Raw genomic sequence first — 115,343 nt, 5'->3', positions numbered from 1 at the left:
AGCTGATGTAGAGAAACATTCTGTAGTTCCATTAGCGCTCTAACAAAATCAGCCATCAATGAAATGATAGCTTCAAATGTTATATCTGCTGATATATATTCTGATTTTGAATGCAAGACTTTTGAGTTAAGGTCAGTGATGACAGAATATAGTTCATCTGGGAATAGGTGAATGGCGATACAATAGGCGTATTCTGAATTGAAATGATAGGTAACAGCCTTACGGCCACCTTCATCAGTAGAATTTGATTTCCCTACCTCTAATATTAAGTTTTTTTCTAATAAATAATTCATGATCTTCGTAAAAGTAGTTTTGCTTAGATTAATATCACTACGAATATCTGCGATAGTCACAATACCAGATTCGATCATGTAATTTAATATTAATCTTCTATTATTTAATTTAACAGTCTTTGGTTTGTTTTCGTAAGTATTTAACATACCAATTCTCCTTATTTTCGAAATAGTTCACATTTAATTCATTATAATAGATAAGCCAAATATATACAACAGGTTAGTGAATGTAGGACTAAAAGTTAGGCTTATAATGATAGTTATATTGAACTAAAACGTTTGTAAACTTTGTTGACAAACTTAAATTAAGACTGTTATAATGTTGATTAATGATAAGTTTATTGGAAGATAAGGAGAGATGAGAAAAATGATGATTAAAGAGAATAAAACTGATCCGGCAACACTACAGACTGCAGCTGGTTTCCCACTCATTTCAGAAATTCATACTAAATATACATTTACGAATAAGGAAGTAGCAGAGTTAAGAATGCTGGCTAATAAAGTTTCAGAGCTGTCAGAAAGAGATATTGAAAAGGAAAAGATTATTCTATGGACACGTCATAATGATTTACAAAATGTTCGTCCACTTGTTTTTGCTGATCCAGAAAATGGCTGGAATGAGATCATACCTTCAGATTCTTTAGTTTGTGAAGATCCACTTGCTCGTGTGTGGGAAATGTTCTTACGTAAACAAATATATTGGGCAGAAGTAATCAAAGATGATAAAGTTATTGAACCATATTTTGATGTACCATACTGCTATAGTGATACTGGATGGGGGGTAGAACTTAAGAAACATGGTGGTGGTGAAAACGGCAGTTACAAAGTTGATCCAGCTATCATGGATTATGAAAGAGATTTACCAAAAGTCAAATTTCCTGAAATCATCATTGATCAAGGGGCATCGGATAAGATGTTAGACCTGGCACATGAAGTATTTGATGGTATTCTTACTGTACGTAGAAAGAATACTTGGTGGTGGACTCTAGGGATGACCTGGGATTTCATTAATCTACGTGGGCTTGATAATTTGATGATGGATTTAATACTGAATCCTGATTATGTCCATGAATTGATGGGGATATTAAGAGATGGCTATTTGGCTAGACTAGATTGGATGGAGCAAAATAGCTTATTGTCTTCCAATACAGAAGGTACATATGTTGGTTCTGGTGGCTTCGGATGGACGAAAGAGTTACCAACTGAATCAGAAATAACAGGTAATGTGACTACACATCAGATGTGGGGCTTTTGTGAAAGTCAAGAGACTGTAGGTGTTAGTCCTGAAATGTTTAATGAATTTATTCTTCCATATCAAATGCCAATCCTAGAGCGTTTTGGCTTAAATTGTTATGGGTGTTGCGAGCCTATTGATGTTCGGTGGGATTATGTAAAGAAAATACCACATCTTAGGCGTGTATCCACATCACCTTGGGCGAATAAAGAGAAAATGGCTAATTTGCTTGGCAATCGTTATATCATGTCAGTAAAACCTTCACCAACACCACTTTCATTACCTCAAATGAAAGAAGAGGTGGTTAGAAATGAACTTAGAGATACTTTAAATGCAGCAAAAGGTTGCCGTGTAGAGTTAATTATGAAAGATAACCACACTCTTGGTAATAATCCTAGAAACATTACTCGTTGGGTTGAGATTGCAAGAGAAGAGATTGATAAACTGTAAGGAGGGGATAAGTTATGGCGAGACAGAGGAGAGATATAAGTCAACAGCAATGGCATTTATGGCTTGATCAAGAAGCAAAGTGGCAGAATGATAAGCTCTACACACCTAATGAATCCAAGGACATATCAAAATTACCAATGAATCCGCCAACAGTAGGGTGGTCAAAACTAGAAGAGCAAGACGGCAAGACAATCACATTACCTGCCACAGTGGAAGAATTCTATAGTAAAGGGGTTAATGATTGGGAATACCATGGCGTCAGCTGGTACTTCACCGACCTTATAATACCTACTGAAGCAGAAGGAAAGCGAATAGCTCTCCATTTTGAGAAAACTCGTTTACGTGCTGAAATTTATGTGAATGAGCGATTAATGGGTTATGATTTAGTATCTGAAACACCTTTTGATGTGGATATTACTAAGGTAGTCAAGTATGGACAGGTTAACAAAATGGCAGTTCGAATCACTAATGCTGGTGGTACTAGAGGGTGGAATGATGTTTTTGCTTTTAATTGGGGAGAATGTACCATGCTGCCATCCCATGATTTCAGTATTGTAGGTCATGTATCTCTTGTTATGACGGATAAAACCTATATTGAAAATGTATTTGTTAAAAATATCCTTCCTGCATGTGGTAATAAACTGGAAATTATAACAGAGGTAAATAGCCATGTAGAAGGGGAAGCAAAAGTTGAGATTGAGATATCAAAAGTAGAGAGTAAAGCTTATGTATTCAAAGATTCCTTTAAAACCTTACTAAGCAAAGGGGCCAATACATTCAATAAACAAATTGTGGTGCCTGAGGCTAAACTATGGGACATCCATTCACCAAACTTATATAACTGCAAGGTTACAATTTCGGAAGGTGAACAAACCGATGATATCTGTGAACGATTTGGCTTTAGAGTTATGGAAGTAAAAGAAGCTACTACGGGTAATCTACAATACTTCTTAAATGGCGAACGTATTCGTCATAAGTCAGCCATTGACTGGGGGTATTATGCCCATACAGGTGCTTATGCTACAGAAGAAATGGCAGAGAAAAGTGTAAGAAATGCAAAGGCTATTGGTCATACAGCGATTAACTTCCATCGTCAAATTGGTGAGCCTTTGATAATGGAAAAAGCAGATGAACTGGGTTTATACATGTACGAAGAGCCAGGGGGTATTAAGACTGGAGATCTTTTTTTGACGCCGAAAGGATTACCTGCCTTTGGAATCGAAAACCATCCTCTTCTAATGGAACTTTTTGAGGTGCGCTTGGAACGTATGATCAAAAGAGATCGTAACCATCCTTCTCTGCTTATATATACCATGGCTAATGAGGATAAAAAGTTTACAGACTATCGGGCAAAAGTACTTCAATTAGCAAATGAGCTAGATGATTCGAGATTTATAATTAATAGTTCAGGGTCTAATGCTTGGCCATCATTTCTTAACTTATTAGGCTCTTTTATGAAGCATTCCATTACCTGTGCACCTGAGCGTCGTGTGGTTAAGCACTTTTCACACTATAATTATAAACCCTACTCAAGTCAATTAGAAAAAGATCATGTGGACTGTCATACAGTCAATGCATCAGATAGGTTTGAAGAGGAAATATTTGAGTCCCATCAAGTTAAGAAGACAAGACCAACTCGTTACTGGGGAGAAGTTGGTTGCTACTGTGGTCCGGCTAATTGGTATGATGTCTGTGAGGATCAAAAGAATTTGCCGGATGGGAGGGAAGGCTATGATAACAATATCTATCAAGGCATGCATGATAAGCTAGAGGCTAACTATGATAAGTGGCATTTAGAAGGTACATGCGATGGAACTATTCAGTCCAAGAGTGATGTATCCAAGCAAGCAGGTAGAGGGCTAATGTACATCGATGGGCGTTTCAGTCAGACCATGTGTAGTTATGATGCAACAGATGGCTACGCTATCAATGGTTGGAGTTCAGGTCCCCAGGTAGGTAGTCAATTAGAAGGACAAGAACGCGCGGGCATGGACTGGGATTCTGCTCTTTGTGATGAGGGACGAAACTTAAAAGGACCAGCAGAGGACTATGCTTATTGGACAAGACCATTACAAATAGCCTTGTTCCGTAGTAATGGTGCTTACTTTAAACCAAATGGTAAAGTAGACCTTCGTTGCGTACTTATTAACGAAGGTGCTCTTACTGCTGGTGACTATAAGATGTCTATTACTGTTAGGGATAGGAAGGGCTATAAGTATACCAACAAGAAAGATATGGTTGTTCATGTTAAAGGTGGCGATACCTTTGCACAAGAACTAGACAAAATAAAGCTAACATTGGATTCGAAATTAGCAGGTGGTCATGTTTCATTTGATGCTGTATTAATAGATAATGAAGGAGATATAGTTGCAGAAGGTAAAGAGCAAGTTTTGCTTGACAATCCTCAATCCTTTGGAGATCAATTAAAGGAACTAAAAGGATGTACCTATAAGTGGGATGCAGCTACAAAGGCTCTTAAGGCTGCTAATGCAACTTATGAAGACTTTAACCCTCATGCAAGCTACGATTTTATTGCAGCTGCTGAAGTACCTGATAAGAATGAACTGACGACAATGCTTCACAAGGTTAAAGAAGGTTCAACCATGGTTATTAACTTCAACGAAGGCTGGGCTAAGTTATTACTTGATGTTGACATTCTCTCTGAAGCTGTTACAGAGTGGGGATGTGAGCAAACTGGCTTTTGGTACGGAAATGGTTGGGGTTATGTAAGTGAATTCATTGGAGATGCCTTCCCATCAGGTAATGTGATATCAACTAATGGATGGCAACCAACTGGTGACCCTAATGGTTTTTATCCATTTGAGAGTAAGTATGATAAAAGAGTATATGGTTTATGGATGGCACGTCATGATATTATGCGTGTTACTATGGCTAGTATTGACTATGGCAAAGGCAAAATACTATTAAATCCATCTTATGAATTAGCAGACAAAGATATATTATCTAAGATTATCTTTTATAACATGATAAGTTTTAATTTAGGGGGAATTTAAATGGCATATATTAGTGATTGGGATAAACGTTTAGAAAGACATGCAGCATTTTGGGAAAATGAAGTTATTGATCGTTGTTTAACAACAATCTTAGGACCATGTAAGAATGCCAATTTTGATTATACAATGATGATCCAACCAGAAGATCAAGATGCTGCTCTTCATTGGTATACTGATGCTGAATTCGTATTAAATAGAAATAAGCATATGTTGGATAATCGTACATGGGTTGGTGATGGTATACCAACAGTCATGTTAAGCTTAGGTCCATCTGGGCAAGCTGGTTATTTCAAAGATGTGAAACATGAATTTACGCAAAATACTCTTTGGTTTCACCCTACAGAAGAAAGAGAACCTTCTTTAATTTTCGAAGAGAGTAACTTTTGGTATCAAAAGACTTTGGAATTAGCACAGTATTTTGTAGACAATACTAATGACGAATACTTTGTATCCATGGCAGATGTAACTGGAGATCTAGATGCACTATCCCTAATTCAAGGAGCAGATACTTTATTAATGGACATGTTTACAAATGAAGCTTACATTGAGCCAGCAATGACAAAAATGCGTCGTGTATGGGATAAGTATACTGAAGAGACCTTTAATATTATTAAAAATACCAATCGTGGTGGTAGCGGTATTGGCTGGTTGTTCACCTGGGCACCTGGTTTACATGCACAGCTTCAATGTGATATATCAACAATGATCTCTCCAGAGTTATTTACTAAGTATGCTAAACCAGAGTTAGATCACCAAGGTAGTAAATTAGAGTATCCATTGTATCACTTAGATGGTATGGAACAAATTCGCCATTTAGATCAAATTTTAACTATAGAGAATCTTAAGGCTATTCAGTGGACTAGTGTTGTTGGTCAACCTTCAGCTCTTAACTATATTGATGAATTGAAGAAAATTCAAGGGGCTGGTAAAGGGTTATTACTTAATCTTCCAGATACAAAGGAGTTAGAACCTTTAATGGAGCAACTTTCTTCCAAAGGGTTACATCTTGTCATACCGGCATCTTCTGAAGATGAAGCTGAAAGTCTTCTAAAGACTATATCAAAGTTAACTCACGAATAATTTATAGATATGTGTTTTCTTATCAGAAGATAGAATGTGTACATATATAATCACTAAAAAGGTATATATTAACCAGTTGAATGGTTTCTAAATACCTTTTTTTGTAGTGTAAGAAACAAGGAAACATACTTACTTGCACATACTTGAAAGGTAACTCGAATTGCTATATACGAACATAAAATAGCAGGGTTGATAAAAGGGCATAAATGTTACACAAATACAGCTAAAAATTAACTGTTTATTTAGAACATGATTCGTTATAATTAATCCATACTAATTTTGCATAGGAGGGATTTAATGAAAAAAATCATAACGTATCTCTTACTAGGAATTTTGCTTGTTTCTTTACTAGCGGGCTGTTCAAGTAAAGAGGATAATAACGCAACGAGTGATCAAATGGGGGAAAAGCAAGAAGAAAGTGCAACACCAAAACAAAAAGAAAAGCAAAAGCTAAAGATCATGGTTTTATCAGAAGATAGTAATCGTCAGGCCATTTATCAGAATTATTATTCTAAGAATATTGGAGAAGCATTCCCAAACGTAGAAGCTGAGTTTGAGTTGCCAGGTAGTGCTAGTAATTATGATAGCAAATTAACTGTCTACAATGCATCAGGTACGTTACCTGATATCTTTTGGGGAGCGGATATTGTTTATCAATCAGGAAATGCTTTACCATTAACAGAGCGCATAAAAAACAATGGGTTTTTAGATGAGTTCACCAACAAGGCTGCATTAATTCCTGCCCCTGACGGGGAGATTTATTGCTTAAGTAGTGGAACAGATTCATTCTTTGCAGGTCCAATTTTTTATAATAAAGAAATCTTTGCAAAAGAAAACCTAGAATTGCCAGACAGTTATGAAGGGTTCATTGAATTAGTTAAGAAACTGAAAGAGAAAGGTTATTTACCAATATCTGCTACGTCATGGGCTTTGCAAAATTTTATGTTTGCAGATTTAATGACTGTCGATGATCCAAATGCTATGCGAAAACTTCAATCTAAAGAGATTGGCTTTACTAGTGAAGAGGTAGTAAAGGCGGCAGAACGATTAAGTTCTCTTTATGAGATGGGAGCATTTCCAGAGAATGTTACATCCATTGAGCAACAAGTGCATGAACAGTTATTTATCGATGGGGATGCGGCAATGATTTATCATCCTATCTGGGTATATCCAGCTATATCAGTAGCTAATTTTGAAATTGGTTATGCTTCTCTACCAGAGATTTTCGGTAACTATACATTAAATGCATGGGGATCTGCAACAGCTGGTGGTTTTATGATCGCTAAGTATACTGAAGATCCTGACCTAGCGTTAGATGTAGCACAGTTTTTGGTGATGCAAGATGCAGAGTACTGGGCTAATGAGGCAGGTAACGCAACAGCGCTTAAAGGATTTGATCAGCTACCAGCAGGTGCAGCTGATGTTAATCAATATTTCTATGAAAAAATACGTGACGAGAACACGAATGTTATACCAAATTTCCCAACTAACTTTATGCAACAAGCTCAACAGGCTGAATATGTTACAAATTTAGAAAAGTTAATTTTTGGTCAGATTACTGCTGAAGAATTTGGTAAGTCCATGGAGGCTATATACTAATAATCATTATAATGCATAGAGCCGGTTAAACTACCGGCTCTCTTATTTAGAGGGGGCTTCAGTAAACATGAGAAGAAAGCACGAGCGATTAGTAATCATATTATTTATTCTACCTGCACTTATTATATTTACATCATTTATTATTTATCCTTTGATAACAACGGTTATCCAAAGTGGTTTTGTTTTTAATGGTTTTGAGTTTGGTGAATTTCTATTATTTGGTAATTATATGAGTACTCTAAAAGACCCTGTTTTCTGGCATGCTAACTTGAATACATTGAAAATGTTAGCAGTACAATTATTCATCTGTGGTCCTTTTTCATATATCCTTGCGTTATTAATTAATGAAAGAGGTCCTCGTTTTCGAAAGTATTTCAAAATAGCGGTATTCATGCCGGCGGTACTCAACATAGCGGTTATAGCATTAATGTGGAAAATGGTCTTTCAACCAGATTGGGGGATTTTAGATGCCTTACTCATGAAAGTTGATTTAGAAGAATTAATTATTCCTTGGCTACAGCATGAGACTTATGCTATTTGGATTATCGGTGCTGTTGTCTTATGGCAATATATAGGTTTTAACATGCTTTATTTCTATGCTGCATTACGCTCTATTCCTGATTCATATTACGAAGCTGCTAAGGTTGCAGGAGCAAACTTTATTCAACGCTCTATTAAAATATCTATACCTTTAACACAGGAAGTCATCAAGTTTGTTCTCATCATTTCCATAACCGGTACCATGCAGATTTTTACACAGATCCAACTCTTAACTAATGGAGGTCCAGGAGATCTAACAAGATCGCTAATTTATCAGATGTATTATAAGGCGTTTAGATTAATGGATTTTGGGCAAGCAGGCTCCATAGCCGTCCTATTTGCTATTGAAACCTTTATTATGGTATTACTGGTGAACAAGTTAGTGGCAAGAGAAAAAATAGAAATGTGTTAGGAGTGAGTCGATGAATAAGAAAACCAGTCTTTTAGATGGATTGATTAATATACTATTAGTATTATTTGCTCTGTCAGCCCTGTACCCTATTTTGTGGATGATCATTAACTCTTTCAAAACAGCAAGAGAGGTTATAGCAAATCCTATTGGACTACCACAAGTTTGGAGTTTGGCTAATTATAGTAATGCCATAGGCGCTTTTGATTTTTTTCGTTATTTTACGAATAGTGGTATCTATACCATAGGAACTATTTTATTGACAGTTGTTACGGCTTCTTTGTTTGCTTATGCTACATCAAGAATGGATTTCAGAGGACGTGAAATTATTTATCGTTATATACAGTTAGGTTTAGTCGTTCCCATGTCCATTATTATCTTATCACTGTATGTTTTATTAGGTGACTTGGGTATAAAAAACACCTACATAGGTACGATATTGGTTTATACAGCTAGTGCTTTACCAATGAGCATTTTAATTCTTTATGCCTTTATGCGCAGCTTACCTAGAGAGCTTGAGGAAGCAGCGTATATGGATGGTTGCGGTATAGTTGGTGCTTTTATACGCATCATATTACCTATGGTTAAGTCAGCAGTAAGTACAGTGGTGATCATAGTCTTTATGCTCTATACTTGGAATGAATACTTTATGGCATTCATAACAATTGATGATGTTAAAATGCGGCCTATTGCTGTAGCCATAGGGTATTTCAGTACATCAAGGGGAACAGAGTGGGGAATGCTTTGTGCCGCATTAGTCATAACGAGTATACCTGCAATCATCATCTATCTCTTGGGAAGTCAGAGTATTGAAGAAGCGCTGACTGCAGGTTCAGCTATCAAATAATTGTTTCTATAGCCTTCATAATCGATTATACTATAATTAGTACATGAGATGATGAAAATGGTGGGATGCTGATGAAAATGATCTATAAAATAAAAGAACTACCTCTAGCCACTAAAATCTTTTTCTTCAATATCATTATTATGCTATGTTCCATGGTGATTTTTAGTTTAGCTGGAGGTTATGCATTTAAAAGGATTACCATAGAACAGGCAAAAGCATCTATTATGAAAGAAACAAATCTTATTACAAACAGTATGGAGTTATTAACGAGGAGTATTAATGATTCTATTATTAATATTTCCATTGATAAACGTGTTCAGGATGCTTTGCTATCTACACTAGAGTTACCAGAGGAGCAACGTTCTTTATATACGACACAACGTACCCTTGGTAGAGCTATTAATGAAATCATTGGTATTTCAGAAAACATTATCAGTTGTGATTTTAAAACAGAAAGTGGTTCCATTATACACATTAGTCCTTTCTTAAACTCACAAGTGGAGAGTATGCTTAATAAGGATACCTTTACTTTAGTAACTTCACAAAATAGTCAACAGCTTCAGTGGTATGCACCCCACCATATGATGGATATGGCAGGTACATCAAAATCCCTTTTCATAGTAAAAAAACCTGTTTATCATCTGTATAATGCAAAATATTTAGGAGCCGTCTTTATGTATATAGATGAAGACACCTTTTCGAATATATTCTCTAGTAATTTTGATGATGAAAACAGCAAGTTCTACATTATTGGGTCAAATGAAGAAATTATATCTGCAACCGATAATCAAATCATTGGCAAAAGCATAGTTGACGTTATTGGTATCGAAAAACTAACTTTTCATAAGTTCCAAGCCAATGAAGAAGCTGTTATTCAGACAAAGAATCAATCCTATTATCTAGCCATTGAGAAAATACCCAATTCAGATTGGTATCTCCTCAGTCAAGTATCTATGGACACCTTATTAACTTCCTATCAGAGGTTTAGAGCTTTCTTATTGTATTTCAGTGTAATTTATACTTTAATTGCTTTTATTATATCTAGATATATGTCACATAATATTTCAAAGCCTATTACAAAATTGGTTAAAGTTATGAAGTATATAAAAAATGGACAGAGAGATCAGCGTGCCGATGAGCTAGTGAAAGGTGAAATGTATCTTCTTAATACCACCTTTAATAATTTGATGGATCGTAATGATAAGTTATTTAATGATATAGTGAATAAACAAGAAGCCATTAGAAATTATGAGTTTCTGTTAATGCAAGCGCAGATTAAACCTCATTTTCTGTACAATACACTAGGAACGATTCATTCTTTGGTTCAATTAGATATGAAAGAAGAGGCACTAGGAGCTGCCCAGAGTCTAGCTAGTTTCTACAGACTTTCATTAAGTCAAGGACAGGATTTAATACCTATTATAGAGGAAAAAAAGATTGTGGAGAGTTACTTAACGATACAGCGTTATCGCTATGTCAAAATTCTTGATTTCAAAATCCATATACCTGCCAGAATTGAAAAGCAGGAAATACCAAAATTAACACTACAACCTATTGTTGAAAATGCTATATACCATGGGTTAAAGCCTAAGGGAAGCAGAAGTACAATTCATATTAGAGCTTGTGTTGAAGGGAAAGTCATTCTTATCCATGTCATTGATACAGGAATAGGTATTTCACCAGAAACAATTGAGCTACTAAATAAGAGTATTGCCAGCAAAGAAGTAGAGGGAAGTTTTGGACTTAGAAGTATTCATCAAAGAATACAGATGATTCATGGCGATGCTTATGGCATACAAATTTCCAGTAAACAAGGTTATTTTACCAAGATTACAATTCGTTTACCTTATGAGCCAGTGGGGGAGGATGACAAATGCTAAAAGTTGTTTTGATTGATGATGAATACTATACAAGAAAAGCATTACGGGTTACTACTCCATGGGAAGAACTTGGTTATCAACTCTGTGGCGAAGCCGATAATGGAAAAGAAGGATTAGATTTAATATTAGATAAAGAACCTGATGTTGCCCTCATTGATATTAACATGCCTATAATGGATGGATTGACACTGATCAGAGAGTTAAGGGTTAGTAAGAGTTTAACCCATTGCGTCATGTTGACGGGTTATAGTGAATTTGATTATGTTAGACAAGCTCTACAATTAGGGGTATCCAATTACATCTTAAAACCTGTTCCACAAGAAGAATTAAGAGATGAGCTGATTAAGTTACGAAACAAAATATTACCTGGGAAACGTAAAAAACGAGAAGAAATACTTGCCCAGCTCTCAGGAGATACACATTATTTAGTGGAATTCACGGGAAATAGTGAGATAAATAAACAAATTCAAGCAAAAAGTTTTAAACGTTTGATTACCTTTCAGATGCTTATGAACAATCAAAGACCTGATGCAGATACAATAGAAATGAATATTAATATATTAAAAGATGTTATCTACACAATAATTGATGAAATAGAATTAGAAGGAGTATGTTGGGTAGCTAGTTATGAAGAGTGTAGCCTTTTTATAAGCTCTGAAGATATAAAAGAAGTCAGCAATGAAAGCATTATGGAGAAACTGATAGAGCTAAGTAATTTAATCAACAATAAGTACATGAGTCGTATGATCGTATGTTTAAGTTCTATTTTTAAAGATGTGCAATGTTTAAGAGATATAAGTAAAAAAAATCAACATATCTTAGCTAATAGACTTGTTTTAGATACCCATAAACCTATATGCTGCAAAGATGTGGTTATCAATAATCCTTACCAGCATAAAGGGATAAGTGACAAAGAGAGACATCTTTTAACCTTATGTTTACGTAAAAAAGATGAGGAATATTTAAAGAACATAATTAAAAATATCTTTCAAGAAATTAAAGATAACTTGTATTCAATAAGTGTTATTGAATCGGTAGTTCAACAACTCTTTAGCCTTGCCTATGAGTATGCAATGGAGTGTCAAAGTACGAAGGTTATGAAATGGCAGAATCGTAAACAGTTGAGAGAACAGATTGCTACTTTTTTTACCTTAGACGAGTTGATAGAATGGATGAATAGTTTTTTTAAGGATTTAATGGAGGCTATAATTGTAAGAGAAGTTAGTGAATCTGATTTATTAGTTAATGAAATAAAATCCTATATACTAGAGCATTATCATGAACAGGATTGTAATATTAATAAAGTTGTAAGTCACTTCAACTTTAACTATCATTACATATGTAAATTATTTAAGACAAAAACAGGTGATAGTCTAGGGGAGTATATTATTACAACTCGAATGATTAAAGCTAAGGAGATCATTGAAAAAGGGCAACATAATGTAGAAATTCTTTCAGCAAATTGTGGATATGGCGATTCCCGCTACTTCTCTAAATGTTTTAAAAAATATCATGGGATAACGCCAAGTAGTTATATTAAAAGAAATAGATAAAGATTACTATAAATTCAATAAAGGAAATAAGATTGAAGCGTAGAGGTCATTAGGACGAGTATGCTTCATTTTTATTTTCTATGAGGATTCAACACAACATCCTCACATTTATATTTTATTATTTAATTAAGGATATCATATCAAGTATTTATTGAAGGGAGATCAATATTATGAAATTAAGAAAAATAAAAGTTATGTTAGTGATTTCTATTATTTCTACATTAATATTAGGAAGCTCTATCGTTGGAGCTAGGAGCATACCTGATTTTCATGGACCATTAGGAAGCACTCAATTGGAAAGACAAAGATCAGATAGCGGTAAAGGACTAGAAGTAGTACTAAATGAATTTGTGAATAATGGTTTATTATCAGAAAGTGAAGCAGAGGAGCTGATGCAATACTTGGAAGAAAATAGACCACAACTTGATGGGCAAGTTGGGCTTTCTGGTCAAAGACTAGATTTATTAACTGGAGCAGTTGAGGCTGGAATAATTACAGAAGACCAAGCCAACTCACTTCGTGAAGTTCTAGTTCCTCCTCAAGGATCAGGTATGCAATCAGGTAATCAGGGAATGCAGCAAGGACCAGGTATGCAATCAGGTAATCAGGGAATGCAACAAGGACCAGGTATGCAATCAGGTAATCAGGGAATGCAACAAGGACCAGGTATGCAATCGGAAAATCAAGGAATGCAACAAGGATCAGGCATGCAATCAGGTAATCAAGGCATGCAACAAAACGGTGTGGGAGAGAAAACTAACTCAGGTAACATGCTAAGTGTAGAAGAGGCAAATGAAATAGAAGCTGAATTATTAGCTGAAGTGGGTTATACCTCAAAAGTTGGAGGCTATCCAATTGTTGATACAGGTCAAACAACATACTATAGTAACACTTTAACAATCAGTGAGCCGGATAAGGGTGAAGATTACTATGGTCAAGATGCGACTTATCAAAGTAATCAGTCCAGTTATACTGATAATGGTGATGGTACTGTTACGGATAATGTCACCGGGCTTATGTGGCAGCAAGACCCAGGTGAAAAAATAACTTGGGAAGAAGCTGTTAATAATCTAGAAGACTTTCAATTAGCGGGCTATGACGATTGGCGATTACCAACTATTAAAGAGCTTTATTCTTTAGTTCAATTTACTGGTGTTACAGGCAAATCTTCTGATACATCAATACCGTATATAGATACAGATTATTTTGAGTTTGAATACGGTGATGCAGCTGGTGAAGAACGATTTATTGACTCACAAATGGCAACAAGTACGATTTACGACTCACCAACGATGTCAGACAACACAACAGTATTCGGCTTTAATTTTGCAGATGGTCGTATTAAAGGCTATCCAATTACTAAAGAATTCTATGTCTACTATGTAAGAGGGAATACAGGTTATGGTCAAAACCAATTTGTTAATAACGGCGATGGTACCATTACAGATTTAGCTACAGGACTTATGTGGATGACTTATGATAGTGGTTATTACAATGCAGGTGATAATAGTGACGGTACAATGGATTGGGATGATGCATTAGAATGGTGTGAAGACCTAGAGTTTGCAGGTTATGACGACTGGAAATTACCTGATGCCAAAGAACTACAAAGCTTAGTTGACTACAATAAGTCACCTGATACAACAGATTCAGCAGCCATTAGTGATATGTTCTATTGTACACCAGTTGCAAATTACTCAGGTCAAGAGGATTACGGTTTTTATTGGTCCAGTACAACTCATCTAGATGGGAAGATATTTGGAGGCAATGCTGTATATCTAGCTTTTGGTAGAGGAATGGGAGCAATGAATGGTAATGCTATGGATGTTCATGGGGCAGGATGTCAGAGAAGTGATCCAAAAACAGGAGATCGTGACGATTATCCTGCATCACATGAAAATGCTCCTCAAGGTGATGAGCAAAAAGTATTTAACATGGTTCGTGCAGTTCGTGTCATTGATTAATCAATCATTGAACATATATGAGTAAGCCAGCCCCTTTGGGCTGGCTTAACTTGACGTTACTTATTCAGTTTCCAATAGATATCATTCCATCGCAGTTCATTTCTAAATGTTGCAATTCTAGTTTCACTGTCAATAACAACACATTCAATGCCACACATTTCTGCCCAGTCAGTGAGCTGTTCTATTGTTACGTTATATGAGAATACAGTATGATGAGCACCACCAGCGTAAATCCATGCTTCAGCCGCTGTTTCTAAGCTTGGTTCAGGTTGCCACATTACATTAGCAACAGGAAGATTAGGCATGTTCTGTGGTACATCCACTGCATTGACTTGACTAATAATTAATCTGAAACGATGCCCTAAATCAACTAGTGAAGCACATACTGCCAAGCCCGTTCTACTGTTAAAGATTAAGCGGGCAGGATCTTCTTTACCACCTATACCTAAAGGCTTTACATCCATTGTAGGTTTTTTGCTAGCAATGGTAGGACAAACCTCTAACATATGTGCACCAAGGATGGCTGGGTTACTTGGGTTAAGGTGATAAGTATAGTCCTCCATGAATGAAGTGCCTTTATTATTAGCCATGATTTTCATCATGCGTGTAAGGGCAGAGGTTTTCCAATCACCTTCACCACCAAAACCAAAGCCTTTCTCCATTAGACGTTGTACTGCTAAGCCAGGCAATTGTTTAAAACCATGTAGATCTTCAAAGGTTGTTGTAAATGCGCCGAAACCGCCATCAACTAAGAATTTTTCTAATCCAATCTCAATACGAGCTTGCTCTCTGACCGAAGCTATAAACTGTTCACTAGCGTCTTCAGGGAAAGTATATAATTCATAGTATTCTTTCATAAGTTCATCGACTTGAGCATCAGTAACTTGGTTAACAATAGCTGCTAAATCACCAACACCATAACCGTGAACTTCCCAACCAAATTTTATCTGTGCTTCAACTTTATCCCCTTCTGTCACAGCAACTTGGCGCATGTTATCTCCAAAGCGTGCTACTTTCAAGTTACGGCTTGCTACATATGCATTGGCAACATGCATCCATTGCCCAATACGTTCTCTTACCTGAATATCTTCCCAATAACCTGCTATAACTTTGCGGGGGATCTCCATGCGAGCACCTATAAAACCATATTCGCGATCACCATGGGCAGATTGGTTCAAATTCATGAAATCCATATCAATCTCATCCCAAGGAATATCCTGATTGAATTGTGTATGAAGATGAAGTAAAGGTTTATTTAAAATGGATAACCCTGCAATCCACATCTTGGCTGGTGAGAAAGTGTGCATCCATGTGATGACACCCGCACAGCTATCATCCATGTTGGCTTCCATCAATACTTGCCTAATCTCTTCAGGTGTCTTTACTGTAGGCTTGAAGATAATAGGATATGTTATTTGTTCAGCGTTATTGAAGCCTTCAACGATGGCTTGAGAGTGATTAGCTACTTGTCGTAATATCTCTTCACCGTATAAATGTTGGCTACCGGTTATAAACCAAAAGCTTTTATTCATATTGATTACCTCCTAATGAAGTTATAATTACAATAATATTAGTACATGTATAAAATTATAATTAACTTGTACATACAAATTTATTTACATTATATCTTAACTCGTAGTGAATAGCAACAGGTTTTTAACGGAGTTATGTATAGAAAGTAGATCTATTGACTTATACTCTTTGATAAAAGAGTCGTAGATCTAGCACATAATAGTGAAAAGCATGTTAAGAATAGTATCATTGATTTAGTGGCGCATAATATTTACACGCACAAGTTTATATGCTATGCTAAAATAAGACATACAAGTTCAGGAAATTGATTATTTGAGGTTGACTCTATTAGAATAATGAGGTGTAACATGAATGTATCTAATCAACCTAAATATATTCAAGTAACAGAATATATAAAGGAATATATAAGAAGTGGACAATTGAAAGAGCATGATCGTATGCCATCAGAATATGAACTCACAAAGAAGTTTAATGTTAGTCGACATACGGTACGTAAAGCTATTGGTGATCTCGTTGTTGAAGGATGGCTATATACAGCCCAAGGGAAAGGCACGTTTGTATCCGATCGTTTTACTAAAGGAAATGGAGTATCCCAAAGACCTAAGCAACTTGTTGGCGTTATTACGACATATATCAAAGACTACATATTTCCAGAAATAATTGAGGGAATAGATAAAGTACTTGCTGATGAAGGGTACAGTATTATCTTGGGTAATACCAATAATCAAATAGAGAAAGAACGCCAGTGTATTCTGAATATGCTTGATAACGATATAAGTGCTTTAATTGTTGAGCCTACTAAAAGTGCACTTCCTAATCCTAATATTGAACTCTATGATGAGCTAAGGAAAAAAGGAGTACCAATCCTATTCATCCATGGGTATTACTCCAACTTATCATCTTCCTACATAGTAGAAGATGATGTAAGTGGTGGATATGAAGTAACGAAGCATTTAATTGAACTAGGGCATACGAGAATAGGAGGTATTTTTAAAAGCGATGATATGCAAGGGCATCTGCGTTATCAAGGATTTTTGAAAGCACATCGTGAATTAGATATCCCAATTCAAGAAGGTTCAATACTATGGTATACAACTGAAGACCAAAAGAATTTTTTAAGTAGTCAATATTATAAAGATAACTTTTTTCAACGTGTAGAGGGAATGACGGGTTTAGTTTGCTATAATGATCAGATAGCCATTAAAGCAATTGATCGACTGAATGAAAAAGGCATAGAAGTACCAGAAGATCTGTCGGTGGTAAGTTTTGATAATTCTAGAATGGCTAGAATGGCTAATTTAACTACCGTAGCTCATCCTAAAGGGAAAATAGGAAAAGAGGCTGCTAAATCAATACTAGAAATGCTACAAAATAAAAAATTAATAAAACAAGAAGTATTGAAGACAGATATCATTTATCGTGAATCAGCTAAGAATATTAAGTAATAGTAAAAATAACGAGTTCTCTTTATGGAGAGCTCGTTATTTTAATGTAGGAAAGTTTTTAACTTTACAAGCCTAAAAATTGATGTTACAATACTTGTACGGACAAGAATTAATATATAGATAAAAACATACGTATATGTATGGAGTGAAATTATCTCTTGGAGGGTTCATGATGGATAAGAAATATACAATTGGTATTGACTATGGTACACAATCAGGAAGAGCTATTGTTGTAGATATTACTACAGGTCAAACATTAGGGGAGGCTGTAACCCCTTACCCTGATTGTGTTATTGATGAGAAATTACCACGTACAGATATCAAACTAGACCATGACTGGGCATTAGAAAACCCAGATGATTATGTCTATGTTCTTCAAACTGCTGTACCTGAGGCAGTAAAAGAATCAGGTGTAAGTGTAGATGATATTATTGGCATTGGTGTTGACTTCACAGCATGTACCATGATGCCAGTATCAAAAGAAGGTAAAGTACTTTGCCAATACGATGAGCATAAAAATAATCCACATGCTTGGTGTAAACTATGGAAACACCATGCTGCTCAAAATGAAGCAGACCAACTAAATGCTAGAGCTGGTGAGCGTGGCGAAGAGTTTTTAGCACGTTACGGTGGTAAGATATCTTCAGAATGGATGATTCCAAAGATCTGGCAAATCCTTGATGAAGCTCCTGAAATCTATGATGAAGCGCATACCTTTATGGAAGCAGCGGATTGGATTACCATGCAAATGACAGGCAAAGATGTTCGTAACAGTTGTACAGCAGGCTATAAGGCAATTTGGCACAAGCAAAAAGGATTCCCAAGTAAGGACTTCTTCAAGGCATTAGATCCTCGTATGGAGAATTTAGTGGAAGAGAAGTTCAATGCTCCAATCCTGTCTATTGGTAGCAAAGCAGGGGAGTTAACTGAAGAGATGGCAAAAGTCATGGGACTTAAACCGGGTATCGCTATCTCTGTTGGAAATGTAGATGCTCATGTAGCAGCACCAGCTGTTAAGGTAACAAATGCAGGTAAACTACTTATGATCATGGGGACATCTGTATGTAATATCCTTCTTGGTAATGAAGAGAAAATAGTACCAGGTATGTGTGGTGTTGTTGAAGATGGTGCAGTACCAGGATTCTATGCTTATGAAGCGGGACAATCTGCGGTAGGAGATATCTACGAATGGTTTGTAACCAATTGTATTCCAGAATCGTATGAGAATGAAGCAAAAGAAAGAGGCATCAACATTCATGTACTCTTAGAAGAAAAGGCAAGCAAGCTTAAACCAGGTGAAAATGGAATCCTTGCATTAGATTGGTGGAATGGTAACCGTTCTTGTTTAGTTGATACTAATCTTACAGGTATGTTCCTTGGTATGAACTTACAAACAAAACCAGAAGAACTCTATAGAGCTTTAATTGAAGCAACAGCCTTTGGACAACGTATGATTATTGAAACATTTAGAGAAAATGGTGTACCAGTTAATGAGCTATATGCCTGTGGTGGACTACCAGAGAAAAACAAAATGCTTATGCAAATCTATGCTGATGTAACCAATATGTATATTAAGATTTCTGCATCTAAGCAAACACCTGCATTAGGTTCAGCCATGTTCGGTGCAGTAGTAGCAGGTTCAGAGCCAGGTGGTTATGATACAATCGTTGAAGCTGCTGAGCATATGGCTCATTTAAAAGATGAAGTATTTAGCCCAGTAGAAGAGAACGTCAAAGTATACGACCAACTTTTTGCAGAGTATGCTAAATTACATGACTACTTTGGTCGTGGTGAAAACAATGTTATGAAAACCTTAAAGAAAATAAAAGAAGAGGTACAATAATCAATCCATATATAATTACAATATATTTTAATGTTTAGGGGGAACTCTAGATGCTAGAGCAACTAAAGCAAGAAGTATTAGAAGCTAATTTAGAACTTGTTAAACAATGTCTTGTACTCTATACATGGGGAAATGTAAGCGGCATTGATCGTGAAACGGGCTATGTAGTTATTAAGCCTAGTGGAGTAGAGTATGACGGGATGACAGCTGATATGATGGTTGTAGTGGACCTTGAAGGTAATAAGATTGAAGGAGACTATAAACCTTCATCAGATACTGCTACTCATTTAGAGATTTACAAAGCCTTCCCTGAAGTTGGTGGAGTCGTTCATACCCACTCTCGATATGCAACAGTATTTGCACAAGCAGGAGTAGGTATTAAGCCTTTTGGTACAACACATGGAGACTATTTCTATGGAGAAATTCCATGTACAAGACATATGACACCGAAAGAAATAGCTGGTGAATATGAAAAGGAAACAGGGAAAGTAATAGTTGAAACTTTCGACGCAGAAAAGGCCATGGAGGTACCGGCAGTTCTTGTGAAAGAGCATGGTCCTTTCACCTGGGGAAAAGATGCAAAAGAAGCTGTTTATCATGCAACAGTGCTTGAAGAAATTGCCCATATGAATCATTTAACGCTTCAATTAACAGCTCATAAGAATAAAGAAACCATGCAATCAGTTTTATTAGATAAGCATTTCTTAAGAAAACATGGATCAAATGCTTATTATGGGCAATAATGATATGAATAATCTTTAGAAATATAATAAATTATAAAGACAAGCTACAATACTTTAAGTTTCATTCATGACTGTTGAGGTGATTAAATGGTGGAATATCCAAACAGGATCTGTAAAAGATGCTTACTTAAAGAGGTCGATGCAGAGTACTTCGAAAGCTTAAGTATATATATAAATAGTATAGATGAAGATTTAAAGGTAGGTAATGTAACCTATAAGGAACGGTTGGATATCTGCCAAGAATGCGATAAGTTAGTAGACGGTATGTGTAGTGGATGCGGATGTTATGTAGAGTTACGAGGTATTATGAAAAAAAATAAATGCCCTTATGATAAATGGCTATAATAAATTTCTTTATAGAAGCAGTATTTCAAAAGATATTTATATAAGGGGAGGGGATATCCCCACAAGAGTATAGGGCAATCAATTTGAAAAGAATAATTAAATAAAAGAGTAGCATAAACAAAACCATGATATATATAAACTTTTAAAGGATTGAAAAAAAGGGTTTAGTTGTACGTAAAATTAAAACTATGATGAATAGCACTGAAAGGAGCTTATATAATTATGAAAAAGTTGTTTATTAATGAGAATAACAAGCAAGGTCAGATTAAGGCTGAAATATATGGTCAATTTGCAGAGCATCTTGGTCGTTGTATCTATGAAGGTATTTATGTAGGGGAGGATTCTGAAATTCCTAATATAAACGGAATGCGTAAGGACGTAGTAGATGCTCTTAAAGAATTGCAAGTTCCTGTACTACGATGGCCAGGAGGATGTTTTGCAGATGAGTACCACTGGAGAGATGGTATTGGTCCTAAAGAAACACGCAAGAAAATGATTAATACCACTTGGGGGGGGAAGGTAGAAGATAATAGCTTTGGTACTCATGAATTTTTCGAGTTATGTGAGCAACTTGGGTGTAAAACCTATGTCAATGCTAACTTAGGTAGTGGTACTGTACAAGAAATGAACGAATGGGTAGAGTACATGACTTCCGATGCGGAGTCTCCAGTTGTTGAGGAGAGAAGAAAAAATGGACGGCAAGAACCTTGGAAAGTAGATTACTTAGGAATAGGTAATGAAAGCTGGGGGTGCGGTGGTCATATGCCTCCAGCTCACTATGCAGGTGAATATCGTCGCTATAATACATTTGTAAAAAACTATAGTTTTGATAGGCCAATTAAGAGAATTGCTTCTGGTCCAAATGGTGATGATTACAATTGGACTGAGGTTGTTATGGATACAATCTTAAATGATAAAGGATTTGCTCCAGAGTATGATTGGTATCAAGAAATGCTTCAAACAGGTTTAAGTGGTTTAGCATTACACTACTATACTTATCCAGATGGACATGTTCAGAAAGGTTTAGCTACAGAGTTTGATAAAGCTGGCTGGTATAGAACAATGACAAAAGCTGCATTCATAGATGAGTTGATTGAGAAGCATGGTACAATCATGGACAGACATGATCCAAATAAAAAAGTTGGCTTAATGGTAGATGAATGGGGAACATGGTTTGCTTCTGAACCAGGGACAAATCCTTTCTTCTTATACCAACAAAACACCATGCGTGATGCTTTAGTTGCAGGTTTATCTTTAAATATCTTCAATAAACATTGCGATCGTGTTCACATGACTAATATTGCACAAATGGTCAATGTACTGCAAGCGATGATTTTAACTGAAGGTAAAAAGATGGTATTAACCCCAACATACCATGTGTTCAAAATGTATAAGAATCATCAAGATGCTGCACTACTTGAAAGTTACGTTGATGGTATTGAAGTAATTGGTGCTGAAGATGACTTTAAGGTTGCTGATATCTTTGAATCAGCATCGATAGCTGAAGATGGAACAATTACTGCAACAATCAATAATATTTCGATAACAGAATCAGCGGATATGGAAATATTATTTGCTGAGCTAAAACCAGAGCATGTTAAAGCAACTATCTTAACTAATAAAATGGATGCTCATAATACTTTTGACAATCCAGAAGTTGTAAAAGTTGAAGAGTTTACTGATTTTACTGTAACAGATAGGGGAGTTAAATTTACACTGCCAGCATGTTCGGTAATCACATTTGAAGTAAGATAGACTTGGGAATAATCAGATACAATCTAAGACCATACCTAGTTTAACTAGGTATGGTCTTTAAATACTTTACTTTCTGTGATTGATCAATGACCTTATCAGTATTATAGAATGTATTTTAGTGAAAATTGATCACCACTTATTCTCTCAAAGAGCTCATTGTATTTATAGAGTCCAGATGGATTGATAACTTCTTTGAGAAGATAATTTTTAAATTTAACTGGGTTATCTGCAATATCTTTACCACCGTGTTTCTCACTAAAAACTTTACTTAGCATTTCACAAGTAACATCTCCCATGAAATAATTATGAAGATAGATGGGATGAGTGGTATGATGAATTCTAAAACCCCAAGGGAAAATATCACTATATGGCTCTTCATCAAAAAGATCTTTATGAATCTTCCAGTAGATGGAGTAGATATCATCTAGACTATTAACTGGATTTCTATAAAGCTCTTGATCAAACAATATACTTGTGATGGCGAAAAGAGCTTTTAAGTTATTATATTCCTTGAGGTTTTTGAACTGTTGAATTGCTTCCTCTTTTTGATCATTGAAGAACTTATTAAAGAAGATTTCATCATACATAAAGTGCCCGAACAAATTAGCGATACCTTCTGTTACGATACCATTAATTCCAAAGTTCAGGATTACTTTCTCAGGATCATTTAAGTATGAGTGAACAGCATGACCTGTTTCATGAAGAAGTACGCCATAATTAAAGTATCTATTTTTTATGTTCGCAAGTATTCTAGAGTCTTTACATGTTTCGATCGGGAAGTTATATCCCCATTCAGATTTATTTTTTCTAGGGAATACATCATATGTAATATTATATTCATCAATATTGATATCAAAGATTTTGAAGAAATCTCTAATGTTTTCGTAATAGTCGGAGAGATCAATTTGTTGATTCAATAATGGTGCAATCTTGGAACTTACATATTGCTCATCCCATGGCATGATTTTTGATCCGTTATTATACTTCTTTGCATAAGCACTTCTTTTTTGTTTAATTTCAGGAAGAAGGTCTTGAAGTTGTTTTTTCCAGCCGTTGAAAACTGATGAATCTAAGCCATCTTCTTTTAACTTGAGTTCTACAAAGTCCTTTTCACCACGGAGCTTTGCATATTCTTTTCTCAACTTAATGAGGTTTAAAAATCCCCCATCAACAAGTGGTTGGTCTATTTGACCGCGACAGTAAAAAGCAGCTTTTCGTTTCGCACTATCTTCTTCCTGAGTAAGAATATTTGAGATTTCCACTGATGTTATTTCTTTACCATCTAATTTAAAGCGAAAAGTATTAAGAATTTTAGATAATTCATTAACTTGTGCTTCGATAGCTTCTGCCATCTCAGAACATTCCTTTGAAAGATGATAAGGTTCAAATTGATTGAACATGATTTCAACTCGTCTTCGGTCCTCAAAACTTAAAGTGGTTTCTTTTTCTTTCAACTCTAAAACTGTATTATAATTTTTTTCATTTTCAAAAAATCGAATAAATTTCTTATAAGCATCCATAACACCAAAATCGTAACCAGTGGTATATTGTGTCCAACCTAAGCGACTATATTGAGCATGGAGATCATTAAGTTCTAGAGCTAAAGCTCTTAAATCATTCATAGATGACATAAGTTTCACACCTTTCATTTAATAGACATATATAACAAAGTATAACATGGATTGTTGAATGTATAAAAGCCTTTATTAGTTTATCATTACTAATACTTTCTTGACTATTATTTGCAAAAGTATTATGGTTTTGTAGAAGGGGGGATAATAATGAATGGTTATGTCATGTACATAGTTGTCATAGTACTCTTAGCTGTTTCTTTTCTTAGGGATAAGAAAAAGACAAAAATGGCAATGAAGAAAGCTTGGAAATCTTTTAATAATATACTACCGCAGTTTCTAGGAGTAATTATGTTTGTTGGTATAGTACTTGCAGTATTTGATACAGAATTTATATCAAAGATAATTGGTAGTGAGTCTGGTATTGTAGGGGTAATGCTTTCAGCTATTGTAGGAGCCATTACGTTAATACCTGGTTTTGTCGCTTTTCCAACAGCAGCCTTATTATTGGAAAATGGGGCAGGATACATGCAGATTGGTGCATTTGTTTCTGCACTTATGATGGTCGGTATTTTAACAGCGCCTGTGGAAATAAAGTATTTTGGCAAAAAGCTTACAATTCTAAGAAATGTATTAGCCTTTTTATTTTGCTTTATAGTAGCATATGTTATTGGAAAGGTGGCTGGCAGTATATGAGTCTACTTAAAAGATATAGATTTTCCTTCTTGATAGCTTTTGTTTTGGTGTTATTATATTTCATTAATCGAGAAATAGCTGTAAAAGCAATACATATTACTGGTTATAGTTTTAAAGAAATGATTTTGATTATACCACCAATATTTATACTTTTAGGCCTATTAGATGTATGGGTTCCAAAAGAAGTTATGATGAAATACATGGGTGAAAAATCAGGGATTAAGGGAATTATCCTGTCCTTTTTGTTGGGATCAGCAGCTGCAGGACCCTTATATGGTGCGTTTCCTGTTGCAGCAGTATTTATGAAGAAGGGTGTCAAATTTACTAATATATTAATTTTTATAGGAGCATGGTCCACGACTAAGATTCCCATGTTTTTATTTGAACTTTCTTCCTTAGGTTCTAAATTTGCTGTAACTAGATTGCTCGTAGATATACCTGGTATTATAATGATCGCCTATATATTATCCAAACTTGTTAGCAAAGATGAAGTAAAGAAGATATACGAAAATGCTGAATTGATGTAATATAGAATTATTGCAAATACAAGATAAGCCATGTTGTTGAGTTATAGTGACTAATAAACATGGCTTATTTGCTATACACAGGAAGATTTGAAGTTCATTGACTTAAGTGGTCAGATTTGATACAATGATATTGACTATATAGGTCAATATCTAAAGAGATAGTCAAAAATTACATCGAGAATCATATGAATAGTATAGAAGGAATTTTGAGATAATTCTGATATTAACTATAAAGGGGGGCAATATGGTTAAGAGAGTAAATAATAATGAAATAGTTTTGGTAGCTAAGAACTTAAATAAGATTTACGATAATGGTGAAATTCAAACTCATGCAGTAAAGGATGTTAATTTTACCATTGAGAAAGGTGAATTTATCGTTATTTTGGGTCCTAGTGGTTCTGGAAAAAGTACTTTGATGAACCTAATTGGTGGTATGGATAGTGTTACATCAGGAGAGCTTTTTTATAAAGAACAGGCAGTTCATCAATTCAACAAAAGAGCTTTATCGCAATATAGGAGAAATGTTATTGGATTCGTATTTCAATTTTATAACTTGCTTCCTAGTTTAAATTGTTATGAAAACGTAGCCTTAACAGCAGAACTCACCAAAGACCCTTTACCTGTAAGAGAGGTATTACATAAAGTTGGCTTAGAGGGAAGAGAAAAACACTTCCCATCACAACTCTCTGGTGGGCAACAGCAGCGAGTTGCTTTAGCTAGGGCAATAGTGAAATCACCAGAAATCTTACTTTGTGATGAGCCAACAGGTGCCTTGGATTCTGAAACAAGTCATAGAGTCTTAGAACTACTTAAACAAATCAATCGAGAGTATAAGAAGACAGTTATTGTTATTAGCCACGATAGCGAACTAGTAGAATTTGCTGATAGGTGTTTTATAATCCGTGATGGTTATTTGACAGAGAAGGAGGAATAACATGCTCCTTAGAAAAATGTTGAGAGATCTATGGAATCACAAAGGTACATACTTAGCTAGTATGACATTAATTATTGTTGGCATACTGGTTTATAATATGCTATCTATGCTTCATGACAGTTTCCAATATTCTTTAGACCAATACTATGAAACCTATAATTTTGCTGACGCTACATTAAAAGTGGTTGGAATGCCAAAGGATAAAGTTGACGATATCATGAGCCTAAGAGAAGTAAAGAATGCAGAAGGGCGATTGGAGAAGCGGGTTCGTTTAATTGATGAAGAGCAAGAAGTTATATTCCAGTTGATGAGTTATGATGCCTCAAAAGATAATCGACTTAATGATATAGAATTACTTGAAGGTAGGATGCCAGATCCTAATGAGCTGGAAATAATCATTGGAAATAAGTATTTTGAGGCTATGAATATGGAGCTAGGTGTTACGTTACCTGTTGTGGTCAATGGTAAGCGTTATAATTTAAAAGTAGTGGGTTATGGTCGGTCTCCAGAGTTTATATACGCTAAGAAAAACAATAATGAACTTATTTCGGACCCTAAATCATTTGACTTAGCTTTTATGCCTTATCAATCCATGAGCGATATATTTGGTGTAAAAAATCAAATTAATAATGTAGCTTTTACCCTCTATGATACTGATGATTTTGAAATGGTGAAGACAAAGATTAATGATATCATTTATAAGTATGGTATCCAACAGATAACTGATCGTGAAAATCAAGTAAGTCATGCTACCACTGTACAGAAAATGGACGGCATTGGAAGTATGACAACATCTGTACCAATTATGTTTTTACTTATCTCTGGAATCATTATTTATATAGTTTTAAAAAGGATAATAGAGCAGGAACGTATGCAGATAGGTGTTTTAAAAGCATTTGGTATAACTGACTACAGGATATTGATACATTACATCTCTTATTCTGTTATCATCGGTTTCTTAGGTGGATGCATAGGTACCTACATAGGAATTTCATCTGTTCCAAGTATGATTGAGATGTTAGGTATAGGTTTTAACATGCCTTTTGAAACAGCTGGGTTATATGAAAGGTATATTATAAAAAGCTTTCTCTTAACCATCTCTTTCTCAGTTTTCTCAGGTTATGCAGGTGCGAAGAACTGTCTGAAGCTACAACCAGCTGAGTCTATGAGACCTCCCGTAAGTAAGGAAAGCAAAGCGGGGATATTGGATAAATTTTATTTTCTTATAGAGGATTTTGATATTAAGTTAAAGCTTGCATTAAGAAATATTGTGAGAAATAAAGGTCGAAGCACATTTATTTTGTTTGGTGTTAGTGTAACAGCAGCATTACTATGCTTTCCCGTAGCTATGAATAATATGTATGATAAAATGCTAGTAGATCAATTTACTAAGATAGAAGTATATGACACGAAAATTTCTTTAAGCGGCTACATGGATCGTGAAACTGTAGTAAGAGAAATTGAAAATAAAGATGGTGTTACCATTGTAGAACCCATGTTGGAACTACCTGTTGAAATTTTTAATGGATGGAAAAGTCAAGAGTCTGCCATCATCAGTTTACCTTTAAATAGCCAATTGTATAATCTATATGATACAAACGATGAACCTATTGCATTACAAAATGATGGTTTAATGCTCAGTCATTGGATGGCTAGCAAGCTCAATATTGAAGAAGGCGATTACGTTAGTCTTAAAAGTCCTTTTTTCAGAAATGATACGATTAAGACTATAAGAGTTTCAAAGATTGTTCCACAGTACATTGGTTCCAATGGTTATTTGAATATTGAATTGGTTAAAGAGTTATTGGATGGTCAGGATCTGATTAGTGCATTAATGGTTAATGGTACAGATGGAGCCTTAATCCAATTATCAGAGGACTATGGTGAATCTCAACAGGTCAGTACATTTGATTTTAGCGAAAAAATAGCAAGAGAATTTCAAGAGTATATGTATCAAGCATCCGCTGTGACTCAAATTATTTTATTCTTTGGTCTGATAATTGGCTTTGCTGTTACATATGTTTCTTTAACAATCACCTTATCAGAAAGAAACCGTGAGTTAGCAACCATGTTAGTGATGGGAATGGGTGAAAATGAGGTTCATCAAGTACTCATCCTAGAACAATTTATAATCTCATTTTTTGGTATATTATTGGGATTACCTTTAGGGAAAATGTTACTTGTGGCTTTTGCAGAATCAAGTAGTACCGAGTATTTAGTGATGCCCGCTATTGTACCACTGGAGGCAATGATTTATAGTGTTGTGGCTACAATTATCGCCATTATACTTCCACAAATTATTGGGAGACGAAAAATTGCTAAAATCATTGTTACGGAAGCACTTAATGCTCGTGAATAATTAATATTAAGTTCAAGATGTATAGTAAAGAGAGGGTTATAATTATGAAGAAAAAGATACTAATTATTGCTGTCATTATAATGGTTTTAGGTGGGATAGGATTTAAGTATTATCAATCCAAACAACCCTTAGCCGTGAATACTGTTCAAATTGTGAAAACAGATTATGAGGATTATCACTATGAAGAAGGATCAGTAGAGTCAAAAGATAGAATAAAAGTTTTTAGTTCAGCAAATGGCAAAATAGTCGATTTGTTTATTGGTGAAGGAGACACAGTTAATAAAGATGACGTGATTTTAAGTGTGGACCAGGACGATTTAAAGTTAGAACTAGATATTCTCTATGCTCAAAAAAATGCACTTGAAGGGCAAGAAAAATCTGAAGGAGAAGTTGTTAAGGACTCTGAATTAAAACTTCAAAAAGAGTCTATAGAGATTGCTGAAAATAAGGTATCTTCATTGCAGGCTGAATTAGAAAAACAGAAGTCACTCTTTGAAAGTGGCGCTATTAGTCAAAATGATTATGAGCAGATAGAAGAGCAATATAAGCAAGCTGTTAGTGAATTAAATATCCAGAATTTTAGACTCATGACGTTAAAGGAAAGCTCTAGCCTTGGGAGTGGTAAAAGCCAGTATTATGAAGGGCAAATGGAGAAAATCGACTTGCAAATCAAGCAGCTTGAGGAACAAATTCAGGAAACACAAATACTTGCACCTGTGACAGGTACTATATCCAACTTCTCATTAGTTAAAGGAGATTTTATTACAAAGAATCAATTATTAATGGAGATATTTGACCCAGAACAATATGAAGTTGAAGCTTATGTGTTAGCTAAAGAAGTAAAAAACTTAGATACAGGTATGACCGCATATATAGAAGTGGAAAGTCAGAATAAGACTGAAACTGTAAAAGGCGAGATTACTTTTATCTCATCAAATGCTGTTGAGCTTGTTTCAGCTTTAGGCTTGGCAGAAAAAAAGGTGAAAGTTCTTGTAGAACCGAAGGAACCAATCAACTTGATCCAAGGAGAAATAGTAGATGTTAAATTCATAACTTATGATAAAGTAGATGCGCAAGTTATTTCAAAAGATTATATTTTCCCTTGGAATGATGGCGAAGGATTGTGGATTATAAAAGAGGATAAAGCGAAAATTGTAACAATTAATAAAGCTTATGATTCTTCATCAACGGTTATATTAGAGGATGAAATTGGTGAAGATACAGTGATTATTATTCCACCATATCCAGAACAAATCCAAGAAGGGATAGAAGTAAGTACAAATTAAAACACTTAGAATTAAAATAAGCCACGAAGCTAGTTTCGTGGCTATTTCTATATTAATGAACTTCTTTAATTGAGTTATAAACTAAGTGTAATATTATCTCTTCCGTGGGTTTTCGTCTCATAGAGGGCTAAATCCGCTCTTCTTAAGAGGTCTTTAACACTATCTGACGGCCTGAGATTGGTGACACCAATACTTATGGTCGTATCTAAATTTTTCTTCTGACCTATTTTTTGAATATGTAGACGTAAGTCATTCATCGTTTCTAACATGGTATCTTTATTACCAAAATAGATGATGCCAAACTCATCTCCTCCCCATCTTGCTAAAACATGTGGTTTCGGTATAATCTCTAAAGCTTTTTTGGAGAATTCAATTAACAATTCATCTCCAATAAGGTGACCATGGGTATCATTGATTGTCTTAAAGTGATCAATATCCAATAAAGCTATAAATACATTAGATAATGTATTTTCATCCTCAATGAGATTATGTAAATGCTCATCAAATATTCTTCTGTTGTTAACATTAGTCAAGCTATCAAAAGTTGCCAATTTATTCAATTGCTCATTAGCTTCCATCAATTCTTTACTATACTTTTCTTGTTTATACTTTTCAGTGTTATAAGCGTTTGCAAACTGCTTAATAAGAGTATAGGTAACATAGAGAGTTAAAGGTATCTGGACCAGTCTATCCATCAATTGAGATTCAGCCGAATAGGCCAACTTCAATTCGGGTCTAATGTATTCAAGTATATAGAGCCCTGTGAATGTAGAAATAAGTACGAATACAAGAAAACTTCTTTTTTTCCCATCAAATAAGTAAGTGATACTGACCAAGAGAAAAAATCCATATGGAATGGTATTATTAGCACTACCTCCTGAATCAAACCAACCTAAAGGAATAAAGACGAGAATGAGAAGAAGAAAACATAGAAACTTAACTTTTTCTTTTAATAAAGGATAATTAATACTATAAAAAGCGGCTATGCCTACAACAATCAAAGTTATCCATTTGATATTAATTCTAAAAGGTAAATCAATAATACTATTACCTATTATATTCAGAGTTGATAAAGCAATTCCCGTAATTAAAAGTATTCTATATATTCGGTCTTCTAACATCGTAACACGCTCATTTCTTTATTATACTATTCTATAGTATAAACTTGAAAAAATATAAAAGTCAAGCTGTTTAAGTCTACTCTTAAAGTATTATGTAGATTGATTAAAGTATGACAATATAGTCAGTTATATGTATCGTTGAATCAATAATAATTGTGGCTGATTGTAGAGTGATATATGATAATAATATCCAAAAATGTGTACTTATTAATGAGGGAGGATGTAACAGTCATGAAAAAAGTCATACTTGTATTAATCATATTAGTAGGTCTCACAGGCTGCACAGGTAATCAGATATCTGATCATAAAAAGGTGAATGGTGATAACATCCAAGTGCCCGAAGTTAGTGACTTTCCAGCAATAGAAAATCAGACATTAGAGAATCTCTATGCTTTTTCAAAGATCTATGGCTATGTTAGGTTCTTTCATCCAAGTAAAGAAGGTCATAATCTTGACTGGGATAAATTTGCGGTATATGGTGTTTCACAGATTAAATATGCTGAAGACGATATAGAATTAAAAGAGCAACTCGAAGAGATCTTCTTACCAATTGCACCAAAGATCAAAATAAGTTTTGATCCTGACTTAAACTATCAGTGTTCTTTAAATGATGATGATGACGATCTCTATGCGTGGCAACATGAAGGGGTAGAAGTTAATGGAAGGCGTAGTCAAACTGCATTTAAGAGCTGGAAAAATAACTCAAGATCAAAATTATTTGATACATTTCCTGAAGACAATGAAATGATTAAAGAGTCTATCAGCAGCGATCTCTACGTTTATATACCATTAGCTTTATACAAGCTTGATGCTATACCAGATGGTGATTATACTAATGGTTATAGACAACTATTATCACGCTTAGATGAGATGGATGTAGAGTCTTTCACAGCTGATGAGCAAGATGTCAGACTAGCTGATATTATCATCACATGGAATGTCATTCAACATTTCTTTCCTTACTTTGATGTATTAGATATTAAGTGGGAAGAACAATTAATTCCTTATCTTGAAAGAGCTTTAGTAGATCAAACACCAGAAGAATTTGAGGAAGTTTTAAATGAATTATTAGTGAACTTAGAGGATGGTCATGCTATAGCTTATAATGAAAACATGAAAATCAGAAAAGCTTTACCTGTAAGATTTGATTTAATTGAAGACCGGGTGGTAGTCTCTCGTTCCGAGACTCCATTATTAAAAACAGGTGATATTATCTTATCTATAGATGGGATGGATACCTTAGATTACTTGTATGAAAAAGAGAAACTGATATCTGGTTCCTCTCAATATAAACAATATAGAGCGCTACGCTATTTAGCAATTGGTAATGAAGGAGATAAGGTTTCTTTGCAGGTAAAGAGCCATGATTCAATTAAAGATATAGAATTAGCCTATAATCAATCCAGTGTAGTTGATGTATATGATCGACCATATAATTTTGAAGAAATTGAAGAAGGAATTTTTTATATCAATCTTGATACAAAATTTAATACAGCTAGAATTAATGAGCATATGGATGATCTAAAAAGTGCTAAGGGAGTCATCTTTGATAATCGGGGATATCCAAGTAACGATATAGCTAGTAAGTTGGTACCTTATCTGATTGATGAAACAGTTGAGTCTCCAGCCTATAGTGCCATGCAAATTGTTTATCCAAATAGAGAAAAATATGATTTGAAAGACTACGTATATGAATACTCACCTTTAGAAGATAAAATAGACGGTAAATTCTTTTTCCTAATAGATGCATCGGCTATTAGTCAAGCAGAAAATATTCCTTACATTGCTTTTTATAATCAACTTGGGGAACTTATTGGGCAGGCAACTGCGGGTGCTAATGGTAACAGGAATGGATTCAGCTTACCTGGAGGTTATAAAGTTTTCTTTACTGGTCTTCGTGTAGAAAACCCTGACGGTTCTCAATTCCATGCTAGGGGAATCAAACCTGACTATTATGTAAAACGAACGATCAATGGTGTTACTGAGGGACGTGATGAGTTTATAGAGAAGGCAATAGAGATTATCACTAATCCTTAAATAATATGAGTGTATTACGGTACTTATTGATAGGCAGGTGCTTTTAATTTGCTTAATATAGAATTACTGAGTCATAAATTCTTTGACAGTAGAAGGAAAAAAGGTTATAATGAACTAGTGTTTGTAAAAAATATTAAAAAGGAGGTTGTTTCCATGTTAAATGCTAAAATAAAATCAACTAAGAAAATTGATATCAAAACAAATGAATATGTAAACGAAACAACCTGTGATCAAGAATAAGATTTTTACAAGCTTTATTATTTAAGTTTATTGAGTCATAGGTTGATGCCTATGGCTTTTATAATTTTCTATTCTTATGCTTTAATAGTAAGTATATTATTGTCTATAAGAATTGAATTAAATAAGATATTTAAGCCATGTCAATATGACATGGCTTTTGATTTTGGTAAAATTAGCAACTATTTAGGGGGGAATCATTAGAGGATACAGTTGCCGGAATCATAAAGTCCAACATAACAATACGTACATAAAGGGGGATCATCATGGAATTATTGAAAAAATATTTTTCTGTATATAAAGGTTTAGACAGACAGATTTATTTTATCTTTATATCAAAAACTGTTAATGCAATGGGGGCGCTCATATTTCCTTTCTTAACCTTATTACTTAATGATAAAATAGGGTTATCTAGATCAGAAACGGGGTTGTTTATCACTATGAGTGGTGTTGTCTTTTCTGTATCTAGTCTTATAGGTGGTAAGTTAACAGATAAGATTGGAAGAAAGAAGATCATTATTATATTTGAATCAATGGCTGTACTATTGTATTTATCTTGCATGTTTATAGAACCATCCTTAATCATGGCATATCTATTGTTATTAGCAGGATTATTTTATGGTATCGCTATGCCAGCTCATGATGCTATGATTGCTGATTTAAGCACTCCTGAAAATCGACAAGCTGCTTATTCTCTCAGTTATCTAGGGTTCAATGCAGGTTTTGCATTAGCTCAGATTATGGCTGGATTTCTATTTGAGAATTACTTGTATATGATGTTCTTAATAGATGCTATAACAGCCTTGATGAGTATTATTGTAATAGGGCTATTTGTTAAAGAAACCATTAATAAGGTGGATGAGGTAGATGAGTCCAGCAAACTGGAATCAAAAGTTACAGGTTCAGTATTTAAAGTATTACTATCGAGGCCAATACTTATTTACTTTGCTATAGCAGTGTTAGGTTATCGTTTTGTATACTCTCAGTGGAGTTTTATGATGCCCATGCATGCTGAGTTTAATTTCCCTGATGGAGGAGCTAAGTTATATGGTTACTTAGGTGCATTTAATGCGATTATAGTTGTATTCTGCACACCGTTACTAACGTCGCTCTTCGAAAAGAAAACTAATATTAAAAGGGTATTTTATGCAGGTATTTTATTTACCATTGGGTTTGGCTTACTAGGCTTTATTTCTATTAAAACTGCATTCTTTGCCTCTATACTTATATTTACTTTAGGTGAAATTTTAGAGGCCATTAGTACCATGCCATTTATAATGAATCATACGCCGGCTTCACACCGAGGAAGAATTAGTGCGGTATTACCAATCATCATGGGAATGGGTTATACTCTCGGGCCTCTTGTTATTGGATATGTATTGGAATCTTTAAGCTTTGCTGATGCATGGAAAATAATTGGCGTGATAGGTTTAGTAGCTACTATTCTAATGAAATTAGTAGAGTTATATGATAATAGAAAAGAGCGTTTAAAGGATTTAAATCCTAGCCCAGAATTCGAATAAATCAAAATGAACTAATGAGTACAATGAAGAATATGAATTGAATTTGTCGAAAAAGAAATGAACCTGAGGATCTAGGTTCATTTTTTTGTATAAGGATGGGCACTAAGAATTAATATAATTTAAACTAGCTTAAGGTATTCCAATGGAATTCTAGGCTTCTAATATTATTCTTTATGCATATTGCATTTTATTATACAATATATTATAATATATAAATATTACAATATTATTTGATGATCAAACTATATCAACGGGGGTAAGTAATATGCAAACGAAAAGACTTATTAGTCAAATCATCTTTCTAATTATTTTTCTATTTTTAATGTTTACAAATAAAGCTCAGATTTGGATGGCATTTTTGTTCCTGTCCATTGGTCTTGCAGCATTTTTTGGTAGATTCTATTGTGGATGGATTTGTCCCATCAATACAACAACTCGAGTAGGGAATTTCCTTGGTAAACTTTTTGGAACCCAAAAGAAGGGTGTTCCTAAGTTTTTTAAATCTAAGGGATTAAGAGTTACAATCTTTGTTATTTTCCTTGGGGCATTAGGTTATACAATCTATACCATGATGAATGGTCAAAAATTCCCATTACCTGTTATTATTATTGGTTTAGGTGTTCTATTCACTATTTTTATAAATGAAAATACTTGGCATCGCTACCTTTGTCCATGGGGGATATTATTAAGTTTTACAGCAAAGTTCAGTAAAAGAGGATTAAATGTTAATCAAAGTGGCTGTATTTCTTGCAAGAAATGTTATAATGCATGTCCAGCTGAAGCTATTGATTTTGATAAGAAGGCTGAAATTGATAAGAGATATTGCTTACAGTGTTATAAATGTCAAGATTCATGTCCAGTAGATGTTATTAGTTATGAAAAGGAAAACTAAAAGAAAAGGATTATAAAAGGGTTGAAAGGTAATTTCGACTCTTTTTTTATTTACCTCCAATGTTGCCTAAATTTTAGCGGGGTTACCTTTTCATTTTGATTGAAGTATTTAATAAAATGGCTAACGCTCTCAAAACCGACTGTAAAGCTGATATCATTAATACTCTTATTTGTATGAATTAATAAGGTTTTAGCCTCATTTAATCGAAGTTTTAATAAGTATTCATAGGGACTATAACCTGTATAAGCTTTAAATTGCCTAATTAAATAGGACTTACTAACACCAATATTATTACACAAATCATCTAATGCTATTTTGTCTGTATATTTCGTTTCTAAAAATTCTTTAGCTTCTATAACTACATCAGGCACTGTCTCAGCAGTGGATAGTTGATTTTTAATTATAAGCTTAGTAAGTATATCCATCAACAATTTTGAAGAAAGAATATCGATATGTAGGTTTTTATCCAGTAGCAGCTGATGTATATCTAATATTTTATCTTTTATATAATGATCGTCATCAAAATATAGAGGTGAATGATTATTTGATAAAATCTCATGTACATAGGCCTTACTTTGGCAACCGTAAAAGTGGAGCCATATAAATTCCCAGAGATCCTTTTTGTCCGTGTAGTAATTTTGATGTTCATTACAATCAATAATAAAACCTTCATTTGATTTTAGTATATGTTTTTGATTTCTATATTCTAAATACCCAGTACCTTTAAGTGTAAGAACGAGGAGTACATCATTTAAGTGTTCTCTGTTTGTATGATAACCACTATTACAACAAAAATGTCCTATAGATCTTATACAGTAATACATTGATTTTGCTTTCATGCTTGATGAGTGTTGTAAACTCCAAGAATTCTCTTTTAAATCCAATAAATTTTTCATTCTTTTACCTCGAATTAAATCTAAATCTCAAAGTGAATTTTAGGTTCAATATTATTATATTTTTTAATAATATTATATAATGCTATCTATATTATTATCAAGTATAATGGGGATAGATTTATAGGAAATTGGAGGAGAATATAATGATAATTGAGCCAATCAGAGATAAGTGGGAAGGGACAATGAGTGATAGAGAACGCTTCAATAATCAAATGCATTTTAAACCTGTGGATCGCTGTTTTAATATGGAATTTGGCTATTGGGATGAAAATTTTACAGAATGGAAATTATTCGAAGAAAATGGTATAACAAATAACGCAGAGGCTGATCTTTTTTTAAATTTTGATACCATAAAAACGATAGGAGGTAATATATGGATGTCACCACTATTTAAAGAGAAAGTAGTGGAAGAGACAGCGACTACAAAGATTATTATTAATAATGAAGGGCTTTTGGCTGAAGTACCCAAAGACGGACATGATACCATTCCACATTATATTAAATCAAGTATAGTAACTCCAGAAGATTGGAAGAGGTGTAAGGAGGAAAGATTTAGAAGAGATGACCCCACTAGAAAAGTGGCTATTGAATTCTTAAAAAAATTACATCCAGTAGATCGGGATTATCCACTTGGGGTTAGTTGCGGTTCGATGATTGGTAAGGTAAGAGACTTATTAACTTTCGAAGGTCTTGCCTATGCTTGTTATGATTATCCTGAGATGGTAGAGGATATGGTGGAGACGTGTTGCTTATTAGTTGAAGATTTTCTTGATCAAGTTCTACCTCACTTTAGCTTTGATTTCGCATCTGGTTGGGAGGATATTTGTTTCAAAAATGGTCCAATCGTTTCTGTTGATTTTTTTAAAAATGTAGTAACCCCAAGATATAAAAGAATTAATAAAAAACTTAAAGCATATGGCATTGATTTATGGTTTACAGACTGTGATGGTGATGTAAGACCTATATTACCTTACTTTTTAGAAGGAGGTATCAACTGCTTATTTCCCTTTGAAGTAAATGGATGCGCACATCCTTCTGAATTATTACATGCTTACGAAGGAGAATTAAGAATCATGGGTGGTTTTGATAAAATGGCTCTGGGAAACGGAAAAAAAGCGATTAAGTCTTATATGGAATCCCTAGTTCCATTAGTTGAGATGGGAGGATACATACCTTTCTGTGATCATCGATGCCCGCCAAACGTTAAAGAAGAAGATTACTTGTATTATCTTGATTTGAAAGAGAAAATGTTTGGGATGAAATAAGTAGAGAGAAAATTTATTCTTTATTATGAAGGCTGTCAACAAAAGTTGGCAGCCCTAAATTTTCTAGAGTAAAGATAATGACTTATCTAGAGAATCCTTCAACAAATTTAACCATTCTTTAGCGATTAAAGCATGTCCTGCATTAGAAGGGTGTACTCCATCTGGTGCCCAGAAATCAGGGTCTTTATATACGGAAACTTGGTTAAATATACCATCTAAAGGTAATAAATGTGTACCAAATTCTCTTGCCAACTCGCGTACTACGTTTATTTTCGGGTCAAGGTCTTCTCTCCATTTTTTTCTATCATCAGGAGTAGGTAATACAAAGGGTTCGCAGAGGATTATTTCAGCTTTTGTTTTATCCTTTAGTTGTTGAAGTATGTATCGATAATCGTCCTTAAACTGTACTGTTGTAGTAGGGTCATTGCTATCATATCTTCTCCAGCAATCGTTTATGCCTATCAATATAGAAATAATATCTGGATTCAAATTGATACAATCTTCTTTCCAGCGAAACTTCAAATCTTTGACTCTGTTTCCGCTAATACCTCTATTTAAAAATTTTACATTCTTTTCAGGGGATGTTGCTGAGAACATTGACGCAGCCATCATTGCATATCCTGTCCCTAAATCATAATCATCTTCTCTTTTACGTCCAGCATCTGTAATACTATCACCTTGAAAAAGTATTATTTTTTCTTTATTAACCATTTTACTCACTCCTTGCGTATTTTTTATCATTATTCTCTTTTCGAATCTTAAAATTATCTCAGATACTTTAAACCAATTATACTCCATCTAAGTGTTGTAATAAAGTAAATGTAGGAAAATGTACATGAAATATGGAATTTATATACCATTAATAATCCCATTACATTTTAAAAATCCCATCAATAAAGAAATAGTATTTATAACAATTAACTGCCTGTTGTAAAAGATTAGCTACTGGGTAGAATTTATCACCAATTATTTGTGCACATATTTGTATTGACTTAATGCATATATATATTATATAATCTATATATTGTAATATTATAATATAACGCTATTAGGGGGTATACATATTGGCAACGTTCAATATCAAAACAAATCGGACTTTTACTTTAATCAGGAAATATGGATTCATCTTTACGTTATTAGTAGCAATAGGAGGCTTGTGGTATCCTAAGTTAGGGCTTCTAGTTATTCCAGTTATGCTCGGTCTTATACTTTATTCATTTTATAAAGGACGGTATTGGTGTGGTAACATCTGCGCTCATGGTAGTTTATTTGATTCATTATTAATGCCAATTAGTAGAAATGTTAAAATTCCTAAGTTTTTTAAATCTAAGTGGCTTGCCATTGCTTTTTTCATTTTCTTTTCATATAAACTAATATCGAAATTTATTAAAGTGGCTGGGATTTATGGTAGCCTAGCATTTTTTGATAAAATAGGGCTTATATTTGTGAGTAGTTATTTGATGGTGACTATTCTTGGTGGTCTTTTAGCTTTGATCTTTGCACCTAGAACTTGGTGTAATTTCTGTCCTATGGGTGTCTTACAGAGATTGTCTTATAAGCTAGGTAAGACTGTTGGTGTGACCCAAATGACTGATGAGAAAATAACAGTGACAAAAGCTGAAATGTGTCATAAATGTGGTAAATGTTCTAGAGTATGTCCAATGCAACTAGAACCTTATAATGAGTTCTCTGAGAATAATCAATTTGATAGTGATATTTGTATTAAGTGTTCAACATGTGTAGAGAATTGTCCAGCCGGTATTTTAACACTAGCAACAAAAAAAGTAGCGCAGGTACTTAATAAACATGTTAGCCTTGAAGGTTATGAAAATAGAATACGTATTAAATCTAAGATAGTCAATATCAAAAAACTTAAAGATGATATTATTGAATATACTTTCAAGTTCGTTGATCCTCAGAAAGTTAATTACGAAGCAGGACAGTTTATACTGGTTAAAATTCAAGATAACCCTGAGATGTTTAGAGCTTATTCCATATCATCCTATGATGAAGATGGCACAGCATTAAGTGTAACCATCAAAAAGATGGATGATGGCTATGGTACCAACATGATTTTTGATAACTTCAAGATAGGTAATGAAATAGAGCTTGAAGGACCAATGGGTCATGAACTAATTGTTAACAAAGATGCTAAGAATGTACTACTAGTGGCTGGCGGAATTGGTATTACACCATTTATTCCAATAGTAACGGATCTAATTAGAAATGACAATAATATTAAAAATATAAAATTAGTTTATGGTGCTAATTATAAAAATGAATTTATTTATGTAGATGAGTTTAAACAACTTGAAGAAGAAGGATATCAATTTGAATTTATTCAAGTAGCAGCTTTTGATGAGAACTGGACAGGTGAGAAGGGCTTCGTTACTGATTACATGAAGAAAGTCGATCTAAAAGATTATCAAGTATATATGTGCGGACCTCAACCAATGATTAAAGCATCATTGAAAGTACTGAAAGAACTTAATATTGATGAAAAAGATATCAACTACGAAAGTGCATAGAGAGAAGTAAGAGAAAGGGGCTAGTCTTGAACAGCCCCTTTTAAATACCTACATTACATCTCTAAATACCTTTTTAAATTATTAAGACCTATGGATATACCTAGAATAGGGTCTTCTAATCCTTCAAATTCAATAGAAAGCACACCGTCATAGCCAGATTTTTTCATGATCTTGAGACATTGTAGTATTGGCACATTACCATGACCGATAATGGCTCCACGGAGGTAGTTACCACCTCTTGATTCAAACCATCCTTCTCCAGGTGGAGGTAGCATACCAGATCTGATGTGAAAATCTTTAGCATGAATATGAAAAGCATAGGGCATCAGTAAACCGACTGCTTTTTCTGGGGCTTCGTCTACACAGACAAAGTTTCCTATATCAATGAGTACACCAAAGTTAGGATGATTAACTGTTGTAACTAGCTGTTCAACACGTTGACTATCTTGACAGAAAAAACCGTGATTTTCAACCATAGTCTTAATCCCAAAACCTGCTGCATACTCTGTTACTGCTTGATAACCTTCAACCAACCTAGGCAATGCATCTTCAAAGGAGCGACCTTCCTTGTGTCCTTTTGGGAAACCAATGGTAGCATCATGACGCATAGAATTTACACCTAATAAGCGAGCAATATCTACTTGGTTTTTTACTCGTTGTATCTCAGCATTTAGATTACCACCAGAGCCATTGAGAAAATCAGCACCTATGGTATAACTTTCAATAGGTAACTTTATTTCCTTGCTTTTCTTATAAGCTTTCATAGCAAAATCTTCTTCTGTTTCTCCGTCTTCAAGGATAAAATTAATAAATTCGATAGTATCAAAACCCATTTCTTTTGCCTTATCCATAACTTCTAGCTGCTTTAGTTCTCCTTCTTGAACCAATCCTATAAAACTGTAAGAGCTTACACCAAATTTCATCTTAAATCTCCTTAACCTCTTAGTTTTTGTAAAAATTTAACCGCATCCTGAATATCTTTTTGGGGGTTATCCCCAACTTCTCTTTCGATGGTTAAAAAGCCACCAAATTTTATATCACGTAATGCTTGAAGATAGGCATTGAAGTTTACCGCTCCTTGACCTAAGGGTTTTTCTAGAAAATATTCATCAACATGGAAGTTTTCTGGCATGGATTCTGCAAAGCACTTATAGATAAATTCGGGATCTGATTTCAGTAATTGAACACCATCTTTCGCATGGGTATGAACGATATAATCTTTTAAAGTATAAACACCCTGGACAGGATCATCTCCTGTCACCATAACAAGGTTAGCGGGGTCATAATTAACACGCACTCCTTTACTTGATAAGCTATCTAAAAAATTTTTTAATGTAACTGCTTTTTCCGGTCCGGTCTCTATAGCAAAATAAGCCCCCACTTGATCACCGTATTGACCCAATTCTTCACATGCTGCTTGCAATACTTCAAAACGATCATGGGTAGTATCATGAGGAATAACACCGATATGTGTTGTTACTATATCTGTTTCTAAATCCTTTGCTAAATCCATAATACGCTTAGATTTTTCGATACGCGCAACATTATCTTCTTGAATAGTGAAGCCATGACCACCTAAGTCACCACATAATGCGGATACTACAAGTCCATGTGACTTAATATAGTCTAGTAATTCTCGGCGAGCTTTTGAATCAAGATTATCTGGTGCCATCTCTCCACGAACGGCATAGAGTTGAATCCCTTCTGCACCAACTTCTTTTGCTTTCTTAATACCTTCCCTTAAACCTAATTGAAATGAATCGACAATAACACCAATTTTATTTGTAGTCATTTTAATTCCCCCTATTTTTTAATGATCACTTCATGACCAGTTTCAGCTGATTCATAAATAGCATCTAAGATCTTCATGATTTCAACGCCATCTTGACCAGGATTGATACAAGGTATATTATTCATAACACAATCTATAAAATGAGCTGTTTCTCTTTCAAAAATCTGAGCAAAGTCATCCTTAGTTTGTATAACAGGTTTTTCGTTGATATAGTATTGATTACTTTCTTTATAGAACTCTAATTCTGGTTCCATTTTGACACCAGCTTTGTCCCCATAGAGCATAAGATAATTACTGTTTTCTTTTGTATGGAGCACCCAACTCGTTTCAATGGATAAAGTCATGCCGTTATCAAACTTAATTAATGCTGTTGCTGCATCTTCTACATCACAATGGGGGTTAGAGGCATCATAGTCACTGGATGTATACTTATTCATGCCTTTCATGTTGGGTTTCATTCCTAAATAACTGAAGGTTGATGCCATAATGGATACAGGTTTTGGTTTTCCTGTTAAGTAACGTATCAAGTCAATAACATGTACCCCTAAATCAATAACAGGTCCACCACCAGAACGATTCTTATCACAGAACCACCCACCTGGGTTACCCCACTTACGTATGTAACCAGTCTTGGCATAATAAATTTGACCAAGTTCATCATTAGCAACAGCTTCTCTGATATACTGAGCATTGCTTTCGAATCGTCGAACAAAGCCTACCATGAGCAATTGGCCAGTTTCTTTAGATACTCTCACCATTTCTTCAGCTTCTTTCGCATTCATAGCCAAGGGCTTTTCGCAAAGTACATCCTTACCTGCTTTCATTGCTGCAATACTGATAGGGGCATGTGAATTGTTCCAAGTTGTTACGCTGACTGCGTCCAGTCCTTTCATCTTTAGCATCTCGTTATAATCTGTAAAAGTATGAGGAATGTTATGTTTGCTAGCATAACGCTTCACTTTGGCTTCATCTAAATCACATGCAGCCACTACTTCCACATGGTCCATGCATTGATAACCTTGAATATGTGCTTCACTAATACTTCCTGTTCCGATGATTCCAATTCTTACTTTTTTCATGTATACTCCTCCATTCAATAATAATTCTAGTAAATCATCTTCGGTGGGTATGATTACATAATTTAAACATTCAATTTTGTAAATATATTGCGTTAGGCTTAGGTGCAATTCATTCTATAATCGGTGTAACCACCCCGTTATTTACAATTGCTATCTTGTGGTTTATTATAGTATATATAGTTGCTATCAGCATTCATTCAATTGCTCAAAACTAGGATTATATTGCTTTTTTTGAGTGAAATAAAGGAGTCGGAATCATGGATAAACCTGCGGAACTTCGAGAAACGATGACTATGCCTAATCCTGATTTTTCTATGAAGGTGAATCCCATACACACGAAAGGTGTCAGCCAATGCTGTGTGTATCCACACTGGCATGAAGAAATGGAGCTGCTTTACTTTACAGAAGGCTCAGCCCTTTGTAAATGTAATAATAAATCATTTGTAGTAAGAAGTGGAGACTTGATAGTGGTTAACTGTAATGAACTTCATTCAGCTATCAACTTATCAGAAAATGTTCGCTATTATTGCATTATTCTTGATCCACATATTCTTTCTAGTCGTATTATTGATTTATGCGATTCTAAATATATAAACCCAATCATTGATAATACCATTCTATTTAAGAATCTTATAAGTAATGACAAAGAAGTAAGTCAATGCATCGAAACTATCAACAGCGAATATACTCAGCGACAAATGGGCTTTGAGCTTGCCATTAAATCCACGCTCTACCGTCTTTTTGTTTTATTAATGCGAGAACATGTGGATACCATCTTAACAGATAGTCAAGTGAAGCAACGTATGAAAAATATGGAACGCTTTAATAAGGTCTTAAGCTATATTGAAGCGAACTTTGCTATAGAGTTAACATTAGAATCCATTAGTGAACATGCCCATATGAGCAAATACCATTTCTGTCGCATGTTTAAGCAGATGACAGGGCATACTGTATCCCACTACATCAATTCTGTACGCATACAAGAAGCGGATAGATTACTCATAACGACAGACTTGAGTATAGGAGAGATTGCTTTCAAAGTAGGCTTTCGTGATACCAGTTATTTTAGCCGTATTTATAAGCAGATCAAAAATATATCACCAACTGAAAAAAGAAAATTACATATTTAAAAATGGCTGTCTTCGGACAGTTTTTTTGAGAGTTTTTCTTTACATAAACTTTACAAAGGATTAATTTCCACTTAACTTACCTTTCATTATATTTTGATATAATTATATTCTAATTAATGCATATACAAAGATTATCTATAAGTGCATTAAAACTAGATTTAAATAGAAAAATTATGTTGATATTAATTAGAAAGAAAGCAATTATAAAATAATGATAAATATGAAGGGTGATTAAGATGCATCAACGACTAAATTATTCAGCTTACTTAAGTGAGTTGATAGGTACATTTATATTAGTATTTAATGGTACTGGAGCTATCATGGTTAATGAAATTTTTGGGGGAGTGATAACACATTTGGGAATAGCTTTTGCTTTTGGATTGACTGTAGCTATGCTTATTTATACATTCCGAAAAATCTCAGGAGCCAACTTTAATCCAGCAGTATCTATAGCGTTATGGTCCATAAAAAGATTAAGTACAAAAGATATGATGTTGTATATTGCATCACAAGTTATAGGAGCAATTTTGGCAAGCATTTTATTAAAAGTCATGTTTGGTAATATAGCTACACTTGGAGCAACACTACCTAACGATGCATTATTTGATAACGAAATCACTGTAGCCTTAGCAGTTGAACTTATTTACACATTTATTTTAATGGTGGTTATATTGGGAGCGGCTGTTGATAATCGTGCAGATGATCGTTTCGGAGGTATTGCAATAGGGATCACTGTTATGGTTGGTGCCTTAATTATTGGTCCTATATCAGGAGGGTCATTTAATCCAGCTAGGTCTTTAGGTCCAGCACTGATATCTGGACATGTGTCATCATTATGGCTTTATATTGTCTTTCCTATCATAGGAGCTTTACTAGCTGTTTTTGCAACTAAAAAAATATTCTATTTAGAGGATCATTAAGATTTTGCAAAAATTTAATTAACTAAGGTATAGATTAAGGTGGTTCAATTTATGAATCACCTCTATCTATTTAACTTAAAAATTAGATTAAATTCTTTGATATATATTTGATTGACCAATAAAGGCCGATATTATATAAGAGTGACTTTATAATAACATTAAAATTGACAGACAAGGAGATTGAGCATGAATAAGACAAAAACTATTTATAGTAAGCTTTTAATCATCTGTTTACTATTATTAATTGTGCCTAGCAGTATTATTGGCATTCAAAGCTTTAGATCATCAAAATCTGAGTTAGATGAAAAGGGAAAAGTAATTTTAAAAAATAGTGTAAGGCAAGCTATGCAACTTATAGAGTTGAAGCAAGAGGAAGTAGAAAGAAACGATTTACCAGCGGAACAGGCACAAGAAGAAGTTAAAGTAATGCTGGTAGGTGAGCAAAAAGCAGATGGAACTCGATCTATCAACAAAGATATTGATTTAGGTGAATATGGTTATTTTTTTATCTATGATAGCCAAGGGAACAAGGTTTTACATCCTTCAACAGAGGGGGGCAACAGTTGGGAATCTGTTGATAAATCAAAGGATAAGCTATTATTTGCCAAAGAAATTATTAATAAAGCCAAACAAGGTGGAGGCTTTACAGAATATAGTTGGACATTACCTGGTTCAGATAAAATAGGACCTAAGATTACATATGCAGAGTATGACCCCGAGTGGGATTGGATTGTTGTGGCTGGTACATATAAATTAGATTTCAATAAGGGTTCAAATAGAATTATTGCAATTTTAATCACTATAGTTGGTCTTTCTTTTGTGATTGGTTTAATTATTATTCTGTTATTTGCTAGGCACATATCTAGACCAATTAAATCTATTATGTATGCATTAGAAAAAGTGGCAGAAGGAGATTTGACGGTCAATACGATTGTTAACAAAAATAATGATGAGACAGGATACCTAACAAGTTCCTTCAATAAAATGGTGATTAACCTTAAAGCATTAATCAGCGAAGTCGATCATTCTGGTGATCATGTATTAAAAGCATCGAATTCACTGAGTGATATAACGACACAAACAGCAAAAGCTACAGAAGAAATTGCAATAACTATTTCAGAAATTGCCAATGGTTCAGGTGAACAAGCAGGAGATATATCTGAGGGAGCGGATCAAATTAGTGAGTTAGGAAAAGAAATAGAAGGCGTATCAGTTATTTCTAGTGAGATGAATGATGTGTATAACAATACAGATCAATTAACAACTAAGGGGTTAGAAGTCGTTAACCTATTAGATCAAAAATCAACTGATACCAGTCAATCAACTTATGAAGTGAATGAAATGATTGTACAAGTAAACGATAGTACAATGCAAATAGAAGTTATCACAGATACCATTAAGCAAATTGCAGAACAGACTAATCTACTAGCCCTTAATGCTTCCATTGAGGCGGCACGAGCTGGAGAAGCAGGAAAAGGATTTGCAGTAGTAGCTGATGAAATAAGAAAACTTGCAGAACAGTCATCAAATGCTGTAACAGGAATCCATAATATATTACAAGAGATTAGAAATAATTCTCAAAATGCAGTATATTCTATTGAGAAGACTAAAGTTATAGTGGATGAGCAAAGTGTTATTGTAGGAGATACAAAGACTATTTTCAATGATATCTCTGTCTCCATATTGAATCTTAAAAATAAAATTTCTCAAGTAGTCGAGTATAATATGAGCATGGAAGAGAAAAAAGATAAAATAATCAGTATGATCGATAACTTATCCGCAATATCTCAACAAACAGCAGCATCAACTGAAGAAGCATCTGCCGCTACAGAGGAGCAATTATCTGCTATTGAGGAAGTGGCTGGTTATGCTGATGAATTACATGATTTATCTAAGAATTTATTAGATGAGATTAAAAAGTTCAAGATAGATTCGTCTAATTAAAACTATATTGAAAATTATAATAGAGAACCGACAAGTAGACTTGTTGGTTCTCTATTTCTTTAATACAAACTTCTATGCACTTTTGACATAATTAACAGCATTTAATGATGCCACATATCCTTGACCAGCAGCTCGTATATAACCATAAGGCTTACCGGTTATATCACCAGCTGCAAATAGGCCTTGTAGATTAGTTTCCATATCTTGATTAACCTTGATATGCTTACCATCCATTTTAAGTCCTGGGACAAGCTGACCTGGAGAGATGCTTTCACGTAATATAAATAATCCATCAGTTTCTATTTCGTCCTCAGTGGTCACTAGTTTATTGATTTTAATATCGCCCTTTATCTCGACAGGTCGACCTTCTATTATTTCTACTTTATCATTGAGATTATATTGATCTTTATAAAGTGGCAAGTAGTAAACTTTACTTGCTAGCTCGCTGACATAGTTAGCCTCTTCTTCGGCTTCCTTATGTTGGCCAATGATAGTCACTACCTTGTCTTTATAAAGGGGTGCATCGCATGTGGCACAATACCCTACACCTTTTCCCAGGAAATCTTCTTCGCCTTTATAAGGTTTTCCAAAAGAAATTCCGGTAGCAATAATAACACTGTTGGCTTCATACATCTTGTTATCATTACCGGTTAATATATAATAATCCCCCATGGAGAAGACGCTATTTATCTTATCTTCTGTAACTTGGATACCCATATCATCTAAGTGTTCTGTATATTTATCTTTCAATTCTTCACCAGTAATGGATGGTAGACCCAAATAGTTGTTTACTTGTGGAGCCTTTGTAATCATTTTACTTAAGTCTTTTGAACCAAATAAGATGAAGCTTTTCTTTCTTATTTGTGCATTTAGGGCAGCTTGAAGTCCAGCAGGACCACTACCTACAATTGCAATATCATAACGTTTTGACATATCTATCACTTCCTTATCTTTTTTAGTAAATATCAAGAACTATTTAGAGTATTCTTTTGCACGATCATAGATTTCTATCATTTCATCTTTAGTAAATAATTTTTCGACTGCAAAAGAACCAATCAAATAGACAATAATCAATGTTATATTGGATACTACGGTAAATTTTAGCCCAAGTGTGGTAACTTGATAAAACAAAATCGGTAGTTTAGCACTTGCCCATATCATAAGGAAAAAGAGGACATTGGCATAACGAGCTCCTTTTTTTAACATAACCATAGCCAGTGGGAAAGCACCCACTAATGGACCAGCAGCTAGCGTACCAAATACAAAGGCTATAAGTATACCGACAATACCAGACTTTTCGCCCATAATTTTAATCATTGTTTCACGCGGAACCCAGACATCTAGTAAACCGATTAATAGAAAAATTGGTGGCACAATCTTTAACATCGTAATGAACTGACTAGTGGCAGATGTAATGGATTGAAGACCTAGAGATAAATCATAAATGGATAATATACCGATTAAAGCTAATGCGATAATAAGTGTTCTATTTTTCTTCATTTACATCACCCCCCAGATTACTAATGCTACTGTTATAGAAGCTATAAAAGCTAAACCATTACGTAGGATTGTAGATTTGGTACCAAAGAATTTAGTTTCTGCGGACCAATAAACTAAACCTACCGCCATGAGTGTTGTAACAAGAGCAGCAACTTGAGGGTAACCAGCACCTTTATCTAATAGTTCTACACCTAGAGGATAGGTTACAAATGGTGGCATAAAGGCTATTGAACCAGTAACCAAGCCAATAAGCACTCCAATAAATCCGGATTGCTCACCTAGTAGGGAACCAATCATATCTGGTGTAACAACTGTTAAGACAATCCCTACAATTAAAAACAATGGGACAAGAACTGGAACTATTTTTTTAAAAGCCATCCACCCCTTTTTGATGGCCTTCTTAGTTTTGCTTCTATCTTTGATAAACGAAATAATTAATAAAATGATTGCTAGGACATACATAATTAATGATGAAATATCCATTCTTTCAACTCCTTCATATAAGAAACCCTGTATCTCGAACTCATAATAATATCAAGTACAAGTTTCGGTAATTAAGTATTAATCATATGACTACGTCTATTATAACACAATATTAGAATATTACAATATAGTAATATAAAAAAATAATAAATTCAAGAAATATGAATAGCAAGCTATAAAAACTACTTTTTTGTACATAATAAAATTGATATGTAAAGAAATAACAAAAATATATTGAAGCAGGTGGATAGTATGACAAAACCAGCAGAGATAAGTGTAACAAAACCTGTAAGTGAAGACTTACCACAAGAGAAGTTCGATGAGCTGGAAGAATTTATTGATAACATGGAAACAACTAAGGGAGCTTTAATTGAAATCCTTCATAAAGCCCAAAGTATTTTTGGATATCTTCCTAGAGATGTTCAGCTTTATGTGGCAAGAAAATTAGGTATACCTGGTGCAGAAGTGTTTGGTGTAGTAAGTTTCTATTCCTACTTTACTACAAAACCTAGAGGTAAGCATACCATAAGTGTATGTATGGGAACTGCATGTTTTGTTAGAGGTGCAGATAAGATCATTGAAGGTTTTAAAGAAAAGCTGGGTATTGAATCAAATGAAATTACGGATGATGGTCTGTTTACTCTAAAAGACGTTCGTTGTATCGGTGCTTGTGGGCTTGCGCCAGTTGTAACTGTAGATGACAAAGTTTATGGTCGTGTAAAAGAAGAAGAAATTGATGAAATTATCGAGACTTACCGTAGTTAGATATTCGAGGATTGAGGAGGTCAACACATGAAGATTAAATCCTTAGATGAATTAAGAAAAATTAAAGAAGAATCTATGGAGAAGGTGAAGTTAAGACAACATGGACAAGGAGCTACCGAGCATATTGAAGTTCTGATTGGTATGGCAACCTGTGGAATTTCATCTGGAGCAAGAGAAACTCTTAATGCATTTATGAAAGAGTTAGGTGATGAAAATTTGGATAATGTTAAAGTGATACCTGTAGGCTGCATAGGCTATTGTCATTCAGAACCAACTGTCCAAGTTAATATTCCTGGCGAAACTCCTGTACTCTATGGGAATGTAAAGGAAAACAAAGTTCATAATATCATTGAAAAACACATCAAGGGTGGCGAACCAGTTAAGAATATGATTATTAATGTGGATTTTGAAAGAGCATAATCAAATTTGAGATAGGAGGATAGCTATGGAAAAAGCACGCACCAATATAATGGTCTGTGGCGGTACAGGCTGTTTAGCAAGTGAAAGTGAAAAAGTCATGAAAAATCTTCAACTTATTGCAAAAGCACGAGGATATGCTGATGAGGTTGAGATTATACAAACCGGTTGTTTTGGTTTCTGTGAGCAAGGTCCTATTGTGAAGATAGAACCTGATAACGTTTTCTATGTCCGCGTTGGACCAAAGGATGCCAAAGAAATTATTGACGAGCACATTATCAAAGGTAGAAGAGTTGAAAGACTCCTTTATAAAGAACCTAATGAAGATAAAACAATTAATAAACAAGAGGACATGCCTTTTTATAAAAAACAACTTCGTGTTGCTCTTAGAAATTGTGGCTTAATCAATCCAGAAGACATCTATGAATACATAGCTGTAGGTGGATATGAGGCATTAGGAAAAGCTATTTCAGAAATGACAAGAGAAGAAGTTGTGGAAGCAGTCAAAGATTCAGGGCTTAGAGGCCGTGGTGGTGGTGGATTCCCTACAGGGTTGAAGTGGGAAATAACCAAGAAACAAGAAAGTGATGTTAAGTTCATGATCTGTAATGCAGATGAAGGTGATCCAGGAGCATTTATGGATAGAAGTATTTTAGAAGGTGATCCCCACAGCGTACTAGAGGCAATGACTATTGGAGGATATGTCATAGGAGCAGATAAAGGTATCATTTATATTCGTGCGGAGTATCCTCTTGCGATATCCAGATTAAGAACTGCTATTGAACAAGCTAGAGAAGCTGGTTTATTAGGTAAGAATATATTTGGTACAGATTTTAGCTTCGATATTGATCTAAAGTTTGGTGCAGGAGCCTTTGTTTGTGGTGAAGAAACTGCACTTATTAATTCATGCGAAGGAAAGCGTGGCGAACCTAATTATAAACCACCTTATCCTGCACAAGAAGGTTACTGGGGACATCCAACCTGTGTGAACAATGTTGAAACATTTGCTAATATTCCTCCGATCATTACTAGAGGAGCAGAATGGTATGCATCTATGGGAACTGAGAAAAGTAAAGGAACCAAGGTATTCGCTTTGGCAGGAAAAATTAATAATGTTGGTCTTGTTGAAGTACCAATGGGAATAACATTGCGTGAAATTATTTATGATATTGGCGGAGGTATTCAAGGTGGCCGTAAATTCAAGGCAGTACAAACTGGTGGACCATCAGGCGGCGTTCTTACTGAAAACGAATTGGATACACCAATTGATTATGATAGTCTTCGTGAAAGAGGTTCCATGATGGGGTCAGGTGGTATGATTGTTATGGATGAAACAGATAACATGGTCAATGTAGCCAAGTTTTATCTTGAGTTTACAATGGATGAGTCATGCGGTCGCTGTACACCATGTCGTATTGGAACGAAACGTATGTTTGAGCTTCTTGAGAAGATAAGTGATGGTAAGGGTACCATGGCAGATATCGATGCTTTGAAGCAATTGTCTTATATGATTAAGGGAAGTTCATTATGTGGATTAGGTCAAACAGCGCCTAACCCTGTATTAAGTACATTAAAGCATTTTCCTGATGAGTATATGAAACTGATTAAGGATGTTGATACTCCAACAAATAATGATCATGCTAAGAATAAAGTAAAAGTAAATGCATAAAAGGAGTGAGGTGAAAACATTATGTCTGATGAAAAGAAAATGGTGCAAATAAAAATAAATGAGCAAATTATGCAAGTTCCAGAAGGGATAACCATACTAGAAGCCGCTCAAGAAGCAGGGATAAGAATTCCTACCTTATGCCATCTTGATTTACATGATTTAAAGATGGTTAATCAGACTGCGTCTTGTAGGGTATGTATGGTAGAAGCCCCTGGTAGAGATAATTTAGTTCCATCTTGTGTTACTAAAGTTGCAGATGGTATGGAAATTCGAACAGATTCACTGAAAGCTATAACAGCTCGTAGGATGGCAGTAGAACTTCTTTTATCCAATCATCCAAATGAGTGTTTTACTTGTCCAAAGAATCTTCAGTGTGAATTACAAGCCCTAGCCGCAGAACTTGGTGTAAGGGAAATTAAGTGGGAAGGGGAGAGAATGGACTATCCGAAGGATCTTTCCAGTGATGCTATCGTTAAGGATGCAAATAAATGTATCTATTGCAGACGCTGTGAGACCATGTGCAATGAAGTACAAACATGTGGTATCTTATCAGGAATTAGTCGAGGTTTTGATGCCTTTGTAGGACCATTTGCTAATATTCCTATGGTTGATTCTTCATGCACCTATTGTGGCCAGTGTGTTGCTGTATGCCCAACAGCAGCTCTTACAGAGGTTAACCATACTGATAAAGTTTGGGAAGCTCTCAATGATCCTGATAAACATGTTATTGTGCAGACAGCTCCAGCTATTCGAGTTGCTATCGGAGAACTCTTTGATATGGAACCAGGAACCATTGTAACAGGTCAATTGGTTACTGCTCTTAAACGTATGGGCTTTGATGCAGTCTTTGATACAGATTTTGGAGCTGACTTAACAATTATGGAAGAAGCATCTGAGCTTATCTACCGTATGAATAATAATAAGACTTTACCGATGTTGACGAGTTGCTGTCCTGCATGGGTTAAGTTCATTGAGCATCAATTCCCAGAACTTTTAGAGATACCATCAACTTGTAAGTCACCACATATTATGTTTGGAACAATTGCCAAGACTTATTATGCTGAGAAAAATAACATTGATCCTAATAGCATCGTAGTGGTATCAATCATGCCATGTATTGCTAAGAAAGCTGAAGCTAAGCGTCCAGAACTTACAAAGGATGACAACGATAATGTAGATATAGTTGTAACAACAAGAGAATTAGGAGCCATGATCAAAGAGGCGGGAATGGAATTTGCAAATCTTCCAGAAGGTAATTTTGATCGTCTCATGGGTGAATCTACAGGTGCATCAGTTATCTTTGGTACCACCGGTGGTGTTATAGAAGCTGCCATCCGTACTGCTTATGAATGGATCACAGGCGAAGAACTAGAAAACGTTGATTTTACTCAATTAAGGGGAATTGAAGGACTCCGAGAGGCAACGGTTAATGTTGGTGGCAATGAGCTCCACATAGGTATTGCTCATGGTCTTGGAAATGCACGTGAACTATTAGAAAGCATTCGAGAAGGTAAGTCGAAGTATGATGCAATTGAAATTATGGCTTGCCCAGGAGGATGTATTGGTGGCGGTGGTCAACCATATCATCATGGTAATGATGAAATCGTTAAAAAGCGTCAAGAAGCTATTTATAGAGAGGACCGAAGCAAGAAATTAAGAAAATCTCACGAAAATCCAGAGATTCTAAAACTTTATGAAGAATATTTAGGAGAACCATATGGAAAATTAGCTCACGAACTTCTTCATACTCATTATGAAGAGAGAGAAAGAATTTAAATATATAAGAAACCTAATAAGCTACCAAAGATATTATCCTGTGAGGGATATGATTTGAAGCAATGATCTAGAAAATATACTAACATTGAAAAACGAGATTATCATGGTACTAATAATACCATGATAATCTGTTTTTTTTATATGAATAAGTTATATTTGTTTTCTACATCCCAGTTATATTATTTGCTTATTTAATGCCTACAATTGGAATGCTGATGATTCCAAAGACAGTAGCCTATTTAATTGCAGGTATCATTGCATATCAAGGACTCTTCAAAAAGAATAGTAAGAAACTGAATGAATAAGAGAAATTAAAGGTAGGGCTTATGCAGACCCTACCTTTAATTGCTTCTATTCATTTAATTTCAAAATCCTTAATTAATATACACCAACAGAATCGAATGCATTATTTACTGTTTGTACTTCTTGACTACCAGCACCGTATAATTCAGCAGCAGATTGGGCTAAAGCTGCTCGAGCCTGACTAAATGTAGAAGAAGCAGTTAAGTGCTGTGTGAGAGCACGATAGAATATAGCCCCCATTTTATCCATTCCAATACCGCTAACTACTACGCCATAATGAGAGCCTCCTTCACTAATCAAGTAGGCAGTCTTATTAATGATACCACTGTTCCAATGAACACCACCATTATCTAAAGTACCAATATAGCGATCATCATAGTGATCTGGATCTCCGAACAATGTGGGATCTTCCATTGATCTGAATGCATCTCCAGGTATTGCAGGAGTATATACATCTTCTCCCAATAACCAATCGGGATTGTTATTAGCATAGAATTCAACTGAAGTCCCAAAAACATCTGACATGGCTTCATTTAAAGCACCAGATTCATCTTTATAGATTAGATCAGCTGTATATTCAGTAACAGCATGAGTTAATTCATGAGCTATAACATCTAATGAACCAGAGACTTCAATCAATTCAATTCCATCACCGTCTCCGAATACTATTTGATAGCCATTCCAAAAAGCATTATTATAATCTCTTCCATAATGCACAGTTGCCTTAATCAAAGCGCCGTTATCATCAAAACTGTTTCTGCCAAATGTATTCATATAGTAATCATATGTTATGGCAGTATAGTGTTGAGCATCGACAGCAGCACGATCATAAGTATCATTAAGTATATTATCACCATCAGACCATATGGTTCCAGGAAGTCTGGTCTTACTAGCACCGTCAAAAGTTTGAATACCATCACCACGGGTACGATCAACTAAATAATAAACGGAAGATGATAATAAAGTGTTAATGTCTTTTACATCACCTAAAACTCCTGTACCAGTTCCTAATAGGTCATCTCCTGTAGTGGGGACAGGTGATGGCCTTGGATAATAAATAGAATTATACTTATCAATTATTTCACCAGATACTGCATCGATAAAATAATTCCAATTTCCAGGTTCGGGATATAAGAAGTTTAGATTAACTAGATAAGCATATGTAGCTTCATTTTCACTATAATAGATGACTAAATCCGCATTTGGGTCTTGTTCATATTCAGGTTCAAAACTTAAATCATTCTGAGCGGTTTCTATAGCATCTTTTTTACTTATTTTTTTAGTTAGCTTCAATTTATCCTGCTTATGAAGTTCAGGAATAACTGCTCCAGAAATACTAGTAAGTACTCCATCTTCGTTAATGTGAGCTGTCTGGGTTGAACCATAAATAGGTACATTTTTATACATTTGTTGTAATCTAAAGTAAGTATATCCTAGAGCATCTGTTCCTTTGGAGAGAATGGCAAAAGATTCTTTAGAATTACCTTCACCGTACTTAAACTTTTCTTTATTGTTTGTTAAGTAATTAAAAAGGATATCTTCGGCATTTTCATTTGATGAATTAGTTAATTCCCCAGCTATAAATTCAGGTGTTCCATGTTTTTTACTCCATGTTATTTTTTCGGTATCGGGTTCTGCTAAAACTGTTAAAACAGATGAAAAACTTAGTAGTAAAATTAGTAAGATGGATAGAAACTTAAATTTCATAAAAACACTCCTTCATATTTTTTTAGATTTTTGCTAGATCTTAGCTTGGTGGGAATTACACTACATATATATGTGGTCAAGCCTTTGAATATGCTTATGATTAGAAATTTCAAAATATTTTTTTTCAAAAAAAGATAAGGTTTATACACCTTATCCCGTTATTTTACCATTCATCTTGTACAATCTCTTCCTCTTCATTCATGAATAGTTCATTATAAAGTTGTGTTAGATCTGGATCTGGTACTGTTTCTAAACAGCTTTCTAAATCTTCAAGGCAATTAAAATCATTTTCTTTCAAAAAGTCTATAATAAGTTCATTTTGTTGTTCAGATAAAGGTGTAGTTAATATAGTAGTAATCATTTCATCTGTAGTTTTCATAAGCATTGTCCTTTCAATTAAAATATAAATACAGTATTATATTAGCCTGTCCTTATGTTTTTATTCATTGAATACAATGAGTTTACATATTACCTTAAGCATTGAATGAAAAAAATTTTGAAAAATGTTCACAGACAAGTTGAAGCATAATATGAATATATTAGATGCTTTATATGAAACAGGGGAATAGAATGATGAAGCTAACTAAATATGTTGATCCGCTACCACGATTAGATACTCTTGAACCAATAGGTGAATTAGACGGCGTTCCTTACTACGAAGTACATATGCGCCAAGTAAAGCAAAAGCTCCATAGAGATTTACCTCCTACTACAGTATGGGGATTTGAAGGAAAATTTCCTGGTCCTGTTTTTGATGTAGATAGATATGAACCTATTAAAGTCAAATGGATCAATGACCTTCCAGATAAGCATTTACTACCAGTGGATACAACCATTCATGGTGCGGGACCTAACGAGCCAAGAGTTCGTACAGTGATACATCTTCATGGGGGTGTAGTTGAACCAGAAAGTGACGGCTATCCAGAAGCATGGTATACAAATGGATATAAGGAAGTGGGACCTTTTTTTGAAAGGGAGATTTATGATTATCCCAATATACAAAGAGGTGCGACGTTGTGGTATCATTCCCATGCAATGGGTATAACGAGACTTAATGTCTATGCTGGGTTAGCAGGACCATATATCATACGGAGTCCCCGAGAGGCTTTTCTTAATCTACCTATAGGTTGTTATGAAATGCCATTATTAATTCAAGATAGAAGTTTCAATGATGATGGCTCTCTTTATTACCCTAGTGAACCAGATCCGCCTATTCCTGGTGTTGATCCATCAGTTGTATCCGACTTTTTTGGAGAGAACATTTTGGTTAATGGCAAAGTATGGCCGTACTTAGAAGTAGAACCAAGAAAGTATCGGTTTCGTATAATCAATGGTTCTAATTCACGCTTTTATAGAATGCGGCTTTCTTCTAATCAACCCTTTTATCAAATTGGAACCGATGATGGTTTTCTTAATTCACCAGTAATGACTGAGGAAATTTTACTTGCCCCAGCTGAACGAGCAGATGTGATATTGGATTTCTCAGGACAAATGGGGGAAGAGATAGTTTTAACCAATGATGCACCTTCATCTTTCCCTAATGGTGAACCTGTTGATCAAGATACAACAGGTCAAATTATGCAGTTTAGAGTAACAGTACCACTGAAATGTCCAGATAGGAGCAGGATACCCTATCGTTTGACTAAAATAATACCTTTGCGAGAATCAGAAGCTGATACAATACGTTACCTGACCCTTGTTAGGAATGAAGATCAATATGGGAGAGCTTTTCTTCTCTTAGATGACGAGAGGTGGATGGAGCCAATATCCATAGCACCCAAGCTAGGTGATATCGAGGTCTGGAATCTTATCAATGTTGCTAACTCAACACATCCAATTCATTTGCACCTAGTAAGCTTATTAATATTGGATAGGCAACCTTTTGATGTAGATCATTTTAAGGAAACTGGTGAAATCGTTATGACTGGACCAGCCGTGTTACCAGATTTGAATGAGAGAGGATGGAAAGATACCGTAAGGGCTAATCCAGGAGAAATTACAAGGTTTATTACCCGATTTGTACCCTTTTCAGGCTTATATGTATGGCATTGCCACATATTAGAACATGAGGATCACGAAATGATGCGACCTTATGAAGTATTAATAAACGATACTATGGAGTAATAGCAACAGAGTAGAGTAGGAGGGATAGAGTTATGAAGCTGGCTAAATACGTTGATGATCTGCCTCGATTAGATACAATTGAGCCAATAGGTGAAATGGAAGGTATTCCTTATTATGAAGTACGTATGCAACAAATAGAACAAAAACTTCATAGGGATTTACCGCCTACTACTGTATGGGGATTTGAGGGGAAGTATCCTGGACCAATCTTTGATGTAAAGAGATATAAACCTATAAAAGTAAAGTGGATGAACGAACTTCCAAAGAAACACTTATTACCAGTGGATACAACCATACATGGTGCTGAAGCTGATAAGCCAAGGGTACGAACAGTTATACATTTACATGGAGGTGTTGTAAGACCAGAAAGTGATGGTTATCCTGAAGCATGGTTTACTAATGGGTATGAAGAAGTAGGACCTTATTTTTCAAGGAAGATATATGACTATCCCAATATACAAAGAGGAGCTACGCTATGGTATCATTCACATGCTATGGGGATAACTAGGCTTAATGTGTATGCAGGATTAGCCGGTGTCTATATTATTCGTGACCCTCGTGAAGCTTTTCTCAATTTACCTAGAGGACCTTATGAAATGCCACTATTAATTCAAGATAGAAGTTTTAATGATGATGGTTCCCTCTATTACCCTAGTGAACCCGATCCACCAATACCTGGCGTATACCCTTCTATAGTCAATCATTTTTTTGGCGATAATATCTTGGTTAACGGTAAAGTGTGGCCCTATTTAGAAGTAGAACCTAGAAAATATCGATTCCGTATGGTTAATGGATCTAATTCAAGATTCTATAACATGAAATTATCTACCAAACAGCTTTTTTATCAGATTGGTACAGATGATGGTTTTCTAGATTCGCCAGTAATGACTGAAGAAATTTTACTTGGACCAGGAGAACGGGCAGATGTTATATTGGATTTCTCACAGTATTGGGGTGAAGAAATTATCCTTACCAATGATGCACCTGCCACATTTCCTAATGGTGCACCGGTAGATAAGGAAACAACGGGTCAAATCATGCAATTCAAAGTAACATTACCAATTGAATGTCCAGATGAGAGTGTGATACCTTATCGCTTGACAAAAATCATTCCATTGTTAGAATCGCAAGCTAATGTCATTCGTTACCTTACTCTCGTTAGTAATAAAGATCAATATGGTCGTTCCTTTCTTCTCTTGGATAATGAGCAATGGTCCGCACCGATATCTATAGAGCCAAAGTTAGGAGATATTGAAGTATGGAATCTGATCAATATCGCAAATTCAACCCATCCCATACACTTACATTTAGTCAGCTTCCTTATATTGGATAGGCAACCTTTTGATCTTGATTATTATAAAGAAACAGGGGAAATTGTTACAACTGGACCTATCCGATTACCTGATTTAAATGAACGAGGATGGAAGGATACTGTAAAAGCTAATCCAGGAGAAATTACAAGATTTATTACCCGGTTCATTCCCTTTACAGGTCGTTATGTATGGCATTGCCATATATTAGAACATGAGGATCACGAAATGATGCGCCCTTATATAGTCATGGATCCCTTCAATTAGAGAGTGAAATATCTTTAACCTGGGAATAATTAATTAAAGATAGCTGATTTAAATAAAATACTCAGGATGGAGATTGAGATGAAAAAGCATGTGTTAATAACGGGTTCGGGTACTGGCCTTGGGAGAGAGGCAGCGATTGCATTAGCGCATAGAGGTCATCATGTTTATGCAACAACGCAGTATAAAAGAGAAGCTAAGCTTCTTAATAAAATAGCTTTAATAGAAAAAATACCTCTCAAAGCCTTCAAATTAGACATACGTAATAAAAGCCATAGGCAGTTGGTTCATCAGTATAAAATAGATACTTTGATAAATAATGCTGCCATTGGTGAGAGTGGTTCAGTAGCAGAAGTACCGTTAAAGAAATATCGTTCTACCTTTGAAACGAATGTATTCTCAAATATAGCTATAACTCAAGAAGTGCTCAAAGATATGGTGAAGAGAAAAGAAGGAAGAGTAATCTTTATAACTTCTTTAGCGGGTCGTATGTCGATACCTTTTTTATCACCTTATGCTGCAACAAAGTATGCATTAGAAGCAATAGCTGGTTCATTGCAGGCTGAAATGAAGAGGCTTAGTAAAAAGGGCATTTACATTACAGTATCTATTATTGAGCCAGGATTATACGCTACAGGCTTTAACCAACATATGTTAAGAACTAAATATAAATGGATGAATAAACAATCATACTTCTATTCTGATATCAAGAGAATGAAGAATAAAGATAACCGATTCTTACGCTTATTTGAAGTGGGAAGATATAATTCGATCATAGAGAAGTATATAGAAGCCGTAGAAGCCAATAATCCTAAGTTGAGATATAGCGAACCAAAAGTCCAAGCGTCTTTTATACAGATATTAAGAATGTTAGGAAAATAATAAGGACAATGGATTAATCTCTCAGTTGCAATAAGCTTACTAAATCATTAAATTGTGATATAATGATTTAAAAGAATTCTGAAATGGGGGAAGGTACTTGGAAAGGATTTATAAGCAGTTGCAAGATAGTGCATTGTTTGAGGGATTTAAAGTCAATGAAATAGAGAGTTTACTTAAAGAGCATCACTATATATCCAAGAAGTTTTCAAAGGATCAAGTTGTAGCCATAGAGGGGGATGCAATCAAAACACTAGGAATCATATTATCTGGAGAAGTAGCTGTTAAGAAAGTGTATGAAACCGGAAAAACCCTTCAGGTGAGATCTTTAAAAAAAGGGGATCTTATTGGAAACCCAACAGTATTTGCGGATTGTAACTATTACCCAAGTACCATCATCTGTAAAACAGTAACGGAAATATTATTTGTATCACAGAAAGATATAGGGGATATGTGCATGGCACATCGGGGTTTCTTTGAAAATTTCGTTAAGATTCTATCCAATCAGGTAATCTATCTCAGTGAGAAAGTTAAGTTTATATCCTTTGGAACAATCCGAAAAAAAATTACACATTATTTGCTAACGGAATATAAACGCCAAAATGATAAGATGGTAAAAGTTGCAGTTAGGACTAAGATGGCTGAAATGTTTGGCGTTTCTAGACCAGCACTATCCAATGAATTAATTCGAATGAAGGCTGATGGGCTTATTGAATATAACAAAGATTATATTAAGATTTTGGATGTAGATAAAATTGAATTAGAATTAGAAAAATAATGAAGTCGTAATAACTATTACGGCTTTTACTTATGGAATTATTTAAGATAAATATAACAACTATTAATGAATTTTTTATAATCATTAACGATTAGAAAGGAGAAGATCATGACAACAATTATTTTGCTTATTGCTACAGTCGTTGTTTTAGTGGTGTCACTACATAAAGATAAAGCAAAAACGCTAAATTCTATTAAGAAAGCAAAAGGAATGATGTCAAGTATGCTATCTGATATCATCGGTATACTCTTGTTGATCGGCTTAATATTGGCTATTATTCCTCCAGAGAGGATAGAGAGTTTATTAGGCACTGAGAGTAGTTTTTTTGCAACACTGGGTGCGGCAATCGTTGGTACCATTACCTTGATACCTGCATTTGTAGCCTTTCCACTAATTGGATCATTAAAAGCCAATGGCGCTGGACTTGTTACCTTGACTGCATTCCTGACCACTCTGACAATGGTTGGATTCGTAACATTTCCTCTGGAGAGTTCAACTTTTGGTAAGAGTTTTGCTATTAAGAGAAATGTTCTAAGCTTTTTATTCGCTATAGTTATTGCATTAGCTGTGGGGGTGGTCTTATCATGATGAAATTAGTAAAACGTCATAAGATTTTATTGTTCTCATGTGTTGGGTATCTTATTGTTTTTTTGTATGATTATGAATTAGCTCTTAAAGGGTTAAGTGAAAGTAAGTACTATTTCATTGAAATGGTAAAGATTATGCCGGCTATTTTTATACTAACAGCGATGATTCAAACTTGGGTTCCAACAAAAGTGATTATGGATAAATTAGGGGATCAATCAGGCTTTAAAGGTAAGCTTCTTTCCTTCGCTATTGGTTCACTATCAGCAGGGCCCATATATGCCGCATTTCCAGTATGTAAGACGCTTTTAAATAAAGGAGCAAGTATTCAAAATATCGTCATTATTCTAAGCTCGTGGGCTGTTGTCAAAGTTCCAATGTTGATTAATGAGGCCAAATTTATGGGAATGCAATACATGGTGGTAAGATGGATTCTAACCATTATATCTATCTTTATTATGGCTTTTATTATGAAAATCGTCGTAAAAAGTATTGATGTAGAGCAGAGTAAAAATAAAGATGGTCAGTTAATAATTGATGAGAAATTATGTGTGGGATGTGGTTTGTGTTCTAGAGAATATCCAAATCTATATGAAATGAAGAATGGGAAAGCAGTAATAAAGATTGATAATTTAAGTAAAGTAAATCCAGTAGAAATTCAATCATCGAAAGAAAAATGTCCAATGGGTGCCATAGATTAAGGGATGAAAAGCGAAGAGAAATCTTCGCTTTTTTACTTAGGATGAAAAACCTTGACAATAGGAAAATTATATTATAAGATAATAACAAGAAGTAGTAGTACATCGTGTACTACTAATGAATGGGGTTGAAAGTTCATGGAGAAAATTTTATCGATGTTAGAGAAATTAAACTTTACAAAAACTGAAGCAGAGGTATATGTGACTTTATTGACATATCCTAACCAATCGGGCTATCAGATTGCTAAAAAAATAAAATTATCTAGATCTTCAATATATGCTGCTTTAGATAATCTATATAAAAGGGGTATTGTATCTTTAGTACCTGGTGATGTCAGTATTTATAAAGCTCAAAATCCTGAAGTTTTAATCGATAATATGAAAAAAGATTTTATACAATCTGCAGATATATTAAAAGATGAACTATCAAAGGTTAATCAAAAAGATACTGAAGAGCGTTACTTGAATATAGAAGGGTATGACAATATAATTTTAAAGGTTAAAGAGCTATTATTAATGGCAGAAGAAGAAGTTTATATGAATACAGACTTTAACCTCCAACTGTTTTCTAAGGAATTGAGAGAGTTAAAGAAAAGAGGGGTTAGGATTATTGTTTTCTCTTTTTCAAAATTCGATACAGAAGATATACCGGTAGAATTCTATTCACACGGTATAGAGGTAGCAAGTTGTGGGGCTGATACGAGAATGATGCTTGTAGTTGATTATAAAAAAACTCTTATTGCTAACGGTGAAAATCATCAACAATTTTTAGGTACTTTTACAGATAATAAGCTATTAGCTTCTATTGTTGCAGAACATATTCACCATGATATTTATCTCCTAAAGTTAAATAAGATATATGGAAAAGAGGTAGTTGATCAATCAGTGTTACTGAACACTCTCTTAGAACAAGAGAATTGTCATAATGAAATTATAAAGAATAAACTTGAATGATAAGTTTGCTAGGGGGATGGTGAAGATGACATGAGAATTCTAAAGGATAAAAATTATATTCGAACAATTTTAAATATCGCTATACCTATTTCTTTACAGAGTTTGATTCAGGCTTCATTAAATATGATAGATCAGTTTATGATTGGGCAGCTTGGGGAAACATCCATAGCGGCAGTTGGGTTAGGATCTAAATTTTCCTTCATATTATTTTTATCACTTGGAGGGATCACATCTGCAGCCTCCATCTTTACAGCTCAATTTTGGGGGAAGCAGAGTACAAAACATATCGGGCAAATAATAGGTAGCACATTATTGCTTGGTACGCTTATAACGACCCTATTTACCTTACTATCATTAATAGCCCCCCAAACTATCATGGGAATTTTTTCTCAAGATCAATATGTTATTGTACAGGGCAGTTCTTATATGAAGATCATTTCAATAGGGTTTTTTCCCATGTTTCTTGTTATGACCTATTCATCTGTTTTAAGAAGCACAGAGAATGCTAGGCTCCCAATGTACATAGGGTTATTGTCTGTGCTTCTCAATACAGCATTAAATTATATATTGATATTTGGAAGATTTGGATTACCGCAATTAGGAGTACGAGGAGCTGCTTTAGCAACCACTATTAGTCGCGTAATAGAATGTACAGTGTTGATTACCATAATGTATATTAGAAAATATCCTTGTGCTGTTCCAGTAAGAGAAATGTGTATCAGTTCTAAGGATCTTATAAAAAGTTTTTTAGTGACGACTTGTCCCCTATTACTTAATGAGGGAATATGGGCTGTAGGTGATTCCATGTTCTCGGTGATTTATGGAAGAATGGGAACCAATGAGGTGGCAGCCATGACAATTACATATCCTATTCAATCACTTTGTATTGCTTTTTTCGTAGGGCTAGGTAGTGCAACTGGAATTATACTAGGCAAAGAATTAGGAGCCAATAGAAATGATATAGCATTTGAATATTCAAAGAAATTTATACGTATAGGTATAATGGGTTCTTTAATAGTAGGACTTTTGATCATGTTGTTTTCTAGTCTTTATGTGAATGCATTTAATGTATCACAGGAGGTTAAAGAACATGGGATCAAAATACTAATCATATTCGGTATTATTTTATTTGTTAAAGTATCTAATATGATTGTTAGCGGTGGTATCCTAAGAAGTGGAGGAAGAACTAAATTAACTCTTTATCTTGAATTACTTGGTATATGGGGCATAGGTGTACCGTTAGGGTTCATTGCCGCCTTTGTATTTAAACTCCCCATTCACATTGTATATTTAGTAATTGCTATTGAGGAAATAGTTAGGTTACTCATTGGATTAAAACTCACCTATTCGAAAAAATGGATGAAAAATTTAGTTAATAACGTTATCTAACTTAATATTTGAAAATAGATGCTGGTTACAACAATTTTCATTTACTTTATGTAGCTAATGAAATTGTTGATTCCTACCCTAAATAAGCGAAGAATACTCTTCGCTTTTTTTTATTAGGAAATAAACATGTAATTTGTAACACAAAGTATAATGAAGAATTATTAGAAGCACTACGCCATAAGGAAGATGAGTATGAAATGATTAAGTAAGGAACCATACTTTCCTGCACATACCTGAAACATGACGTAAGTCACAGTAGAACAATGTGAAGTTGGATCAGTCACTTTGAAGTGAATGTGTAAAGTTTTTTCTAAATTCCCCCGGTGTCATATCCTCAAATTTCTTGAAGTACCTTGAATAACTCTGATCTGTGTTGTAGCCCACAGCTAAAGCTATATCTTTCACTTTTAACTGAGTACCCACCAACATGTCTTTTGAAGCTTGTATACGTAAGTGATTTATATAATGAATGACGCTATTTCCAGTTTCCTCTTTGATAAGCTTGCGAATATAGGAATAACTAATACCAATATCATCCGCTATTTTGTTTATATCTAGGCTAGGGTCAGTATAATGATCATCAATATAGCGAAGTACACGTTGGATGTAGTTATTTTCTGAGGCAAGCTTATTTCGGTAGTCAATAATCCTATGACAAAGGGTAAATAACTCGCTTTGGATTTCTCCTAGTGTTTCCTTTTCCAGTACTGTATGATAGATGGACGAATGATCATAAGAAATTTGAGCCATAGTTAAGTTGCTCTTATATAGGAAATCCATTATTGAACTAATAAGAGGATATAGGTAATTAAAAACATTTTCATTATTAATATTTTTCATAGTCTTTAAGTCAATAAAGTATTGATTTAACAGAACTTTTACTTCCTCCAAATCGTTCTTACCTAAAAGAGATACGATATTAGGTAATGGTAGCTCAATAGGCTCATCACTTTCATGGGGGATTTTATTATAGGGTATGATACTCTTATAACCGTAGGTCATACGATACTTTAATGCTTCTAGAGCTTCTAAGAAGGAGTAGCGAATTTCATTAATGTTATTATAAGCATTCCCCATACTTATACTAATTGAGAAAGTATCTAATCGGCTTGTTTTTTCTATGAGTTTTTCCCCTATCATATTAATAATGGTCGAAATATCAGATTTTTGCTGTGGATTAATGAGTGTCACAACTGCAATTTTATCATTTTCTAACAGAACTCCGATACCTTTACCATATTGGTTGATATGTTCAACTGCTAAATGTAAAAGGATGGTTTTAAAAGAATACTGATCTTTATAGCTGTATTTTTCAGCAAACTGTTTGTATTGATCAATGGATAGTAGAATACAACAATATAACCATGGTTCTTGAAAAAGAGTATTGGATTCTTCATCTACCTTACCACGTAAAAGTTCAAGTATTTGTGACTTTTCTATATTATTTTGATTTTCCTTTAGTAATTCTGTTATCTTTTGATCTTCCTCAATCAGTTGATCCACTGCTTTGTAAATAAAGTTGAGTTCATTTTGATTGGTGAGTGAAGTACCAATTTGTTTGTTATTGAGTTGCTTCATGATTCTTTCAACTGGATTGTAAAAGTTCTGTGTTCTCCTTATGGAGTAGAGAATACCAGTCAAAAGTATGAAACTAGTGAGAAATATTAAGATGAACTTAGCTTTATTAAGAAGATTATACAGGTTATCAATAGAGGCTAGCTTAATATACGTAAAATGTGTCGTTAATGAATTCTGGTACATCATCAAATAGTTTTCTTTATCCAGAGTAAGTTCTGTATACCCAAGATTATTTTTAGACATAATGACTTCATCAAATTCTTTTGACTGACTAACTTGAAGGAGTAATTCTTCATCTGCAATAGATGTGATAATATCTCCCTTTGTATCAACAATCACATAGTTTTCATCATAAACAGATTGTAAAGCATCAATGGCATCCTTATAGATATTAAGGATGATAGCTCCATCCTTCCCTCCATCTGAGTAAGTGGTAATTGGATAGATCATCGTTATAACATCATAATTAGCCTTACTATCAAGTAGAAATGGCATAGCCAAATCTTGATCGTAAGGTTTTCGCTGAGGAAGGATTGTAAATACATGATTAGCTTCATAAGTCGATATCCAAGAGGTATCATAAAAGTTATGCTCATATGTACTGATCTCATCAGAGGTTAACAAATGACCAGTTTGATAATTATAGATATAGATTGAATGGATTATATCATCTTGTGAAGCTACCTTATCTGAAATCGAAGACATAACATCAATCTGCTTCTTTAAATAATGACTACTAGAAGAATCACCAGCATTCTGTAATCTAAAAAGCTCTTGGACATTTTGGTCCAAAACAATAAACAATGCATTTCTCTTAGTAGATTCAATAGCTTGCTCAAAATCATTTTGAAGTAAAAGTAATTGATGCTTATTAGATTCATGTATGATATCTTTAAAATATTGTGCTATGCTTATTTGAAAGAAAAGAATATAGATTATGATTGGAATTGTTAAAAATATAAGAAAGTTCATAAGTAGTTGTCTATAAAGTTTACCAGTTGCTTTCATCAATCCACCCCCATAGTGATTACAACACCCAATCTTATTATATGAGACAAGTAGTCAATGTTTAACCATCAATATTGCTTTTCAATGTCATATTTAACAAAAATGCAGTGAGTTTTTAAGTATTACTATTATTTTAGCACATTTAAGTAGTAAATTTAATGGTTCTTATTAAATGGTATTGTTTACAATTTATAAAAAAGGATTTAGTATAAGGTCAGCGGTATCGCCAATGAAAAATTCAGAAAGCATCAACAAGTAACTTTTAGTTTTGAAAATTTAAGGAGGGGCAATAATGAGAAAATTAGCAAGATGGTGTAGTATCATACTTATTCTTATTTTAACCTTAACAGCATGCAGTACGACTAATGAAGAAAAACAAGATCAAGAAGTTAAAAAAGAAGTAAAAAATGATGCATCAGAAAAAGATGCTACTGATGATACAGCATCAGGAAAGAGTTTTGCTTCAGAAGGCTATCCTGAAATAAATGAGAAAATAGCTAATATGGGTGACGTTACATTAGAAGTTTGGTTAGCTGCCGATTATTCAGAACAAGCACCACTAACCAATACAATGGATAAATTTAAACAGTCTTATCCTAATGTCAATATCAAAGTGACTGGGATTGTATGGGAAGATATGATGAATAAGACACGATTAGCTGTTAACGGTGGAGCAGCACCTGATATGGCACATCAACATGCCTTTGTTGCAGGGAATCAAGGTTTTGCTGAACCAATTGATGACCTATGGACAGAGTGGGGAGCAGAAGAGGAGTTTTTACCAGGTGCAATGGAAGATGTTACTTGGGGTGGAACTAAATATGGTGTACCATTAGATATCAATACGATTATGCTAATCTATAATAAAGAGATCTATGAACAAGAAGGTATTGTAGAAGCACCTAATACTTTAGAAGAATTATTAGAAGTATCTAAGCAATTATCTAAAGAAGATGGTTCACGTTATGGTTTTGTTAGTTCTGCAAGTTCTTGGAACCTATTTGGAGTGCTTGTAGCTAACGGTGGAGATTTATTAGAGAATGGTCAACCAACATTAAATGATCCTGTAGTTATTAATACTTTGACGGATTATATTCAATTATCCAAAGAAAAAGCATCACCTGTACCACCACCACAAAAAAGACAATCAGATCATCCAGTTGCTATGTTTGGTAGTGAAAGAGCTGTGCAATTCATATCTGGACCTTGGGATTTAGCACGTATTAAGAATGAATATCCTGAGATGTATGATAAAGTAGGGACTGCAGTAGTACCAGGTGTTGGAGCAGGAGCTGTTTCTGGTGGAGGTAGTTTATTTATACCTAAGGGTGCAGCTAATAAAGAGGTTTCATTTGAGTTGATGAAATGGTTTACATCAGATGCATGTGCCATGGCCATGGCTAAAGAGATGGGTAGATATCCAGTGAAAAAAGATCAGATTAATGATCCTTTCTTCAATGACCCACTAATGGTACCTTTTATAGAGACATTAGCTGATGCTAAACCCTATAAATTAGAAGCTTTTGCAGAATCAAATGACGCATGGAGAAATGCAATTCGTGCATCCTTTGATGGTGGCGATCCAGAAGAATTATTGAACAGTGCACAAAAAATCGCTGAGAATGAAATTGGTCAATAGACTTGAACAAAGGGATATCTACTTGGGTAGGTATCCCATTCTAAAAGAAAAGGAGAATATCTATGGAGAGCAGAAGAAAACAGCGTAACGTCATATATAAAGATCATCTAACCTCCTTTTTATTTGTTATGCCTGCGATGACATTTTTAATTACCTTTGCACTTATACCTATTATCTATTTAGTTTATCTAAGTTTCTTTAAATATCAAATCCCTAATCCAGCAGAGTTTGTAGGGTTCAAGAATTACATTAGAGCTTTTAGTGATGGACTTTTTTGGAAAAGTCTTCTAAATACATTAGTCTATACAGTGGGTTCATCAACTATTGGACTTAGTGGTGCATTAGCAATGGCAGTATTTCTTAATAGACAGTTTAAAGGAAAGCGTTTTTATAAAGTTATGTATTTTTTACCCACTGTAACATCTGAGGTTATTACTGCTATGATCTTCTTATGGATATTTGATGGGCAGTTAGGTATTTTAAATTATTTCTTACGTGTTATGGGAAATACTGATCCACCGCAATGGCTTTTAACAACTCCATGGGCTATGGGGGTTGTTATGCTTGTAGGGGCTTGGCGTGGTATATCCTACAATACACCAATTTATTTAGCAGCATTGGAAGGCATTCCAAAGAGTTTATATGAAGCTGCAGATATAGATGGTGCTAATGGCTGGCAGAAGTTTTGGAATGTCAGCTTACCGGGTATTATTCATACTTTAGTATATACCATCGTTATGGCAGTGATTGGATCATTCCAAGTTGTAGCAATCGTAGACGTATTAACAAATGGTGGTCCTTTGGATTCAACACTTGTATCCATCAAGTATATCTGGAGACAAGCATTTGAATATAATAACGTTGGTTATGGGGCAACTTTATCCCTTCTCATTGTTCCATTCTTATTAGTATTCACAATTATGCAGCTTAAAATTTCTAAGAGGAGGGCGTAAGAGATGTGTGAGAAAAGTAAGCGTTTAAAACTCATTGGTATCTATGTACTTGCAACACTTATTTTGATTGTATATTTAGGACCTTACTTATGGATGTTTATGACGTCTATAAAGACTCAAGCTGATGTCATGATGTGGCCTCCTAAAATCATACCAGATCAACTCTATTTGAAAAATTATATTGATGTATTTAGCACTAATCTACCAAGAGCATTTTTGAATAGTTTAATTGTTGCCACAACATCAGTGATCATTAATATTACACTATCTTCTCTGGCTGGGTATGGCTTTGCTAGATTGAAGTTCTATGGGAAAGATACTTTATTTATGTTAGCATTGGCAACTATGATGGTCCCACCTGGATTATTGGTAGTACCCTTGTTCACAATGATGAAAAACATGCCTTTTGGTGGGGCAAATGGTTGGTTGGATACATACTTAGGACTTATCATTCCTTTTGCAGTAACTGGATTTGGCGTATTCATGATGCGGCAGTTCTTCCTAACCATACCAATGGATTTAGACGAAGCAGCCAAAATCGATGGCGCTAATAAGTTCATTATCTACTCAAGAATTATTATGCCTTTAGCTAAACCGGCTGTATCATTAGTTGCCATTTTTTCTTTTTTAACACAATGGAATAATTACTTATGGCCATTAACAGTAGCCCGTTCACAAGAAATGTATACTATTCAAGTAGCATTAAAGGCTTTTCAAGGGCAATATAATATTAACTGGCCGATGATTATGACAGGTGCATCTGTTGCTGTTCTGCCGACCCTATTGATTTATTTTACTTTACAAAAGTATTTCGAAAAGGGTTTGGCAGGTGTCGGAACAGGTGTTAAAGAGTAAGAAATCACCCTCATTAGGGTGATTTTTTAGTACCTAAATTCCATTTAAATCTATTATGTGGTATAATTTTACTCAAATAGATGAAATGAGTGATTGAATTTGAGAGGACGCACTAGGGTCAGAACCAAATAGTATTATTACTTATAAGATAAAGATTGATGATCGTACATTAAAAGTTATTGATGTAAAGTATGAATAACCAGAAGGAGGAGTATTAAAATGATTCAATCAATAGTTCATATAGCTTTAGTGGTTAGAGACTATGATGAGGCAATAGAATTTTATACCAAAAAATTAAATTTTACATTAGTTGAGGATACCTATCAACCTGAACAAGATAAGCGATGGGTAGTTGTTTCGCCACCAGGTTCAATTGGGACAACTATATTACTTGCTAGAGCATCAAAACCAGAACAAGAGCCCTTTGTTGGTAATCAATCTGGAGGTAGAGTTTTTTTATTCTTAAACACTGATGATTTCTGGAGAGATTATAATGAAATGATTGAAAGAGGAATTGAATTTGTGAGAGAACCTAAAGAGGCACCATATGGTATGGTAGCTGTATTTAAAGATCTTTATGGTAACCTGTGGGATTTGCTTCAGTTGAATGAAGATCATCCTATTGCAAAACGTATGAAATAAAGCATTCAAGGATATAACTCAATCATATAAAGGGGTACATGTTATGAATAAGAAAATAGAGTAAGGTTAGTCTATTAGCACTTTAACTATAGAATGGGATTTTAGATGAATACATAGGAGGAGACACATGATGATCAAGTCAGAAACAATGAACAAAATAAGAGAAGAGTCCAATCAATGGCGTGAGTTAGAACAAAGTTTACTAGCCTACCATTTTGATGATGGTAGTATCGAGAGAGTTCTTGAAGCTTTAAAAGCGTATCAGAATGAAGATGGTGGTTTTGGTCATGGTATAGAATCGGATTTTCATTTACCATTATCAACGCCTATGGCAACTACAGTTGCTATGCAGATTTTAATAAAACTGGAGCAAAATAATCAGGTAATAGAGATGGTTAAGAACGCCATCAAATACTTTGAAGCTAACTATATTCCAGCACGAAAAGGGTGGTTTGCACTACGCAAGGAAGTCAATGATTTCCCACATGCACCATGGTGGCATTTTAACTCTGAAAATGGACAAACTGTAATAGACAAGTTTTGGGGGAACCCATCTGCAGAGATTATTAGTTATCTCTTAGCCTATCAACAATTTATTACAACTATAGATATAGATGCATTAAAAGAATATACTATTGAATATTTTCTTGCTTGTAACCAACTAGAATCACCCCATGAAATATACTGTTTTATCCGGTTATATCAACAATTAAATAGTCAGGATCAACTTCGTATTAGAAATCATCTAGTGAAAGCAATTAGAAATCTTGTCTGTTATGATCAAGAAAAGTGGAAGACTTATGTGTCGATGCCATTGGATTTTATTGAAAAGATAGATAATGAAACATTTGAATTAGTAGAGGAAGAAATAAGAAAAAATGAGAAGTACTTCATGGAGCTGTTAGATGAGCAGGGAAGAATAGAACCTCATTGGAGTTGGGGTGTTTATGAAGAGGCTTGGCAAGGAGCAAGAGCAAGCTGGTGTGGTGTTTTAACTTTAAAGAAATTGTATTATTTTAAAAGGCAGAAACCATAAAGAATCTACGGCTGTCACAATGTAGATGTTGAACTATTGCAATAATACTGAAATTAGTTTTAAACAGCAAAAAGTTTTGGGGGAATTCAACAATAGAAATTTAAAAATATCCTGTTTATACGAAAATATTCATAAAATATTCGTTGGATATTAAGATGAGTAGAAAAGATTCCGAAAATTAAGTTTGTTTCACTAAAAATGCTATTTATTATGTTATAATAACACCAATAAAAAGGTTCTAAGTTTTGCTTTAAATAAAACTAATTATTAAGGTTAATGTAATATACGCACTATAAATTAGTGTAATCAGTATTAATTTTAATTTGTCTTAACTTTTGAAACTGTGATAGTAATTTCAATATTTAAAATGTATCCATAATAGAATTCAAATCGTATGGGTTTTTAAATTCATGGGATTGAAGATAGATAATCTACTATTAAACAATCTATATATCATGGGAGGATTATTAAATGCATAAGAAACTATTTATTCCAGGACCTGTTGAGGTATCAGATGATGTACTTCAAAAATTAGCGACACCTATGATTGGGCACCGTACAAAAGAAGCATCTGTTCTACAAAGAAGTATCTCCGATAAGTTACGAAAATTAATGTATACTGAAAATGAAATATTACTGTCAACATCTTCTGGTAGCGGTTTAATGGAAGGTGCAGTTCGTTCCTGTACGCGTAAAAGAGCTGCTGTTTTTTCAGTTGGGGCTTTTGGTGACCGTTGGTACCAAATGGCTATAGCTAATGGTGTACCTGCTGATAAATTTGCATCAGAGTGGGGACAGCCTACAACACCAGAAATGGTTGATGAAGTGCTATCAACTGGAAATTATGATTTGATCACCATTACTCATAATGAAACATCAACTGGTATCATGAACCCAGTGGATGCAATAGCAGAAGTAGTGAAAAAATATCCTGAAGTTGTTTTCTGCCTAGATACAGTAAGCTCACTTGGCGGAGCAAAGATTGAAGTAGATAAATTAGGTGTTGACATTTGTATTGCATCAACCCAAAAATGCTTAGGTTTACCTCCAGGGTTAGCTGCATGCTCATTTTCTGAAAAAGCATTGAATGCCGCTAAAGAAGTACCAAATCGTGGTATGTATTTAGACTTATTAAATCTTTATAATTACATTCAAAAGAAAGACTATCAATATCCTTCTACGCCTTCATTACCACACATGTTTGCTTTGGATTATCAATTAGATAAGATTTTTGAAGAAGGCTTGGAAAACCGCTTTGCACGCCACATAGAAATGGCTGAATACGTACGTAACTGGGCTAATACCCATTTTGAAATGCTTGCTGATCCACAATATGCTTCTAATACATTAACAACAGTTAAAAATACAAAAGGTATTAGTGTTGCAGAACTTAATAAAGCATTAGGTGAAAGAGGATTTACGATTTCTAATGGTTATGGTGAGTTAAAAGAAAAAACATTTAGAATAGCTCATATGGCTGACACGACATTAGAAGAAGTGAAGGAAGTTCTAGTTCTTATAGAAGAAATTCTTGGATTATAAAGATTCTGGAGGTGTATCAGATGTTTAGAATATTAGTTTGTGATGGTATGGATAAAAGTGCCATGGTAACTTTAATGGATGCTGGTTTTGAAGTTATTGATGAGCATTATGAAGTTGAAGAATTAAAGGTAAAAGTAAAAGAATTTGACGCTATGATCGTACGCTCTGCTACAAAAGTACGCCAACCCATTATTGATGCAGCTTTAGAAACAAAGCGACTTAAATTAATAGTAAGAGCTGGTGTTGGTGTAGATAATATTGATGTAGCTTACGCGATGGAAAATGGTATTGAGGTACGTAATACACCTAATGCAAGTAGCGCTTCTGTTGCAGAGCTAGCAATTGCTCATATGTTTGCAGTGGCTAGACATGTTCATAGCGCCAACGTAACTATGCGAAATGATGAATGGAATAAAAAACAATATAAAGGCATTGAACTTAACGGTAAAACATTAGGTTTAATCGGATTTGGACGTATTGCTAGAGAAGTGGCTAAGAGAGCTAGTGCCTTAGGTATGAAAGTAATCTATACAGATTACCTAGGTGAAATGGAAGGTTATGATGATTTTGCATTTAAATCATTTGATGATTTATTAGTAGAAGCAGACTTTATTTCCTTGCACATTCCTTTTAATGCAGAGAAAGGTGCTGTTTTAGGTAAGGAAGAGTTTGCAAAGATGAAGGATGGCGTTATCCTTATCAATACAGCTAGAGGCGGTGTAGTATGTGAAAAGGCTTTAGTCGAAGCATTAGATTCTGGAAAAGTAGCTGCAGCTGGAGTAGATGTTTTTGAAGAAGAACCAACTAAGAATGAAGCGTTATATAAACACCCAAAGGTTTCTGTAACACCGCATATTGGGGCGTCTACTAAAGAAGCACAAGCACGTATTGGCATAGAAATAGTGGATACTATAACAGATTTCTTTGATTAATAAAGCTGAATATATATAGGAGGTACTCAGATGGCAGTTGTAAGACCCTTTAAAGGTATTCGACCTACAGAAGAATTAGGAAATGAAGTAGCATCATTACCTTATGATGTAATGAACAGAGAAGAAGCAAAAACCATGGCTGAAGGGAATCCACATTCTTTTCTACATGTTGTAAGAGCAGAGATTGATGTTGATGAAGCCATTAGTCAATATGATCAAGAAGTCTATGAAACAGCTCGTCGTAACCTGGACTTAATGCTAGAAGATGGGATTCTCATCCAAGATGAAGGACCTAAGTTCTATATTTATCGTCAAATCATGGATGGGCGTGTTCAGACTGGTATTGTTGGCTGTACTTCTATTGATGAATATAGGAATAATGTCATTAAGAAGCATGAATTCACACGTCCTGAAAAGGAAGTAGATCGTATTAATAACTTTGATTATTGTGATGCTAATACAGCACCCATTTTCTTAACTTATCGTAAAAATGATGAGATGAATACCTTAATCAACAACTGGATTAAGTTTCATAAGCCAGCTTATAACTTTACAAGTGAAGACAGCATTACCCACATCGTTTGGGTTATTGATGATGAAGAGGTTATAACCAATATTAGTAATATTTTTAGTGGAATTGATTATCTTTACATTGCCGATGGGCACCATCGTTCAGCTTCATCAGTAAAGGTTGGTATGAAGAGAAGAGAAGCTTATCCTGAATATACTGGTGAAGAAGAATTTAACTATTTCTTATCTGTTATTTTCCCTGATGAAGATTTGTTTATTATGGATTATAACAGAGTTGTAAAAGATTTAAATGGTTATACTGAGAATGAGTTCATTGAAAAAATCAAAGAGAATTTTATACTAGAAGAGCATAGGGGAGAAGGAATTTTTAAACCATCAAAGAAGCATACATTCGGTATGTATCTGGAAGGCAAATGGTATCAATTAACTGCTAAAGAAGGAATCTTTAACGAGGATGATCCAGTAGATCGTTTAGATGTATCCATCCTCCAGAACAATTTACTCAATCCACTCTTAGGGATTGAAGACCCAAGAAGAGATAAACGAATTGGTTTTATTGGAGGTATCAGGGGTTTAGAAGAAATTGAAAGACGTGTTCAAGCTGATATGAAGGTTGGTTTTGCTATGTATCCTACTACTATGGATGACTTATTATCTATAGCAGATGCTGGTGAAATCATGCCACCAAAATCAACATGGTTTGAACCAAAATTAAGAAGTGGTCTTTTCGTTCATAAACTAGGAGAGTAATTAACGATACAGGGAACATCTAATAGGTAATTAGATGTTCCTTTTTCATACCATTTAAAAGAGTATTCGTACCCTTTCTATATTATTCTTCTTTTTTCTGTGATATGCTGTAACCACTGATACCTATTAGTAGATATTTGTCGAGGCTGAGTTCTACATGTCAACCTTAGCTTCGACAATCATTTTTTTTATACTAGTTATAAAATATGAGGGGTAAAAAAAGCCAAGACTTCCTGCTTGGCTTTTTTTTGCTTGTCTAATTTAGAGTTGTAAAGTCGGATTTTATAGGGTATAATTTCTTTAGTACTTGTTAAAAAAGAGACATTTAGAATAATGTTGATAATAGAGGTAAGGAAGAATGATAAAGGTACTTATTGTCGAAGATGAAATTTTTGTCAGAAATCGTCTAAAGCGTTTATTAGAAGAATATGATGATGAGCTTAATATATGGGTGGCAGAATCCGCTAAAGAAGCCATGAAATATCTTTCAGAACATAACTTTGATATGTTCTTTTTTGATATAGGTCTACCTGAAATATCTGGGTTAGAATTGGCTAGTACCATACGTCAGAAAGACTTTTATAAGTTAACACCAATGGTCTTTATTACTGCTGATAGCGGACAATTTAAAAAAGCTGTAAAGGAATTGCATTGCTATGACTTTATCGATAAGCCCTTTAAGGATCAAGAGGTAAAGCATGTCATTGGAGAGATTCTAGACGGACTAAAGGGTAAGCAAATGAGTATAGAAACTAAACAGGATAGCATCATGTTTAGTTTTAAGCATATTCAATATTCGGTTGAGGTTAATAAAATTGTTTTCGTTGAATCTGTTAGAAAAAAATGTTTTATCCACACCCATGATCAGATCTATGAAGTATATATGAAGATCAGTGATATGGAAAAAAAGTTATCAGAGCATGATTTTTTACGTAGTCATCGTAGCTATTTAATTAACCCAAAACATATTAAGCAAATTAATAAAAAGTTAGGAAGTTCATGGACTATCTCATTTCATAATTATGATGTTATAGCTTATGTGGGAAGTTCTCATAAAGAAAAAATAATGACTATAAAATAGTAGCAAAAAAGGAGTAACTTGTGATGCCATTAGATTTAGAATTATTACAATCAAGTTTAATATCCAGTTTTTTGACCTTACTTGAATCCAGTGGCATGCTGTTAATGTGGTCGATGCTGAGCAATCATGTACAGTTTAAAAAGGGTTTGATACCTGTATCAATTATCACCGCTATATTTGGTGTTTTAGTATATTTACGATGGGATCTTCTAGGGGGACCATTGTTGGTACTGGTTTTGTTCCTTATTACCTGTCATGTATTTAAGCGAGATTATCGGAGTGAGGTACTTGAATTTTTTACAGGGATTTTTATCTACACTACAATAGAATTTATTTTAGGGTATCTTTTTCAAACTTTATTAAAAGTCAATACAGATACAGCTGTTATCAGTATAGCTATTAATATTGTCGCAATTGCAGGAATAATTCTGATAAAAAAGAGGGTTCCTACTCAAGAGTATTTTAAGCAATTAAAAGCTAATAAGTATTCAAAGTATATCATTTGTACTTTTATGGTTGTATTACTAGGTGTTTTGGTAGCGTGGAGATATGAGCGGGAACTTGGCGAACACTATCTATTATTACTTGCAGTGACCTCTTCGCTCATTGTAGGTATCAACTATATTATCCTATTAAAAAGTTCTCAAGTTGAGTTAAAAGATAAAGAATTAAAGGTTTATGAAGATTATATGCCTGTTATAAGTGACCTTGTGGATGAAGTTCGTGCGCAGCAACATGATTACAAAAATCATCTTAATGCCATTTATATGATGGTATTAGAAGAAGAATATGATGCTTTAAAAAGGTATGCTGAAGATTATATTGATTTAACAAGATTCCATAATAAATTAATGGCCATCGATGATAAGATCATTACAGGTGTTATCTATAGCAAACTTTGTGAAGCTGAGAAATATGATATCCAGCTGAAGTTTGAAATGGATCATCTGTTACCCAATTATCCTATTGAGAAGTATGAATTAGTTGGTCTGCTAGGAAACTTATTGGATAATGCAGTAGAAGCTAATATGCATACTAAAATAAAGAACCCTTTCGTAGAATTAAAAATCTATGAAAAAGATGACTGTGCTTACCTAGAGGTCACGAATACTTTCCATGGGGCAATTGATACAGTTCATATGTTTGATAAAGGATTTTCATCAAAGGGAGAGAATCGAGGTTACGGTCTTTATAATATTAAGAAGTTAGTCAATGCTCATAATGGCGTTATTCAAGTTGAAAAAAGAGATTTATTAACCATTCGTATTGAATTTAAAATTAAAAAATAAATTGTGAAAAAGACATGTATAGCATGGATATTCCATTTATACATGTCTTTTTTTATTATATAATAAATGAGGGCATAACCAACTCTGTGGGGTGGGAGGAAATCATATGAACTTCATTAAAGATAAGTACATCAATATGTCTATTCGAAAAAAGTTAACATATATATATTTACCTTTAACTTTAATTCCACTACTGATATTTGCTATCATAGCTTATAATACTCATCAAACAACAATTATTGAACGTAGTCTTATTGCGGCAGAAGAAAATAATTGGCTTCTTGTGAGTCAAGTGGAAGATATTTTAGAAGATGCTGAAAACTGTGCCAACATGCTGGCTATTAACATTAATAATACCATTGAAAAATATGAACGGACGCAATCAGAACCTAAGATCAGTTTATTTAATGCAATAAATAATGAATTGAGTTATGCTATGATTATATTTTCTGATATCAATTCTATTGCTTATGTAGACATCACAGAAACAGTTCATTACACACATCCTAACCTTATAAGCAATATAGATAAGGTTAACGAGGAAGACTATAGGACTACTTTGGAAGGTAGTAATGGTATCAATACATGGTTTCAATTAACTCAAAGAGATTACCTTGTTATTGAGCAAGAAGAAGGCGTTTTAACACTAGGCAAAAAGATCATTGATATCCATGACGGTAAGACATTGGGGTATCTGTACATTAATATAAAAGATAAGACCTTAAAGGATGTATTTAATAAGCAGCAAAGCTCAAGCTTTTTTATATTTGAAAATGGAGAAGCATTACTAGCGACAGATGATAATCATCGAATTCCTGTGCCAGTTGAAGAAAGCTTCTATGCTTATGAAAGCCGTGATTCAAAAGTATATAACACGGATAATGAAAAAATGGTTGTGACCACATTACCTTTCAAATCTTTAGATTGGCAATTGGTGAGTGTGACACCCTTATTGGACTAAACAAAAGATTTAAGTGAATTCAAAAATATTATTCTCCTATTAACAGCTTCTATCGTTATGATTCAACTACTTAACAGTCGATTATTGTCCCATGTTATAACGAATCCTCTTAAAGAACTGACAAAGTCTGCAAAAAAAATAGGGGAGGGACAGTTTGATCTTAAGGTTAAGCAAGACCGGTATGATGAGATTGGAATCTTATCAAAAGCTTTTAATAAGATGACATATAAAATCGATGAACTGATTAAAGATGTGAAATCGGAACAAAAGAAGAAAAGAGAATATGAGATGGCATTAATTCAAGAACAGATCAAGCCTCATTTTTTATATAATTGTTTAGATGTCATTTATACATTGTGCGAACTTGAGCGAGTAAATGAAGCTAGTGAAGCAACAAAAGCTCTAGCGGACTATTATCGTGTCACTTTGAGTAATGGTAAGGATATCATTACTCTAGGAGAAGAATTTAAGAATGTAGAGGATTATTTAGCTTTGCAAGCCATACGTTACTCTGATGTATTTACTTATACGATTCATGTGGATGAAAAAATCAAATCTTATAGAATTGTAAAACTAACCTTACAACCACTTGTAGAAAATGCTATTTATCATGGTCTAAAACCAAGGGGAAGGCAAGGTCAAATTTGGATACATGGGAGTATTGTAGGGCAGGAGATATACATTGAGGTAAGGGATAATGGTGTAGGGATGTCAGAAGATAGGGTTCAAGAGCTAATGGGTAATCGGAATGACACTAACTTTGGTTTATATAATGTTCAAGATCGAATAGGTTTGTTCTTTGGTCAGGGGTATGGTCTTGAAATATTAAGCCAAGAGAATGAGGGAACTACTGTAAAAATACGTTTACCTATGGAGGAGATACATCATGATTAGAATTCTTATTGTTGACGATGAACCATTATTTCGTGAATACCTTAGGAAAAAAATAAACTGGCAGGACTACGGTTTTAATATTATTGGAGAAGCTAAGAATGGTGTAGAAGCTTTAGAATTAACTGATGAGCTTTATCCAGATATTGTCTTGACAGATATCAACATGCCCCATATGAATGGATTAGAGTTAACTGAGGAGCTGTATAAGCGTTATCCTGACATGGGTGTGATACTTATTACAGGTCATAGTGAATTTGAGTATGCGAGAAAAGCTGTAAAACTTGGTGTGGCAGATTACATTTTAAAGCCTTTTCAGAAAGAAGAACTCTTAATGACCTTATTAAAATTTAGGAATAATATTAAAACCAGTCATGAGCTAAAAGCCAGAGATCAAACCAATAAAGAACTGCTTACTGCAGGTATCATTAATAATCTTCTACTTGAACAAAGTGTTTTTACTGATAAAGAGATCAAAGCAGAACTCGATAGTTTAGGTATGAAGGTAACCACAGTAAAGTTTGTCGTTACTGTACTGAGGATGCATATGACGGGAGACGAAGAAATTGCTGTATGGCAATTTGCAGTGGGTAAGATGTTAAAAGAGTATATTAAAACCAACCGAAATCACTTTGTATTGTCAGATCATCATGGAAATGTGGTATCGATTCTTGAGGTAGAAGAGGATTGGCAGGATAGTGATCATGTCAAGATCTTTCGAAAGTTCACAGACATGGTTTCAAAAAATCTTGAATTTAAGCTATCAGCTGGGATCGGTAGTTGTCAGAAAGGCTTTGGTAGAGTTCGTCATTCTTATATTGAAGCATTATCCGTTCTCAACCAACACGAACTTGAGAATTGCATAGGTATTTTTACTTATGATTTAATGAAAGAAGAGAATAAGGATATCAGTATTTTTAACGTAGAAATTAACGAGAAGCTGATGAAATTTTTAAGAGAAAAAAATGAAGAAGAAGTCATAAGGGTTTTAGATGAGCTTTATGAACATATTTCCTCGAAGCGAATAGCAGGTGACTATGTCCAGGTCATTTCAATGGGACTTTTATCTTTGCTGATCAGTTTCATCACCTATGCAGGGAAGAATATTGAAGATGTATTTGGTACAGATTTTTCGCCTAATGCATTGGATACGTTGCATAGTTATTATGAACAACACCATTGGATTAAAAAGCTTTTTAGTAAAACCGTTCAATACATGATAGAACATCGTAAGACACGATCTTATGAAGTAGCAAAAAAGGCAAGAGAATATGTTGAAGTTAATTATGTTAGAAATGATTTTACAGTTGCAGAAATTGCAAAAGCTCAGTTCATAAACCAGACTTATCTAAGATCCATGTTTAAGAAAGAGATGAAGATGACGGTTAGTGAATATATAACAGGGCTTCGATTGGAAAAAGCTAAAGAGTTATTAATTGAAGATACCTACACCCTTGCATATATCGCAGAAAAGGTAGGTTACAGTGATGCCAGTTACTTAAGTAAAAGTTTTAAAAAACACTTTGGTATTGCGCCTAAAAACTATATAAACTTAAAGGGATAGTCATTGACTATCCCTTAACTGCACCGCCTACAGTCATTGCTTTTTCTACTTGATTACTGAATAAGATATAAATGATAACAGTTGGACAACTTGCTATAACCATTGTAGCTGCCATAGGACCCCATTCTGTAGAGAAAGAACCTTGGAAGAAAAGCAGTCCTAATGGTAGTGTCTTCATTCCTTCATCAGAAATCAGGATAGAAGCTAGTGGAAATTCATTCCATGATTGAAGAAAAATGAAGATGATTAATGTGGCGATGGCTGGTTTAATGGTTGGAACAATGATTTTAAAGAAAGTTCGAAAAATCCCAGCACCATCAATACAAGCAGCCTCTTCTAGTTCGAAGGGAATGCTTCTAAAAAAGCCATAAAAGACAAGGGTAGAGAAGGCTAAGTTAAAAGCTGTGTATGGCAAGATTAAAGATAAATGGGTGTTAACAATTCCCATGCGACTTATGAGCAGGAAGATGGGGATAAACAAAGCTTGGATCGGTATAAACATCCCCATGGATACATAAATTTTGGCAATATTCTGTCCTTTCCAACGCATTCTTGAAGTAGCATAAGAGAACATCATTCCCAGTACAATCGTAAAGGTAACTGTTGCAACAGAAACAATGATACTGTTGATAAAATATTGAGGAACATTATATTGACTCAAAGCCTTTATGTAATTTTCAAAACGAAAGGCAGTTGGTGGACCAAAAGGATTGGTCTCAAATATTTCTTGATTATTCTTCAAGGAATTAAAACCCATCCAAATTAAAGGATACAATGAAAACAGTGCATAACACCATAAAAATATTCGATAAATGGTATGACTAATGAGATGTCTTTTCTTTGCCATAATTTCACTCCTAGTATTGAATTCTATCTCGTGCTAATAACCTGTTGATAAAGATGGTAGCCAATAGACATTCCAGTACGAGAATAACAGCTGATGACATACCATAACCAAATTCATAAGTTTTGTTAATGGATCGAACCATCATATAAGTTAATGTATAAGTAGATGTACCAGGACCACCTGATGTCATAATGTGCATGTTGGTATAAGCATTTAAACCACCTGTTACAGCCATGATTAAGCAAAACTTATAAGTCTCAGCTAACATAGGAATTGTAATTTTAAGATGAGCTTTAAGGGTACTAGCTCCATCAATTTTAGCGGCTTCATAATAGGTTTGTGGAATGGATTTTATACCAGCTAAAATAAGTGCAAAATGATAGCCCATATACTGCCATGCATTAGTAAAGGAGATTGGAAAGATGGCTTTATAGCGATCACTTAGCCAGTCTTGCTGATAATCGAGACCTATGATTTCAAAAAATTGATTAAGTAAGCCGTTCTCAGCATTGAGGATAGATAACCATAACTGACATACTACTGTTATGGATAGGACTACTGGAATAAAGTATACCACTCTAAAGAAGCTCCGACCTTTCATGGTTGCATTATTCACTGCAAAAGCTAATATCGTGGCAAAAACAATTTGATAAACTGTAATTATAGCGGCAAAAATAAGTCCGTTTTTCAATGAAGTGTAGAATAAACTATCAGTCATCAAACGTTTATAATGTTCTAAACCAATAAAGGTCTGAGGGGTTAGACCTTTATAGTCAAAAAAGCTACCGTACATAACGTTTAAAAGAGGGTAAAAGACTATTACTGTAAAGAGTAATAGAGTAGGCAGAACAAAAATGGCTATAGCCTTTTTATTACTAAAAAAAGTATTCATTATAAAGTTCCTTTCTTATAATGTCCAACTACTTTTTGAATTTTAATCATGAAGGTGGTGGATAAAAGTGAAACAATCTCACCAGGAGATTGTTTCATTATCTATTTACTCACCAAATATACGTTGCATTTCTTTGTCCAGTTCATCAATAAATTCATCAGCAGTATAACCAGGTGTTAAAATAAATTGAGATTGATCTTCGATAGCTACTTTGAAACTTGGATTACTTAAACCCCAATCAAAAGCGGTATAGCTTGTGATGGTATCAAAATGAGTAACAAGTTTATCCATCATCGGTGGGAATTCTTTAGCAGGTACCCAAGAAGGGTCAATAGTTGTTGCTAAAATAGGGTTAGAACGATGAATAAATTTAGCTTCAGCATATTTTAAGGCCATAAAAGAAGCCACTTCAACTGCTAAATCTTGATGTTCAGAATAAGGTGATACAGCAAATCCATTTGCCGATCCACCACCACTCATAGCGTGGCTTACTGAAGATGATACTGGGTACCACATCCAATCTACATCATCACCCAGTGCATTGGTTGAATCTTCTATTTCCCATTGTCCATTGAGAAACATAGCTGCTTTTCCTTCATAGAATAATGAACGTGCTTGGTCATAGTTCATATTAGTAGCACCTTTTGCTAAAAGCCCTGCACTCACTAATTCTTGGAGTTTCTTAGCAGCTTCTACATAAGCCTCTTCTGTAACAGAACCTTTGCCTTGATCAAGACGCGTAATCCCTTCTGGTTCCATAGAAGTAACTAAAGTATCATAGAGAGCTACATCAATCCACTTTTCTTTAGCGAAAATAGAAAGAGGAATGATATCATTTTCATTAAATACTTTAACAGCTTCTAGAAGTTCATCATATGTTTCAGGTACTTTAACACCGTATTCTTCAAAGATAGCCTTGTTATAGTACCAAAGAACCAACTCATTACCTGCTACAGGGAATGTATAAGCATGACCATCTACATTGTAAAGTAAGTTATAATTAGCTTCGTCTATATGATTAATAAAACCTGTACTTTCAAGGTAATCATCTAAGACAAGAATATTATTATTTTCTTTAAAAGCATTAATTTGTGATAAGCTTGCTCCAAAGATATCTGGAAGGTTGCCTGTAGCTGCATAGGTCTGTAATTTCTGTCCATCATCTTGGGCTTGAACATCTAACTCAAGTTTCACATGAGGATACTCTTTTGCTAATTCAGCGACAGCATAGTCGTATGGAACTTTTGTATCATCATCTGAATATTGAGTATAGATTTTTAGAACAACTTCTTCTTTTTCATCAGATGTTTCCGTGTTTTGCTCAGTGTCTGCTTTATCAGTAACTGGTGCTTCTTCTTTTGTTTCACTAGTCTCCTTAGTATTTGAGCATCCGATAAAGGATAAAGCTAAAGTTAAGGAAAGAAGTAATGCAATTACTCTTTTAAGATTCATATTGGTTCCCCCTTGTATCTATTAAATAATTTCATTTACAGTCTTATTATATAGTCCATTATAAAATGGAAGAATGGAAATTACGACACCTTTATGTCAATTTCAAAATAATATTTTATGGAAATTGATCGCCTTCAATCACCAAAATCTGATTTTATTCATATAATAAAGTATAAAAATGACACATAAGTAAAAGTCCTCTAACAATTCGAGAGGAGCGGGGAGGAAGAAAATAACTTCATTACAGAAAAAGACTCTCAAAGAGGGTCTTTTTCGTTATAACTTTATGAAATAAGGTAAGACTTTTATTAGGATATGTTATTATTCATGATCTATTTTATTAGTAGAAAGAGGTTGAATATGAAGGATGTATTACATGTTGGTATTGATGTTGGATCAACAACGGTAAAAATAGTAGTTGTTGATTTTAAAAATCAGTTAAGATATCATCAATACAAACGTCATTTGTCAGATATAAGAGGTAGTGTAATTCAGCTCATTAAAGGGGCCATAAGCGAAGTTTATGGGAAACGTATAACAGTTAAAGTAAGTGGATCGGCAGGATTAGCTGTCGCTAAATGGCTACAGGTACCTTTTATACAAGAAGTAATGGCTTGCAGTTTAGCTGTTAATAAGCAGATTCCAGATACAGATGTTGCCATAGAGCTAGGTGGAGAAGATGCTAAAATCACCTATTTCACAGGTGGAATTGAACAACGAATGAATGGCACATGTGCTGGTGGTACAGGAGCATTCATTGATCAAATGGCAACATTACTAAAAACTGACGCCAAGGGTTTAAATACATTAGCAATGGATGCAAAGACCATCTATCCTATTGCTGCAAGATGCGGTGTTTTTGCAAAAAGTGATATTCAACCCCTTATAAATGAAGGTGCAGCAAAAGAGGATATAGCAGCATCTATTTTTCAAAGTATAGTTACTCAAACCATCAGTGGATTAGCTTGTGGTAGACCCATTAAAGGAAAAGTAGCTTTTTTAGGTGGACCACTTTATTTTCTTTCAGAACTTAGAAAGCGTTTTGTAATCACTTTAGATTTAAAAGAGGATCAAATAGTTTTCCCAAACTATCCTCATTATTTTGTAGCTCTAGGAGCGGCTCACAGTTCAAAGAAAAATAAAGAGTACACATGTTTACCAGAACTTATATCTCTTTTAAAAGGGATAGAGGGTAGGGACGATTATGAAGTTAATCGTTTACAATCTCTCTTTAATCATCAAGAGGACTATGAGAGGTTTAAGCAACGTCATGCAAAGGCTGAAACAGTCAAAAGGTCTTTAAAGGATTATAAAGGAAAGTGCTATTTAGGTATTGATGCGGGTTCTACGACCACAAAAGTTATTTTAACAGGAGAAGGGGATGAAATTTTATTCAGTCATTATGGAAGCAATGATGGACATCCGCTAGAACGTGTCATTAATGTACTAGAAGGTTTATATAGCCAATTACCTAAAGAAGCCCTCTTAGTTAATGCAGCTGTCACAGGATATGGAGAAAGCTTGATTCAAAGTGCCTTAAAAGTGGATATTGGAGAGATAGAAACTATAGCTCACTTTAAAGCTGCTCAGAAATTTTTACCCGATGTTGATTTTATATTGGATATTGGTGGGCAAGACATGAAATGTTTAAAGATAAAAAATGGTGTCATTGATTCCATTTTACTGAATGAAGCTTGCTCCTCAGGATGTGGATCTTTTATCGAAACCTTTGCAGACTCCTTAGGATTCTCTGTTGAAGAGTTTAGTAAAGAGGCGCTATTTACATCAGAACCTGTAGACTTGGGAACAAGGTGTACAGTGTTTATGAATTCACGGGTAAAACAAGCTCAAAAAGAAGGTGCTTCAGTTGGGGATATATCAGCAGGACTTTCCTATTCGGTCATTAGGAATGCTCTTCAGAAGGTTATTAAGATTAAGGATCCGAAGGAATTAGGAAAGCACATAGTTGTTCAAGGAGGAACCTTCTATAATGACGCCGTTCTTAGAGCTTTTGAGATTATTTCGGATCGGCAAGCTATACGCCCAGATATAGCTGGTTTGATGGGGGCTTATGGATGTGCGGTTATTGCAAGGGAGCGTTATACTTCTGGTGAGTCAAGTATACTAGGATTAAAAGAACTGAGAGAGTTCACTTCTAAAACAATTCGTAAACGGTGTGATCTTTGTGGTAATCATTGTCTCCTCACTATTAAAACATTTGACGATGATCGTTCATATGTCAGTGGTAATCGTTGTGAAAGAGGAGCAGGGCAATTGCACAGTGATGAAAAATTACCTAATTTATACGATTACAAGTATAAGCGATTATTTAAGTATCGTCCCTTGCCAAAGGAAAAAGCCTTCAGAACTATCGGTATACCACGGGTTATGAATATTTATCAGAACTATCCTTTATGGTTTACCTTTTTAACGGAATTGGGTTATCGGGTGGAGATATCGCCTAGAAGTAATAAGAAGATCTATGAGAAGGGAATTGAAACTATTCCATCTGAAAATGCATGCTATCCAGTTAAGCTTGTCCACGGGCATATTATGAGTTTGGTAGAGAAAGATGTGGATATGATATTTTATCCATGTGTTTTCTACGAAAAGAAAGAATTCGAAGAAAGTGATAATCACTTGAACTGTGCCCTTGTTATATCCTATCCTGAGGTGATTAGAACTAATATGAAAATCATCGAAGATAAGGGGATAGAATATCTTAATCCATTTGTCACTTTAGATAATGCCAAGGCATTAAGTGATGTACTTTATGAGACATTTAAAGCTTATGGCCATAGCAAAGGACAAGTTAATCAAGCATTAAAAAAAGCATGGATAGAAAACGAGAGCTTTAAGGAAGATATACGAAAAAAAGGTGAGGAAATTGTTAACTATCTTGATGAATCAGGCAAAAAGGGAATTGTACTCTGTGGCCGCCCTTATCATATTGATCCTGAAATTCATCACGGTATACCTGAATTGATTAATAGTCTTGGACTAGCTGTTCTTACAGAAGATTCTGTAGCTCATTTAGGAGAGGTTGAGAGACCCATAAGAGTTGTGGATCAATGGACTTATCATGCAAGAGATTATGCGGCAGCCAGTTATGTAGCTAATAAGTCTATTCTAGAACTTGTGCAGTTAAATTCCTTTGGATGTGGTTTAGATGCAGTAGCAACAGATATGGTGGCTGAGATATTAGGCAATCATGGAAAGTTGTTTACCATGATAAAAATCGATGAAGTGGATAATTTAGGTGCTGCTAGAATTCGTTTACGATCTTTAAAAGCCACTATAGATGAGCGGGAGCAAAAAGGTATAATACCTGAAAAAGTCTCTAAGAATCATGAAAGAGTTATTTTTACAAAAGACATGAAAGAAAAGCATACGATCTTAGCTCCTATGTTATCCCCAATTCACTTTCAATTTGTGGAAGAAGCTGTTAATAGCTGTGGTTATCAGTTACGGATACTACCAGATATCGATGATCGGGTTATAGAAGAAGGATTAAAATATGTTAATAATGATGCATGTTATCCTTCGATACTCATTATTGGTCAAATTATGTGTGCTTTTAAGTATCAAGGGTATGATATCCATAATACATCGGTTATCATCTCTCAAACAGGTGGGGTATGTAGAGCTACAAATTATATTGCATTCATTCGAAAAGCGTTAAGGGATGCTGGGTTAGGTCATGTTCCAGTTTTGTCTCTCAATGCAGTAGGGATGGAAAAACAGCCCGGTTTTAAAGTAACACTACCATTAATGAATAAGTTGGTTATGTCTATTCTCTATGGTGATTTATTGATGAGGTTACTTTACCGGACAAGACCTTATGAGAAGAATACTGGGCAGGCAGAAGTTATTTATAATACTTGGATAGACTCATGTAAAAAGAACGTCAAAAATGGTAAGTTATCAGAGTTTAAAGTTAATGTGAAAGGTATTATCAATGATTTTGAATTGTTACCTTTAAATGAAATAAAGAAACCAAGGGTTGGTTTAACCGGTGAGATTTTTGTTAAGTTTAACCCTTATTCTAATAATGGAATTGTCAATGTCATTGAAGAAGAAGGTGGAGAAGCAATCGTTCCACCATTTATTGATTTCTTTCTTTACAGCGTGTATAATGCCAACTTTAAGAGTAAGTATTTAGGTAAGAGCAAGGTAAAAGCTACTCTTAGTAATTTAGCCATCAGTTATGTAGAAAAGTATCGACGATATCTACGAGAAGCCCTAGAATCAAGTAAACTTTTTGATAGTCCTAAAACCATCCAAGAGTTAGCAGAAGGAGCAGAAACGATTTTATCTCTTGGTAATCATGCAGGGGAAGGTTGGTTTTTAACGGCTGAGATGGTGGAACTCATTGAGAGTGGTGTCAATAACATTGTCTGTATGCAACCTTTTGCTTGTCTACCGAATCATGTGACAGGGAAAGGGATGCTGCGTCCTCTCAAAGAGAAGTATCCTCAGGCTAATCTAGTAGCGGTGGATTATGATCCTGGGGCAAGTGAGGTTAATCAATTGAATAGGATTAAATTGATGTTATCAGTGGCTTTTGAGAATATGGAGAATGAGGTTAATATTATATAAAGCATGTTGAAAAGCTAACTATAGAAAAATCTTTGCAATAGAGTGTTTGAGTTAATTGCCGTAGAGTCAAGCATGTAAGGGGTTCTATTCGCCGGCTAGGAAGACGTCCATGTCTTTATAGCCGGGCTCACCGTCCATGGTTCGCTGCTCCATAGAACCCCTTACATGCTTTCGGTACATAGTGGATAATTGTTATAAAGTGAAATTCAAAAAGATAAAAAATAGAATGATAAGTATAGACAAGGCTAATAAACAGTGAGTTTATATACTCTTAATCAACTCATCTATTACGTTCGTTAAGTGAAGAGATTGGATAGGAAAATAACACTATTGACGAGTTGTCGTTAGTAATTTATAATCAAAAGGATGAAGAAAAATATGTGGAAAATTGACTTTTGAGGTGAATGATAGATGAGCAATAGTATTGCGGGAAGTGGATGTGAATTATTAATTCCATTAAGTGAGAGAAAGACTTTAAAAGAGATAGAAAGAAGTATCATTAAAACATATAGAAAAGAGCTTTGGGTACGATTCGTTAAGGGGATTAAAGACTATGATTTAGTTCAAGAAGGAGACAAAATCGCCTTAGGTATATCTGGGGGAAAAGACAGTCTTCTTATGGCAAAACTATTTCAAGAGCTTCAGCGTCATGGTCAGATTAAGTTTGAACTAGAGTTCATCGCCATGGACCCAGGATTCCATAACACTAATCGAGAAAGACTAATTGATCATTGTAATCACTTAAACATACCTGTTCATATTTTTGAATCTGGTATTTTTGGTGTAGTTGATCGTATAGCGAATGAGTACCCTTGTTATATGTGTGCTCGAATGCGTCGAGGAGCCTTATATAGTAAGGCACAAGAACTAGGGTGCAATAAGTTAGCATTAGGACACCACTTTGATGATGTTATTGAGACTACCATGCTTAATATTCTTTACTCAGGTAATTTTAAGACCATGATGCCAAAATTAAAATCTACCAATTTTGAAGGTCTCGAATTAATACGTCCTATGTATCATATACGTGAGAAAGATATCAAACGATTTACGCAAAACAATGGTTTATCTCCAATGAATTGTGGCTGTGTCGTTGCAGCTAAAAAGACATCCAGTAAAAGAGCGGAGATTAAGCAATTAATCGCTAATTTAAAAGAAAACTTTGATGATGTTGATAAATGTATATTCCAAGCGGCACATAATGTTAACCTTGATTGTATTGTTGGATGGAAAGAAAAAGGTGAAAAACACTCATTCACAGAAATTTATAATAGCGAAGAGTAAATAAAAAGGACTAACGGGGAAGTTAGTCCTAAATAAGAAGTTTCCTTAAGCAAATGTTTAGAAGGGTGACTTTCCATTGTATGGAGGTCACCCTTTTTTACTTGTACAAAAGTACAAGTTATATAACAGTAAAGTCTAACAAGACTTTTTCTGCTACATTCATAGTATGTCCGGTTGATCTTTTCTTATGCAAAATTAATAGAAGTTTTTAAATTTTTTTCATTCTTGTGCTATAATAGAATAAATTAATTTGAGGAGTTGTCATATGATTAGAGAAGCCATGATTAGTGATGCTAAAATTATCGCTAGTATTTATAATTATTATGTTGAAAATACCGCTATTACGTTTGAGGAAGAGTTGATCACATCTAAAGAAATTATAAAGCGAATGGGTTATATACAGAAAAAATACCCATGGTTTGTATTTATTGAAGATGGTCAAGTTCTTGGATATGCCTATGCCAATAAATGGAGAGAACGTTCAGCCTATCGTTTTGCAGTTGAGATATCCATCTATCTTGATCATAGACAGACAGGCAAAGGAATTGGATCAAAGTTGATGGCACATTTATTAGAAAATTTAAAATTAAGAGATATTCGTTGTATCATCGGTGGTATTACGATCCCTAATCCTGGGAGTATAGCCATCCATGAGAAATTTGGTTTTCATAAGGTGGCTCAATTCGAAAAAGTTGGGTATAAATTTGATAAATGGCTTGATGTAGGCTACTGGCAGCTCAATGTAGAGGGGGATGAGGATGTTAAAGATTCTTCACACCAATGATATTCATAGTAACTATGAGAATTTTGCAAAGGTTGTAACGTTAATAAAAAAATATGCTGATAGTGATACTATTATATTAGATGCGGGAGATTTTGCGGACTTTAAAAGATTAGAAGTATTAGGTACACGAGGGTGTGCTGCAAATGAATTGTTGGATTATGCAGGCTATGATGCAATGACTGTTGGTAATAATGAGACTTTCAATGGAAAAGAGACGTTAAGCTACATGTCTAGTAAGAGCACAGTTCCATATTTAAGTGCTAATCTTTACCATGAAGGCTTAGTAGAAGAATTAGAGGGATTGAATCGCTATGTTATTTTGGAGAAGGTGGGTAAGCGATTTCTGATTTTCGGCTTATCCCCTAATCTAAATACTTTCTTTGAGCTAGAAGGTTTAGAAGCGAAAAATTATCATAGAGCTATTCGTGATGTGTTGGATCAAGAGGAAGGAAGTTACGATTTTTGTATACTTTTATCCCATGTAGGTTTGGTTAATGATCAAGAAATTGCTGAGAAGTTTGATGAAATAGATATTATTATCGGTGGTCATTCTCACGATTTAATGGATGAAGCAGAAGATGTGAATGGTACTCTGCTACATATGTCAGGTCATTATGGGGAACATCTAGGAATGATGACAATCGACATTAATGATGACAGGCTATTGCTTGAAAGTGCAGAAAATATAAGCATTAAGGGTGTAGGAGCCGATGAAGGAATTGTCTCACTACTCAAGGACAATAAAGAACGTGCTATCGAATATATGAGCAAACCTTTGTATACTATTGAAGAAGATCTTTGGCATGACGTGATGGAAGAAAATCCAATAAGCAACCTCCTAGCAGATGCACTGTATGATCTTATTGACTGTGATGTGGCCTTTATTAACAGTGGTGTTATCAACGGAGGCATACGAAAGGGCGTAGTCAATGATAAAAAGTTATTAGAAATTTGTCCATCACCATTAAATCCAACCTATTTTGAGATACAGGGTAAATATTTAAGGGAAGCCTTTGAATTGTCTATGGAAGCTGATACTTGCATGGCAGATGGGCAGGGACCTGGATTTCGAGGGAAGTATGTAGGGAAATTGCATATCTCTAATGGGTATATTGAGTATGTTGATAGGAAGCTTATTCAAATCTATATAGGGAATGAGGTTTTGCAAGAAGATAGATGGTATAGAGTAGCTACATCAGATTATTTACATAGAGGAACTGGTTATCAGCCCTTGAGTAACAACCGAAATGTGGTCTATAATCTAGAGTTTTTAAGAGATACTTTAAGGGATTATTTATGTAAGCCTGATTTCATTATAAAATCATATAGAGACCGTTGGATTAAATTAGATAAGTAGGTGATTATTCCATGAGAATATTAGCATTAGATGAAAATAAGTTAGAAGCTTTTAAAGCTTATTGTCGTATAGCAAGGAAGGACGTAGATGAATCCTATCTTTATGACAGTGATCTTGAGAAATATAAAATTAATGATGAAAATATAACTTACATAGCGTTAAGTGATTTAGAAGAAATTATTGGAGTATGCTCAGTGATATGGACTCCTTATTTTAGGAAAGCTAATCATGGACGTATAAGGATTCTCCATGCAATGGATAATAATAAAGAGGTGTATGAAGCATTAATTGCAGCAGTCAATAAAGAAGCCTATTCTCTAGGAATCGGTAGCATTTTTCTATTCAATGATATCTTACATAAAGAAGTTGCGGCAATAATTGAATCTAGAGGTTTTAGGGTTGAACGCTATTCTTATCTGATGGTACGATCTGAATTGCCAATAGAAGAGATTAGTCCACTTGAAGGTTTTATATTTAGATCATTTGTAGAAGTTAAAGATGAAGAAGATTGGTGTCATGTACGAAACCAAGCCTTTCAAAAGTTAGCAGGAAGTACGACACCGATCACGCCAGACATGGTTAAGGATATGTGTCATGAAGAGGACTGTATTAAAAACGGTATGATTATGCTGTATAAAAATGATTGTCCTATTGGCATAATCAGAATTTCAAAAGAAGAGGAAGAAAAAGTCTCCTATGGTTTTATCTCATCCTTAGCAGTTATTCCTGAGTATCAGCATCAAGGGTTAGGGCGATTATTATTAAGAAAAGGTATATTATTTGCTAGAGAGCATAATTTAAAGCATATGATGCTATGTGTTAATGCAGAAAATGAACAAGCATTAACCCTGTATAAGGATGAAGGTTTTAAAAATCGTGAAGTGATGGTATGCTATAGGTTACATATAAAAGCTAAATCATAGCATAATTGAACAAGGTAGGTGCCGTTATGGAACTTAGTAAGCTAGAAGCTAAAGAGATTATAATGGAGCAATGTAGAAACTTAAATCAATTGAACTTCCGACAGCATGAGGAAAGAGAAGAAAGGGAAAGAAACCCTTATCAAAGGGATTATGCAAGGATTATCTATTCTTCTTCTTTTCGTCGATTACAAGGGAAAATGCAGCTAATAGGTATCGATACTTCAAAGTCTTATAGAAATCGATTAACTCACAGTTTAGAAGTTTCTCAAATTGCCAGAGGTATTGCAGATAAAATTAAGAATAAGACTGGGTGTCAAAATCTCTATCAAGACGATATGTATGTTATTGAAGCTTGCTCTATTTCACATGATATTGGGAATCCACCCTTTGGACATTATGGGGAAAGAGTTTTAGATAAGCAGTGCGCAGATATTGGTGGGTTTGAAGGGAATGCTCAGACCATTCGTGTTTTGACAAAATTAGAACATAAATTTCCTAAATATCGAGGCTTGAATTTAACCTATCGTACGCAACTTGGTTTAATTAAGTATTTTGTACAAAAAGAAAGGAAACGTAAAAAATTTATCTACGAGGATACCTACAAAGAGTATAAAGGTATATTAATGGATCATGTTGATGTACATCCTAGAACTCTAGATGTACAGATCATTGATATTGCAGATGAAATTGCTTATGCAGTCCACGATCTTGAAGATGCTTTAAGCTTAAAACTCTTTACAATAGATGAATTTATGTATGAATTTAGACGTTATTTAAAGCAAAAACGTGCTGATGAGCAATGTATTCAAACCATGGAAAAAATAGTCCTCAAAGCAAAAGATGTGGCTAATTCAGCGGCTAATTATAACTCTTCTGAAGAATACAGCATGCTTTTGAGAAATGAATTAACTTCCAGTCTTGTTCATCGATTGATGAGTGATATAGGGCTAGTAAGAGTAGACAGTCAATTTAAAGATTTGACTGGAACTGCTAATGATTATGAATTAGGTTTTAATCATTTAGAACTCTTAGCTTATGGATTGAAGAAATTTACGTTTAAATGCATTAATCGTACAGATGATGTTATTCTTTATGAGCGGACTGGTGAAAAGGCTATCAAAGGTTTATATGAGATTTTTTCTGATGCAAAATACAATAAAAATGGTATGTTATTACCAGTACAATATCGCCCCATCCAAAAAGATGATCCAAAAGAATTAAAGCGTTGTGCGGTCGATTACATTGCAGGAATGATGGATACTTATGCAATTGATGTCTATAAGAAGTATTATGGGAATAAGAGCTTAGATAAGCTTTATGAATAAGGGGAGGATTGTGTGGCAGAGAGAGAGATTCTACTATTAGGAGATGAAAGGCTCTATAAGGTTTCAAAACCTATACTTGAAGCTGATTTACCTAAAGCAAAAGAAGTGCTTAAGGATTTGCATGATACAATGACTCACTTTAGAAAAGAACGTGGTTTTGGAAGAGCAATAGCAGCACCTCAAATTGGTGAAAGCTATAGAATTATCTATATGTATATAGATGGTAAAGCAATAGGGTTCATTAATCCTAAACTTGATTTTTTAGAAGATGAGCAATTTGAGTTATGGGATGATTGTATGAGCTTTCCTGGATTAGAGGTCAAGGTATTACGTTATAAAAGAGTTCGAGTTTCTTATAAAGATGAGAATTGGCAGGACTGTTCTATTGATTACGAGGGTGATTTAGCTGAACTTATTCAACATGAATATGATCACTTAGATGGTATCCTTGCTGTACAAAGAGCTATTGATCCTTTTTCCTTTAGAATGCAGGTCGAGAAATAAATGATGGGAAAGCTAAAAGAATTGGCTAATGAATTGAAGAGGCATATCCAAGTTATATACCTTGCCTATAGAGATAAAGAAACTCCTTTATATGCTAAAGTAGTTAGCTTTATAGTTGTTGCATATGCTTTAAGTCCTATTGACTTAATACCTGATTTTATACCAATCTTAGGTTATCTAGATGACTTAATTTTGGTTCCCTTAGGTATTTATCTAGCTATCAAGCTAATTCCGAGAGAAATATTTGAAAGATATAAAAATCAAACTGAGAAGATTTATATTGATCATAAAATAAAGGTTATAGGATCATTATGTATTTTTGTGATTTGGATAACAATTATTTTGCTTTTAGTTCATTACATAGTTATAACTTGAGGTGTTGAGAATGACTGATAAAACGGGATGGATTATTTATAGTCGTACAACTTTAAATCATAAGAGTAATGCTTTCGACTGGATGGTTACTTCAGCTAATAAATTCGGATTGAAGGTAAAGATTATTTTTGCTGAGGATTTGATGATTCAATATGAATCTACAGGTATTAACGTTCATCATATGAATGGGGAAAACGTGATACTACCTGACTTTGTTTTGCTTCGATGTTACGCACTTCATTTAGGAAAGGCTTTAGAAGCTATGGGAATTAGGGTAATCAATTCTGTACAATCTATGGAGGTTTCAAGGGATAAGCTATTGACCCATCAATATCTATCACAGAAGAATATACCTATGCCAAAGACGATTTTTTCTTCTACAATCAACTATCAGGAGTTATCTAACTATCTTCAGGAAAGGTCATTTGTAGTTAAAAGTGCAATTGGTTCAAAAGGTGAAGGGGTATATCTGATAAATTATGAAAATGATATGGATCATATACCATGGAAAAAGCATGAACATTATCTCGTTCAGGCCTATATCAAAGAAAGTCATGGGAAAGATATTCGGGTCTATGTGGTGGGGGATAAGGTAGTTGGGGCAGTACTACGACATAGTAATAAGGATTTTAGATCTAACTATGCCTTAGGAGGAAGTGTTGAGTTATATCCTTTAAGTCTGGAGATTGAGGAGTTATCATTGGAAGTAGTAAAGGTTTTAGGTCTTGAGATAGCTGGTATTGATCTGCTTATCACAAAGGATGGATATATGGTGTGTGAAGTTAATGGGAATGCTGGATTTAGAACTATTTCTATGGTATCTGAGATTAGTATGCCGGAAGCTATCTTTGAGTATGTTGGTAAAACTTTATAATTAGTAAAATAAGTTTTTCTTCGTAGGGTCAAGCAGGCAAGGGGGACTATTGCGCCAGCTAGAAAGACCTTCGTGTCTTAGAAACAATGATATGTTATTTGTGTGAAATTATGAATTGAGGAAATATTTTATAAAGATATTAAAAAAGTTATTGACATCGGTGGTAAATACTGCTACAATACTAGAAATTTTAAATTTTTACCTCGTCCCAAATCGGAACGAGGTTTTTCAACATCAATATTGATGTTGCAGGGGGATTAGCAATAGAATACAGAAAATTCATATAATTTTGAGAAAGAGGGGATGATATGAAGACGATTAAGGTAAACAATTTAAAGAAAGATTTTAAGGTAAAGGTTAAACAAGAGGGGTTGAAAGGAAGTGTTAAATCTTTATTTGCACCAGAATATAAGATAGTCAATGCTGTCAAAGGTATTTCCTTAGAAGTAGAGAAGGGAGAGGTTTTAGCTTTTATTGGTCCTAACGGAGCAGGTAAGTCAACGACGATAAAAATGATGACAGGTATTCTCTATCCCACTCACGGTGAAATGGAAGTATTAGGCTTAAATCCTACAACCGATCGTAAGAAGTTGGCTTATAAAATTGGTTCAGTATTCGGTCAAAAGTCTCAATTGTGGTTTCACTTACCTCCAACGGATACTTTTCGACTTCTAGGTAAAATTTATGAATTACCTGATGTATACTTAAAGCAACGCATAGATTACCTTACAGAGATCTTTGAAATAGAAGATTTGTTAAACATACCTGTTAGAAAAATGTCTTTAGGTCAGAGAATAAGGTGTGAGATCGCAGCTTCTTTACTGCACGAACCAGAGATTATTTTTCTTGATGAGCCTACTATTGGTTTAGATGTAGTTGTTAAACAAAAGATCAGAGATTTGATTAAAAAAATTAATAAAGAAGCAGAAACGACCATATTCCTAACTTCTCATGATGCTGGTGATATAGAGCAGTTATGTAAACGAGTTATTATTATCAATCATGGGGAGATGGTTCTTGACGAATCTGTAAAAAAGCTAAAATATAATTACCTATCCAATAAATTGATCAGTATCAAATATGCTGAACCTGTTGCTGTCAATTTGGACTATGTGAAAATATTGAAGCAAAAAGGGTATGCTGTAAAAGTTGAAGTTGATAGTAGTCAAACCAATATTGATCATGTTATTAGTCAATTGATGAAGTTAGGAAAAGTGTTGGATATTACGATAGAAGATCCACCTTTAGAGGAGATTATTTCTGATATTTACAGGAGTCAGAAGAAAGCAGGTGATGATGGTGAAGAAGTTATCTAAATACGTGTATATGGTAAAATTGAAGATTGCTGAAGCCATTACTTATGCATTTGACTTTGCTGGAAGAAGTGTTTTCTTTGCCTTTATAATCCTCATATACCTTATGCTTTGGCAAACCATTTATGGTGATGGAAAAGTTGAGATTGAGGGATTTACTTTGAACATGATGATTTGGTATTTAATCGTCACAGAGATGGTAACCCTTTCTAACATCGCCATTCATCAAGATGTAGCAGAAGACGTTAAGAGCGGTCAAATTGCCTATATGCTTTCAAAACCATATAGCTATATTGGCTATCAGTTTACTAATTTCTTCGGGCGATCAAGCATACGTTTATTGATTAATACTGTGATAGGTATATCCATTGGTTTACTGTTAGTCGGACCATTAGAAAACTTTAAACTCTACTCCATTCCGTTTATTATACTATCCATCATTCTTGGTATGACTTTAGACTTTACGATAACGTTATGTTTATCTTTATCAGCTTTTTGGGTAGAAGAGAATGCGCCGTTTCGATGGATTTATCAGAAGCTGGTATTTACTTTAGGTGGCATGTTGATGCCAATTGATTTATTTCCCGTATGGTTACAAGATCTAGTGAGATATTTACCTTTTACCTACGTAACGTATGCACCAGCTAAAACAGCTGTTGATTTTTCATTTGCAGCATATGGTACAGTATTATGCATTCAAGGATTGTACATTTTATTATTTATCGGTATAAGTCTTCTTATATACAGGAAAGGGGTGAGGGCACTCAATGTTAACGGCGGTTAGAAAAAATATTGGATTGATAGGAACATACTTTAAGTTGAATCTTTCAGCATCAATGGAGTATCGAGCCAGTTTTCTTTTACAAACTTTTGGCATGTTTCTCAATAATGCATCCTTTGCCTTCTTTTGGTGGCTTTTATTTGATCAAGTTGGGAACATTGCCGGATATGATTACCTAGATGTCATGCTTCTTTGGGCTTTAGCATCTACGTCTTACGGGTTAGCATTAGTTTTCTTTGGCAACTTAAATCGTTTATCGGACATTATCATTAAAGGTGAATTAGATACTTACCTCCTTCAACCCAAGGATGTAGTCATCAACGTTTTAGCATCTAAAACAGTCATATCCGCTTGGGGAGATATTCTTTATGGTGTGATTTTGTTCATCATCATTACAGAGTTAAGTTTAAAGGCAGTAGGTTTGTTTATACTGTTTTGCATAACGGGAGCGCTCATCTTTTCTGGAGTTCTCTTAGTAGCACACTGTATGACTTTTTTCTTTGGAAATGCCAAAGGAGTTGTTACGGCAATTTTTGAATTTCTTATTACTTTTAGTATTTATCCAGAAGGGATTTATAAAGGCTTTGTTAAAATGATTATTTACACGGTTATTCCATCGGGATTTATTACCCTAATACCTCTAGAAGTCATGAAAGCTTTTGATATTAAGTACTTATTACTTGTAGTAGGCATAGCTATACTTTGGATGATTATTGCCTATATTTTCTTCTATCAAGGGTTAAAGAAATATGAATCTGGTAATTTAATGGTTCAAAAAATGTAATAAAACAAAAGAAGGACACTCACGTGTCCTTCTTTTGTTTTACAAGTATTATTTTTCATTACTTAGTGATTTGAAGCGGTCAGCGGCTGGAACTTTTTCACTACCATCTGTTATCAGCTCAACAAGTATTGGACCTTCTAAAGAAGCAAAATCTTCTTTATAGGCATCTAATTGAGAGAGCTCCGTTATTTGAAAGGCCTTTATATCCATTGCTTTAGCCATATCACAAATTGAAAATCTCTCGTAGCTATGACCTTGTGGTGGACGTTTATAAATAAAACGTTGTCCATGTTCCACATAGCCATACATGGCATTGTTAAGGACAAAGTAGACGATTGGCATGTTGTATTGACGTGCTGTTAGGATCTCAGTTCCATTCATAAAGAATGATCCATCCCCCACAATAACAGCATATTTTCTCTGCTCATCAGTTAAATATGCACCCATAACACCAGCAACACAGTTACCCATTGCACCATAATTTAAGGAAGTTTCATAATCCATACCTTCTTTTATATGAAGGTATTTAAAGACGAAATTCATATATTCGCCTATATCGGATAAGAATGTTGTATTTTTAGGCATAAGATCAGGGAGCTTCTCCATTAGCAAGCGAACTGAAATGCCAGTGTGGTTTTTTACATATGGTTCATTGATTTTTTCTGGTGGATTAAATTCACCTGATTTTTTTTCTGTGTTTTCTAGTATATAGGGTAGTGCATTGTTTAAGTCCTGGTGAACTAAGAGTTCACAGTCAAATACTTTGCCAAGTTCCTTATTATCATAATCGATATGAATAACTTGCTTGCCTTTAACTAAAACTTCATTAAAGTTTCTCGTTGCTGATTCACCCAATGATGTTCCTAAAATCAGAACAAGATCATAATCACTTTTTTCAACGAAATGTACTGCAGCATCGCTACTGCAGAATCCATAATTACCTAAATGATATGGGAAAGTACCTTCAACAACAGATTTTCCTTCTGGAGTTGAAATAATAGGCCACCCAAGTCGACTAGATAGGGATTTTACCTCTTCACCTAGACCTCGTGCCCCTTTACCGATCATGATTAGACCACTTGGTACTTTATTGATCATGGATACAGCCTCTTTTAAAGAGTGTGAATCATAAACATTAGCTGGATCAATTTTAACAATGTCAGGTAATGTATCTGTATATTCAGCAATTTGCACATCGATAGGAATTGAAATGTGGACTGGACCATAGGGCGGTGTAAGTGCACACTCAATTGCTCTTTTTAATTCTGGTAGCACATCTTTTTCTTCTAGAACAGTTTTACTGTACTTGGTTATAGGAGCTAATATGTTTTCTGTGTTTAGTTCCTGTACAGCACCTTTACCCATTTGCCATCTGTTGACAAACCCACTGATGATAAGTACTGGAGCCTTAACACGGTGAGCATCTGCTACCCCGTTAATACCATTGTTAATACCTACACCACCAGCTAATATACATGCTGAGATTTTTTTACTCATACTGGAATACCTAGATGCGGAATAAGTTGAGCCTGCTTCATTTCTTGTTACAATGACTTCTATTTCGGTATCGTGTATAGCATCATAGAGGGCACCTACGGTTCCTGCTCCTATACCGAAAACATGTTTTACGTTGTTGAGTTCTAGATATTTTGCTATTGCATCAGCTATTCTCATATAATATTTTCCCCCTTAGTTGGATTGTTGGATTAAAAATTCCTTGTTCATTGAAACAATAGATTGACATTTAGCTAAGTCATCTTCAGAGTAGTTAAGATACTTTTTAATGCCAGGAATCTCAACAAAGCCAACAACTTCGTCTTTATTAATGACGGGGAATATGTAGACACTACGTATGTCTAATTTTTCAAAGGGCTCTGGTTTTCGATCCATAGCATTGGTATCCTGAATCGCAATTAATTCTTTCAAGTTAACAAGCTGTGTTAATAAAGGGTCATTTTCTATATATACTGGATTTTTGGCATGGAAGGCTTTCCATTCTACCAATTTAAAATCCGTTATGTTACTTTTGTGAACAGGATTTAGGCGACCATTTTTTATTGCATGAAAACCAATTTCATCAAAGGGAATAACAGCCCTTAGCTGGTCATATAGCTCATCGAAGGTGTTCATCCTAAACTCACCTCCTCTTCACATATGCTTGCACATCAAGTTGATTCCAAAAATCTTCACATGTTTATGGGATGGGGATTGGACAGGATCCAATCCCTCGTTATGTAATATGTAATTATTTTAAAACCTCATCAACAGAATCGATGAGTGTAAGTGAATCAAAGAAACCAAGATCATCAGTTCTTTTCTTTTGATTTGTTGCAATGATGTTTTTGTCTTTAATGTAGTACTTTGTTTTAAAAGGTGTTTCGTGGAAAATTTGTGTACACTCTACTAATAAAGGTACTACATCTGGGGCCGCGGGCTTTGATTCAGCTGAATCAATAATGAGAGATGTTGTAGCAGGATTAACTTTTGATACTTCTTTCTTTAATGCATCAACATAAGCCTGTGCATCTTCCATTTGGAAAAAGCCTTCACCAAAACAGTAAAGGAACTTTTCACCTTTTGAATTTGTTTTTAATGTTATTTCGTATTTTGCCATGTCTTTTCCTCCTTAAATTTTGTAGTAAAAAAGCCACAAAATCAGTATAATATAAGATTTAATTATAAATCAAGTCTAAATAAGAAATTTTAGTAATTTTATAGCATTTTATGGGTTGTTGTGTAGAAGGAAATAAGTAATATGTAATTAAATGTAATTTGATTTTGTTGGTGGCCTATGGGAATAATTGTGAATTTGGATGTTATCATGGCTATTCTTTTTTCTACCTTAGAAGCTATATGTAAAGAATTAAATTGCCAGCCTGGGGATATTTTAGAATATGTTGACCAAGAGGAAGCTTAAGGGCTTCCTCAGTTATAATGTTGTAAAGCCATTTTGTGATATTGTTTGCTCAATTTCAGTATCAGTTGCTGGCCACTCGTAGTCAATTTGCATTGTTTTCTCTGTTGAGAAGGAAACTTGTTTGACACCATTTAGACATTCTAAGGATTTTCTGACCTCATTAGTAGAATCTTTATACTGTAAACCTTCTAAGTGATAAATTTTTGAATGCATAATTAACCCCTTTCAAAATATCATTTCTTAGAGTAGTAAAGCTGTTTTAGCTGTTTAATACTACATTAAGTAGTATGGTATTTTTTGAAAGGTTTTAAACAAGTATTCATTAAATCCCACTTATAAAATTTCTTAATTTCTTATTAGAATGATGACCAAAGATCTCTTCAGGTGAACCTTCAGCGGCTACCTTTCCTTGGTCTAGAAAAATAATTCGATCAGCTACTTTTTCAGCAAACTTCATCTCGTGAGTAACGATAATCATCGTTTTATTCTGCTTAGCTAAATTGGAAATAACACCCAAAACTTCTTTTACTAGCTCTGGGTCGAGGGCTGAGGTGGGCTCATCAAAAAGTAGAATTTTAGGATTACATGCCATAGCACGGGCTATTCCTACTCGTTGCTTTTGTCCACCCGATAACTGTGAAGGGTAATGATCTGCTTTATCATCAAGACCGACCTGATTAAGTAGATCTTTAGCTACGACTAACGCCTCATGTTTATCCTTTTTTTGGACTGCAATTAATGGTTCTAATATATTTTGAAGGGCGGTTTTATTCCGAAAGAGAGCAAAACTCTGAAAAACCATGGCTGTATTTTGACGTAAAGCTCTAATATCTTTAGGAGATATATGATTGAAATCAACTTGAATATCATTCAAAATTAACTCACCTGAATCCGGCTTTTCTAAGTAATTAATGGAGCGTAATAAGGTTGATTTACCTGAACCAGATGAACCAATAATAGCAACAACTTCCCCTTCGTTTACTTCTAAATCCAGATGATCTAAGACATGTAAGTCTCCAAAACTTTTATTTAATCCTTTAATCTTTAACATGGCTATTCTCCTTAATAAGCTCTAGCAAGTCTCTTTTCTAGTAGATGAAGGAGTTTAGCTGAAACATAAGTTATCATCCAGTAAAGAAGACCAACCGCTAGATAGCTTTCCAAAAACTTGTAACTGGCTGCTGCGCCGATTTTTGCAATACCCATCATTTCTGTTACACCAATTGTAAAAGTAATAGCTGTACCTTGAATAAGACTAATAAAGGTATTACTTAATGGAGGGATAGCAATTCGTGTAGCTTGAGGTAGAATAATTCTTAGCATAGCTTTTACTTTAGACATGCCAATGGAAATAGCTGCTTCCATCTGATCCTGATCAACGCTATTGATAGCTGCTCTAACTGTTTCAGAGATATAAGCAGATGCATTAATACTAAGTACAATCACTGACATGGTAATAGCCGTGGTTGTACTCACTGATGGAATAAGCTGTGGAAGACCAAAATAAAATAAGAACAATTGAACGATTAATGGTGTACCACGAAAAAAAGAAACATAGATCGCAAGAATCTGATCAATAAAGGGTATCTTATTATGCCTAATAATAGCAATCAAGGTACCAACAAATGTACCTGTAACCATGGCTAATAAAGCTAAAGCCATGGTCACGGGTATATAGGTTGCTATAAATGCTAATCTTTCTAATAAGTACGATAAGTCAAACATGTCATACACCTACTTTTTAGTAATATCAATTGGGAAGTATTTTAAAGATATTTCAGTTAAAGTACCATCTTCAGCCATAGCTGTCATAACCTCATTGATATCTTCTAAAAGTTCCGCATTATCTTCATTCTTTACAAATGGAAAAGCATTTATGACTTCTTCTACAGGGTCGCCCCCTAGCTTAAGATCCATACCTGATTCTTCAATGAAAGTTTTTCCAGCTAACATATCATCAAGTACTGCATCGATACGTCCTAGAGCAACATCCTGTAAAGCACCACTATAACTTTCATAGGTGATAATTTCTAGTTCGTTATTACTATCAAATGCTCGTAACATTTGCTCATAATTGGAGCCTAAACTTACGCCTACTTTTTTGCCTTTTAAATGCTCTAAGCTGCTAATAGTAGAATCTTTATGAACAACTAATTGAGCACCATTATACACATAAGGAGCTGTAAAGTCATATTTCTCTAGTCGCTCATCTGTTATAGTAATCTGATTCGCGATTGTATCTATTTGACCATTATCAAGCATACCAAATAAACCAGAGAAGGCTGCAACAGTAAAATCAATTTCCATATCTAAACGACGTCCGATTTCTTCCCAAACCTCCACATCAAAGCCGGTTAAGTTATTCTTTTCATCAACAAAAGTATATGGCGGATAACTTCCTCCAGTACCAACGACAATAGTTGTTTTTTTCTCTACAGTATCTGTCACCGGTTGCTCATCAACACTTGAGCACGCTGATAAAATAAATGTGAATAATAAGATGATTGGTAAAATTATGAATTTTCTTTTCATTTCTCTTCCTCCTAATTTTTAAATGACGTTAACTTAAATCATACCTAGTTATATTAAAAAGACTATTTTAAGATTGCATTCAAAAAGAGCACCTAAAGTGATTAGGTGCTCTTGTTTGTTGGAATAGAAAATTTATATATACAAGGCTCAATACTTTAGTCAACGTTTATGTTTTTCATATTTTTTTTGCACACAGAAATTAAGACAACAGCAGCAACAGTTGCCCTTACAGAAAAGAGTATGAATATTGACGTTTGACTTATTGATTAAAGTTGAATTCATTGTAGTTACCCCTTTCTTATCTGCTAGCATAAATATGACTAACAGTACTAAAATCAAATTCCGACTAATACAGTGGGAATTAGTTATCTTGATTATAAAGAAGGGAAGAAGATTTGTCAAGCAATATTTAGAAAAAAACTTAATGGTAGATTTTACTCTAAGATAACTTACATTAATTCTTCAATAAAAGTCGCTTTATATGGAGGGGAACGTGTTATAATAATAAAAAGCGACTATAGAAGTTTGGAGGCTAAAAAAATGAATTTTTATGAAGATATGAGTAGCTGTTACGATGAAGTTTTCCCTAAGAATGAGCTGAAAGTAAACTTTCTAACAGAGTACATGAATAAGGATGGGCTTTCAGTTGATATTGCCTGCGGTGTTGGTACAGATGTAAGAGAGTTAATGGATAGAGGATTCAAAGTTGAAGGTTTAGATTTAGATAACTCAATGATTAGTGAAGCGAAGAGAAAGAGTGAGGAACAAGGTGTAATAACACGCTATATAACTGGGAGTATGTTAGAAATGGAGAAGTATTATGGCGATGATACTTTAACCAATGTCTTGTGTACTGGTAACTCTTTAGTTCACTTACCTTCTCGTGATGATATCTTTACATTTATTCAAGAAGCATACAGATGCCTTGAGGATCATGGTAAATTAATCATCCAAATCATTAACTTTGACCGAATACTTGATCAAAAAGTACAAGGGTTACCAACCATTATAAATGAAGAGCAACAAGTGAAATTTGTTAGGAAGTATGAACACATGAATACACCTGCTGGTACTGTCATCAAGTTCATTGGAGAGCTTGAAAAGGGTGACAAGAAGACGATTAACAGTGTGAATTTATTAGCATTACGTAAAAATGAATTAATTGAGATTCTTAAAAAAGTAGGATTCAAGTCATTAGACACTTATGGTAATTTTAAAGGAGAAGTCTATGGAGAAAATAGCTATGCAACGATAGTAGTGGCTAAAAAGTAAATAATAGAGAAACATAAGCCCATAATCAATGATGCTTATCATTGATTATGGGCTATTTTGGTAAGGCTTAAACTGCTTAGGTTTATACATCTTGATAACAATCGCCACAACTAATAACTTTATTAAGAGCTACAAGGTCACTGGCAAAAGGTTCAACATCCTTTAGTTGATCTTTAATATAATGTGTCAGAATACTATGTTCCTCTTCAAAAGTTGTTGAGAGAGAATAATAGACCCATTGTGCTTTTTTGGTTGTTCTGACAATGCCTGTATTCTTTAATTTAAGTAAATGCCTTGAGGCATTGGATTGATTGATAGTCATAATTCTTTCTATTTGGCAAACGCATAATTCTCCACGAAGAAGTAAATTAATAATCCTCAATCGATTCTCATCCCCAAGTGTTTTAAACAAATCACTGATGTTCATTTTCTCACCTCAAATAGTATATATAATAGCATATGCTAAAATTGGACATATGTCAAATACTTGGAATGATGCTTGTACATGGAGCATATACATAAAAAAGATAAGGAGGGTGAGTGATGGCCTATGAAGTAAAGAAAGTATTAGGTAATAATGTAGTTCTAGCTACAGATCAAAATGAAGATGTTGTCGTTATGGGTAAGGGAATCGGGTATCATGCCCAAAAATATGCAGCGATAGACCCATCACTCATAGAAAAGATATTTAGATCTTTTAAAGAAGAAAATTTTCTTAAATTTGAAGCTCTTATTAAGTATATACCTGAGGAGATTATCAAAATATCAGAAGATATCATTAGTTTTATTGAAACAAAAATAGAAGAACCATTGGATGAAAGGGTGCATCTAGCTATACTAGATCATATCCATTTCTTGGTTTTGAGGAAGCAACAAGGTATTGATTTGGTTAATCCATTTATGAAAGAGATAAAAGTTTTATATCCAGAGGAATATCGCATTGGTAGGGAAGCTGTTAATCGATTAAGAAAAAAATTAAATATAGCTATTAGTGATGACGAGATTGGTTTCTTGACATTACATATTTATTCAGCAAAACATTCATGCCATGTAAAAGAAGCAATACAACAGACAAAAGAAAAATATAACTTGAAAATGTAAATAAATGGTATTATAATGGATATAGAAAGCGTGTTACTGATTCGATCAGGCATGAGCAAAGTTCTATGTATGCAAGAGCATATAGAGAATCTAGTTCATGCCTTTTTATATTGTTGAGCTAAAACTTCTATTTCATTTAGGAAGTTTTCAGTTATATGACTCATAACCAATAGGTATAAAGAGGTGAGAAGATGTTAGGTAGGCAGAAAATTAAAGTGTATGCTCCTATAGAAGGTCATGTTATGTCAATTGAGAAGGTACCTGATGAAGTTTTTAGTAAAAGAATGGTTGGTGATGGAATAGCTATCAATCCTAATAAGGGTGTGGTTTATGCACCTGTTTCAGGTAAGGTAGTTACTATATTCCCAACTTATCATGCTATTGGTATTGAGACGAAAGAAGGGTTAGAAGTTCTTGTACATATCGGTTTAGATACTGTAGAGCTAGGTGGTCTAGGGTTTAACAGTTATGTAGAAGACGGTGACAATGTTTCACGAGGAGATAAAATAATCGAGTTTGATCTACATATCATAAATGCAAATGAAAAATCACCTATATGTCCAGTGATTATTACAAACTTAAATGCCTTTACCAAATTAAAGGTAAAGAAACGAAAAGGATTGGTTACTCCAAATGATACTATTCTTGAGATAATAAAATAGACGAAAGAGATTCCCTTGAAATTACAGATGAGTATGGAAGCACTAAAGATAGATAGATTATATTTCAGGGGAGGGTGTTTTTATGAAAACATCATTTTTTTCTAAGGTTCAAAAACTTGGTAAATCATTAATGCTTCCTATAGCGATTTTACCAGCCGCAGGTTTACTCTTACGTTTTGGGCAACCAGATTTATTGAATATTCCATTTATAGCTCAAGCAGGTGGAGCAGTATTTGCTAACTTGGCATTAATTTTTGCTATTGGTGTAGCTATTGGATTTGCTAAAGATAACCATGGTGCTGCAGCTTTATCAGGAGCTGTAGGTTACTTAATTATTGATGCAGCTACAAAGACTATTAATCCTGATATCAATATGGGGGTTTTATCAGGTATCATTGCAGGTATAGTTGCTGGAGTTTTGTATAATAAGTATAAGAGTGTAAAATTGCCGGCTTGGTTAGGATTCTTTGGAGGACGACGGTTCGTACCTATTGTCACAGCTGCTACTTGTATAGTTTTAGCATTGTTATTTGGCTTCATTTGGCCACCAATTCAAAGCGGTTTAGATGCCTTTGGTAATGCTATTATCAATTTAGGAGCTCTTGGTGCTGGGTTATTTGGTTTCTTTAATAGATTACTTATCCCATTTGGCTTACACCATGTATTAAACAGCTTTTTCTGGTTTGAATTTGGTGAATTTACCAATGCAGCTGGCGAAGTTGTTGTAGGGGATTTAACAAGATTCTTTGCTGGTGATCCTAGTGCCGGGGTATTCATGGCTGGTTTCTTCCCAATTATGATGTTTGCTTTACCAGCAGCAGCTTTAGCGATGTACTCAACCGCAAAGAAGCAAAATAAACCTGTAGTTGGTGGTATGTTAATATCTGTTGCCTTAACATCATTATTAACAGGTATTACTGAACCTATTGAGTTCATGTTTATGTTCTTGGCACCAGTATTATATGTTATCCATGCAGTGTTCACAGGTCTAGCAATGGCTGTTGCGTACGTACTCAATGTTTTATGTGGTTTCACATTCTCGGCAGGTGCTATTGATTACTTATTAAACTTTAATATCTCAACAAATGCTTGGTTAGTTATACCGCTTGGTCTGGTCTTTGGCGTGCTCTATTATGTTACCTTTGTCGTAGTCATCAAGAAATTCAACTTACCAACTCCAGGACGGGAAGATGATGAAGCAGGTAATCTTAATGAGATTCTTAAAATGAAATCTTTAGCAGATGTGGCGAAAGATTTCTATCAAGCTTTAGGTGGCAGTGAGAATATTCAAGATGTCGACTCTTGTATAACACGCCTACGTCTTGTAATAGCAGATGGTTCAAAAGTTAGTGATGAAACACTTAAGCAATTAGGGGCATCTGGTGTTATTCGTCCAACAAGCAAGAACATGCAAATTGTTGTTGGTACATTAGCGGAACAATTAGCTGATGAGATGAAAGCCTTATTATAAAAATTGATTTTTATTTTCTAGAAAAATATGTAGAGATTATACACCCTAGAACCTTTCAAGTCTAGGGTGTTTTCTTTATTAGATCAAGCCCCTCTATTGACAGGCTATAAGAACTATATTATTAAATCATGAATAAGACTTTTATAAATAGTTGTCCATCCCTATCAATTCAATTATAATAGAAGAAAAGGAAAATGTATTGGGGAGAATACAATGCATCGAGATTTAAATTTTAGTAATTTAGTTATGAATCATCTACAATTTAATATATTATCATTAGGTTATAGTGATCTGGATAGTCACTGGAATTTTAAAGGAACATGTGATTATTTCAATCGTTTATATATTGTTTTAGATGGTGAAGGGATGGTTGAGAATGAATATGAGACCATTTGGCTTCAAAAAGGATATGCCTATCTCCTACCAGAATTTACACCCTACGACTTATCCTGTGATTACTATTTGAAGAAAATATGGATTGGATTCAATATGCAGCTTATACCAGGACAAGATATCTGTCATGCCCTAGATAAATGCTTATTTAAGCAATTTGATTTTGAAAAATTGGAGTTACTAGGTCAGCGAATAACTAGTAAGAAGGTTAATGACCTGATCTGGTGTCATGGTACACTTTTTGAAATGATTAGTGAACTTTTATTCGAAGAAGAATTATTAACAGAGGATAAGATGAAGTTAATCATTAAGTATCGTGATGTTTATGAGTATATCACCACCAACAATCGCTTTGATCTTACACTTACAGAAATCAGTGATAACACCAACATCAGTGTCGATAAATTAACCAAAGAATTTAAAAGGGATATGGGTTTAACTTTGAAAGAATATATAAAGCAACAACTGTTACAAAATATAGTAAAAGACCTACTTTTAACAGACCAGACTGTAGGAGCTATAGCTGAACAATATGCTTTTAAAGATCAATTTTATTTCTCTCGATTTTTTAAGAGACAGTTAGGGGTATCACCTATGAAATATCGCAATCGATATAAGGACTAGAATAAGGGGAGTTTTGTGTAATGTACATAAAACTCCCTTAATAGTCCATGTACTTATAAAATCCTTCAAGTTATTATTAAAGTAGTATTAAAAAATAAATATCTATTTGGAGGTCAATCATGGATTTTATAAAGAAGCTTATGAATAGTAAATCTTCCGTTGAAATGACAGAAGATTATGATAAAACAACAGTGGAATTATCTTTACTTTGGGATGGTAGCCTACTAAAATCCTCAATAACCAATAAAGGTAATGAAGTTGTTAAACTAGATGAAGTGATTATCATGTCAGGTGAGCATGGATTACCTGGTGACACCAAGCTTTATGGTGAAGGGTATAATATGCTATCTCAATACAAGGGAACATTGGATAAAGAAGTTGCTATAACTAAATACACAGAGCAAGGACACTATAAATTCAAACAAAAAGAAGATTATCGAACAGTTTATAATTTAGCTGTTATTGAGAAGCAGATCGATGATTATATACTTCTTGGTTTTACATCCTGTCATCGTTTCAGCAGTGAAATACGTTTTAATGCTTCGGCATATGAAATTGTTTTGGATTTAGAAGGATTAGAGATTGAACCAGGAGAGACTTGGGAACTGGAAGAATTTATGGCATTGGAAGGGAATGACCGTGAAAGTCTCTTAGCAATATTTGCAGAAGCAATAGGTAAGAACCATCCAAAGCTACCCTTTGAAGAAATACCTACTGGCTGGTGCTCTTGGTATTGCTATGGTCCTCATATTGACGAAAAGATCATAGAAGAGAATTTAGAAGCTATTATTAAGCATAATTTAGATTTGAAATACATACAGATCGATGACGGTTATCAACCATTTATGGGAGATTGGTTGGAACCCAATGAAGATTTTGGTATGGATATCAAAGGACTCTTAAAAAATATTAAAGAGAAAGGATTTGAAGCTGCTATATGGGTGGCACCTTTTATAGCGCAAAAGGAATCAAAGCTATTTAGAGAGCATCCGGAATGGTTCATTAAAGATCAAGAGGGTCAACCTTTACCTTCAGATCAGTTTACTTTTGGGGGATGGCGTTTAGGACCTTGGTACATGTTAGATGGAACGCATCCTGGAGCTAGAGAGTTTTTACGTGAAACTTTTAGAGTTTTAAACGAAGAATGGGGCTGTACTTACTTTAAGTTGGACGCTAATATATGGGGAGCTATGCCAGAAGGTGTTCACTATGATAAGAGGGCGACAAAGGTAGAAGCTTATCGAAGAGGTATGGAAGCTGTCATAGAAGGAGCAGGTAAAGATAGTTTTATCCTAGGATGTAATGCACCTATGTGGCCTTCATTAGGTGTAGTTCATGGCATGCGCATCTCAGGAGACATTATGAGAAAGTGGATTGTAATCCATACCCTAGCAGAAGAGTGCTTTTATCGTAATTGGCAACATAATCGTCTATGGATCAATGATCCAGATTGTATTGTCCTTGAGAATAACGAAGTTAATCTTGTAGATGTAGCAGGAAATGAGACAGGAATAAAGCATTCTGCGACAACTAAAGAAGAATTTACCTTCCATCGTAATCATATTTTAGCTAGTGGAGGAATGGTACTTGGGTCTGATATTGTAGAATTAATGAGTGAGGAAAGTGTTGAACTACTAAAGAGAATTTTACCACCAATGAAGGAAGCTGCTAAGTTTGATGACACTTCCTTTAAAGTGGGTCGCTTACCTCATGAGGAGGGTTATGTACTGGTATGCTTTAACTGGGAAGATGATGAAAGAACACTAGAGATTGATTTACATGGTGCTTATGATGTAGTAGAATTTTGGTTACAAGAGGAAGTGGGGAAAGAACTAGAAAGTCTTTCATTAACCATGCCAGCTCACTCAGGTCAAGCTTTTATATGTAAGAAATAAACACTTCATCCCTTTACAAGCCTCTTATTTCTGCTATAATGTACCATATAGCAGGATAGATGATGGAGGTATAGAATGAATTGGATTAAAACGTTTGTACAAGGGATGATTTTTGGTGTTGCCAATGTCATACCTGGTTTTTCAGGTGGAACCATTGCGTATATGTTGGGGATTTATGAAAAATTATTAATTGCCATAAGCGATTTATTACCTAACAGAAACAAAAAAAGAAAGGAATATTTACTCTTTTTGGGGTTCTTAGGTGTAGGTGCTGCATTGGCAATCTTAATTTTCTCAGGTGTGATAACTTATATTTTAGATACACCTCATTTAGCAGAGTATTTTTATTTTTTCATTATAGGATCGATTTTGGGCTCCATTAGCATAGTGGTTCTTCATGAGGAAGATATGAATCTATCCTTCATACGCTTATTGATTATGATAGGAACAATTTTAGGATTTTTATATATCACAAATTCTTTAAATATCGGAGAGAATAACAACTTACCTGAAGTGACAAATAAGATTTTCTTTTTTAAGATAACAGAAATGGATCTAGGATATTACTTATGGTTATTCTTCATTGGTATTATAGCGGCTGGTGCCATGATTTTACCAGGTTTCTCAGGCTCAGCATTATTTGTAAGTTTAGGAGAGTATTATAATATTCTTTATTTTATTGAAGAAATGATGATAGTACCACTCATCTTTTTAGCATTAGGATGCGCTCTAGGTGTACTTCTTTTGTCTAAAGTTTTAACCGTTTTATTGGAGCGCTTTAGAGGGGGAACAACCTATTCTATTATTGGTTTGATGTTAGCCTCTATTTATATTCTTTACAATGAGATGAACGGAATTAATTTTGAACAGATCATCTTAAATATTATCTTTTTAGTAGTTGGTTTCCTACTAGCATTCTTTATCAACCAACATAGTAAAAAAGTCCATTAAGTAAAAAAGTTCAGGGACATAGATCCTTGAACTTTTTTAGTATTTATGACTAATCTCAATGGCACATAGTTCTCCTAGATCTTCAAAAAGTAAGGCATTATTCTTAAAGAATTGAATAGAGATTTGACCTTCTAAATCTTCAATAACTGGGCGGTTCATGGTACCTAATTGTGGAGAGATTAATGATCGACCATTTTTGAGATGGGCTTTAATCACCAAACGATAATGCTTCTTTCGGATAATCATATAAACCTTTGATGAGTTAATAAGATAACGTTCTACATGACTACCGTTATAGGTCGCAAAGCGGTGTTCTTTACCATTAATGTTTAACACACAAATTAATCCATTAAATGATGTGATGAGAAAGGGAATGTGAGCAAAGGAACACATAAACTTAATATCATTTGTGTTAAAGGTGTTACATTGTAACCAAACATAGTCTTTAGGAAAGGATGTTCCTGAATCAGCTTCGATATAACCAGAAGCTTGATTGAAGAAGTGTTTTTTACCATTCAATGTTACGACACCGTTCACAAAATGATGAAGAGATAATATATGATGATAACATTCCATAAAGTTAAAAAAAGAGAATGGTCCCATAATAGTTGGTGATGTCACTGTGCGCTTTATGTCTAATAAATCATCAAATGTTAGCAGACCATGAAGTTGAATCCTTGGAGTATCAATATTTAAATACATAAAGTCTTTTGTAAAAATGCTCTTTCCACATTTAATATAAAAGGGATTCACGTTAAGTTTTAAATAATGGGATGGATAGCTGATATAGTAAGTTTTTTTCTCTGTAGTATCTATGATCTGGATAAAACTCGAGTGTTTTTCTATGCTATAATGTGTACCTACGATGATGGATAAACTATAATTTGTTTCTAAATCAGTAGCGCGGAAATACCATCCTGTGAAATAAGGTTTTCTCATGGTATTAAGTCCTTTCTTAAATAAAAAGTAAAAATAATAGTATTTACATTTTTATCATGTGCATGAAAAAATTTATTATGCATGGGGATTGACGAAAAAAAGATAAGATGATATATTGAGTGTGCTAGGTGTATTAAAGAAAATAATACACGATTAAGGGGGTTTAAATGATGAATTATTTTATAGCGTCATTTGTGGGTTATTTATTTGGTTGTTTTCAATCATCCTATTTTATAGGAAAATTCATAAAAAAGATAGATATACGTGACTTAGGTAATGGTAATGCAGGGGCATCCAATACTACGGTTGCATTTGGAGCTAAATATGGTTTAATTGTTGCGGTTTTAGATATATTAAAAGCAGTTGTTTCAATTG

Annotated in this window: 101 protein-coding genes (2 of these 101 running past the window's edge); 74 read left to right on the top strand and 27 right to left on the bottom strand. The window is 34.4% G+C overall.

Translation table 11 applies throughout. From position 1 onward, the window contains the following. Positions 1-440 carry the start of an ROK family protein gene (locus C1Y58_RS18695; protein ID WP_105617765.1) on the bottom strand. Its footprint begins 790 nt before the window's first position, so 440 of the gene's 1,230 nt are visible here — the first part of the coding sequence; it begins with the start codon at positions 438-440; its stop codon lies off the left edge, out of view. 220 nt (positions 441-660) lie between these two features. Between C1Y58_RS18695 and C1Y58_RS18690 the strand changes: the two genes are divergently transcribed. From C1Y58_RS18690 to C1Y58_RS18650, 9 genes are all read left to right on the top strand, one after another. Then, positions 661-1,977, top strand: a complete 1,317-nt coding sequence (locus tag C1Y58_RS18690) for a hypothetical protein (protein ID WP_105617763.1) — start codon at positions 661-663, stop codon at positions 1,975-1,977. Positions 1,978-1,991: 14 nt separating this feature from the next. Beyond that, entirely contained in the window at positions 1,992-4,991 is a 3,000-nt protein-coding gene (locus C1Y58_RS18685) for a glycoside hydrolase family 2 protein (RefSeq protein ID WP_105617762.1), read from the top strand. Then, positions 4,992-6,071 carry a uroporphyrinogen decarboxylase/cobalamine-independent methonine synthase family protein gene (locus tag C1Y58_RS18680; protein ID WP_105617760.1) on the top strand — a complete coding sequence of 360 codons (1,080 nt, stop codon included), beginning with the start codon at positions 4,992-4,994 and terminating at the stop codon, positions 6,069-6,071. Between the two features lie 297 nt (positions 6,072-6,368). Beyond that, positions 6,369-7,670, top strand: a complete 1,302-nt coding sequence (locus tag C1Y58_RS18675) for an ABC transporter substrate-binding protein (protein ID WP_105617759.1) — start codon at positions 6,369-6,371, stop codon at positions 7,668-7,670. A 67-nt stretch (positions 7,671-7,737) separates the two neighbouring features. Then, on the top strand, positions 7,738-8,622 hold the full coding sequence (locus C1Y58_RS18670; RefSeq protein WP_105617757.1) for a carbohydrate ABC transporter permease: 885 nt from the start codon (positions 7,738-7,740) through the stop codon (positions 8,620-8,622). Positions 8,623-8,632: 10 nt separating this feature from the next. Then, a complete protein-coding gene (locus C1Y58_RS18665; RefSeq protein WP_105617755.1) occupies positions 8,633-9,466 on the top strand; it encodes a carbohydrate ABC transporter permease in 834 nt (277 codons plus the stop codon). A 71-nt stretch (positions 9,467-9,537) separates the two neighbouring features. Continuing rightward, complete coding sequence (locus tag C1Y58_RS18660) at positions 9,538-11,346, top strand: sensor histidine kinase (RefSeq protein WP_170311633.1); 1,809 nt, start codon at positions 9,538-9,540, stop codon at positions 11,344-11,346. Continuing rightward, entirely contained in the window at positions 11,340-12,899 is a 1,560-nt protein-coding gene (locus tag C1Y58_RS18655) for a response regulator transcription factor (RefSeq protein WP_105617752.1), read from the top strand. Before C1Y58_RS18660 ends, C1Y58_RS18655 begins: the two co-directional genes overlap by 7 nt. Before the next feature lie 170 nt (positions 12,900-13,069). After that, positions 13,070-14,863 (top strand): Lcl C-terminal domain-containing protein, encoded by a 1,794-nt coding sequence (locus C1Y58_RS18650; protein WP_207655781.1) that lies wholly within the window; start codon positions 13,070-13,072, stop codon positions 14,861-14,863. Between the two features lie 56 nt (positions 14,864-14,919). On the opposite strand, the gene araA is transcribed toward C1Y58_RS18650, so the two are convergent. Further along, complete coding sequence (gene araA / locus C1Y58_RS18645) at positions 14,920-16,395, bottom strand: L-arabinose isomerase (RefSeq protein WP_105617751.1); 1,476 nt, start codon at positions 16,393-16,395, stop codon at positions 14,920-14,922. 348 nt (positions 16,396-16,743) lie between these two features. On the opposite strand from araA, the gene C1Y58_RS18640 reads away from it, so the two are divergent. The 5 genes from C1Y58_RS18640 to C1Y58_RS18620 all read left to right on the top strand — a co-directional run bounded on the left by C1Y58_RS18640 (position 16,744) and on the right by C1Y58_RS18620 (position 22,527). Then, positions 16,744-17,841 (top strand): GntR family transcriptional regulator, encoded by a 1,098-nt coding sequence (locus tag C1Y58_RS18640; protein ID WP_170311632.1) that lies wholly within the window; start codon positions 16,744-16,746, stop codon positions 17,839-17,841. 172 nt (positions 17,842-18,013) lie between these two features. After that, positions 18,014-19,684 carry a ribulokinase gene (locus C1Y58_RS18635; RefSeq protein WP_207655780.1) on the top strand — a complete coding sequence of 557 codons (1,671 nt, stop codon included), beginning with the start codon at positions 18,014-18,016 and terminating at the stop codon, positions 19,682-19,684. A gap of 50 nt (positions 19,685-19,734) precedes the next feature. Continuing rightward, complete coding sequence (locus C1Y58_RS18630) at positions 19,735-20,427, top strand: L-ribulose-5-phosphate 4-epimerase (protein WP_105617746.1); 693 nt, start codon at positions 19,735-19,737, stop codon at positions 20,425-20,427. Positions 20,428-20,517: 90 nt separating this feature from the next. Next, entirely contained in the window at positions 20,518-20,772 is a 255-nt protein-coding gene (locus C1Y58_RS18625) for a DUF6171 family protein (protein WP_242985431.1), read from the top strand. 222 nt (positions 20,773-20,994) lie between these two features. Continuing rightward, on the top strand, positions 20,995-22,527 hold the full coding sequence (locus tag C1Y58_RS18620) for an alpha-N-arabinofuranosidase (RefSeq protein WP_105617743.1): 1,533 nt from the start codon (positions 20,995-20,997) through the stop codon (positions 22,525-22,527). 101 nt (positions 22,528-22,628) lie between these two features. On the opposite strand, the gene C1Y58_RS18615 is transcribed toward C1Y58_RS18620, so the two are convergent. Next, positions 22,629-24,158, bottom strand: coding sequence for a gluzincin family metallopeptidase (locus C1Y58_RS18615; RefSeq protein ID WP_105617742.1), 1,530 nt, complete (start codon positions 24,156-24,158; stop codon positions 22,629-22,631). Between the two features lie 150 nt (positions 24,159-24,308). Here C1Y58_RS18615 and C1Y58_RS18610 point away from each other — a divergent pair, with 150 nt between their 5' ends. The 5 genes from C1Y58_RS18610 (at position 24,309) to C1Y58_RS18590 (ending at position 29,900) form a co-directional block, all read left to right on the top strand. After that, positions 24,309-24,794 (top strand): permease, encoded by a 486-nt coding sequence (locus C1Y58_RS18610; RefSeq protein ID WP_105617740.1) that lies wholly within the window; start codon positions 24,309-24,311, stop codon positions 24,792-24,794. After that, entirely contained in the window at positions 24,791-25,321 is a 531-nt protein-coding gene (locus tag C1Y58_RS18605) for a permease (RefSeq protein WP_105617738.1), read from the top strand. Before C1Y58_RS18610 ends, C1Y58_RS18605 begins: the two co-directional genes overlap by 4 nt. 244 nt (positions 25,322-25,565) lie before the next feature. Next, positions 25,566-26,255, top strand: coding sequence for an ABC transporter ATP-binding protein (locus C1Y58_RS18600; RefSeq protein ID WP_105617737.1), 690 nt, complete (start codon positions 25,566-25,568; stop codon positions 26,253-26,255). 1 nt (position 26,256) lies between these two features. Continuing rightward, a complete protein-coding gene (locus C1Y58_RS18595; RefSeq protein ID WP_105617735.1) occupies positions 26,257-28,614 on the top strand; it encodes an ABC transporter permease in 2,358 nt (785 codons plus the stop codon). Positions 28,615-28,658: 44 nt separating this feature from the next. Further along, a complete protein-coding gene (locus C1Y58_RS18590) occupies positions 28,659-29,900 on the top strand; it encodes an HlyD family secretion protein (RefSeq protein WP_157950198.1) in 1,242 nt (413 codons plus the stop codon). Between the two features lie 74 nt (positions 29,901-29,974). Here C1Y58_RS18590 and C1Y58_RS18585 read toward each other — a convergent pair whose 3' ends face one another. Continuing rightward, positions 29,975-31,021: a GGDEF domain-containing protein gene (locus C1Y58_RS18585; protein ID WP_105617732.1), complete on the bottom strand. Its 1,047-nt coding sequence runs from the start codon at positions 31,019-31,021 to the stop codon at positions 29,975-29,977. A 231-nt stretch (positions 31,022-31,252) separates the two neighbouring features. Here C1Y58_RS18585 and C1Y58_RS18580 point away from each other — a divergent pair, with 231 nt between their 5' ends. The 4 genes from C1Y58_RS18580 (at position 31,253) to C1Y58_RS18570 (ending at position 35,710) form a co-directional block, all read left to right on the top strand. Continuing rightward, the gene (locus C1Y58_RS18580) at positions 31,253-33,058 is read left to right on the top strand and encodes a S41 family peptidase (RefSeq protein ID WP_157950197.1); all 1,806 of its coding nucleotides are present in this window, start codon (positions 31,253-31,255) and stop codon (positions 33,056-33,058) included. Positions 33,059-33,106: 48 nt separating this feature from the next. Next, positions 33,107-33,298, top strand: a complete 192-nt coding sequence (locus tag C1Y58_RS26545; protein WP_157950196.1) for a hypothetical protein — start codon at positions 33,107-33,109, stop codon at positions 33,296-33,298. A gap of 263 nt (positions 33,299-33,561) precedes the next feature. Further along, the gene (locus C1Y58_RS18575; RefSeq protein ID WP_105617729.1) at positions 33,562-34,818 is read left to right on the top strand and encodes an MFS transporter; all 1,257 of its coding nucleotides are present in this window, start codon (positions 33,562-33,564) and stop codon (positions 34,816-34,818) included. A gap of 265 nt (positions 34,819-35,083) precedes the next feature. Beyond that, a complete protein-coding gene (locus C1Y58_RS18570) occupies positions 35,084-35,710 on the top strand; it encodes a 4Fe-4S binding protein (protein ID WP_105617727.1) in 627 nt (208 codons plus the stop codon). Positions 35,711-35,760: 50 nt separating this feature from the next. Here C1Y58_RS18570 and C1Y58_RS18565 read toward each other — a convergent pair whose 3' ends face one another. Further along, on the bottom strand, positions 35,761-36,606 hold the full coding sequence (locus C1Y58_RS18565; protein ID WP_105617726.1) for an AraC family transcriptional regulator: 846 nt from the start codon (positions 36,604-36,606) through the stop codon (positions 35,761-35,763). 143 nt (positions 36,607-36,749) lie between these two features. On the opposite strand from C1Y58_RS18565, the gene C1Y58_RS18560 reads away from it, so the two are divergent. Then, the gene (locus C1Y58_RS18560) at positions 36,750-37,871 is read left to right on the top strand and encodes a uroporphyrinogen decarboxylase/cobalamine-independent methonine synthase family protein (protein WP_105617724.1); all 1,122 of its coding nucleotides are present in this window, start codon (positions 36,750-36,752) and stop codon (positions 37,869-37,871) included. Positions 37,872-37,934: 63 nt separating this feature from the next. On the opposite strand, the gene C1Y58_RS18555 is transcribed toward C1Y58_RS18560, so the two are convergent. Next, positions 37,935-38,582, bottom strand: coding sequence for an SGNH/GDSL hydrolase family protein (locus tag C1Y58_RS18555; RefSeq protein WP_105617723.1), 648 nt, complete (start codon positions 38,580-38,582; stop codon positions 37,935-37,937). Between the two features lie 353 nt (positions 38,583-38,935). Here C1Y58_RS18555 and C1Y58_RS18550 point away from each other — a divergent pair, with 353 nt between their 5' ends. Next, entirely contained in the window at positions 38,936-40,399 is a 1,464-nt protein-coding gene (locus tag C1Y58_RS18550) for an FAD-binding oxidoreductase (RefSeq protein ID WP_105617721.1), read from the top strand. 53 nt (positions 40,400-40,452) lie between these two features. Here the strand turns inward: C1Y58_RS18550 and C1Y58_RS18545 are convergent, their stop codons facing one another. Genes C1Y58_RS18545 through C1Y58_RS18535 form a run of 3 tightly spaced genes read right to left on the bottom strand, consistent with a single transcriptional unit; the run spans position 40,453 to position 43,270 of the window. Beyond that, a complete protein-coding gene (locus C1Y58_RS18545; RefSeq protein WP_105617720.1) occupies positions 40,453-41,322 on the bottom strand; it encodes a sugar phosphate isomerase/epimerase family protein in 870 nt (289 codons plus the stop codon). Between the two features lie 11 nt (positions 41,323-41,333). Further along, on the bottom strand, positions 41,334-42,191 hold the full coding sequence (locus C1Y58_RS18540) for a sugar phosphate isomerase/epimerase family protein (RefSeq protein ID WP_105617718.1): 858 nt from the start codon (positions 42,189-42,191) through the stop codon (positions 41,334-41,336). Between the two features lie 11 nt (positions 42,192-42,202). Beyond that, complete coding sequence (locus C1Y58_RS18535) at positions 42,203-43,270, bottom strand: Gfo/Idh/MocA family protein (RefSeq protein WP_105617717.1); 1,068 nt, start codon at positions 43,268-43,270, stop codon at positions 42,203-42,205. Between the two features lie 257 nt (positions 43,271-43,527). On the opposite strand from C1Y58_RS18535, the gene C1Y58_RS18530 reads away from it, so the two are divergent. From C1Y58_RS18530 to C1Y58_RS18520, 3 genes are all read left to right on the top strand, one after another. Continuing rightward, positions 43,528-44,400 (top strand): AraC family transcriptional regulator, encoded by an 873-nt coding sequence (locus tag C1Y58_RS18530; protein ID WP_105617715.1) that lies wholly within the window; start codon positions 43,528-43,530, stop codon positions 44,398-44,400. A gap of 236 nt (positions 44,401-44,636) precedes the next feature. After that, a complete protein-coding gene (locus C1Y58_RS18525; RefSeq protein WP_105617713.1) occupies positions 44,637-45,320 on the top strand; it encodes an MIP/aquaporin family protein in 684 nt (227 codons plus the stop codon). A 186-nt stretch (positions 45,321-45,506) separates the two neighbouring features. Beyond that, positions 45,507-47,264: a methyl-accepting chemotaxis protein gene (locus C1Y58_RS18520; protein WP_105617712.1), complete on the top strand. Its 1,758-nt coding sequence runs from the start codon at positions 45,507-45,509 to the stop codon at positions 47,262-47,264. Between the two features lie 72 nt (positions 47,265-47,336). On the opposite strand, the gene C1Y58_RS18515 is transcribed toward C1Y58_RS18520, so the two are convergent. Genes C1Y58_RS18515 through C1Y58_RS18505 form a run of 3 tightly spaced genes read right to left on the bottom strand, consistent with a single transcriptional unit; the run spans position 47,337 to position 49,247 of the window. Next, a complete protein-coding gene (locus C1Y58_RS18515) occupies positions 47,337-48,197 on the bottom strand; it encodes an NAD(P)/FAD-dependent oxidoreductase (protein ID WP_105617710.1) in 861 nt (286 codons plus the stop codon). Between the two features lie 39 nt (positions 48,198-48,236). Beyond that, positions 48,237-48,764 (bottom strand): permease, encoded by a 528-nt coding sequence (locus C1Y58_RS18510; RefSeq protein ID WP_105617708.1) that lies wholly within the window; start codon positions 48,762-48,764, stop codon positions 48,237-48,239. Further along, positions 48,765-49,247 carry a permease gene (locus C1Y58_RS18505; protein WP_105617707.1) on the bottom strand — a complete coding sequence of 161 codons (483 nt, stop codon included), beginning with the start codon at positions 49,245-49,247 and terminating at the stop codon, positions 48,765-48,767. Positions 49,248-49,499: 252 nt separating this feature from the next. On the opposite strand from C1Y58_RS18505, the gene C1Y58_RS18500 reads away from it, so the two are divergent. The 4 genes from C1Y58_RS18500 to C1Y58_RS18485 are packed head-to-tail and all read left to right on the top strand — an operon-like array spanning position 49,500 to position 53,874. After that, positions 49,500-50,012 (top strand): NADH-quinone oxidoreductase subunit NuoE family protein, encoded by a 513-nt coding sequence (locus tag C1Y58_RS18500; RefSeq protein WP_105617705.1) that lies wholly within the window; start codon positions 49,500-49,502, stop codon positions 50,010-50,012. A 27-nt stretch (positions 50,013-50,039) separates the two neighbouring features. Continuing rightward, a complete protein-coding gene (locus tag C1Y58_RS18495; protein ID WP_105617703.1) occupies positions 50,040-50,432 on the top strand; it encodes a (2Fe-2S) ferredoxin domain-containing protein in 393 nt (130 codons plus the stop codon). A 25-nt stretch (positions 50,433-50,457) separates the two neighbouring features. Continuing rightward, a complete protein-coding gene (gene nuoF, locus C1Y58_RS18490; protein WP_105617701.1) occupies positions 50,458-52,098 on the top strand; it encodes an NADH-quinone oxidoreductase subunit NuoF in 1,641 nt (546 codons plus the stop codon). Between the two features lie 21 nt (positions 52,099-52,119). Continuing rightward, positions 52,120-53,874, top strand: a complete 1,755-nt coding sequence (locus C1Y58_RS18485; protein WP_105617700.1) for an NADH-dependent [FeFe] hydrogenase, group A6 — start codon at positions 52,120-52,122, stop codon at positions 53,872-53,874. 378 nt (positions 53,875-54,252) lie between these two features. Here C1Y58_RS18485 and C1Y58_RS18480 read toward each other — a convergent pair whose 3' ends face one another. Further along, a complete protein-coding gene (locus tag C1Y58_RS18480) occupies positions 54,253-55,884 on the bottom strand; it encodes a M4 family metallopeptidase (RefSeq protein WP_105617698.1) in 1,632 nt (543 codons plus the stop codon). 163 nt (positions 55,885-56,047) lie between these two features. Next, a complete protein-coding gene (locus C1Y58_RS18475; protein WP_105617696.1) occupies positions 56,048-56,263 on the bottom strand; it encodes a hypothetical protein in 216 nt (71 codons plus the stop codon). Between the two features lie 191 nt (positions 56,264-56,454). On the opposite strand from C1Y58_RS18475, the gene C1Y58_RS18470 reads away from it, so the two are divergent. The 8 genes from C1Y58_RS18470 to C1Y58_RS18435 all read left to right on the top strand — a co-directional run bounded on the left by C1Y58_RS18470 (position 56,455) and on the right by C1Y58_RS18435 (position 64,865). Further along, entirely contained in the window at positions 56,455-58,008 is a 1,554-nt protein-coding gene (locus tag C1Y58_RS18470; protein ID WP_242985430.1) for a multicopper oxidase family protein, read from the top strand. Between the two features lie 32 nt (positions 58,009-58,040). Then, positions 58,041-59,585 carry a multicopper oxidase family protein gene (locus C1Y58_RS18465; RefSeq protein WP_105617693.1) on the top strand — a complete coding sequence of 515 codons (1,545 nt, stop codon included), beginning with the start codon at positions 58,041-58,043 and terminating at the stop codon, positions 59,583-59,585. A 78-nt stretch (positions 59,586-59,663) separates the two neighbouring features. Then, positions 59,664-60,464: an SDR family NAD(P)-dependent oxidoreductase gene (locus C1Y58_RS18460; protein WP_105617691.1), complete on the top strand. Its 801-nt coding sequence runs from the start codon at positions 59,664-59,666 to the stop codon at positions 60,462-60,464. A gap of 97 nt (positions 60,465-60,561) precedes the next feature. Then, positions 60,562-61,239, top strand: coding sequence for a Crp/Fnr family transcriptional regulator (locus C1Y58_RS18455; RefSeq protein ID WP_105617690.1), 678 nt, complete (start codon positions 60,562-60,564; stop codon positions 61,237-61,239). A gap of 108 nt (positions 61,240-61,347) precedes the next feature. After that, a complete protein-coding gene (locus C1Y58_RS18450; RefSeq protein WP_105617688.1) occupies positions 61,348-61,827 on the top strand; it encodes a permease in 480 nt (159 codons plus the stop codon). Further along, positions 61,824-62,525 (top strand): permease, encoded by a 702-nt coding sequence (locus C1Y58_RS18445; protein ID WP_105617686.1) that lies wholly within the window; start codon positions 61,824-61,826, stop codon positions 62,523-62,525. The genes C1Y58_RS18450 and C1Y58_RS18445 overlap by 4 nt, the downstream gene beginning before the upstream one ends. 135 nt (positions 62,526-62,660) lie before the next feature. Further along, the gene (locus C1Y58_RS18440) at positions 62,661-63,476 is read left to right on the top strand and encodes a TrmB family transcriptional regulator (RefSeq protein ID WP_105617684.1); all 816 of its coding nucleotides are present in this window, start codon (positions 62,661-62,663) and stop codon (positions 63,474-63,476) included. A 30-nt stretch (positions 63,477-63,506) separates the two neighbouring features. Further along, positions 63,507-64,865, top strand: coding sequence for an MATE family efflux transporter (locus tag C1Y58_RS18435; protein WP_105617682.1), 1,359 nt, complete (start codon positions 63,507-63,509; stop codon positions 64,863-64,865). 276 nt (positions 64,866-65,141) lie between these two features. On the opposite strand, the gene C1Y58_RS18430 is transcribed toward C1Y58_RS18435, so the two are convergent. Continuing rightward, positions 65,142-67,451 carry a helix-turn-helix domain-containing protein gene (locus C1Y58_RS18430; protein WP_105617681.1) on the bottom strand — a complete coding sequence of 770 codons (2,310 nt, stop codon included), beginning with the start codon at positions 67,449-67,451 and terminating at the stop codon, positions 65,142-65,144. A 292-nt stretch (positions 67,452-67,743) separates the two neighbouring features. On the opposite strand from C1Y58_RS18430, the gene C1Y58_RS18425 reads away from it, so the two are divergent. From C1Y58_RS18425 to C1Y58_RS18365, 13 genes are all read left to right on the top strand, one after another. Further along, complete coding sequence (locus C1Y58_RS18425) at positions 67,744-69,090, top strand: ABC transporter substrate-binding protein (RefSeq protein ID WP_105617680.1); 1,347 nt, start codon at positions 67,744-67,746, stop codon at positions 69,088-69,090. A 62-nt stretch (positions 69,091-69,152) separates the two neighbouring features. Continuing rightward, positions 69,153-70,043: a carbohydrate ABC transporter permease gene (locus tag C1Y58_RS18420; protein WP_105617678.1), complete on the top strand. Its 891-nt coding sequence runs from the start codon at positions 69,153-69,155 to the stop codon at positions 70,041-70,043. A gap of 3 nt (positions 70,044-70,046) precedes the next feature. Next, positions 70,047-70,898, top strand: a complete 852-nt coding sequence (locus tag C1Y58_RS18415; RefSeq protein ID WP_105617677.1) for a carbohydrate ABC transporter permease — start codon at positions 70,047-70,049, stop codon at positions 70,896-70,898. 219 nt (positions 70,899-71,117) lie between these two features. Further along, positions 71,118-71,540, top strand: coding sequence for a VOC family protein (locus C1Y58_RS18410; RefSeq protein ID WP_105617675.1), 423 nt, complete (start codon positions 71,118-71,120; stop codon positions 71,538-71,540). 127 nt (positions 71,541-71,667) lie between these two features. Continuing rightward, the gene (locus C1Y58_RS18405) at positions 71,668-72,576 is read left to right on the top strand and encodes a prenyltransferase/squalene oxidase repeat-containing protein (RefSeq protein ID WP_105617673.1); all 909 of its coding nucleotides are present in this window, start codon (positions 71,668-71,670) and stop codon (positions 72,574-72,576) included. A gap of 471 nt (positions 72,577-73,047) precedes the next feature. Further along, complete coding sequence (locus C1Y58_RS18400) at positions 73,048-74,118, top strand: pyridoxal-phosphate-dependent aminotransferase family protein (protein ID WP_105617672.1); 1,071 nt, start codon at positions 73,048-73,050, stop codon at positions 74,116-74,118. Positions 74,119-74,138: 20 nt separating this feature from the next. After that, positions 74,139-75,050 carry a D-2-hydroxyacid dehydrogenase gene (locus tag C1Y58_RS18395; protein WP_105617670.1) on the top strand — a complete coding sequence of 304 codons (912 nt, stop codon included), beginning with the start codon at positions 74,139-74,141 and terminating at the stop codon, positions 75,048-75,050. Between the two features lie 30 nt (positions 75,051-75,080). After that, the gene (locus C1Y58_RS18390) at positions 75,081-76,331 is read left to right on the top strand and encodes a DUF1015 domain-containing protein (protein WP_105617669.1); all 1,251 of its coding nucleotides are present in this window, start codon (positions 75,081-75,083) and stop codon (positions 76,329-76,331) included. A gap of 358 nt (positions 76,332-76,689) precedes the next feature. Beyond that, positions 76,690-77,412 carry a LytR/AlgR family response regulator transcription factor gene (locus C1Y58_RS18385; RefSeq protein ID WP_105617667.1) on the top strand — a complete coding sequence of 241 codons (723 nt, stop codon included), beginning with the start codon at positions 76,690-76,692 and terminating at the stop codon, positions 77,410-77,412. A 23-nt stretch (positions 77,413-77,435) separates the two neighbouring features. Next, positions 77,436-78,701 (top strand): sensor histidine kinase, encoded by a 1,266-nt coding sequence (locus C1Y58_RS18380; RefSeq protein ID WP_105617665.1) that lies wholly within the window; start codon positions 77,436-77,438, stop codon positions 78,699-78,701. A gap of 106 nt (positions 78,702-78,807) precedes the next feature. Continuing rightward, positions 78,808-79,662: a cache domain-containing protein gene (locus C1Y58_RS18375; RefSeq protein WP_105617663.1), complete on the top strand. Its 855-nt coding sequence runs from the start codon at positions 78,808-78,810 to the stop codon at positions 79,660-79,662. A 57-nt stretch (positions 79,663-79,719) separates the two neighbouring features. Further along, complete coding sequence (locus tag C1Y58_RS18370) at positions 79,720-80,556, top strand: sensor histidine kinase (RefSeq protein ID WP_105617662.1); 837 nt, start codon at positions 79,720-79,722, stop codon at positions 80,554-80,556. Continuing rightward, the gene (locus C1Y58_RS18365) at positions 80,549-82,117 is read left to right on the top strand and encodes a response regulator transcription factor (RefSeq protein WP_105617660.1); all 1,569 of its coding nucleotides are present in this window, start codon (positions 80,549-80,551) and stop codon (positions 82,115-82,117) included. The genes C1Y58_RS18370 and C1Y58_RS18365 overlap by 8 nt, the downstream gene beginning before the upstream one ends. Before the next feature lie 7 nt (positions 82,118-82,124). On the opposite strand, the gene C1Y58_RS18360 is transcribed toward C1Y58_RS18365, so the two are convergent. The 3 genes from C1Y58_RS18360 to C1Y58_RS18350 form a co-directional block, all read right to left on the bottom strand. After that, positions 82,125-82,964 (bottom strand): carbohydrate ABC transporter permease, encoded by an 840-nt coding sequence (locus C1Y58_RS18360; RefSeq protein WP_105617658.1) that lies wholly within the window; start codon positions 82,962-82,964, stop codon positions 82,125-82,127. A gap of 10 nt (positions 82,965-82,974) precedes the next feature. Further along, positions 82,975-83,856: a carbohydrate ABC transporter permease gene (locus C1Y58_RS18355; RefSeq protein ID WP_105617657.1), complete on the bottom strand. Its 882-nt coding sequence runs from the start codon at positions 83,854-83,856 to the stop codon at positions 82,975-82,977. Positions 83,857-83,961: 105 nt separating this feature from the next. Then, positions 83,962-85,308, bottom strand: coding sequence for an ABC transporter substrate-binding protein (locus C1Y58_RS18350; RefSeq protein ID WP_105617655.1), 1,347 nt, complete (start codon positions 85,306-85,308; stop codon positions 83,962-83,964). Between the two features lie 360 nt (positions 85,309-85,668). Here C1Y58_RS18350 and C1Y58_RS18345 point away from each other — a divergent pair, with 360 nt between their 5' ends. The 12 genes from C1Y58_RS18345 to C1Y58_RS18290 all read left to right on the top strand — a co-directional run bounded on the left by C1Y58_RS18345 (position 85,669) and on the right by C1Y58_RS18290 (position 100,211). Further along, positions 85,669-89,907 (top strand): 2-hydroxyacyl-CoA dehydratase, encoded by a 4,239-nt coding sequence (locus C1Y58_RS18345; protein ID WP_105617654.1) that lies wholly within the window; start codon positions 85,669-85,671, stop codon positions 89,905-89,907. A gap of 411 nt (positions 89,908-90,318) precedes the next feature. Beyond that, positions 90,319-91,191 (top strand): tRNA 2-thiocytidine biosynthesis TtcA family protein, encoded by an 873-nt coding sequence (locus C1Y58_RS18340; protein ID WP_105617652.1) that lies wholly within the window; start codon positions 90,319-90,321, stop codon positions 91,189-91,191. Positions 91,192-91,456: 265 nt separating this feature from the next. Next, entirely contained in the window at positions 91,457-91,975 is a 519-nt protein-coding gene (locus C1Y58_RS18335; RefSeq protein WP_105617651.1) for a GNAT family N-acetyltransferase, read from the top strand. Beyond that, the gene (locus tag C1Y58_RS18330; protein WP_242985429.1) at positions 91,950-93,332 is read left to right on the top strand and encodes a bifunctional metallophosphatase/5'-nucleotidase; all 1,383 of its coding nucleotides are present in this window, start codon (positions 91,950-91,952) and stop codon (positions 93,330-93,332) included. The genes C1Y58_RS18335 and C1Y58_RS18330 overlap by 26 nt, the downstream gene beginning before the upstream one ends. Before the next feature lie 11 nt (positions 93,333-93,343). Further along, on the top strand, positions 93,344-94,255 hold the full coding sequence (locus tag C1Y58_RS18325) for a GNAT family N-acetyltransferase (protein WP_105617648.1): 912 nt from the start codon (positions 93,344-93,346) through the stop codon (positions 94,253-94,255). A 26-nt stretch (positions 94,256-94,281) separates the two neighbouring features. Next, the gene (locus C1Y58_RS18320; protein ID WP_105617646.1) at positions 94,282-95,580 is read left to right on the top strand and encodes a deoxyguanosinetriphosphate triphosphohydrolase family protein; all 1,299 of its coding nucleotides are present in this window, start codon (positions 94,282-94,284) and stop codon (positions 95,578-95,580) included. A 12-nt stretch (positions 95,581-95,592) separates the two neighbouring features. Continuing rightward, positions 95,593-96,084, top strand: coding sequence for a peptide deformylase (locus C1Y58_RS18315; protein ID WP_105617645.1), 492 nt, complete (start codon positions 95,593-95,595; stop codon positions 96,082-96,084). Next, positions 96,085-96,459: a YkvA family protein gene (locus tag C1Y58_RS27275; protein ID WP_207655779.1), complete on the top strand. Its 375-nt coding sequence runs from the start codon at positions 96,085-96,087 to the stop codon at positions 96,457-96,459. Between the two features lie 10 nt (positions 96,460-96,469). Continuing rightward, positions 96,470-97,333, top strand: coding sequence for an ATP-grasp domain-containing protein (locus C1Y58_RS18305; protein WP_105617643.1), 864 nt, complete (start codon positions 96,470-96,472; stop codon positions 97,331-97,333). A gap of 308 nt (positions 97,334-97,641) precedes the next feature. After that, positions 97,642-98,649, top strand: a complete 1,008-nt coding sequence (locus tag C1Y58_RS18300; protein ID WP_105617642.1) for an ABC transporter ATP-binding protein — start codon at positions 97,642-97,644, stop codon at positions 98,647-98,649. Next, on the top strand, positions 98,633-99,430 hold the full coding sequence (locus C1Y58_RS18295) for an ABC transporter permease (RefSeq protein ID WP_170311631.1): 798 nt from the start codon (positions 98,633-98,635) through the stop codon (positions 99,428-99,430). The genes C1Y58_RS18300 and C1Y58_RS18295 overlap by 17 nt, the downstream gene beginning before the upstream one ends. Then, a complete protein-coding gene (locus C1Y58_RS18290) occupies positions 99,414-100,211 on the top strand; it encodes an ABC transporter permease (protein WP_105617638.1) in 798 nt (265 codons plus the stop codon). Before C1Y58_RS18295 ends, C1Y58_RS18290 begins: the two co-directional genes overlap by 17 nt. A 48-nt stretch (positions 100,212-100,259) precedes the next feature. Here C1Y58_RS18290 and C1Y58_RS18285 read toward each other — a convergent pair whose 3' ends face one another. The 3 genes from C1Y58_RS18285 to C1Y58_RS18275 form a co-directional block, all read right to left on the bottom strand. Then, on the bottom strand, positions 100,260-101,885 hold the full coding sequence (locus tag C1Y58_RS18285; RefSeq protein ID WP_105617637.1) for a thiamine pyrophosphate-binding protein: 1,626 nt from the start codon (positions 101,883-101,885) through the stop codon (positions 100,260-100,262). A gap of 15 nt (positions 101,886-101,900) precedes the next feature. Beyond that, entirely contained in the window at positions 101,901-102,341 is a 441-nt protein-coding gene (locus tag C1Y58_RS18280) for a GAF domain-containing protein (protein WP_105617635.1), read from the bottom strand. A 115-nt stretch (positions 102,342-102,456) separates the two neighbouring features. After that, positions 102,457-102,825 carry a hypothetical protein gene (locus C1Y58_RS18275; protein ID WP_105617634.1) on the bottom strand — a complete coding sequence of 123 codons (369 nt, stop codon included), beginning with the start codon at positions 102,823-102,825 and terminating at the stop codon, positions 102,457-102,459. A gap of 177 nt (positions 102,826-103,002) precedes the next feature. On the opposite strand from C1Y58_RS18275, the gene C1Y58_RS18270 reads away from it, so the two are divergent. Continuing rightward, positions 103,003-103,128, top strand: coding sequence for a helix-turn-helix domain-containing protein (locus C1Y58_RS18270; protein WP_105617633.1), 126 nt, complete (start codon positions 103,003-103,005; stop codon positions 103,126-103,128). Positions 103,129-103,140: 12 nt separating this feature from the next. Here C1Y58_RS18270 and C1Y58_RS18265 read toward each other — a convergent pair whose 3' ends face one another. The 4 genes from C1Y58_RS18265 to C1Y58_RS18250 all read right to left on the bottom strand — a co-directional run bounded on the left by C1Y58_RS18265 (position 103,141) and on the right by C1Y58_RS18250 (position 105,660). After that, entirely contained in the window at positions 103,141-103,341 is a 201-nt protein-coding gene (locus tag C1Y58_RS18265; protein ID WP_105617631.1) for a hypothetical protein, read from the bottom strand. Between the two features lie 109 nt (positions 103,342-103,450). Beyond that, positions 103,451-104,179: an amino acid ABC transporter ATP-binding protein gene (locus C1Y58_RS18260; protein WP_105617629.1), complete on the bottom strand. Its 729-nt coding sequence runs from the start codon at positions 104,177-104,179 to the stop codon at positions 103,451-103,453. Positions 104,180-104,190: 11 nt separating this feature from the next. After that, entirely contained in the window at positions 104,191-104,853 is a 663-nt protein-coding gene (locus C1Y58_RS18255; protein ID WP_105617628.1) for an amino acid ABC transporter permease, read from the bottom strand. 9 nt (positions 104,854-104,862) lie between these two features. After that, positions 104,863-105,660: an amino acid ABC transporter substrate-binding protein gene (locus tag C1Y58_RS18250; RefSeq protein WP_105617626.1), complete on the bottom strand. Its 798-nt coding sequence runs from the start codon at positions 105,658-105,660 to the stop codon at positions 104,863-104,865. Between the two features lie 540 nt (positions 105,661-106,200). On the opposite strand from C1Y58_RS18250, the gene C1Y58_RS18245 reads away from it, so the two are divergent. Continuing rightward, on the top strand, positions 106,201-106,932 hold the full coding sequence (locus C1Y58_RS18245) for a class I SAM-dependent methyltransferase (protein WP_105617624.1): 732 nt from the start codon (positions 106,201-106,203) through the stop codon (positions 106,930-106,932). Between the two features lie 82 nt (positions 106,933-107,014). Here the strand turns inward: C1Y58_RS18245 and C1Y58_RS18240 are convergent, their stop codons facing one another. After that, positions 107,015-107,359 (bottom strand): ArsR/SmtB family transcription factor, encoded by a 345-nt coding sequence (locus C1Y58_RS18240; protein WP_105617623.1) that lies wholly within the window; start codon positions 107,357-107,359, stop codon positions 107,015-107,017. 116 nt (positions 107,360-107,475) lie between these two features. On the opposite strand from C1Y58_RS18240, the gene C1Y58_RS18235 reads away from it, so the two are divergent. From C1Y58_RS18235 to C1Y58_RS18210, 6 genes are all read left to right on the top strand, one after another. Continuing rightward, the gene (locus tag C1Y58_RS18235; RefSeq protein WP_105617622.1) at positions 107,476-108,033 is read left to right on the top strand and encodes a PRD domain-containing protein; all 558 of its coding nucleotides are present in this window, start codon (positions 107,476-107,478) and stop codon (positions 108,031-108,033) included. Between the two features lie 191 nt (positions 108,034-108,224). After that, positions 108,225-108,695: a PTS sugar transporter subunit IIA gene (locus C1Y58_RS18230; protein WP_105617620.1), complete on the top strand. Its 471-nt coding sequence runs from the start codon at positions 108,225-108,227 to the stop codon at positions 108,693-108,695. Between the two features lie 82 nt (positions 108,696-108,777). Next, positions 108,778-110,166: an N-acetylglucosamine-specific PTS transporter subunit IIBC gene (gene nagE / locus C1Y58_RS18225; RefSeq protein WP_105617619.1), complete on the top strand. Its 1,389-nt coding sequence runs from the start codon at positions 108,778-108,780 to the stop codon at positions 110,164-110,166. A gap of 213 nt (positions 110,167-110,379) precedes the next feature. Beyond that, on the top strand, positions 110,380-111,183 hold the full coding sequence (locus C1Y58_RS18220; RefSeq protein WP_105617618.1) for a helix-turn-helix transcriptional regulator: 804 nt from the start codon (positions 110,380-110,382) through the stop codon (positions 111,181-111,183). A gap of 119 nt (positions 111,184-111,302) precedes the next feature. Beyond that, entirely contained in the window at positions 111,303-113,078 is a 1,776-nt protein-coding gene (locus tag C1Y58_RS18215) for a glycoside hydrolase family 36 protein (protein WP_105617616.1), read from the top strand. Between the two features lie 75 nt (positions 113,079-113,153). Beyond that, the gene (locus C1Y58_RS18210; protein ID WP_105617614.1) at positions 113,154-114,029 is read left to right on the top strand and encodes a DUF368 domain-containing protein; all 876 of its coding nucleotides are present in this window, start codon (positions 113,154-113,156) and stop codon (positions 114,027-114,029) included. 36 nt (positions 114,030-114,065) lie between these two features. Here C1Y58_RS18210 and C1Y58_RS18205 read toward each other — a convergent pair whose 3' ends face one another. Continuing rightward, positions 114,066-114,968: a tocopherol cyclase family protein gene (locus tag C1Y58_RS18205; RefSeq protein ID WP_105617612.1), complete on the bottom strand. Its 903-nt coding sequence runs from the start codon at positions 114,966-114,968 to the stop codon at positions 114,066-114,068. A gap of 170 nt (positions 114,969-115,138) precedes the next feature. On the opposite strand from C1Y58_RS18205, the gene C1Y58_RS18200 reads away from it, so the two are divergent. Then, positions 115,139-115,343, top strand: partial view of a glycerol-3-phosphate acyltransferase gene (locus C1Y58_RS18200; protein WP_157950194.1) — the beginning only. The gene runs 422 nt beyond the window's last position; only the first 205 of its 627 coding nucleotides appear in the window; it begins with the start codon at positions 115,139-115,141; the stop codon falls past the right edge of the window.

This window comes from Vallitalea okinawensis, from assembly GCF_002964605.1.
Lineage (GTDB): Bacteria > Bacillota > Clostridia > Lachnospirales > PQDH01 > Vallitalea_A > Vallitalea_A okinawensis.
The sequence above is the reverse complement of the archived record's forward strand: the minus strand, read 5'-3'. Positions and strand labels throughout refer to the sequence as shown.

Coding starts and splice junctions, on each gene's coding strand:
- C1Y58_RS18585 (WP_105617732.1), bottom strand. CDS start 31,021: ATGTTAGAAGACCGAATATATAGAATACTTTTAATTACGGGAATTGCT.
- C1Y58_RS18570 (WP_105617727.1), top strand. CDS start 35,084: ATGCAAACGAAAAGACTTATTAGTCAAATCATCTTTCTAATTATTTTT.
- C1Y58_RS18320 (WP_105617646.1), top strand. CDS start 94,282: ATGGAACTTAGTAAGCTAGAAGCTAAAGAGATTATAATGGAGCAATGT.
- C1Y58_RS18665 (WP_105617755.1), top strand. CDS start 8,633: ATGAATAAGAAAACCAGTCTTTTAGATGGATTGATTAATATACTATTA.
- C1Y58_RS18450 (WP_105617688.1), top strand. CDS start 61,348: ATGACAACAATTATTTTGCTTATTGCTACAGTCGTTGTTTTAGTGGTG.
- C1Y58_RS18215 (WP_105617616.1), top strand. CDS start 111,303: ATGGATTTTATAAAGAAGCTTATGAATAGTAAATCTTCCGTTGAAATG.
- C1Y58_RS18580 (WP_157950197.1), top strand. CDS start 31,253: ATGAAAAAAGTCATACTTGTATTAATCATATTAGTAGGTCTCACAGGC.
- C1Y58_RS18220 (WP_105617618.1), top strand. CDS start 110,380: ATGCATCGAGATTTAAATTTTAGTAATTTAGTTATGAATCATCTACAA.
- C1Y58_RS18605 (WP_105617738.1), top strand. CDS start 24,791: ATGAGTCTACTTAAAAGATATAGATTTTCCTTCTTGATAGCTTTTGTT.
- C1Y58_RS18335 (WP_105617651.1), top strand. CDS start 91,457: ATGATTAGAGAAGCCATGATTAGTGATGCTAAAATTATCGCTAGTATT.
- C1Y58_RS27275 (WP_207655779.1), top strand. CDS start 96,085: ATGATGGGAAAGCTAAAAGAATTGGCTAATGAATTGAAGAGGCATATC.
- C1Y58_RS18590 (WP_157950198.1), top strand. CDS start 28,659: ATGAAGAAAAAGATACTAATTATTGCTGTCATTATAATGGTTTTAGGT.
- C1Y58_RS18245 (WP_105617624.1), top strand. CDS start 106,201: ATGAATTTTTATGAAGATATGAGTAGCTGTTACGATGAAGTTTTCCCT.
- C1Y58_RS18330 (WP_242985429.1), top strand. CDS start 91,950: ATGTTAAAGATTCTTCACACCAATGATATTCATAGTAACTATGAGAAT.
- C1Y58_RS18265 (WP_105617631.1), bottom strand. CDS start 103,341: ATGCATTCAAAAATTTATCACTTAGAAGGTTTACAGTATAAAGATTCT.
- C1Y58_RS18275 (WP_105617634.1), bottom strand. CDS start 102,825: ATGGCAAAATACGAAATAACATTAAAAACAAATTCAAAAGGTGAAAAG.
- C1Y58_RS18505 (WP_105617707.1), bottom strand. CDS start 49,247: ATGGATATTTCATCATTAATTATGTATGTCCTAGCAATCATTTTATTA.
- C1Y58_RS18510 (WP_105617708.1), bottom strand. CDS start 48,764: ATGAAGAAAAATAGAACACTTATTATCGCATTAGCTTTAATCGGTATA.
- C1Y58_RS18460 (WP_105617691.1), top strand. CDS start 59,664: ATGAAAAAGCATGTGTTAATAACGGGTTCGGGTACTGGCCTTGGGAGA.
- C1Y58_RS18620 (WP_105617743.1), top strand. CDS start 20,995: ATGAAAAAGTTGTTTATTAATGAGAATAACAAGCAAGGTCAGATTAAG.
- C1Y58_RS18325 (WP_105617648.1), top strand. CDS start 93,344: ATGAGAATATTAGCATTAGATGAAAATAAGTTAGAAGCTTTTAAAGCT.
- C1Y58_RS18380 (WP_105617665.1), top strand. CDS start 77,436: ATGCCATTAGATTTAGAATTATTACAATCAAGTTTAATATCCAGTTTT.
- C1Y58_RS18595 (WP_105617735.1), top strand. CDS start 26,257: ATGCTCCTTAGAAAAATGTTGAGAGATCTATGGAATCACAAAGGTACA.
- C1Y58_RS18240 (WP_105617623.1), bottom strand. CDS start 107,359: ATGAACATCAGTGATTTGTTTAAAACACTTGGGGATGAGAATCGATTG.
- C1Y58_RS18305 (WP_105617643.1), top strand. CDS start 96,470: ATGACTGATAAAACGGGATGGATTATTTATAGTCGTACAACTTTAAAT.
- C1Y58_RS18525 (WP_105617713.1), top strand. CDS start 44,637: ATGCATCAACGACTAAATTATTCAGCTTACTTAAGTGAGTTGATAGGT.
- C1Y58_RS18395 (WP_105617670.1), top strand. CDS start 74,139: ATGTTTAGAATATTAGTTTGTGATGGTATGGATAAAAGTGCCATGGTA.
- C1Y58_RS18650 (WP_207655781.1), top strand. CDS start 13,070: ATGAAATTAAGAAAAATAAAAGTTATGTTAGTGATTTCTATTATTTCT.
- C1Y58_RS18575 (WP_105617729.1), top strand. CDS start 33,562: ATGGAATTATTGAAAAAATATTTTTCTGTATATAAAGGTTTAGACAGA.
- C1Y58_RS18425 (WP_105617680.1), top strand. CDS start 67,744: ATGAGAAAATTAGCAAGATGGTGTAGTATCATACTTATTCTTATTTTA.
- C1Y58_RS18235 (WP_105617622.1), top strand. CDS start 107,476: ATGGCCTATGAAGTAAAGAAAGTATTAGGTAATAATGTAGTTCTAGCT.
- C1Y58_RS18435 (WP_105617682.1), top strand. CDS start 63,507: ATGAGAATTCTAAAGGATAAAAATTATATTCGAACAATTTTAAATATC.
- C1Y58_RS18530 (WP_105617715.1), top strand. CDS start 43,528: ATGGATAAACCTGCGGAACTTCGAGAAACGATGACTATGCCTAATCCT.
- C1Y58_RS18250 (WP_105617626.1), bottom strand. CDS start 105,660: ATGAAAAGAAAATTCATAATTTTACCAATCATCTTATTATTCACATTT.
- C1Y58_RS18420 (WP_105617678.1), top strand. CDS start 69,153: ATGGAGAGCAGAAGAAAACAGCGTAACGTCATATATAAAGATCATCTA.
- C1Y58_RS18400 (WP_105617672.1), top strand. CDS start 73,048: ATGCATAAGAAACTATTTATTCCAGGACCTGTTGAGGTATCAGATGAT.
- C1Y58_RS18410 (WP_105617675.1), top strand. CDS start 71,118: ATGATTCAATCAATAGTTCATATAGCTTTAGTGGTTAGAGACTATGAT.
- C1Y58_RS18655 (WP_105617752.1), top strand. CDS start 11,340: ATGCTAAAAGTTGTTTTGATTGATGATGAATACTATACAAGAAAAGCA.
- C1Y58_RS18475 (WP_105617696.1), bottom strand. CDS start 56,263: ATGAAAACTACAGATGAAATGATTACTACTATATTAACTACACCTTTA.
- C1Y58_RS18345 (WP_105617654.1), top strand. CDS start 85,669: ATGAAGGATGTATTACATGTTGGTATTGATGTTGGATCAACAACGGTA.
- C1Y58_RS18405 (WP_105617673.1), top strand. CDS start 71,668: ATGATGATCAAGTCAGAAACAATGAACAAAATAAGAGAAGAGTCCAAT.
- C1Y58_RS18375 (WP_105617663.1), top strand. CDS start 78,808: ATGAACTTCATTAAAGATAAGTACATCAATATGTCTATTCGAAAAAAG.
- C1Y58_RS18675 (WP_105617759.1), top strand. CDS start 6,369: ATGAAAAAAATCATAACGTATCTCTTACTAGGAATTTTGCTTGTTTCT.
- C1Y58_RS18440 (WP_105617684.1), top strand. CDS start 62,661: ATGGAGAAAATTTTATCGATGTTAGAGAAATTAAACTTTACAAAAACT.
- C1Y58_RS18500 (WP_105617705.1), top strand. CDS start 49,500: ATGACAAAACCAGCAGAGATAAGTGTAACAAAACCTGTAAGTGAAGAC.
- C1Y58_RS18610 (WP_105617740.1), top strand. CDS start 24,309: ATGAATGGTTATGTCATGTACATAGTTGTCATAGTACTCTTAGCTGTT.
- C1Y58_RS18520 (WP_105617712.1), top strand. CDS start 45,507: ATGAATAAGACAAAAACTATTTATAGTAAGCTTTTAATCATCTGTTTA.
- C1Y58_RS18390 (WP_105617669.1), top strand. CDS start 75,081: ATGGCAGTTGTAAGACCCTTTAAAGGTATTCGACCTACAGAAGAATTA.
- C1Y58_RS18355 (WP_105617657.1), bottom strand. CDS start 83,856: ATGAATACTTTTTTTAGTAATAAAAAGGCTATAGCCATTTTTGTTCTG.
- C1Y58_RS18415 (WP_105617677.1), top strand. CDS start 70,047: ATGTGTGAGAAAAGTAAGCGTTTAAAACTCATTGGTATCTATGTACTT.
- araA (WP_105617751.1), bottom strand. CDS start 16,395: ATGAATAAAAGCTTTTGGTTTATAACCGGTAGCCAACATTTATACGGT.
- C1Y58_RS18205 (WP_105617612.1), bottom strand. CDS start 114,968: ATGAGAAAACCTTATTTCACAGGATGGTATTTCCGCGCTACTGATTTA.
- C1Y58_RS18485 (WP_105617700.1), top strand. CDS start 52,120: ATGTCTGATGAAAAGAAAATGGTGCAAATAAAAATAAATGAGCAAATT.
- C1Y58_RS18350 (WP_105617655.1), bottom strand. CDS start 85,308: ATGAATCTTAAAAGAGTAATTGCATTACTTCTTTCCTTAACTTTAGCT.
- C1Y58_RS18445 (WP_105617686.1), top strand. CDS start 61,824: ATGATGAAATTAGTAAAACGTCATAAGATTTTATTGTTCTCATGTGTT.
- C1Y58_RS18280 (WP_105617635.1), bottom strand. CDS start 102,341: ATGAACACCTTCGATGAGCTATATGACCAGCTAAGGGCTGTTATTCCC.
- C1Y58_RS18470 (WP_242985430.1), top strand. CDS start 56,455: ATGATGAAGCTAACTAAATATGTTGATCCGCTACCACGATTAGATACT.
- C1Y58_RS18680 (WP_105617760.1), top strand. CDS start 4,992: ATGGCATATATTAGTGATTGGGATAAACGTTTAGAAAGACATGCAGCA.
- C1Y58_RS18340 (WP_105617652.1), top strand. CDS start 90,319: ATGAGCAATAGTATTGCGGGAAGTGGATGTGAATTATTAATTCCATTA.
- C1Y58_RS18385 (WP_105617667.1), top strand. CDS start 76,690: ATGATAAAGGTACTTATTGTCGAAGATGAAATTTTTGTCAGAAATCGT.
- C1Y58_RS18565 (WP_105617726.1), bottom strand. CDS start 36,606: ATGAAAAATTTATTGGATTTAAAAGAGAATTCTTGGAGTTTACAACAC.
- C1Y58_RS18255 (WP_105617628.1), bottom strand. CDS start 104,853: ATGTTTGACTTATCGTACTTATTAGAAAGATTAGCATTTATAGCAACC.
- C1Y58_RS18555 (WP_105617723.1), bottom strand. CDS start 38,582: ATGGTTAATAAAGAAAAAATAATACTTTTTCAAGGTGATAGTATTACA.
- C1Y58_RS18600 (WP_105617737.1), top strand. CDS start 25,566: ATGGTTAAGAGAGTAAATAATAATGAAATAGTTTTGGTAGCTAAGAAC.
- C1Y58_RS18495 (WP_105617703.1), top strand. CDS start 50,040: ATGAAGATTAAATCCTTAGATGAATTAAGAAAAATTAAAGAAGAATCT.
- C1Y58_RS18480 (WP_105617698.1), bottom strand. CDS start 55,884: ATGAAATTTAAGTTTCTATCCATCTTACTAATTTTACTACTAAGTTTT.
- C1Y58_RS18615 (WP_105617742.1), bottom strand. CDS start 24,158: ATGTCATCTATGAATGATTTAAGAGCTTTAGCTCTAGAACTTAATGAT.
- C1Y58_RS18630 (WP_105617746.1), top strand. CDS start 19,735: ATGCTAGAGCAACTAAAGCAAGAAGTATTAGAAGCTAATTTAGAACTT.
- nagE (WP_105617619.1), top strand. CDS start 108,778: ATGAAAACATCATTTTTTTCTAAGGTTCAAAAACTTGGTAAATCATTA.
- C1Y58_RS18270 (WP_105617633.1), top strand. CDS start 103,003: ATGGGAATAATTGTGAATTTGGATGTTATCATGGCTATTCTTTTTTCT.
- C1Y58_RS18515 (WP_105617710.1), bottom strand. CDS start 48,197: ATGTCAAAACGTTATGATATTGCAATTGTAGGTAGTGGTCCTGCTGGA.
- C1Y58_RS18560 (WP_105617724.1), top strand. CDS start 36,750: ATGATAATTGAGCCAATCAGAGATAAGTGGGAAGGGACAATGAGTGAT.
- C1Y58_RS18540 (WP_105617718.1), bottom strand. CDS start 42,191: ATGACTACAAATAAAATTGGTGTTATTGTCGATTCATTTCAATTAGGT.
- C1Y58_RS18210 (WP_105617614.1), top strand. CDS start 113,154: ATGAATTGGATTAAAACGTTTGTACAAGGGATGATTTTTGGTGTTGCC.
- C1Y58_RS18300 (WP_105617642.1), top strand. CDS start 97,642: ATGAAGACGATTAAGGTAAACAATTTAAAGAAAGATTTTAAGGTAAAG.
- C1Y58_RS18670 (WP_105617757.1), top strand. CDS start 7,738: ATGAGAAGAAAGCACGAGCGATTAGTAATCATATTATTTATTCTACCT.
- C1Y58_RS18430 (WP_105617681.1), bottom strand. CDS start 67,451: ATGAAAGCAACTGGTAAACTTTATAGACAACTACTTATGAACTTTCTT.
- C1Y58_RS18365 (WP_105617660.1), top strand. CDS start 80,549: ATGATTAGAATTCTTATTGTTGACGATGAACCATTATTTCGTGAATAC.
- nuoF (WP_105617701.1), top strand. CDS start 50,458: ATGGAAAAAGCACGCACCAATATAATGGTCTGTGGCGGTACAGGCTGT.
- C1Y58_RS18635 (WP_207655780.1), top strand. CDS start 18,014: ATGGATAAGAAATATACAATTGGTATTGACTATGGTACACAATCAGGA.
- C1Y58_RS18360 (WP_105617658.1), bottom strand. CDS start 82,964: ATGGCAAAGAAAAGACATCTCATTAGTCATACCATTTATCGAATATTT.
- C1Y58_RS18685 (WP_105617762.1), top strand. CDS start 1,992: ATGGCGAGACAGAGGAGAGATATAAGTCAACAGCAATGGCATTTATGG.
- C1Y58_RS18545 (WP_105617720.1), bottom strand. CDS start 41,322: ATGAAATTTGGTGTAAGCTCTTACAGTTTTATAGGATTGGTTCAAGAA.
- C1Y58_RS18465 (WP_105617693.1), top strand. CDS start 58,041: ATGAAGCTGGCTAAATACGTTGATGATCTGCCTCGATTAGATACAATT.
- C1Y58_RS18290 (WP_105617638.1), top strand. CDS start 99,414: ATGTTAACGGCGGTTAGAAAAAATATTGGATTGATAGGAACATACTTT.
- C1Y58_RS18690 (WP_105617763.1), top strand. CDS start 661: ATGATGATTAAAGAGAATAAAACTGATCCGGCAACACTACAGACTGCA.
- C1Y58_RS18535 (WP_105617717.1), bottom strand. CDS start 43,270: ATGAAAAAAGTAAGAATTGGAATCATCGGAACAGGAAGTATTAGTGAA.
- C1Y58_RS18660 (WP_170311633.1), top strand. CDS start 9,538: ATGAAAATGATCTATAAAATAAAAGAACTACCTCTAGCCACTAAAATC.
- C1Y58_RS18370 (WP_105617662.1), top strand. CDS start 79,720: ATGATTCAACTACTTAACAGTCGATTATTGTCCCATGTTATAACGAAT.
- C1Y58_RS18285 (WP_105617637.1), bottom strand. CDS start 101,885: ATGAGAATAGCTGATGCAATAGCAAAATATCTAGAACTCAACAACGTA.
- C1Y58_RS18230 (WP_105617620.1), top strand. CDS start 108,225: ATGTTAGGTAGGCAGAAAATTAAAGTGTATGCTCCTATAGAAGGTCAT.
- C1Y58_RS18260 (WP_105617629.1), bottom strand. CDS start 104,179: ATGTTAAAGATTAAAGGATTAAATAAAAGTTTTGGAGACTTACATGTC.
- C1Y58_RS18640 (WP_170311632.1), top strand. CDS start 16,744: ATGAATGTATCTAATCAACCTAAATATATTCAAGTAACAGAATATATA.